At 51.3% G+C, this 96,911-nt stretch carries 69 protein-coding genes, 2 tRNA genes, 3 pseudogenes and 1 riboswitch (1 of these 75 only partly in view); of the genes and pseudogenes, 38 read left to right on the plus strand and 36 right to left on the minus strand.

Features of this window, described 5'->3' with window-relative positions; genetic code table 11:
- A protein-coding gene (gene fusA, locus NDI52_RS12360) for an elongation factor G (RefSeq protein ID WP_190773519.1) crosses the window boundary here: on the minus strand, positions 1–2,009 show its 5' portion. The gene continues 79 nt to the left of window position 1, outside the view; 2,009 of the gene's 2,088 nt are visible here — the first part of the coding sequence; it begins with the start codon at positions 2,007–2,009; its stop codon lies off the left edge, out of view.
- A 180-nt stretch (positions 2,010–2,189) separates the two neighbouring features.
- Between fusA and NDI52_RS12365 the strand changes: the two genes are divergently transcribed.
- The 3 genes from NDI52_RS12365 (at position 2,190) to msrA (ending at position 3,943) form a co-directional block, all read left to right on the plus strand.
- Positions 2,190–2,327 carry a hypothetical protein gene (locus NDI52_RS12365; protein WP_190773518.1) on the plus strand — a complete coding sequence of 46 codons (138 nt, stop codon included), beginning with the start codon at positions 2,190–2,192 and terminating at the stop codon, positions 2,325–2,327.
- A gap of 304 nt (positions 2,328–2,631) precedes the next feature.
- Positions 2,632–3,159 (plus strand): translation initiation factor IF-3, encoded by a 528-nt coding sequence (gene infC / locus NDI52_RS12370; RefSeq protein ID WP_190773517.1) that lies wholly within the window; start codon positions 2,632–2,634, stop codon positions 3,157–3,159.
- 130 nt (positions 3,160–3,289) lie between these two features.
- Entirely contained in the window at positions 3,290–3,943 is a 654-nt protein-coding gene (msrA, locus tag NDI52_RS12375) for a peptide-methionine (S)-S-oxide reductase MsrA (protein WP_190773516.1), read from the plus strand.
- Positions 3,944–4,291: 348 nt separating this feature from the next.
- On the opposite strand, the gene NDI52_RS12380 is transcribed toward msrA, so the two are convergent.
- The 3 genes from NDI52_RS12380 to NDI52_RS12390 form a co-directional block, all read right to left on the minus strand.
- Positions 4,292–4,364: transfer RNA gene (locus NDI52_RS12380), tRNA-Thr, on the minus strand.
- 119 nt (positions 4,365–4,483) lie between these two features.
- The gene (locus NDI52_RS12385; protein ID WP_190773515.1) at positions 4,484–5,125 is read right to left on the minus strand and encodes a response regulator transcription factor; all 642 of its coding nucleotides are present in this window, start codon (positions 5,123–5,125) and stop codon (positions 4,484–4,486) included.
- Between the two features lie 67 nt (positions 5,126–5,192).
- Positions 5,193–6,431 carry a sensor histidine kinase gene (locus tag NDI52_RS12390; RefSeq protein ID WP_190773514.1) on the minus strand — a complete coding sequence of 413 codons (1,239 nt, stop codon included), beginning with the start codon at positions 6,429–6,431 and terminating at the stop codon, positions 5,193–5,195.
- Between the two features lie 55 nt (positions 6,432–6,486).
- Here NDI52_RS12390 and NDI52_RS12395 point away from each other — a divergent pair, with 55 nt between their 5' ends.
- Both NDI52_RS12395 and NDI52_RS12400 read left to right on the plus strand, forming a co-directional pair.
- Entirely contained in the window at positions 6,487–6,669 is a 183-nt protein-coding gene (locus tag NDI52_RS12395; RefSeq protein ID WP_206758192.1) for a hypothetical protein, read from the plus strand.
- On the plus strand, positions 6,590–7,147 hold the full coding sequence (locus tag NDI52_RS12400; protein ID WP_190773513.1) for a hypothetical protein: 558 nt from the start codon (positions 6,590–6,592) through the stop codon (positions 7,145–7,147). The genes NDI52_RS12395 and NDI52_RS12400 overlap by 80 nt, the downstream gene beginning before the upstream one ends.
- A 287-nt stretch (positions 7,148–7,434) precedes the next feature.
- On the opposite strand, the gene NDI52_RS12405 is transcribed toward NDI52_RS12400, so the two are convergent.
- Together NDI52_RS12405 and NDI52_RS12410 are read right to left on the minus strand one after the other, a co-directional pair.
- A complete protein-coding gene (locus NDI52_RS12405) occupies positions 7,435–8,259 on the minus strand; it encodes a sugar phosphate nucleotidyltransferase (RefSeq protein WP_190773512.1) in 825 nt (274 codons plus the stop codon).
- 114 nt (positions 8,260–8,373) lie between these two features.
- Entirely contained in the window at positions 8,374–8,571 is a 198-nt protein-coding gene (locus tag NDI52_RS12410) for a hypothetical protein (protein ID WP_190773511.1), read from the minus strand.
- 449 nt (positions 8,572–9,020) lie between these two features.
- Between NDI52_RS12410 and crtO the strand changes: the two genes are divergently transcribed.
- Together crtO and NDI52_RS12420 are read left to right on the plus strand one after the other, a co-directional pair.
- Positions 9,021–10,727 (plus strand): beta-carotene ketolase CrtO, encoded by a 1,707-nt coding sequence (gene crtO / locus NDI52_RS12415; RefSeq protein WP_190773510.1) that lies wholly within the window; start codon positions 9,021–9,023, stop codon positions 10,725–10,727.
- A gap of 87 nt (positions 10,728–10,814) precedes the next feature.
- Entirely contained in the window at positions 10,815–11,381 is a 567-nt protein-coding gene (locus NDI52_RS12420; RefSeq protein ID WP_190773509.1) for a DUF2231 domain-containing protein, read from the plus strand.
- 493 nt (positions 11,382–11,874) lie between these two features.
- Here NDI52_RS12420 and NDI52_RS12425 read toward each other — a convergent pair whose 3' ends face one another.
- The 4 genes from NDI52_RS12425 to NDI52_RS12440 all read right to left on the minus strand — a co-directional run bounded on the left by NDI52_RS12425 (position 11,875) and on the right by NDI52_RS12440 (position 13,702).
- A complete protein-coding gene (locus NDI52_RS12425) occupies positions 11,875–12,288 on the minus strand; it encodes a MerR family DNA-binding protein (protein WP_190773508.1) in 414 nt (137 codons plus the stop codon).
- Positions 12,289–12,507: 219 nt separating this feature from the next.
- Positions 12,508–12,819, minus strand: a complete 312-nt coding sequence (locus NDI52_RS12430) for a hypothetical protein (protein WP_190773507.1) — start codon at positions 12,817–12,819, stop codon at positions 12,508–12,510.
- A gap of 82 nt (positions 12,820–12,901) precedes the next feature.
- The gene (locus NDI52_RS12435) at positions 12,902–13,210 is read right to left on the minus strand and encodes a hypothetical protein (RefSeq protein WP_190773506.1); all 309 of its coding nucleotides are present in this window, start codon (positions 13,208–13,210) and stop codon (positions 12,902–12,904) included.
- Positions 13,211–13,381: 171 nt separating this feature from the next.
- Positions 13,382–13,702, minus strand: coding sequence for a hypothetical protein (locus NDI52_RS12440; RefSeq protein WP_190773505.1), 321 nt, complete (start codon positions 13,700–13,702; stop codon positions 13,382–13,384).
- 404 nt (positions 13,703–14,106) lie between these two features.
- Here NDI52_RS12440 and NDI52_RS12445 point away from each other — a divergent pair, with 404 nt between their 5' ends.
- Entirely contained in the window at positions 14,107–14,613 is a 507-nt protein-coding gene (locus tag NDI52_RS12445; protein WP_190773504.1) for a MarR family transcriptional regulator, read from the plus strand.
- Between the two features lie 382 nt (positions 14,614–14,995).
- On the opposite strand, the gene NDI52_RS12450 is transcribed toward NDI52_RS12445, so the two are convergent.
- Positions 14,996–15,850 (minus strand): hypothetical protein, encoded by an 855-nt coding sequence (locus NDI52_RS12450; RefSeq protein ID WP_190773503.1) that lies wholly within the window; start codon positions 15,848–15,850, stop codon positions 14,996–14,998.
- A gap of 345 nt (positions 15,851–16,195) precedes the next feature.
- Positions 16,196–16,340, plus strand: a riboswitch (cobalamin riboswitch).
- A gap of 34 nt (positions 16,341–16,374) precedes the next feature.
- Here NDI52_RS12450 and NDI52_RS12455 point away from each other — a divergent pair.
- Both NDI52_RS12455 and NDI52_RS12460 read left to right on the plus strand, forming a co-directional pair.
- Entirely contained in the window at positions 16,375–16,560 is a 186-nt protein-coding gene (locus tag NDI52_RS12455) for a CbtB-domain containing protein (protein ID WP_190773502.1), read from the plus strand.
- Positions 16,561–16,800: 240 nt separating this feature from the next.
- Complete coding sequence (locus NDI52_RS12460) at positions 16,801–17,946, plus strand: hypothetical protein (RefSeq protein WP_190773501.1); 1,146 nt, start codon at positions 16,801–16,803, stop codon at positions 17,944–17,946.
- Between the two features lie 96 nt (positions 17,947–18,042).
- Here NDI52_RS12460 and NDI52_RS12465 read toward each other — a convergent pair whose 3' ends face one another.
- Positions 18,043–20,466 (minus strand): PAS domain S-box protein, encoded by a 2,424-nt coding sequence (locus tag NDI52_RS12465; protein ID WP_190773500.1) that lies wholly within the window; start codon positions 20,464–20,466, stop codon positions 18,043–18,045.
- 333 nt (positions 20,467–20,799) lie between these two features.
- On the opposite strand from NDI52_RS12465, the gene NDI52_RS12470 reads away from it, so the two are divergent.
- The 3 genes from NDI52_RS12470 to NDI52_RS12480 all read left to right on the plus strand — a co-directional run bounded on the left by NDI52_RS12470 (position 20,800) and on the right by NDI52_RS12480 (position 24,665).
- The gene (locus NDI52_RS12470; RefSeq protein WP_190773499.1) at positions 20,800–21,132 is read left to right on the plus strand and encodes an arsenosugar biosynthesis-associated peroxidase-like protein; all 333 of its coding nucleotides are present in this window, start codon (positions 20,800–20,802) and stop codon (positions 21,130–21,132) included.
- Positions 21,133–21,326: 194 nt separating this feature from the next.
- The gene (gene arsS, locus NDI52_RS12475; protein ID WP_190773498.1) at positions 21,327–22,469 is read left to right on the plus strand and encodes an arsenosugar biosynthesis radical SAM (seleno)protein ArsS; all 1,143 of its coding nucleotides are present in this window, start codon (positions 21,327–21,329) and stop codon (positions 22,467–22,469) included.
- Positions 22,470–22,787: 318 nt separating this feature from the next.
- Positions 22,788–24,665 carry an ATP-binding protein gene (locus tag NDI52_RS12480; RefSeq protein ID WP_190773497.1) on the plus strand — a complete coding sequence of 626 codons (1,878 nt, stop codon included), beginning with the start codon at positions 22,788–22,790 and terminating at the stop codon, positions 24,663–24,665.
- 185 nt (positions 24,666–24,850) lie between these two features.
- Here NDI52_RS12480 and NDI52_RS12485 read toward each other — a convergent pair whose 3' ends face one another.
- Entirely contained in the window at positions 24,851–28,057 is a 3,207-nt protein-coding gene (locus tag NDI52_RS12485) for a PAS domain S-box protein (protein ID WP_190773496.1), read from the minus strand.
- 306 nt (positions 28,058–28,363) lie between these two features.
- Positions 28,364–28,437, minus strand: a tRNA-Val gene (locus NDI52_RS12490).
- A 192-nt stretch (positions 28,438–28,629) separates the two neighbouring features.
- On the opposite strand from NDI52_RS12490, the gene holA reads away from it, so the two are divergent.
- A complete protein-coding gene (gene holA, locus NDI52_RS12495; protein WP_190773495.1) occupies positions 28,630–29,616 on the plus strand; it encodes a DNA polymerase III subunit delta in 987 nt (328 codons plus the stop codon).
- Between the two features lie 83 nt (positions 29,617–29,699).
- Positions 29,700–30,599: an acetylglutamate kinase gene (argB, locus tag NDI52_RS12500; protein ID WP_190773494.1), complete on the plus strand. Its 900-nt coding sequence runs from the start codon at positions 29,700–29,702 to the stop codon at positions 30,597–30,599.
- 49 nt (positions 30,600–30,648) lie between these two features.
- On the opposite strand, the gene NDI52_RS12505 is transcribed toward argB, so the two are convergent.
- The gene (locus NDI52_RS12505; protein WP_190773493.1) at positions 30,649–31,038 is read right to left on the minus strand and encodes a hypothetical protein; all 390 of its coding nucleotides are present in this window, start codon (positions 31,036–31,038) and stop codon (positions 30,649–30,651) included.
- A gap of 87 nt (positions 31,039–31,125) precedes the next feature.
- Between NDI52_RS12505 and NDI52_RS12510 the strand changes: the two genes are divergently transcribed.
- The 6 genes from NDI52_RS12510 to NDI52_RS12535 all read left to right on the plus strand — a co-directional run bounded on the left by NDI52_RS12510 (position 31,126) and on the right by NDI52_RS12535 (position 38,337).
- Positions 31,126–31,794, plus strand: a complete 669-nt coding sequence (locus tag NDI52_RS12510) for a response regulator transcription factor (protein WP_190773492.1) — start codon at positions 31,126–31,128, stop codon at positions 31,792–31,794.
- 63 nt (positions 31,795–31,857) lie between these two features.
- Positions 31,858–33,132: a HAMP domain-containing sensor histidine kinase gene (locus NDI52_RS12515; protein ID WP_190773491.1), complete on the plus strand. Its 1,275-nt coding sequence runs from the start codon at positions 31,858–31,860 to the stop codon at positions 33,130–33,132.
- 240 nt (positions 33,133–33,372) lie between these two features.
- Positions 33,373–33,702: a NirD/YgiW/YdeI family stress tolerance protein gene (locus NDI52_RS12520; protein WP_190773490.1), complete on the plus strand. Its 330-nt coding sequence runs from the start codon at positions 33,373–33,375 to the stop codon at positions 33,700–33,702.
- A gap of 713 nt (positions 33,703–34,415) precedes the next feature.
- Complete coding sequence (locus NDI52_RS12525) at positions 34,416–36,626, plus strand: GH3 auxin-responsive promoter family protein (RefSeq protein WP_190773489.1); 2,211 nt, start codon at positions 34,416–34,418, stop codon at positions 36,624–36,626.
- Between the two features lie 350 nt (positions 36,627–36,976).
- Positions 36,977–37,510: a tetratricopeptide repeat protein gene (locus NDI52_RS12530; protein ID WP_190773488.1), complete on the plus strand. Its 534-nt coding sequence runs from the start codon at positions 36,977–36,979 to the stop codon at positions 37,508–37,510.
- Positions 37,511–37,593: 83 nt separating this feature from the next.
- Positions 37,594–38,337, plus strand: a complete 744-nt coding sequence (locus NDI52_RS12535; RefSeq protein ID WP_190773487.1) for a DUF3153 domain-containing protein — start codon at positions 37,594–37,596, stop codon at positions 38,335–38,337.
- A gap of 217 nt (positions 38,338–38,554) precedes the next feature.
- On the opposite strand, the gene NDI52_RS12540 is transcribed toward NDI52_RS12535, so the two are convergent.
- Positions 38,555–46,246 carry a hypothetical protein gene (locus NDI52_RS12540; RefSeq protein WP_190773486.1) on the minus strand — a complete coding sequence of 2,564 codons (7,692 nt, stop codon included), beginning with the start codon at positions 46,244–46,246 and terminating at the stop codon, positions 38,555–38,557.
- A gap of 301 nt (positions 46,247–46,547) precedes the next feature.
- Between NDI52_RS12540 and NDI52_RS12545 the strand changes: the two genes are divergently transcribed.
- Positions 46,548–46,685 carry a hypothetical protein gene (locus tag NDI52_RS12545; RefSeq protein ID WP_190773485.1) on the plus strand — a complete coding sequence of 46 codons (138 nt, stop codon included), beginning with the start codon at positions 46,548–46,550 and terminating at the stop codon, positions 46,683–46,685.
- 262 nt (positions 46,686–46,947) lie between these two features.
- Positions 46,948–48,714: a SpoIID/LytB domain-containing protein gene (locus NDI52_RS12550; protein WP_190773484.1), complete on the plus strand. Its 1,767-nt coding sequence runs from the start codon at positions 46,948–46,950 to the stop codon at positions 48,712–48,714.
- Between the two features lie 63 nt (positions 48,715–48,777).
- On the opposite strand, the gene NDI52_RS12555 is transcribed toward NDI52_RS12550, so the two are convergent.
- A complete protein-coding gene (locus NDI52_RS12555) occupies positions 48,778–50,484 on the minus strand; it encodes an EAL domain-containing protein (RefSeq protein ID WP_190773483.1) in 1,707 nt (568 codons plus the stop codon).
- Between the two features lie 1,170 nt (positions 50,485–51,654).
- Between NDI52_RS12555 and NDI52_RS12560 the strand changes: the two genes are divergently transcribed.
- Positions 51,655–52,344 carry a COP23 domain-containing protein gene (locus NDI52_RS12560; protein ID WP_190773482.1) on the plus strand — a complete coding sequence of 230 codons (690 nt, stop codon included), beginning with the start codon at positions 51,655–51,657 and terminating at the stop codon, positions 52,342–52,344.
- Positions 52,345–53,248: 904 nt separating this feature from the next.
- Entirely contained in the window at positions 53,249–55,678 is a 2,430-nt protein-coding gene (locus tag NDI52_RS12565; protein ID WP_199307783.1) for a CHASE domain-containing protein, read from the plus strand.
- A 152-nt stretch (positions 55,679–55,830) separates the two neighbouring features.
- Here NDI52_RS12565 and NDI52_RS12570 read toward each other — a convergent pair.
- Positions 55,831–56,532: pseudogene (locus NDI52_RS12570) on the minus strand (amino acid ABC transporter permease); the annotation flags it as partial.
- A gap of 530 nt (positions 56,533–57,062) precedes the next feature.
- Positions 57,063–57,887 (minus strand): annotated as a pseudogene (locus tag NDI52_RS12575) (basic amino acid ABC transporter substrate-binding protein); the annotation flags it as partial.
- 287 nt (positions 57,888–58,174) lie between these two features.
- Here NDI52_RS12575 and NDI52_RS12580 point away from each other — a divergent pair.
- A complete protein-coding gene (locus tag NDI52_RS12580; protein WP_277874383.1) occupies positions 58,175–58,936 on the plus strand; it encodes an amino acid ABC transporter ATP-binding protein in 762 nt (253 codons plus the stop codon).
- 36 nt (positions 58,937–58,972) lie between these two features.
- Here NDI52_RS12580 and NDI52_RS12585 read toward each other — a convergent pair whose 3' ends face one another.
- Complete coding sequence (locus NDI52_RS12585) at positions 58,973–59,779, minus strand: hypothetical protein (RefSeq protein WP_190773480.1); 807 nt, start codon at positions 59,777–59,779, stop codon at positions 58,973–58,975.
- A gap of 28 nt (positions 59,780–59,807) precedes the next feature.
- Positions 59,808–61,352, minus strand: coding sequence for a DnaJ domain-containing protein (locus NDI52_RS12590; protein WP_190773479.1), 1,545 nt, complete (start codon positions 61,350–61,352; stop codon positions 59,808–59,810).
- Between the two features lie 333 nt (positions 61,353–61,685).
- Between NDI52_RS12590 and NDI52_RS12595 the strand changes: the two genes are divergently transcribed.
- Positions 61,686–62,477 carry an NYN domain-containing protein gene (locus NDI52_RS12595; RefSeq protein ID WP_190773478.1) on the plus strand — a complete coding sequence of 264 codons (792 nt, stop codon included), beginning with the start codon at positions 61,686–61,688 and terminating at the stop codon, positions 62,475–62,477.
- A gap of 169 nt (positions 62,478–62,646) precedes the next feature.
- On the opposite strand, the gene NDI52_RS12600 is transcribed toward NDI52_RS12595, so the two are convergent.
- A complete protein-coding gene (locus NDI52_RS12600; RefSeq protein ID WP_190773477.1) occupies positions 62,647–64,041 on the minus strand; it encodes a hypothetical protein in 1,395 nt (464 codons plus the stop codon).
- A gap of 313 nt (positions 64,042–64,354) precedes the next feature.
- On the opposite strand from NDI52_RS12600, the gene NDI52_RS12605 reads away from it, so the two are divergent.
- The 3 genes from NDI52_RS12605 (at position 64,355) to NDI52_RS12615 (ending at position 66,454) form a co-directional block, all read left to right on the plus strand.
- Positions 64,355–65,191, plus strand: coding sequence for a DUF1350 family protein (locus NDI52_RS12605; RefSeq protein WP_190773476.1), 837 nt, complete (start codon positions 64,355–64,357; stop codon positions 65,189–65,191).
- Between the two features lie 133 nt (positions 65,192–65,324).
- A complete protein-coding gene (locus NDI52_RS12610) occupies positions 65,325–66,014 on the plus strand; it encodes a hypothetical protein (protein WP_199307784.1) in 690 nt (229 codons plus the stop codon).
- Between the two features lie 77 nt (positions 66,015–66,091).
- Complete coding sequence (locus NDI52_RS12615; RefSeq protein WP_190773475.1) at positions 66,092–66,454, plus strand: VOC family protein; 363 nt, start codon at positions 66,092–66,094, stop codon at positions 66,452–66,454.
- Between the two features lie 87 nt (positions 66,455–66,541).
- Here the strand turns inward: NDI52_RS12615 and NDI52_RS12620 are convergent, their stop codons facing one another.
- Positions 66,542–68,725 carry a calcium-binding protein gene (locus tag NDI52_RS12620; RefSeq protein ID WP_190773474.1) on the minus strand — a complete coding sequence of 728 codons (2,184 nt, stop codon included), beginning with the start codon at positions 68,723–68,725 and terminating at the stop codon, positions 66,542–66,544.
- Positions 68,726–69,435: 710 nt separating this feature from the next.
- Here NDI52_RS12620 and NDI52_RS12625 point away from each other — a divergent pair.
- On the plus strand, positions 69,436–71,106 hold the full coding sequence (locus NDI52_RS12625) for a GH3 auxin-responsive promoter family protein (RefSeq protein ID WP_190773473.1): 1,671 nt from the start codon (positions 69,436–69,438) through the stop codon (positions 71,104–71,106).
- Between the two features lie 97 nt (positions 71,107–71,203).
- Here the strand turns inward: NDI52_RS12625 and NDI52_RS12630 are convergent, their stop codons facing one another.
- Both NDI52_RS12630 and NDI52_RS12635 read right to left on the minus strand, forming a co-directional pair.
- Positions 71,204–71,512, minus strand: a complete 309-nt coding sequence (locus tag NDI52_RS12630) for a hypothetical protein (RefSeq protein WP_190773472.1) — start codon at positions 71,510–71,512, stop codon at positions 71,204–71,206.
- Positions 71,494–72,519 carry a ParM/StbA family protein gene (locus NDI52_RS12635; RefSeq protein WP_190773471.1) on the minus strand — a complete coding sequence of 342 codons (1,026 nt, stop codon included), beginning with the start codon at positions 72,517–72,519 and terminating at the stop codon, positions 71,494–71,496. Before NDI52_RS12635 ends, NDI52_RS12630 begins: the two co-directional genes overlap by 19 nt.
- Positions 72,520–73,048: 529 nt before the next feature.
- Between NDI52_RS12635 and NDI52_RS12640 the strand changes: the two genes are divergently transcribed.
- Complete coding sequence (locus NDI52_RS12640; RefSeq protein WP_190773470.1) at positions 73,049–73,933, plus strand: ABC transporter ATP-binding protein; 885 nt, start codon at positions 73,049–73,051, stop codon at positions 73,931–73,933.
- Positions 73,934–74,065: 132 nt separating this feature from the next.
- Here the strand turns inward: NDI52_RS12640 and NDI52_RS12645 are convergent, their stop codons facing one another.
- The 3 genes from NDI52_RS12645 to NDI52_RS12655 form a co-directional block, all read right to left on the minus strand.
- A complete protein-coding gene (locus tag NDI52_RS12645; RefSeq protein ID WP_190773469.1) occupies positions 74,066–74,791 on the minus strand; it encodes a 2-phosphosulfolactate phosphatase in 726 nt (241 codons plus the stop codon).
- 432 nt (positions 74,792–75,223) lie between these two features.
- Positions 75,224–75,724 carry a hypothetical protein gene (locus tag NDI52_RS12650; RefSeq protein WP_190773468.1) on the minus strand — a complete coding sequence of 167 codons (501 nt, stop codon included), beginning with the start codon at positions 75,722–75,724 and terminating at the stop codon, positions 75,224–75,226.
- A 775-nt stretch (positions 75,725–76,499) separates the two neighbouring features.
- Positions 76,500–77,321, minus strand: a complete 822-nt coding sequence (locus NDI52_RS12655; protein WP_242035753.1) for an HAD family hydrolase — start codon at positions 77,319–77,321, stop codon at positions 76,500–76,502.
- A gap of 631 nt (positions 77,322–77,952) precedes the next feature.
- On the opposite strand from NDI52_RS12655, the gene NDI52_RS12660 reads away from it, so the two are divergent.
- Both NDI52_RS12660 and NDI52_RS12665 read left to right on the plus strand, forming a co-directional pair.
- Positions 77,953–79,599, plus strand: a complete 1,647-nt coding sequence (locus NDI52_RS12660; RefSeq protein WP_190773467.1) for a peptidase M15A — start codon at positions 77,953–77,955, stop codon at positions 79,597–79,599.
- A gap of 84 nt (positions 79,600–79,683) precedes the next feature.
- On the plus strand, positions 79,684–80,430 hold the full coding sequence (locus tag NDI52_RS12665) for a hypothetical protein (RefSeq protein WP_190773466.1): 747 nt from the start codon (positions 79,684–79,686) through the stop codon (positions 80,428–80,430).
- Positions 80,431–80,690: 260 nt separating this feature from the next.
- Here the strand turns inward: NDI52_RS12665 and NDI52_RS12670 are convergent, their stop codons facing one another.
- From NDI52_RS12670 to NDI52_RS12685, 4 genes are all read right to left on the minus strand, one after another.
- Positions 80,691–81,572, minus strand: coding sequence for a class I SAM-dependent methyltransferase (locus NDI52_RS12670; protein WP_242035754.1), 882 nt, complete (start codon positions 81,570–81,572; stop codon positions 80,691–80,693).
- Between the two features lie 95 nt (positions 81,573–81,667).
- Entirely contained in the window at positions 81,668–81,997 is a 330-nt protein-coding gene (locus NDI52_RS12675; protein ID WP_190773465.1) for an MGMT family protein, read from the minus strand.
- A 664-nt stretch (positions 81,998–82,661) separates the two neighbouring features.
- Positions 82,662–84,173, minus strand: a complete 1,512-nt coding sequence (locus NDI52_RS12680) for an ATP-binding protein (protein ID WP_199307785.1) — start codon at positions 84,171–84,173, stop codon at positions 82,662–82,664.
- A 148-nt stretch (positions 84,174–84,321) separates the two neighbouring features.
- Positions 84,322–84,666 (minus strand): DUF4870 domain-containing protein, encoded by a 345-nt coding sequence (locus NDI52_RS12685; RefSeq protein ID WP_190773463.1) that lies wholly within the window; start codon positions 84,664–84,666, stop codon positions 84,322–84,324.
- Between the two features lie 171 nt (positions 84,667–84,837).
- Between NDI52_RS12685 and NDI52_RS12690 the strand changes: the two genes are divergently transcribed.
- The gene (locus NDI52_RS12690; RefSeq protein WP_190773462.1) at positions 84,838–85,704 is read left to right on the plus strand and encodes a DNA/RNA non-specific endonuclease; all 867 of its coding nucleotides are present in this window, start codon (positions 84,838–84,840) and stop codon (positions 85,702–85,704) included.
- Here NDI52_RS12690 and NDI52_RS12695 read toward each other — a convergent pair.
- Positions 85,701–86,570: an anti-sigma factor gene (locus tag NDI52_RS12695; RefSeq protein WP_190773461.1), complete on the minus strand. Its 870-nt coding sequence runs from the start codon at positions 86,568–86,570 to the stop codon at positions 85,701–85,703. The two genes, NDI52_RS12690 and NDI52_RS12695, sit on opposite strands and share 4 nt — an antisense overlap.
- Before the next feature lie 37 nt (positions 86,571–86,607).
- Positions 86,608–86,946, minus strand: a complete 339-nt coding sequence (locus tag NDI52_RS12700; RefSeq protein ID WP_190773460.1) for a hypothetical protein — start codon at positions 86,944–86,946, stop codon at positions 86,608–86,610.
- 455 nt (positions 86,947–87,401) lie between these two features.
- On the opposite strand from NDI52_RS12700, the gene NDI52_RS12705 reads away from it, so the two are divergent.
- Positions 87,402–87,665 carry a hypothetical protein gene (locus NDI52_RS12705; protein WP_190773459.1) on the plus strand — a complete coding sequence of 88 codons (264 nt, stop codon included), beginning with the start codon at positions 87,402–87,404 and terminating at the stop codon, positions 87,663–87,665.
- Positions 87,666–88,047: 382 nt separating this feature from the next.
- Here the strand turns inward: NDI52_RS12705 and NDI52_RS12710 are convergent, their stop codons facing one another.
- Entirely contained in the window at positions 88,048–89,295 is a 1,248-nt protein-coding gene (locus NDI52_RS12710; RefSeq protein ID WP_190773458.1) for a hypothetical protein, read from the minus strand.
- Positions 89,296–89,999: 704 nt separating this feature from the next.
- Here NDI52_RS12710 and NDI52_RS12715 point away from each other — a divergent pair.
- Together NDI52_RS12715 and NDI52_RS12720 are read left to right on the plus strand one after the other, a co-directional pair.
- Positions 90,000–91,208 (plus strand): low temperature requirement protein A, encoded by a 1,209-nt coding sequence (locus NDI52_RS12715; protein WP_190770906.1) that lies wholly within the window; start codon positions 90,000–90,002, stop codon positions 91,206–91,208.
- A 253-nt stretch (positions 91,209–91,461) separates the two neighbouring features.
- Positions 91,462–96,438, plus strand: coding sequence for a CHAT domain-containing protein (locus NDI52_RS12720; protein WP_190770905.1), 4,977 nt, complete (start codon positions 91,462–91,464; stop codon positions 96,436–96,438).
- Between the two features lie 380 nt (positions 96,439–96,818).
- Here NDI52_RS12720 and NDI52_RS12725 read toward each other — a convergent pair.
- Positions 96,819–96,911: pseudogene (locus tag NDI52_RS12725) on the minus strand (IS5/IS1182 family transposase); the annotation flags it as partial.

Genomic DNA, 96,911 nt, shown 5'->3' on the forward strand with positions numbered 1-96,911 from the left:
GAGAACTCCATGGAGAACTGACCACGACCGGACGTCATCGTCCGCAGGTCACCGATGTAACCGAACATTTCGCTCAAAGGTGCTTCCGCTTTGACTCGAACACCCATGGGGGTCTTGTCCTGGGAGCGGATCATGCCCCGGCGACGGTTGAGGTCACCGATGACATCACCCATGTAATCTTCAGGCGTGAACACGTCGATCTTCATGATCGGTTCCAGCAACTGAGGACCCGCCTTCGGTAGGGTTTGACGATAGGCAGCACGGGCAGCGATTTCGAAGGCGATCGCCGAAGAGTCCACAGGGTGGAAGCCACCATCGGTCAGAGTGACCTTCAGGTCTACGCAAGGATAACCTGCCAGTACACCCTTGACGATGCTGGCCTGGAAGCCTTTCTGAACCGCAGGCCAGTATTCCCGAGGTACGTTACCCCCAGTAACCTTAGACTCAAACTGGAAGCCTGTTCCGGCTTCGCCCGGTTCGATGACGTAGTCAATCTTGGCGTATTGACCCGATCCACCTGACTGCTTCTTGTGAACATAGGTATCAGAGAGGGTCTTGGTGACGGATTCACGGTAGGCCACTTGAGGCTTACCCACTTCCACTTCGATGCCGTGGGTACGCTTGAGGATGTCCACCTTAATATCCAGGTGCAGTTCACCCATCCCTTTGATGATGCACTCGCCACTTTCCTGATCAGTTTCGACGTGGAAGGAAGGATCTTCCTGCACCATCTTGCTGAGAGCCATACCCATCTTCTCGTTCTCGCCCTTCTTCTTAGGAGCAACGGCAACGGAGATAACGGGCTCGGGGAACACCATCGGTTCCAGGGTCGCAGGTTGCTTGGGATCGCAGAGGGTATGACCCGTCTGAACGTTCTTCATACCTACGATGGCAACAATGTCACCCGCCTGGGCTTCATCGATTTCGATCCGGTCATCGGCGTGCATTTCCACCAGACGGCCAATCCGCTCGGTCTTACCAGTAGCGGTATTGAGCACGTTGTCACCCTTCTTCAGGGTACCGGAGTAGATCCGGGTGAAGGTCAACGCACCGAAGCGGTCATCCATAATCTTGAATGCCAGAGCTCGCATGGGTTTGGCTGGATCAACTTCGGCAAATTTGCCGGTTTCGTTTCCTTCCAAATCCACTTCAGGTTGAGGATGCACTTCCGTGGGGTTGGGCAGGTAATCAACCACACCGTCGAGAACGAGCTGCACACCCTTGTTCTTGAAGGAGGAACCGCAGTAGGTGGGGAAGAAGGACAGGTTGATGGTGCCCTTACGGATACAGCTCTTGATTTCGTCGATAGAGAGTTCTTCCCCTTCCAGGTACTTCTCCATCAATTCATCGTCCTGCTCCACAGCCGTTTCGATCATCATCTCGCGATACTTCGCGACTTGATCGACCATATCGGCGGGAACTGCTTCGATGGTGTACTTCTCTGGGTCGCCAGAGTCATCCCAAATCCAAGCTTTCTCAGTCAGTACATCAACTACACCGGTGAAAGTGCTTTCCACCCCGATGGGCAGGGTCATCACCAGGGGCTTCGCTCCCAGGATGTCTTCCACCTGCTTCACCACGCGGTAGAAGTCAGCGCCCATCCGGTCAAGCTTGTTGACATAAATGATGCGGGCGACTTTGGAATCGTTGGCATAGCGCCAGTTGGTTTCGGACTGAGGCTCTACACCGCCCGAACCACAGAACACACCAACCCCACCATCCAGTACCTTCAGAGAGCGGTACACCTCAATGGTGAAGTCAACGTGACCGGGGGTGTCAATAATATTGAACTGGTGATCTTTCCAGAAGCAGGAGGTCGCCGCCGATTGAATCGTGATCCCCCGCTCTTGTTCCTGCACCATGAAGTCAGTGGTGGCCGCACCTTCGTGAACTTCACCGATTTTGTGGATTTTCCCGGTGAGCTTCAGAATCCGTTCGGTAGTGGTGGTCTTACCGGCGTCTACGTGCGCGAAGATACCAATGTTTCGATAGCGCGTGATGTCTTTCATAGTTGCTCTCTAGTTAGGTGCTGCTAACCGCGTGGTGATCACCTTCAAGGTTTACTCAGAGGGAATCGGCGCTGTCCTTCATAGCCAGCGCGGGCTGGGGCTAAACCACTCGGAGCATGAGAAAACCTCTGGATGCCTGTGGCGACAGTACCAATCTTTGAATAATTGTAAATCTTTTTGATGCCAAACGTCGATCAGGCTGCCCTCTATCGACCGGCAAAATCCCCCAAAAAATTGGGTGGATTCCCGCCCATCCAGCCTGCGATCGCCCTCTTCCTTCCCCTTCAAGGAGGCTCGAAAAGCTCTGAAAGCAATTAACTTTCGTGTGCAAAGCCTACGAAAACTAACATTTCAGTGACCCCCTGGACCTGGCTGATAATAGCCCAACAAATTGAGACCACACAGAAGAGCCTAGGGGAATTTGAGGTTATTTCCCTCCAGTCTAACGCTGGAATTAGGGATTTAGGGAGGCGATCGCCCTTTAGAGTGCCCACGGTTTTCTGAAAAGAACAGGGTTCGAGATCATAAATCGTGAATAAATCCACGCTGTTGAGGCCGGTTATCCACGGTTAGATATGACGTTTAACAAAGCCTTAGCAAGTTTCCCTGCGCTATCCTGGTAGTGTGTACTAACAACTATCCCCTAAAGCGGGAGGGCACCATTATCGTTACAAAACAACTGATCAACCGTCAAATTAGAGCTCCTCAAGTTCTGTTGATTGACCATGAAAATACAAACCACGGTTTGACAGATACCCGCGAAGCCTTGCGGATGGCAGGGGAGGCGGGTCTGGATCTAGTCGTGGTGGGCGAAGGCAAAGAAGTGCCAGTCGCGAAAATTTTGGATTACGGCAAGCTGCAATATCAGCAAAAGAAACGGCAGAAGCAGAGTGCTCGGCCTACCGTCAAAGAAGTACGGCTACGGCCCAATGTGGGTGAGTCTGACTACCACCTGCGGATTGAGCGAGCAATTGAGTGGCTGAGCAAGGGCGATTCTGTAAAGTTCCAGATTCGACTTCGGGGTCGGGAAAACCAGAACCGCGATCGCGCGGTCGATCTCCTCGACAAGATTGTCGCGGATATCGGCCAAGCTGGTAAGCTGCAATCCCTGGATAAACGTGCGCTAATTGTACAGCTCACGCCAGGTTAATTTCGGTGCGTTTAACGCACAAGATTAACGTGTAGAGCTGTGGGGGGCATTGGTTCGGAAATGCCCCCCTTTGCTCTTTGTAAGAATGCTCTACCATAAAGGGGAATTAGCCAAACGTCCCCACAAACCTATGGTCTTATTTGGATTCGGTAAAAAATTAAATCTACCGTCCCCGTCTGAAGCTCTACCTGGACGGGCAGAAGTAATGCCTGTAACCAATCGTCATTTTGTGAATGGGAATCCCATTCAGCCTCCGTTTCCGGCGGGTATGGAGACAGCGGTGTTTGGATTGGGATGTTTTTGGGGAGCTGAACGCCGCTTCTGGCAGCAACCCGGTGTTTATTCTACTGCTGTCGGTTATGCAGCTGGCTCTACGCCCAACCCAACCTATCGGGAAGTGTGCTCTGGGATGACCGGGCATAACGAAGTGGTGCTGGTCGTCTTTGACCCCCAGAAACTCAGCTATGCGGATTTACTAAAGGTCTTTTGGGAAAGTCACGACCCAACCCAGGGAATGCGCCAGGGTAATGATGTAGGAACCCAGTACCGTTCTGGCATTTACGTTTATTCTCCTGAGCAACGCAAGCTAGCCGAGGACTCACTTCAGCGCTATCAAGAGGTGTTGAAAGAGTCTGGCTATCCTGCGGTTACAACAGAAATTCTGGATGCTCCGGAGTTCTATTATGCAGAAGACTATCACCAGCAGTACCTGGCTAAGAATCCAGGGGGTTACTGCGGTCTAGGTGGAACGAGTGTTTGTTACCCAGCAACAGCGAACGCCTAGCTAAGTTAGCCTCAATCTTCTGGAAACGGCTCGTGCTTTATAGACACGGGCCGTTTCACTATAAGGCAGGGATTCTTATTTCTGGAGGTGAGATACAACCATCTGGAAGAAGCGTTACAAAGGCTAGAGCAGCATATCGCGTTAAATGCATCACGGGATGAAGGCTGAAAATGGACGTAAAACGCGGCTTGCAATGCCATTCTTAGCATCGCCAACAAAATAACCTGTCGTTCAATACAAGACCCTTAGCAACATCGTTGTTGCAGAAAGGATGTTGAAAGGGCGATCGCCTAAAACAAAAGCGTCTTGAGCTCTCTCAAAACGCTTGTGGAAATTGGCTTTTCTTGAAGCTGGTGACAGGATTTGAACCTGCGACCGGCTGATTACAAATCAGCTGCTCTACCAGCTGAGCTACACCAGCAACTGGCGTAAAACAATATAACATTGCTTTTAGGCATTTGTCAGGGGAAAGCGTAAAAAAAATTCTACTTTTGTGTGAAACCTCAGCATTGCTGAAGTTTCACACAAAAGTAGGAAGGGTCAAAGAGCATCGCGGTGAGTTTGGGCGAAAAGGGCAGCCTGAGTGCGATCGCGCAAATTTAACCGCGCCAGCAGATTTGTCACGTGGTTCTTCACGGTTCCTTCCGAAAGGTAAAGTGCCTCTGCAATCTCGCGATTGCTAGCTCCGGTGGCAATGAGTTTCAGAACTTCCCGTTCGCGGGGGGTTAGGTGCTGAAGCTCGGGGGGCGGGGGTGGGGTAGAGGGAGTATTGAGGTAGACCGTGAGTTTTGTCAGGATGCCGGGACTGAGTTGGGTGTACCCCTGGTGAGCGGCGCGGATAGCGTCAGCGAGGGTTTCGGAGGGGGTGTCTTTCAGCAGGTAGCCAACAGCCCCTTGGCGGAGGGCGGCCGTAACATAGTCATCGTCGTCGAAGGTCGTGAGAACGAGCACTTTGGAAGCTGGAGTCTGACGGCAGATAATCTCGGTCGCGGCAACGCCGTCCATCTCTGGCATGCGGATGTCCATCAGAACGACATCTGGATGGAGGGCTACAGCCTGCTGTACTGCCTTCTCGCCCGTATCTGCCTCCCCTACTACCTCAATGTCGGCTTCCATCTCCAGCAGTGTGCGTAGGCCCTGGCGAATCAGGTGCTGGTCATCCACAATCAACAGTCGAATCATGGCATTGCTTCAGGGGATGTGTTTTAGGAACGTGAAACCGATCGCCTTCTCCATGCCTGTAGCTGGATCAGGATAGCTCAGGGGGAATTTCAATCTCGATAGTAGTGCCCTGATAGGGAGCACTATGTACTCGGAATTGGCCTCCCAGGGTCGAAGCACGTTCGCGCATTCCTTGCAGACCAAAGCCTGTGGAGTTTTGTTGAGGATCGAAGCCACGGCCATCGTCGATGATGCGGAGGGTCAGCCCTGTGGGTAGGTTGTGCAGTTGAATCGTAACTTCGCTGGCATGAGCGTGTTTGACGATGTTGGTAAGGGCTTCTTGAATAATGCGGTAAAGACTGGTGCGGAGATCAGAGGGCAGGTTTTGAGAAAGGTGGATGGAATAGGTGGGAGCAATCCCTGTGTTTTTTTCAAAGTCTCGGGCGAGGGTGGCGATCGCCTCTTCCAACGACTGCCGTTGCAACGGATCTGTACGCATGGCTGCAACCGATTGACGCACATCCTGTAATGCAGTTGAGCCGAGTTGCTTCGCTTCTTTAAGGAATTGCTGAGCCTTTTCGGGTTGGCGAGGCCATAGTTTGAGAGCCGTTTCCAGTTGTAGATTGAGGGCCGTGAGGGAGTGGCCCAGGGAGTCGTGAATCTCACGCGCAATGCGGTTCCGTTCCTGAGACATCGCAAGGTTTTCGACGCGGAGGGCATAGTCACGCAGCTGGCGATTGGCATCCGCTAATCGCTGGCGACTGGCCCGCTCGGCCATTAAAGCATTGACGAGAAATAACACGAAGACCAGTGCGAGCCCAAAAGTGAGCAGAGAGTTCACGGCAAAGGCGCTGACAACGGGACGCAGGCGATCGCCCAACTCTGGTGAGGGAGCCCAATCTCGCAGCCGCAGCCGTAAGGCCGTCAGAGTAGCAAACATCCAGAAGGCGAGAAATGTTACGGTGATGCGCCCAGGCAAGCGATACATCAGGCAACTGCGAATCACCAGCACGATGTAGAGCACTGGAAATACTTGTAACCGTTGGCCGCTGCTGATGGTAGCCAGAGCCAGCCAGCCAAACTGCAGCAATGTATAGAGAATGGCGACTGGAAGTCGTATGGGCAACCGTAGACCCATAGCACCAAACCCCAGGATGCTGATGTATTGCATAACGGGGAAGGAAGGTGGCGGCGGCCCAAAATGGTGCGGTGGTGGCGGAGGTACTGGCAGAAATGTGTCGTTGAGGAGGGCGATCGCCAATAACCCCCATTCCAGATGTAGCAGAAATGGGAAGGGATGATTACGGGGGGTAATGGGACGCTCCACAGGTTATGAACCACGCGATATCCCTACAGTACCGTAGTCTCTGAGGAGCGCGATCATGACTAAAGTCACGGGTATACTCGTGACGTTTGCTTCAGGTAAGCACCTGCCCTATCTTCCTACGATAAAACTATCAAACGAATTCCTCACAGGAGATTGGTATGAATCGCAAATGGATGATGACGGCAGTGATGGGTGGTGTGTCAGCTCTGGCTTTGGCGATCGCTCCCTTAATGGCTGATGCTCAAACCCGGACGGCTCAAAACCAGACTCCGCCTGCCCAGGGCCAGGCTCAACCCGGTTCTAGAGGTAACGGCCCCGGCAGGGGAGGGATGATGCAGCCACCGTTTGAACTAACGGATGCCCAGAAAGAGCAGATGCAACAGATTCGCCGGGAAACCCGTGAGCAAATTGCCAATGTCTTTACCGCAGAGCAACGGCAGAATTTCCAGGAAGGCGTGGAGTCAGGGGAACCCTTCCCTATGGTGATTCAATCCCTGGGGCTGAGCGATGAGCAACATGAACAACTGCGCACCATCATGCAAAACAGCATGGAGCAGCGACGCAATGTGTTGACGGATGAGCAACGAGCTCAACTTCAGGAGCACGGCCCTGGGCGGGGTGGCCCACAGAGTGGTGGTTCGCAAGGGGGAGGGATGATGCCTCCTGGAGGCGGTAATGGCATGATGCCTCCTGGAGGTGGTCCTGGGGGAATGTAGTCGCATAAGTTAAACGGCTACTTCGGCTTATGTAACGCTTCAGAATCTAAAAAATTAGAAGTTGCAGTTCCCTGAAGAACTGCAACTTTTTATATTTACAGAACTGCCGCATCTCTGTTAAAAATGCTGGACTTGTGTAAGCCCTAATTTCAATAAAAACATACTGTTAAATCATTAGTGCGGACAGTTTTTCTGAAACCTTTGATTTTGCGCGCGCGAAGCGCGCGCAAAATCAAAGGTTTCAGAAAAACTGTCCAGAGTATTTTTAAATGACGCGAGAAGCGTTGCTATGGAGATGCTGTTCCAAACATTTGAATAGCCTTTGCCAAGTTGGCAGGGGTACCAATGTCTAAAAACCAGCCTGATTCAAACACGACGGCTTCAACCTGTAGCCCTGCTTGGATGCTCGCTTGAATGACATCCCCAATGGGAATTTCGATGTAATTGGGGAGGGTGGTTAGAGTTTGGATGGGGGTGTTGCCGACAAGGTCATACAAGCGTGCCTCAACGAAGGTGTTCAGGAACTCAGTAAAGGAAGCTTGCCAGAGGGCGATCGCCCACATATACCGCAGATGCGTAAACGACGACTTCTCATAAATTCCAAGAACTCGACCTGTTTCATCAAACTCGACAACTCCCACATTTTGAGGTTGATCCGTTGGGAAAAGGCCCAGCACTACATCGGCTCCCGTTTCCTGTGCCCGGACCAGCAACTGTCCATAGGCGTCGTCAGGGGCAAATAAAACGTCGGGAAAGCCAACCAGTACCGTCGCATCCTGCACGAAGGGATAGGCCTGGTTCAGACTAAAGGGCACCCCAAAGGGCACATGCACTGTGAGGTAGGCCAACCGTATTCCCAACGCACTTCCATCCCCTAGAAATGCTGGAATATCCCACTTGTCGGGACGTAGAATCATTAAGGCCAGTTCGGCTCCAGCCCGCTGCATCTTTTCGAGAAGATAGTGTGCGACGACGCGGGGCGATCGCCTTCCCTCTGCATCAGCAGGCCAAAACCCCAGGGGAAATAGCTCTTTGCTCATAGGCAATGGCCCTATTCGCGTCCCCTGCCCTGCCGCAGGAATTAACCCAATGAGACGTCGCGATGGTGGCATAACAGCAACGATGGTTTTGAGCGGGAACCTGAGGCTTCCGCTCAAAACCATAGCCTATTTGAAGAGTTGGGAGAGCTGCGTTTAGTGTTTGCCTTCTGTTTGCTACGCTGTGCCTTAAAAATCTGGCGGCGTAGGTGGAGGCACGGGCAGGGGTTCTCCCGGTTGGGGTGTTGTGGGTTCTGGTACGGGATCTGGGCTGGGGATGGGACTGGGCTCCGGTACGCGAGTGGGATCGGGGAATGGGATGGGGCTGGGTTCCGGAGAGGGTACACCCGTGCCAGGAGATGGGGTAGGACTGGGAAAAATCAACATGGCGATCACAGTTTGTTTGATGTTACTTAACGAAAATTTTTAAGAGAATGAATGCAATTTGCTTTATTAGCAACATTGTCGACAATAAAGTCGAAAACAAAATCACAAGAGTTTTTTTTGATAGATCTATGACGGCTTAAAGAAGCCATAGAACTCATACTTATAGTTACTTAATTAAGGGAGTTTAGAACTCTTGTTGATCTGTATTTAGAATAGTTCGGCCCAGAAAAAATATCTTCCTCCTAGCGACCTAATTCGCAGGAATTTTGGCGGGTAGAGGTTGCTAAAAACAATGAATTTTTTAGTGAGAGTCCTTCTAAAGGGGTAGGCGATCGCCCGTAATTCTAACCCTTAGATTTCTCTTTTCTAAAGCAGAATCAGACCCCTGGTAGAGCAGAGTTTTGATGAATATCTCTACCATTCAGTACAGACTATAAACTATGTGATTCATGCAGGACTACGATGTCATTATCATCGGTGCAGGGCATAACGGTCTTGTCTGTGCCGGATACCTGCTTAAGGCAGGGTATCGTGTTCTTCTATTAGAAAAGCGATCAATTCCGGGTGGCGCGGCGACGACGGAAGAGTCCTTGCCAGATGAAGCTCCTGGTTTTTATTTCAATCTCTGTGCGATCGATCATGAATTTATCCATCTGGGCCCAGTCGTTAACGAGTTAGAACTCGAAAAATATGGGCTGGAATATCTATTCTGTGATCCGGTTTTATTTTGCCCTCAACCCGATGGTAAATATTTTCTGGGTCATCGATCCATTGAAAAAACCTGTGCTGAAATTGCCCGTTATAATCAGCGCGATGCTGAAAAATACGGTGAATACATGGCCTTTTGGGATCAGTTAGTCCAGGCCATTACTCCCGTTTTCAATGCCCCGCCCAAGTCTGTGATTGACATCCTGGGAAACTATGGATTGCACAATATGCAGGACCTGTTGGGATTAGTGGGAGGTGTTGATAAGGCACTGGATTTGATTCGCACGATGCTCACCAGCCCCAAAGACTCGCTCAACGAGTGGTTTGATACGGAACTGGTGAAAGCACCCCTGGCCCGTCTTGCCTCTGAGCTAGGGGCGCCCCCTTCCCAGAAGACCATTGCTATCGGTGGCATGATGATGGGGTTGCGCCATAACCCCGGCATGGCTCGACCACGAGGTGGCACCGGTGCTTTGACCCGAGCTCTGGTAAATATGGTGCAAGATCATGGCGGCACTATTTTGTGCGATCAGCATGTGGAGCGGTTGTTGATCAACAACCAGGGGCATGTAGATGGAGTTCGCGTTGCCGGAGGCCAGGAGTACCGCGCTTCCAAGGCGGTGATTTCGAATATTGATGCCCAACGTTTATTTTTGGAATTGCTTGATCCTGAGGATGCTCGGGCGATCGCTCCCAAACTTTATGAACGGTTGGAACGGCGCATCGTCAACAACAACGACGCTATCCTCAAAATTGACTGTGCCCTATCAGAAGCTCCTCGCTTTGAAGCTTACGGCCATCGAGATGAATTCTTGATTGGTTCCGTCGTTATTGCTGATTCTCTCATGCAGGTGGAGGACGCCCATAGCCTGCCTGAGATGGGACGCATCCCCGATGCCGACCCTTCCATGTACGTTGTAGTGCCCACCATGCGCGATCCCAGCATGGCCCCTGAAGGCAAGCACACCTTGTGGATTGAGTTCTTCGCCCCCTACCAAATCCGTGACGCGGAAGGTACGGGGCACCAGGGCACCGGCTGGACAGATGAGCTGAAGAACCAAGTAGCCGATCGCGTCATGGACAAGTTGGCCCAATATGCTCCCAACGTCAAAGATGCGGTGATTGCACGACGAGTCGAGAGCCCGCCCGAGTTGAGCGATCGCCTTGGGGTCTATAAGGGTAACCACTACCATATCGACATGACGCTGGATCAGATGGTGTTCTTCCGCCCGTTGCCAGAGATTGCCAACTACAAGACCCCTATCGAAGGTCTCTACCTCACAGGGGCGGGCACTCACCCTGGGGGCTCGATTTCAGGATTACCAGGCCGTAACTGTGCTCGTGTGTTCCTGAATACCCAGCAGCCTATTACCCAAAACCTGAAGGAGGCAGGTAATTGGCTCAAGACACGGTTTGAGGCGATCGCCAAAATCCCCCATTCCCACTAAGCACGGGTTGAACGTTCCCAAAACGTTGTCATGCCTGCTTAAATTTCTCGGTTTATCCTGCCATACCATTACCCGGAGTTAGACCCAATGGAAACTCGCGAAGCCCGTCAAACCAATTCTTCTAATAACGTGCCTTACCCCAGTGTGCCGCCGTTAATCGACAGCCGCGAGACGGAATATCGGGGCAGCGGCATTACCAGCACTCTCGCTATCCTCGGTCACCCCATTCACCCTGTGATTGTGATTTTCCCGATTGGATTTCTGAGCGCTGCTGCTGGGTTTGATGTTGGCTATTGGTTCACCCAGGATCCCTTCTGGGCCAGAGCTGCTATCTGGTTGCTTGGGGCCGGAGTCCTAGCGGCCATTGCAGCAGCTGTCACCGGAATGTTCGACTTTATCCGCATTCCCCGCGCTCGCAAACGCCGTGCTGGTTGGGTTCACGTGGCATTGAACGTCGCTGCTCTCGTGTTATCTATTATCAACTGGTTCCTGCGTTTGGGTGATCCAGCTGGTTTTGTACTACCTTTTGGCCTCATCATCTCTCTGGTGGTTAGTGGGCTGCTAGTGGCAAGTGGTTGGTATGGTGGTGAGCTGATGTGGCGGCACAAGGTGGGCATCGTTGGCTCTGATGAAACCCAGGCTGGATTGCCCTAGCAAGTTGTCCTCGTCACGATACTTTGGCTGAGCGTTTACAGAAATGAGACCCCCCTTTGGCGATCGCCAAAGGGGGGTCTTCGTTCAAGAGCTCGTACAAATCAAAACCCAAAATCCAGCCTGGAAACCCGCCTCTGCCATGCTTTTACAGTGGATGTTGAACTTTATTTAATTCGTAATCCTTAGTGTAAAAAGCATTCCTACATCTTTTCAATATGAGATGTGTTTAATGTTCCACATCTAGCTTACAGCGCTTTTCAAACGCTTAAAATCTGCTTGTTTTTGTGAGAGCCTTGCTTCGCACGGCTCTCACAAAAACAACCGTGACTGATTCAATCGCAAAGCGCTGTAAGTAAAACGTAGAACATTAGATATACTTTAGTTGAATGAGTACTAAGGAGATTTCCAGATAAGAACTTCCCCATTATTTGGAAAAGGCGCGGCGAAGCCGCGCCTTTTCCAAATAATGGGGATATTGTTTCTCAGAAATCTCCTAAACACGCTCAAGAATTGGGCAAATGGTTTCATCTATGTGATTAGGAACGCCTTCCCAGCCAGATAACAAACCCTTCAACTCCTGCTTTAGAATTTGGAGTTGTTGAAGTTGCTGCTCAATTTCATCTAATTTATCGGTCAACTTCACTTTGATATGATCACAGGGCAAATCACCCTGATCGTGTACCTCTAAAAATTCTTTGATTTCCAGAAGCGTTAACCCGAGGTTTTGAGCCCGTTTGATGAAACGCAGACGACCAAAGACATCAGAGTTGAATAGGCGATAATTACCTTCAGTTCTGCCGTAGGTTTTGAGCAGACCCAATTCGTCGTAATAACGAATGGTTTTGATGGGCAAGCCGCTCTCTTTTGCGACAGCGCCGATGCGCTTGAGTTCTTCCTGAACGAGCATGATGGTAACCTCGTCAATTTAGATCGCTATGTTCAGTTCCGCAATGGTGAAACTGAACGGAAACTCTAACAGATTCATTCTAAAGGTTCCAGTGAACTGGAAGGTCAAGGGCAATTTGCTTCTGCTTGTCAACGGAAATTGCAAGACAAAGATGTGGAATCGCTGAAGGGCGTATTCCACATCCCATGACCATCCAATTTTGTGGCCTGCGCCCCTAACCTATTGGGTGTCTACCAGGTTTTGCAGATGGCGTTCTACTGCGGTGACAAAAGCCTGATCTTTCAGGGTATTTTCAGATAAACGATCTGCATCAATTGCAGCTTGAACTACATCTTCTGCCGTGATGCGGCCAGAATTTACACCTGCTTCTAAAGAAGCGTATCCAGGGATACCTTGTTCCGTCAACTGGCCTTGATAAGCGAGGGTTGCCACATTAAACGAAGATAGTTTCGTTTCAGCTTTAACAGGGGTAAAAGCTGTCATAGAGAGAGCCAATACCATGAGAGAGGCAGATATAAGACGTTTCATCATCAAAAGTTCCTTGGTATTACAGGTGAATGAGGGTTTCCTTATTCGTGTATCACGTACACGAATAAGGAGTGTTCAGTGAGCGTTAGTTATGTTCCACTAGGTTTTGCAAGTGGCGTTCAACTGCCGTGACAAATTCAGTGTCTTGTAGAGTGGTTTCGGTCAAACGGCCCGAATCAATCGCTGCTTGTACGACGTCTTCAGCGGTAATTGTGCCAGAGTTCACACCCGCTTCCAGAGAACCATAGCCAGGGATACCATTGTCGGTCAACCGCCCCTGATAGGCCAGGGTTGCCACATTGAAAGAGGAAAGCTTACTTTCAGCTTGAGCCGCAGGAGCAAATGCTGCCACAGAAAGCGCCAAAACCATCAAAGAAGAAGCAATACGTTTCATGATCAGAATGTTCCTTAGAGATTACAGGTAAATGAAGTGCGAATGACAATTTCAAACTCTGGCGATCGCTCCAACGCGAAGCAGATAAACCAGGTGCCGTGTGGAATGGGTATTTTATCTGTTCTATTCGGTAACAGAGCCCACTCCACGGCTTGGCTTAATGGCGATCGCCTAGTTTTGTTCCACCAGGTTTTGTAACTGGCGTTCAACGGCCGTTACAAAAGCGTCGTTTTGCAGGGTGGTTTCAGATAAACGGCCTGAGTCAATTGCGGCTTGAATTACATCCTCAGCCGTAATAGTGCCAGAGCTAACACTGGCTTCTAGAGAAGCGTAGCTGGGAATTCCGTTCTCCGTTAACCGCCCTTGATAAGCCAAGTTCGCCACATTAAATGAAGTGAGTTCGCGATCGCCGGAGGTTTCAGCGTTGGCAACTGGAGCGAACACCGCAACCGAAAGGGCTAGAACAGACAGGGAAGAAGCAATGCGTTTCATGGGTCACATCCTTAGGAAATGAAGGTGAATGATAGTTGAAGCGAATAAGAAACAATTTGGAAGTTGCTTGCGTTTGTGATGATTGCATTTGCAACTAAATACAGACTAACACCACATAATTGAAATTGCAACTACTTCTTTTGCAACTATTTTGATCTGGTTACTCGGTCATATCTCAGACGTGTGGATGAAGTGTGGTGAAACGGGCACGACGCGCCCGTTTCACCACATGGCGCTACCGGTTATTGGGACGGATATGGCCTGATCGAGCCTTCTGATTGAATGTCTTGAAGGCTTCTAGGGCGAGGGTTAACGCAGTTGTCTTAAGCTTAATTATCTTGGTATTAAAATAATTGATGTGAAAGTAATGGTTAAGAATCTCGACGTGAAGATATAATGGTCCCATGGAAAAGGAACGCGATCGCATTGATGACATCCTGGAGCAGTGGCATCAGGAGTCTCCCCAGCTTGATGTCTCCTCTTTGGCCGTGATCGGGCGTGTTCTTCGCATTGCCCGATTACTTGAAAAGCGCCGAGAACAGGTTTTGGCAGACTATGGTTTAAACGTCTGGTCCTTTGATATGTTGGCAACTTTGCGACGGCAGGGGCCACCCTATCAGCTCAAACCCACAGAGCTGTATGGTTTACTCATGCTCTCCTCGGGAGCCATGACAAATCGCATTGATCGCCTGGAGCAGGATGGTGTGGTGGTGCGTCTTCGAGATCCGGGCGATCGCCGCAGTGTCAGCGTTCAACTCACACAGAAGGGTATTGATTTAACGGATCGGGTGATGCCTGTCCTATTTGCTAAAGAGAAGCAAATGATGGAGCAGTTTAGCACAATGGAAGAACAAACCTTGGTGCAATTGCTGCGACAATTTCTGAAATCATTTGATGATCAAGAAACGTAATTTCAGCATTGGCCTGGGCTATTCACCAAAACTTCGGATAGGATTCTGAAGTCTTTAATCTTGTATTGTTATACCAAATCAACATGAAGCTGCACAGAATGAGAGTGACGGCGCGTACGCGCCGCCACTCTCATTCTGTGCAGCTTCATATAAAAACGGTATTACAGCGCTTTGCGCTTGAATCAGCCATAGTTGTTTTTGTGGGAGCCGTGCTTCGCGCGGCTCCCACAAAAACAACCAGATTTACAGCGCTTTTCAAACGCTGTAAATGGGTGAAGTGAAACAGGAAACTACAGTTTCCCGTTTCACTTCACCCATTCAAAAAATGTCTTAATTGTGTGTGTCCATCATGCACACGCAATTAAAGACGGGATACATCGCTTTAGGAGACGTTCACCCAGAACTCTGCTGTGATAATCTCACCGTTTCGGTTGAACTGTCCCCATAATTTGTACCGTCCTGGTTCAGGAAATTGGGTGTGAAACTGCACCTGGCCAGTCGTTTCATCAACTGCATGGGCGTGGATGTAATTGGCTCTAGTTAAGGGAGTAGATTGCCGTATGATGACCAAATGCCCACCTTCACCCAGGTAGGGTTGCAAGTCTGTCACTGGCTGACGATCCAGATCGCTCAGGTGGAAGGTCAGTGTCATATCTTGGCCTGCTGCCACTGTGTCCTCTGAAAGCTCTAGATGAACGTGGGTATTGGCAATTGTCTGGGTGCGATCGAAATGGATATCAGGTGGTGGTTGAACGTCTCCTGTAATCTCAGTGGTTAACACCGAAACCTGCTCTGGGTGTCCGCTAGGTTTGTAATCACTGAATAGAGTGTAGCCTCCAGCTTTGGGAAACCGTGCCTGCACTTCAAAGAGCCCATTACCCTGATACTGAGGATGTAAATGATTGAAAAATTGCAGATCGTTGCTGACGACAATCAGGTGCATTATTTTTTCCTGAAACGTGTCGAATTGGGCGATCGCCTCCCCTTTTCCATCCTGAATATGAATGCCTAAATTGATAGCCTGATTGGGAACAGGCGTATCCGTCATAATCAATTTTGCTTGAGCAACATCTTCCTCCACTGCATGGCTACTGTGAGCATTGGAGCTTGTTCCATGAGCATCTGAGTGTTGTTCTGTGGATGGTGTAGTTGCTGTTTGCTGCGTGTTTAATGACGAGCAGCTTTGAATCAGGGTGAGAGTTGCGACTGTAGCGATCGCGGTCAAAAAACGATTCATACGTACCTCCTACCAGTAACGGCTTGGATTGTGGAAATCATGTCTTTGTCAGGCTCGACATCAAGCCTGCATGGGTTGTAGCAATTGGGAAATTGTTGTTTTAGAAGGTTTCAGGCGATCGCTCTGGCACCGATGACATGACTCTAAACGCTACAGTTCACTGGAGAGTCAAGCTTTAACCACCCAGATCCTTTATCATCGTGACGAAGCACGGGTACGGTCTTAGACTTACGCATGGTTGTGTGGTGTGCGAGGTTCACCACACAACCATGCGTAAGTCCTAATTGAGTGGGGCGGCTTATGAATCTTAACGACGGTGGGGAGTAGAGGTGGTAATCTAAAGATTGCTTAACGAGTGAATTCGGTTCTAGTGGGGCTCAGCCACTAGAAGCAATGGGGAAAATTCGGTGCGAATCCGATGCTGTCCCGCAACTGTGATGGGCTTTTGACGCTCTAAGCCAGGATGCCCGCCGAACCTTTTATGCCTGTCAGCGTCCTGTCAACCAATCTGCGAGGTACAGAGCATGGTCAATACAGCTTCAGTCTGGAAACGTACACAACAAATTACGCTGTCTCTTCCTGTGCAAGCAAGTCTGCTTACCGGGTTGTGTATGTTAACCCTGTGGACGTTCTACTTCTCGACCTATCCTCCTGCCCACAATGCCGTCCACCAGACCCGCCACGATACGTTGGGCGTAGCGTGCCACTAGGGTTTGGCTGAAAAGTTGTTTTCTCGTGTGCGAAGGGCACGAAAGAATAGCCTTTCTAGCTAACTTTACGTCTAGGCTCATGGGTTGAATTTAGGAAGTCGCAGTTCTCTAAGAACTGCGACTTTTAAGGTTCGATCGCCTTTGGGCAGGCGACGCTCGCAACATAAATTCTGGTGCAGCACATGGGTCGGCTGAACGATAGCCTAACGATTCAGTTATCAAGCTTTCTGGCGTAGTTCTATGAGATTTGCTAAATATTTTGGATTGTTCCTGGTAGCCAATGCTGCCAGTCTATTGTGTTGGCTATGGAGCTCGTCAATCGCTGTATCCCAATCTACCCTACAGTTACAGACAACGCCGCCCCTAAATCAGGTCATTCCGGCAACGGAGCCCGTGCAATTGACGTTGCAGGCTATGAACGCCCAGCAACAACCGCTGACGGATGCTAAGATACAGCTCCGCTTGTTAGCCCCGGCGAAAACGCCCTGGCTATCATCTGATTTCCCCATTGTGGAAGGGACGACATTGTTGGATATGGAGGCGATCGCCCCATCGGGCACCCTCCAGTTTGAACAAACTCTACCCATTCGGGGTACTTATTATCTGGAGGCAAAGGTCACACCCCAACGCGCTGGGGATTTTGAACCCGTCGAGCAGACCCTGTCATTCTCAGTACCTGAAAATCCTGTAAAGTACCGCAACGTCGCTATTTTGGCGGCTATTTTACTGGTAGCAGGTTTGGGAAGCGGTTGGGTGCTAGGCGGTGATCAGTCTCTGCAAGATGGCGAGATGGCCCCTAGGCCTGTGCGTATGTTGTTGAGTGGGGGATGCGTGGTGGCGATCGCCATTCTGCTGGTGATCAACATCAGTGCGGAGCTGACAGAGCACCATGACCATGCCAGCACGGCTTCAGCTTCCATCCCTGCCACCCAAACATCTGAAGGAATTCAAGTGGAATTGTCGGGCGATACCCTGGCTATGGTCGGGCAACTCGCTCCCCAGACCGTGCAAGTTACCGATGCAACAACAAAAATCCCGCTTACTGATGTTGCCGTAAAAATCCAAATTAATTCTCTGGAGCACAATGAGCGGGTTTTCACATTTGAAGGTTTTCCGGATGCAACGGGTCAGTTGACGTGGCAACCACAATTTTTTGATGGCGCGCCTCACCAGGTGATCGCAACTGTCTTACCAGGCAACTTCTCTCGCTCTTTCCAACCGATTCAAGTTGCCCATGAAGTAGACGTTCATGGGGTTGCGCCACCTCTCTATATCCGTTTTATTACGTTGATTTATTTCACGGCTATCTTTGTTGCGGCTTTAATCGGAGGGCTATTTCTGCGTCGTCGACACAGTTCACAACCCTTCCACTCATCCGTTGTTTGATCCATTTTTGGCAAACTCTCAAGAAATTCAAAGCTTCTTTTATATAGCTACAGCCAGAAGCAGGAGTGGTGGCTTTGCGAGCACTCCTGCTTCTGTTTACTCAGTTTCATGCAGGGTAGATTGCCGCATAACGGGCAATTTTACCGTCAGGATGGCACCTTGATTCTCTCCCAAACTCTCTGCTTTAACGGTTCCCCCATGTAATTCCACAATTTGCCGCACGATCGCCAACCCTAACCCTAATCCACCATATTGGCGAGTCATCGAGCCGTCTTCCTGCCGAAAATACTCAAATGCGTATGGCAGGAATTGAGCATGAATCCCCTTTCCGGTATCAATCACCCGAATTTGCGCACAATCTTTAATTTGCTTGAGTTCAATGGTGACTTTTCCGCCATTAGGGGTGAACTTGACCGCATTCATCAGCAGGTTCCATAGAACCTGTTGTAAACGGGCTGCATCGCCAAAAACGGGGGCGATCGCTGAATCAGCATCAAACCTGATTTGTATAGTCTTCGCTTCCGCAGCTAATCGTACGCTTTCGATTGCAGCCGAAATGATAAAGGGTAAGCTCACGGAAGCTGCCCTTAACGACAACCGACCCCGCATGATGCGGGAAGTGTCAAGCAGGTCTTCGACCAGTTGTGATTGTAGTTTGGCGCTGCGCTCGATCGTTTTTAATGCCTCAATTTGCCGCTCTGGGTCGAGTTTGCCGCTTTGTAGTAGCTTCGTCCAGCCTAGAATTGGGCTCAGAGGCGATCGCAGCTCATGGGAAAGAATGGCTAGAAACTCATCTTTAAGGCGGCTAGCCGCTTCAGCAGCCTCCCGTGCAACCTTTTCCCGATGGAGGAGTTGTTCACGCTCCTGTTCAGCTCGTTTGCGATCGCTAACATCCTGGAAGACCGCAGCAGCCCGGTGACTGTCGCCATCACCAACCTTGAAGACATAGACATCGAACCAAGCCTTCAGGGGTTCTGCATATAACTCTCGGCGTTCGCTAACCCCCGTCTGAACGACCCTACCCAGAGTCTCCCACCAATGGGCTTCGTAGCTTGGATCAAGATCACGCAATCGTTTCCCAACAAAATTGAATCCGACGAGCCGCCGTGCTACAGGATTTGCCTCTACATAAAGCACATCAACTGGGCGATCGCTCTCGTCAAACACGACATCTGCCAGGAAATAGCCCTCGTCGATGGAATTGAATAGCATCCGGTACTTTGCTTCCGATTCCCGGAGAGCAGCTTCAGCTCGAAGGCATTCAATCTGATTCCAAATTCGTGCAGCTAACTCGCGCATCAATTCAATTTCGTCACAGCGCCAGTTGTGCGGCTCCCGATGATAGACGCCAAGCGTAAATTTCCACTCATTTTCGTGGAAAATTGGAACGTTAATGAATGAACCAATGTTCAAATCTGCAAAGCGTTCTGCGGCTGCAATGCGCGAGTCTGTTGTGACATCATGCACGACAATCGTTTGTCTGGCTTTCGCAGTCTGGTGAAATTCGTCCGTAACCAACTCTGGTAGGGAATAAATACCCGCTAAACCAGGGACGTCATCTTGGTGCCATTCGTCATAAACCACTGCTTTGTTGGCTTCAGTATTCATGTCAACGAAGGCACAAAATGAAATAGTGAGATAGCGATGGAGCTGTTCCCCCACGGCTTGAATAACATCCTTAACCTGGGTGGTCTCAACCAGGCTCTGACTTACCTGGGCAAGAAATTCAGCATTCAGTTCGACGCGCTTGAACTCGGTAATGTCTTGAATCAGGGCGGCGGTGCGAAGGGGTTGCCCGGCCGCATTGCGAATAATCGTACCCGTTACCAGCACCCACACGATACGGCCATCTTTACGAACGTAGCGTTTCTCCGCCTGGTAATCACTAGCCTTGCCTTCCAGTAAGTTTTTGTAACGTTGGTGATCGCGATCGCGATCTTCAGGGTGGTTCAAGTCATCCACAGTAAGCGCTAGCAATTCAGCCTCGCTGTAACCTGTGATCGCGCATAGGGCGGCATCCACCCGCAGGAAGCGACGGGTTATGGCATCTGCTTGAGCCTTGCCGACACTATTAACATTGAAGATGGCCCGAAAGTCTTCCTCCCGTTCGCGCAAGAGTGCCTCTGCCTGCTGTTGTTCATGCTGTGCTTGCTTTGCCCGCAATACTCGCTGCACACACGGAACTAACCGTTCTAAACGATGCTTCAGGATAAACCCTGCAGCGCCGGCTTCCAGTGCGTCGATGGCTGTTGATTCGCTGACCCGATCTGTGACAAAGATCAGTGGAGTTTCAGGGCAACTATGACGGGCAATTTCTAATGTAGAACCACCCTCTAAATCGGGTAATTCATGATTTGCTAAAATTAAGTCGAACTCATCTGTTTTTAACGCATTAATAAACTCAGTATGAGTGTTTACCCACAACAGCTTATAGTTCAATTCGCTTGCTGTTAACGTGGCTTTTACCACTTCTGCATCAGCTAAATTAACTTCAAGTAGAAGAATGTGAAAGGCAGACATTTTACTATTCTGTCAATTTAAAGCGGTACAGTTTTCGTACCTTTAGAAATGCTTATCATGTTCCCCAGGTGATCAATAGAATCTTTGGATTGACATTGCAGTAGGAAACCCATCAAGCATAACGTTGCACTGACAAATGAGGAAACCTATCAATCTGAAGAAAAGCTTCAGATTAAAGAGTATTTCTAAATAGCGGTATGAAATAATATGGGGCCATTGGTCCTCACACCATTTCATCACGCTATTTAAAAACGGAATTAACTTAGCTCCTTCCCAGATCTAAGGTCGGGGTTGTAAATTGGCTGAACCGCCCTATTATTGGAGGCTTCAAACATGGATCAGTACTATAAGCCGGAGCATCTTGCTCAGTTCGCTCAGGTGGGCGAAGGAAATCCAGAGCTGGCTAAAAAGTTCTTTGATTACTATGGTGCTGTATTCGCTGAAGGAGCCTTATCAGTACGTGAAAAAGCATTGATTGCGCTGGCCGTTTCCCACACAGTGCAATGCCCCTATTGCATTGATGCTTACAGCAAAGAATGTCTTCAGCAGGGCGCTGATCTTGAACAGATGACAGAGGCATTACATGTAGCAACCGCCATTAGAGGGGGGGCTTCCCTCGTTCATGGAATGCAAATGCTAGACCATGTGAAACAGTTAGCTATGTAATTAGAGCGCGTTCTAAATCCTGCTGAAAGGGCTTTTTATGCGTGAAGCGCACGGAAAAACGCCTTTGAAGCAGGCTTAGGCATTTCTAGACGCAGTTGCGCAACCGTAGTATGAGGGTTGGTGCAGCGCAAATGCCGCACCGCTCATATTCCGGTTATTGAACTGAATTGATACTAAGGTGGAAAATTTTTGTAATGCCTGAGCTCACGCAACCCGCCTCGTTCTCGGCCCATGTAGAAGTAGACCTCACCACAGAAGCCGCAGGGCCAAAGCCGACGACATCGCTCCATCGCAGGCAAGCGCCATTGGCTGACCCCCATCATCAGCTTCAAACCCTGGCAGCCCTGGATTTGTCTCATACACCCCATGGAGGGAATTTTGGGCAGGCGATCGCCCAAGCCGGTTGGACAGCTCTATCCCCTGCCAAACTCGAGATTTTTCAAATTAATGTAGGCAAGCTCTGCAACATGACCTGCCGCCACTGCCATGTAGATGCTGGCCCTGACCGCACCCAGGAGAACATGGATCGCGAGACAATCGACGCCTGCTTACGGGCTCTCGATCAAACCGAAGCCCATACCGTAGACATTACAGGAGGAGCCCCAGAATTAAATCCGCACTTTCGCTATCTAGTTGAGGAGTGTGTTAATCGAGGCAAGCATGTGATCGATCGCTGTAACCTCACGGTGCTGTTGCTACCGCGCATGCAAGATTTACCGCAATGGCTGGCTGATCAGGGTGTTGAGGTTGTTTGTTCCTTGCCGCACTACCGAAGACTAAACACCGATAACCAACGAGGGTCAGGCACCTTCGAGAAATCTATCGGAGCCTTGCGTCGTTTAAATGAAGTGGGGTATGGCAAGGGAGATCCGAAGCGGAGGCTGACGCTCATGTCCAATCCGGTCGGTGCCTTTTTGGCGAGCAGTCAGGCCAAGATGGAGCAGGAATGGAAAACGGGATTAATGCAGCATCAAGGGGTCAGTTTCGATCGCCTGATTACACTCAACAATATGCCCATTTCACGCTATTTGGAATGGCTGGAGCAATCTGGCAATCTCCAACGGTATATGGAATTGCTGGTCAACTCATTCAACCCAACAACCATTTCTGGTTTGATGTGCCGCAATACGCTGTCTATCTCATGGGATGGGCGATTGTATGATTGTGACTTCAACCAGATGCTGGAGTTAGAGATCCATTCACCGCATCAACAGCGCCCTCACATTCGGGATTTCAATGCTCAATGGCTTACGCAACGAAACATTGTAATAAATCGTCATTGCTTCGGCTGTACCGCTGGGGCTGGTAGTTCTTGTGGTGGGGCAATTGATGCCTAGAAGGTCTTTGCGGAGTTGATTTTCTGTGCGTTATGCCTACTCGCATCTTGCACATTTCTAAAACCAAACTCTAGTGGCCCTATTTTTTGTGCATGGAGCGCACGAAAAATAGAGCTACTAGAGTATATGCAAGATCTGAACTCATCAAGAATTAGCTCTGCTTCATTAGGAATAAGGAGAAAAATTGCTCTAAACAAATGGGTTGATTAAAGCTACCTATTTAGTGAGTTACTACACGTTTCCAAAGGGCGATGAAATATATACTAGGTTCTTTATTCTAAGGAGTAGTGTTACTAGAATTTTTGTGCCGAGGTACGTGTGGACCGCGATCAGCTCAGTCAGCAGGTAGGAACCCTAAGCGAGCGGGTTAGACGGCTGTTGCATCAGGCTTATTCGAGTCTGTTGCAACAGCCTGAACCGCAGCAAGTATCGTTCTTTCCGGGCATCTTAGAAGAGCTGGGAAACTCGATGGAAGAGTTGCAAGTATCCCAGGAGTTTTTGCATCAACAAAATGAAGAATTGGCTGCAGCTTATGAAGCGTTGGCAGCGGAACAACGGCGTTATCAGGAATTGTTTGAGTTTGCCCCCGATGGTTATTTAATAACCGATACTGAAGGTAAAATTCAGGAAGCAAATCGGGCCGCTAGTACGTTACTCAATGTGCCGCAGAAATATCTGGTGGGGAAACCTCTGGCTATCTATGTCCCGGAAAAAGAGCGCCAGGATTTTCGTAGCCAGCTAGCCCAAATGCCCCAGGTTGAGCGGTTGCAGGAATGGACTGTGTGCTTACAGCCGCGTCACAAACACCCCTTTCATGCTGCTTTAACGGTCACAACAGTTTTTGATTCTCGGGGCAATGTTGTCTCTCTGCGCTGGCTGGTGCGCGACATTAGCGATCGCAAACAGTTGGAAGAGGCCGAGTTGCGTGCGGCCTTAGCAGAGATGACAAACCAGGCATTGGAAAATGAAATTGCCCAGCGCAAACTACTAGAAGGAGAGTTGCGACGACAGGCAGAAGCCCTGACCGAGGCGAACAACTTGAAGGATGAATTCCTGGCAATTGTTTCCCATGAATTGCGATCGCCTCTCAATGCCATTCTGGGCTTTTCCCAAATGCTTCGTACGCGTCGGTTTGACGAGGCGATGTCCTGTCGCGCCCTCGAAACCATTGAGCGCAATGCCCGAGCTCAGGCGCAACTGGTAGAAGACTTGTTGGACATTTCGCGTATTGTACGAGGCAAATTGACCCTTAGTGTTCAGCCTGTCAATTTGGTTGATGTAGTTGAGGCGGTCATTGACTCGGTAAAACTGGCAGCTACCGCTAAGGGAATTGATATTCAATCGGAATTGGATGAGTCTGCCATGGTGTCTGGGGATGGCGATCGCCTACAACAGGTGCTCTGGCATCTGCTGACGAACGCCATCAAATTCACCCCCAGAGCCGGGCGGATTGATGTTCGATTAAAGCGAGAGGCTTCCTCTGCCGTTATGGAGGTTAGCGATACTGGGCAAGGCATTCATCCCGACTTTTTACCCTATGTATTTGAGCGTTTTCGCCAGGAGGAACAGGCAAAAACGCGGCACCACGGAGGTTTGGGGATCGGCTTGTCTATTGTGCGGCAACTAGTGGAACTGCATGGGGGAACGGTTCAGGTCTACAGTCCTGGGGAAGGGCAAGGTACAACATTTACGATTCGGTTACCGTTGATGAGGGCTACCTCTGAGCATGAGGAGCCGCAATGGCCGATCCCTGAAGACTTTTCGGATGAGGATGCTCAGACAAGTTTGAAGAATGTGTCTGTACTTGTGGTAGATGATGAAACGGATGACCGTGAACTGCTAAAGATTGTATTGGAATGCGCGGGCGCTCACGTCAAAGCCGTTGGCTCCGTTGATGAAGCGCTGCAAGCAATCCATCAGTCACAACCCGATGTGCTTGTTAGTGATGTGCGAATGCCCGATCAGGATGGTTACAGCCTGATTCGCCAGCTTCGCTCTATTCCCATTGAGCAAATTCGCCAGATTCCCGCGATCGCCCTCACCGCTTATTCTCCTGACGAAAACTCCAGAAAGGCAATGACGGAAGGGTATCAGCTTTATCTGCCAAAACCCATTGAACCGGATGCTTTAGTGGCGGCGATCGCCAGCCAACTGAACGCGGGCGCTTTTATGCATCCTCTCGAGACTGAAGAATAGAGTCAGAGCTTGTACCTCTCTAAAAGTCAGGATCATTGTTTTCGTTACTTCGCAGTGAAAAACAATGATCCTGACTTTTAGAAAGCATTAGTTCGGACAGTTTTTCTGAAACCCTTGATTTTGCGTGCGCGAAGCGCACGCAAAATCAAGGGTTTCAGAAAAACTGTCCAGAGTATTGAGAAAGGTTATACGGTCAAAAATTGTTCAATGGTCGTGGCCAACTGTTTGAGCTTGACCGGCTTACTGAGATAGTCATTGGCTCCTGCTGCCAGACAGCGATCGCGATCGCCTGTCATCGCTAAAGCTGTTAGAGCAATGATGGGGATGTTGCCCAAACCTGGCAGATGGCGAATTTGCCGAATCGCTTCTATCCCATCCATACCCGGCATCTGAATATCCATCAGAATCAGATCGGGGTGCTCAGATTGGGTGAGGGCGATCGCCTCCTGTCCATTGTGGGCTACCAGCAGGCGATTGCCTTTCACTTCCAGATAACCCGCAACGGTCACAATGTTGTCCTCGTTGTTCTCCACTAACAGAATTAAGGGGGATTTTGCCCCGACCTGTGGCCTGGGATCGAGCGCAGCGACATCCCGGTCTTGTATTTCAGATAGGCATGGTTGAGTCATCACACCGGGAAGATCGATGGTAAAGCAACTTCCGACCCCGACTTCACTGGTGAGCCCTACTTTTCCACCATGAAGTTCGACCAGCCGTTTTACCAGAGCCAAACCTAAGCCTGTTCCCTCATATTCCCGATTTAACGCACTGTCAATTTGGACGAATGGCTGAAATAGGGTTGGGATGTCCTCAGCGGCAATTCCAATGCCGGTATCAGAGACTGCAAACCGCAGCCAGTTTTTCTCTACGTCTCCTACTTCCAGGGAGGTTAGTAACGTCACCTCTACAGAAACCTGCCCTCCCTTAGGCGTAAATTTGACAGCGTTGTTAAGCAGATTGACCAAAACCTGCCGAATTCGTCGTTCATCCACGAAGAGATCAGGGAGGGAAGACGGTAATTTTAGCTCAAGCTGGAGTTGTTTTTTGAGGGCTTGTTGCTTGACGAAGTCCAAACTAACCTGGCACAGCGTTGCAACATCGCAGGTTGCATAGTCCAGATCGATCTGTCCAGCTTCAACCCTTGCCAGATCTAGAATATCGTTGATGAGCGATAGCAAATGAAAGCCTGTGCGCTCGATAGTTTGTAAGGCTTTCATTTGTTGCTCATTGATGCTGCCGAAAATCTGCTCCTGTAACCCTTCCGACATGCCAAGGATGGCGTTGAGGGGGGTGCGCAGTTCATGACTCATGTTGGCAAGAAATTCATCCTTCAGGCGAGTGGCATGGGCCAACTCCTGGTTTGAAATGGCCAGTTGCTCATTGCGCTCAGTGAGTTGCTGTTGAATGTGTTTGAGGCGGGTAATGTCTTGAGCCGTGCCGATTATTTGTTGCACTCGACCCTCTGCATCCCGCTTAAAAACGGTATCGCGACCGTAGAGCCAGCACCACTCTCCGGTGGCCTGTCTCATTCGGTATTCGAATTCGATGATTTCATTGTTTTGAGAGTTGCGGATGTATGCCTGATGCTCAGGGAGACGAGCTAAATCGTCTGGGTGCATGAGCGTTTGCAGGAACGTTGAACCCATGGCCTGAATCTCATCGGGCGTGTAGCCCATAACAGCTGCAACCTCTCGGTTTGAATAAAGATTGCGCTGTTGCTCAAGATCGAACACATAGAGGATGTTCGGTGATGCATCGGCAATTTGCTGAATAAAGTGCTGACTCTCCTGGAGTGCTAGTTCAGCCTGTTTACGAGCGCTAATATCCCGAACAATTATCAACGCCTCATTCGCGTTAATCCCAACAATCCGCACTTCTTCATACACGGGACCTGTGCCACCCTGAACCTGATGCTCATAAATCTGAAGTGTTTTGGTGGCGATCGCCTGTTCAATTCGAATGAGTTGTTGTTGCAGGAGTTCCGGGGGAAGTAGCTCTGAGAGATGGTTGAGAGTGGAGAAATTCTCGTCGGTCTGATTGTGAGGTCGAATGCGATCCAGGCAAGTACCATCCCGTGTTACCCGCAAGAGTAAATCCGGAATCGCTTCGATAATGGCGCGAATCTGTGCCTCACTGGTGCGGAGTTCGGCCGTTCGTTCGGCAACCCTCCGTTCCAGTGATTGATTGAGTTCTTGTAGAGAACGTTCAGCTTGCTTCCGTTGGGTAATCTCTTCGGAAAAGACGATGATGCCACCGATTTCCCCAGTGTCTATGTACCAGGGCCGCACTTCCCACCGTGTCCACTGTGGGGTGCCATCGGCTCCCATAAAAAAATCTTCATCTCGTTTCTCGATCGCCCCGGCCAAACACCGTTGATGAGCCTGTCTCCAACGATCTGGAACGCTGGGAAGCACGTCATAATGCGATCGCCCAATAAACGATTCGATAGTCCCGGGATGATAATTATCAACCCAGCGTTGGCTCATCATGACATAACGCATCTCCCGATCAAACATGGCAATGCCGACAGGAGAATTCTTAATCAGCAGTCGCAGCCTTTCTTCACTGGCCTGTAGAGCTAGCGCCGCTTGTTTGCGTTCACTCTCTGCCTGTTTGCGATTGCTAATATCCTCAAACGTGCTAACGCTTGAAACGATGTTTCCCGCTTGATCCAGAATGGGAGCTGCACTCACAGAAAAGGTGGTAATCGTGCCATCTTCTCGGCGGTAATACATCTCCTCCGCTTTGACGGCGTTGCCTAGTAGAGCCCGGGCGATCGGGTACTCTTCCGGTTGGTATGGCTGCCCGTTGGGATGAACCCCGCCGTATTGAATGGATTCCTGGTCGGTATCTGAAGGGAGCAGGGGATGGTGCAACAAACGTATCGCTTCTTCGTTGTGAAACAGGAGCTTTCCAGAAGGTGCTTCTGCGATCGATACTCCCACAGGCATCTGTTGAAGCACCTGTTCTAATCGATGGCGCTCTGACTCTAATTGTTGTAGAAGGTTTTCCACTTCCTTATGGGCAGCTCGTTCTTGTTGTAAAAGCCGCGTGCGATCTGCCTCAGCTCGTTTACTCTCTTGTAAACTGGCACTCAGCAGATTAATAATCAACCCCACACCAATAACGAGAATTAACCGGAGAAAGTCGTCAACGTTTGAGATGGAGATCTGACCAATGGGCGGAATGAAGTAATAGTTGAGTGCCAATGCAGAGAGCACAATGGTGACAATTCCGGGCCACCTGCCGCCATACCAGGTACTAATGGCGATCGCAATGTAGAAAAAAGCCCCCATTGTGCGAGCGATAAGGGCTGCTTGCCAAAGGCTGAGGAGAAGGGCAATTGCTGTTAGGGCGATCGCCACACCATAAGATAAAAATCGCCGACCCATACTTATCGCTATTGCATAGTGAGTCTTAGTGTGCCCTTTTAGGCAAGTCACCTAACCGATTATTCGCTGAAGCAAAGCAAATTCTTAGCTCTGAAGCTCACAATTTAAGAAGGACTAACGAACCAATAATTTTGCTGACGATTACGCCTTTCAGTCTCTCGTTCTAATCAACATGATGACTGACAGATTGATGATTTTGGCACGAGTAGACGGGGCGAACTCCGTTGTACAGTGACACATTATTTTCCATCAACGACAGTAATCTGTCACCGATGACAAATAATGTGTCACTGTACAGTACATGAATGGACACAACAGGACTCGAACCTGTGACCCCTACCATGTCAAGGTAGTGCTCTAACCAACTGAGCTATGCGTCCGCGCAATTTGCTTTGCGATTTCATATCGTAGCATGGAGGTGTCAGGTTTGCTAGAAGATTTGAGAAATTTCTGAAGATTTTTTAGGCGAAGAGGGCGGAAGGCTTTGACTTATCATCGGTATGGCTTGTGTCTTTAGGGCGTGTGGTTGGTGAAATCCGACGCACGATATTGAGGGGAGTTCAGGACGGGGTATGCCGATCGCACTTTTTTGGGGGGAGGACGAGTATTCGATGCAGCGTGCGATCGCTGACCTGCGCGATCGCACGCTCGACCCCGATTGGGCCAGCTTCAACTTCGACAAAATTGGCCCTGAGCAGAGCGATGGTGTAATGAATGCCCTGAATCAGGCCATGACGCCGCCCTTTGGGATGGGCCAACGGCTGGTGTGGCTGGTCGATACCACCGTCTGCCAACGCTGCTCTGAAGATGTGCTGTCAGAGATGGAGCGTACCCTGCCGATGATCCCCGAAAGCACCGTGCTGCTGCTTACCATGACCAACAAGCCTGATGGCCGCATCCGCTCCACCAAGCTGATGCAAAAACACGCTGATATCCGCGAGTTTGCTGCTATTCCCCCCTGGAAGACGGATTTGCTGGAGAAAAAGGTGAAGCAGGTCGCCCAGGAGTTAGACGTGAAGCTAACAGCTAAAGCCATGGAACTGCTAGCAGAATCTGTCGGCAATGACACGCGGCAACTCTATACCGAGTTAGAAAAGCTGAGCCTGTTTGCCGACTCTAAAAGCAAGCCCATTGACGAGGATGCTGTAACAACTCTGGTGACGGCCACCACCCAGAACAGTCTGCAACTGGCAGCCGCTATTCGCCAGGGGGAGACGGGGAGGGCGATCGCTCTCGTATCGGACCTCTTCAGCCGCAATGAACCCGCTCTTCGCATTGTCGCCACCCTTGTTGGGCAATTCCGTACCTGGCTCTGGATCAAGCTGATGATAGAGTCGGGCGAGCGGGATGAAAAGGTGATTGCCAAAGCTGCTGACATCGCTAACCCTAAACGTATTTATTTCCTTCAACAGGATGTGCGTCCTCTCTCCTTACAAAGCCTGCGGCAAACGCTCCCCATTCTGCTGGATTTGGAGATGGGTTTGAAGCAGGGAGCTGATGAAGTGATGTGGATGCAGAGTAAGGTAATTGAATTGTGTCAGTTGTTTCAGCGTAAATAAGTGTGTATGGGAATGCGATCGCATTCCCATACACACCCGGATGCTAAACTCACTTCAAATCAGTAGTCTCTTCCCATTTGACCATGTTGACCAACGATCACGTTGATAGTGCAGACGCTGCCCGTGTTCGGGTATTAAGTGAAGCTCTTCCCTACATCCAGGAGTTTGCCGGGCGCACAGTGGTGGTGAAGTACGGCGGGGCTGCCATGAAAGACAGTAGCCTGAAGGAAAAAGTCATTCGTGACATTGTGTTTTTGTCTTGTGTTGGGTTGCGGCCTGTTGTGGTGCATGGGGGCGGCCCTGAAATCAACACCTGGCTTGAAAAGTTAGGGATTGAGCCGCAGTTTAGAAATGGATTGCGCGTGACCGATGCCGCCACGATGGATGTGGTGGAAATGGTGCTGGTCGGACGGGTCAATAAGGAATTGGTCGCGCTGGTAAATCAGGCAGGAGGGAAAGCTGTCGGCTTGTGTGGTAAGGATGCCAACCTGATCAAAGCGCGTCCGCAGGGTGCGGTGGATATTGGCTTTGTCGGGGAAGTGCAGAATACGGACATCAAGATTCTGGAATCCCTTGTCAATAATGGTTACATCCCTATTGTTTCCAGCGTCGCAGCGGATGACTCCGGGCAAGCCTATAACATCAATGCCGACACCGTAGCTGGGGAACTGGCTGCTGCCCTGGGGGCTGAAAAGCTCATTCTGATGACCGATACTTCTGGGGTTTTGCGGGATTACAAAGACATTTCTACCCTGATTCCTAAACTGGATATTCAAGAGGCTCGCCAGTTGATTGAGGAGGGCGTTGTGGGGGGCGGTATGATTCCCAAGGTGAATTGTTGTGTGCGATCGCTCGCCCAAGGTGTAAAAGCGGCTCACATTATCGATGGGCGCTTACCTCATTCCTTGCTACTGGAAATTTTCACCGATGCTGGGATCGGCACCATGCTGGTGGCGTCGGGATATACGGGGGGGCGGCGATAGAGAATCGTTGCCCTGTGATGGAAGCAACGCTTCCATCACAGGGCGATAGTTATTCGTCGATGCGGTACCGGATGAGCTTGCGGATGTCGCCAAGCGGGAGATTGAGTTCCTGGGCGATCGCTTGTTCAATATCAGCAAACTCAGCAACCGGAAACTTAAATTCCATCTCCTCTAGAGGCGAGCCAACAGTGCGAATGCTCACCTCGGTAATTTGAGTTTTCCGATTCACTTCTGCGTCTATCGACACAATGGTAAGGGAAAGCGCCAGGTTGACCTGATGCTGTCCTTCAGCCTCCAGGAGTGTGCCTGCAGGTGACGTTTGGCTGAGGACGCGGTCAATCATCCAACCGGTTACTAACCAAAATGCCAAGCCGACAGAAGGTAGTAGAAGCCCTATCCAGGTTAAGGTGAGTACGTTGGAAAGCTTGCGAGGCGGCATAGCCCATCAGCACAATTTAAGGATTATTGGGTATTGTAGTTGCTGCTGGCTTGCCCTGGAGTATGCGGCTGTAGCAGATAAACTGCCATGAAAATTTTGTTGGTTGAAGACGATCCGATTCAGCTCGAACCGCTGAAGACTGCGCTCATCAAATCGGGGCATGGGGTGGACGCTGTACAGGATGGCGAGACCGCTCAATGGCTAATTCAACAACGCCAGTACGACCTGCTGATTTTGGACTGGATGTTGCCTCAGGTGAGTGGTATTCAGCTCTGTCAGCACTATCGTCAGTTAGGCAAAAGTTCTCCTGTCCTGTTCTTGACGGCTAAAGATGCGCTGCAAGACAAAATCACTGGGCTGGATGTAGGAGCGGATGACTACCTGGTGAAGCCCATTAATGTGATGGAACTGCTAGCGCGGGTGCGGGCATTGGGACGGCGATCGCCCCTCTGGCAAGGCGACAGCCTTACCCTTGATGATCTGGAATTGCACCTCACCACGCTGACCATCACACGTCAAGGCCAAGAGGTTCAGCTCTCTGGACGTGAATTTCAACTGATGGAATACCTGATGCGTCATCCGCGCCAGGTCGTTTCCCGTGACCAGATTGAACAAGCGCTCTGGGAATGGGACATGGAACCTGAAAGCAAAGCCGTCACCATTTTGATTCACCGCCTACGGCAACGCCTCCAGGCGGTTGGGGCGGAGCATTGGCTACAGACGGTGTATGGGATGGGATATTCTTTGGGCCAATGAAGGGCGAAGTGGCTGGCTAGAGAATAGGTGAATCGAGGCAGGTTTGTTAACAACTCAGCTCCAATGTTCAATCGCAGTCGCAGTAATTTAGCCACCGGATTTACCCTTTCCATGGGGAGTATTTTGGTGGTTTTTGCGGCGATTTTGTATTTGCGGGAGGCGCGCGATCGCCTGCAAACGTTCGACCAACTGCTCTATAGCACCAGCCGCATTATGGTTGCAGGCGTTGAGGATTATATCTACAACGGTAAAGAGCGGACCGATCTGGAGAATGTGCCTGTCCTGGGTAGCGATACATTGCCCTTAAGCAGCAATCTGTTTTTTGCTCGTTGGTATACCCCTGAGAAGCAGTTGCTTCAGTTTATGGGAGAGATACCGCCTTCCAAGCTAAGCACGCCTTTGGGGATGCAAACATTGATCGTGAAAGACTCTTTGACGGCAACACCCCTTCGTCTGCGACAACTGACGCTGCCGGTTTACCAAGATGAACGCGTGATTGGATATTTGCAAATTGCGGCAGATCTGAAGCCTGTGGAAGAGCCATTGCGACAACTGCGGGGGTTTTTGGTAGTGGGAGTGCCTTTGGCGTTAGGGGCGATCGCTCTCACAGGTTGGGTGCTGGGTGGCAGAGCAATGCAGCCTATCCGGCAATCCTACGAGCAATTGCAGCAGTTTACAGCGGATGCTTCTCACGAACTACGGGCTCCTCTGGCGGGTATTTTGAGTCAGGCTCAAGTCGGCATGATGGAACCCGTCGATCCCCAGGAGCAACAGACTCGTCTCAAAACGATTGCTCATGTGGCTGAGTCTATGAGTTTACTGGTCAGCCAATTGCTTTTTCTGGCGCGACATGAGGGCAAACTGCCTTCTGATGCCCTGAAGTCTGTCGATTTGGTTTTTGTATTGAGATTGTTGCTGGATGAATACACCCTTCAAACTCAGCAGAAACAGCAAACCCTAAGCTGGGATTTGCCCTCCGTTACAGTGTCTGTACAAGGAGAACCTGACTTGCTGCGTCAGGCGATCGCCAATCTGCTCAGCAATGCCCACCGCTACACCCCTCACGGCGGTACTATCCACCTCACTCTGAGTACTTCCCCCCGCTGGGCAACCCTCCGCATTCAGGACACTGGAATTGGCATTGCTTCCGATGATCTCTCTCTCATCTTTGACCGCTTCTACCGCGCTGATCAAGCCCGTTCCCGACAGACCGGTGGGTTTGGATTGGGTTTGGCGATCGCCCGCCAGATTATCGAAGCCCATGGCGGCAGTATCACAGCCGAAAGCATTGTAGGACAAGGATCAACGTTTCAGGTGCGCTTGCCGTTTATAGGGTAGAAGGGATAATTTTTCACGTGCAACCCGTACGCAAACATTAACTCTTTACAGCACTTTTCAAGTCCGTGAGGTATAGAGTTTTTGTTGAAAGCCGCGCGAAGCGCGGCTTTCAACAAAAACTCTGGTTCTATTTCAGCGCAGAGCGCTGTAAATGGGCTTCTGGTCGGTTGAAACCTTCTTGTTACCTTTCTCCTTCAAGCTGGAAATAGAAATGATTTCGCACTCCATAGGAGATTCGTTATGAACTTGGGTTTCGCAACAACTCTTGCATTTTTAGCAACTCTGGTTGTACCGACGATCACCACGGCTCAAAGTACCATTGGCGAGTTGCAACAGACAAACAGCGTCACATTATCGGGAGAAGTGCTACGAGTGCAGGGTGACGATTTTATTCTCAGTGATGGGACTGGGCAAATTTGGGTCGAAGCAGAGCGGCGGCCTATCCGTGAAGCCGGCCTAAAAGCGGGCGATCGCGTTACGGTCGCTGGGGTTTATGACGATGAAAATAGCTTTGAAGCTCTGAGCATTACTCCATCGAATGGCACCGTAATTTACGTGTTTGATGATTGATTTTCGCCATAGGAACGAATGATTATTTACTCTGCATGGGGAGACATTCTTATCACCTTCTTAAACCTGTGCAACTCTTAAGAAATGCACTGTGGATAAATAGAAACTTGTCTCATCTGCAATAGACGATTACTCGTTGACGTAGGGCGATTGGTAATACTTAATGCCTAACCAAAAGTGAGTTAAGTACGTTGAGTTAGGGAAAGTTTCCACTCGCCTCTACGTTTCTAATGTAATGCCAGTATTCTTGCGTTCTGGACTATCAACTGCAAGCAAACTCCTATCCTAAGACAATGTTTTTGCGATCGCTCACCATCATCTCTATTGATGCTTGTGTTGATTGCAACAATGACATCACTGAAGCGGCCCTCAAAACGGCTCATTGTTGCAACAACTAGAGTTCACATTTCTGTTGATGAAGCCAAACTTTCTGGAAACATTACTCATTCTATAGCCCTATGCACGTTGATTAAGTAAGGTGGTGCGGGGCACGAAGTCCCCCCCACCACCGCTGCTGTACTTAACGCATTTGCACAGCGCTATAGAGCTGGATGCCACAGCAGCTTCCATTCGTTCTCTGATGTTCGATCGCTTTGATTCATGCCTACTTTAAAGGTATTTTTTGCGTAAAGCACGAAAAAATAACCCTTCAGGTAGTTTGAAAGTGCATTAGTTTTGGTCGCTAATTGAACTGTTTTTACGGTTGATGACGTATGTCTTTTACTCTCCCCGCACTAGCTGTTTACGCATCTTATGTGAAGAACCGCTTCGTTCAGAAGACGCGGCGCATGATGGAAACCCAGGAACATTTCCTACATGAGTTACTAGCAGCTCATCAGCATACGGAATTAGGGCAAAAATTCGGTCTGAAGGATATCAAAACGATCGATCAATTTCGAGCACAGGTTCCTCTCTGGTCTTACCTTCAATATGAGCCTTATACAGAGCGTATTGCCCAGGGAGAAAACAATATCCTCAATCCCGATCGCGTGACCTATATCAATCTCACCAGTGGCTCTACTGGAAAGAAAAAGCAAGTCCCCGTAACTCACCGATTCCAAAAGACTTTGCGACGGGCTGATCTGGCAGGTATGGGTTTTGCCTTGGAGGGTTTAAAGCGTCGTCATCGCAAATTTGGCAAGTTGTTTATCACCAACTCGGTGCAGGTACAGGGGAGAACCTCTGCCGGTATTGAGTATGGGCCTGTAAGTGTAGGTAGTATTCGCAAAGGCAAGCCCCTTTTTGAGCAAGCCTTTGCCCATCCCTTTCGGGCATTAGAAATTAGCGACACCTTGGCCCGACATTATGTATGTCTTCTATTCGCCTTGCGAGAGCCTCAACTGAGGGGCATGGTAGCGAACTTTCCCATGCTTATCCTACGAACCTGCGGCTATCTGGAAGAATACGCTGAGGCCCTGATTCACGATTTGGAGCATGGCACGATCGCCCCCTGGCTTCCCATCGAACCCGATATCCGGGCTGAGCTAGAGCGGCGTTGGAATGCTCATCCCCAGCGAGCAACCCAACTCAAAGCTGCTTTTCGGACTGAGGGGCGGTTAACCCCAAAACTGGCGTGGCCCCAGCTTAGTTTTGTCACCACGGCTCGGGGAGGAACCTCTGGTTTTTACCTGGAGCGCTTTCCAGATTATTTCGCAGATACGCCAGTCTTTGGTGGCGTTTATGGAACTGCCGAAGCCACCTTTGGGGTGTATCCCGACTTTGACACCGATGGCAGTATTTTGGCGATCGAAAGCGGCTTTTTTGAATTCATTCCTGCGGATCAGTGGGGGGCAGAACATCCCAAAACGCTATTGCCCGAGGAAGTGAAGGTGGGCGATCGCTACCGTATAGCCGTCACCACTTACAGTGGCTTTTACCGCTACGACATTGGCGACGTTGTGGAAGTCGTCGGATTTTACGAGCAAACACCGCTCATCGTCTTCCGCCATCGGCATGGAGGGCTGTTGTCTTCAACGACAGAGAAGACTACAGAATTTCACGTCACGCAGGTCATGCAACAGCTTCAGCATGAGTTTCACGTGCACCTGGATGATTTCTGTGTCACCTTGTCCGACCAGGAATTCCCAGCGCGTTATCTAGTCAACATTGAATTGGTGGAGGGCCAGCAGCTTGAGCAGCCCATGGCTTTCATCCAGCGCTTTGAATATTGGATGCGCGAATTTAACAACCCCTATGGCACGGTGCGAGAGGGGCAAGTGCCACCGCCCCGCCTCCGCATTTTGGCCCCCGGCAGTTTTACGAAAGTACGGCAGCGGCACATTGAAAGGGGAATGTTTGATTCTCAATTAAAAATTCCCCATATCAGCGAGGATCGGCACCTATTGGCTGGACTGCCTGTATTACAGGAGGTAGACCTTCAAGAGGAAGGCGTGGCCGAAAGCCGCTTGCCTTCATGGAATGCTCAAGTACCGGAACCCGCTCAACCGAGCAAGATTCCTGGTTTGGAGTTCTCTCAGGGGGCACATCTGCTTCATGCTGATCTGCGCCGGATGGATTTGCGAGGAGTAGACCTGCGCCGGGCTGACTTGAGTGGTGCCGACTTAAGTGGAGCTGATTTGCGAGGAGCTAATCTCAGCGGGGCTTTTCTACGGGAGGCTAATCTGAACGAAGCCAATTTAGTGGAGGCAAATCTTCAGGGAGCCGATTTAACAGATGCCACGTTAATTGGCACGTGTTTGCAAAAAGTCTGTTTCCACGAAGCCTATGTGAATCGAGCCCGGTTTGATCATGCCGATTTGACAGGCGCTCAATTTTGTGGGGCAGTGCTTTGGCAGGTGAGCTTTCAAGAGGCCAATCTCACCCATGTAGATTTTGAAGATGCTCAGATGAAAGATGTGACTCTAATGGATGCCACCCTAGACGGTACCCGCCTGGTGGCGCACTCGCAGCAACGTTTATCGTAAACAGGACCTACACGTCATGAGATCTTTACTGGTAAAACCGCTCCACGGTTCCACCTAGTACGCTGAGGCGTAAATATATAACCTATTTGTCTGTGGGGGTGCTTCGTACCCCCACAGACAAATAGGTTACGGACTTAGGCCGTAGCCTACTAGTGAAATATGAAGGAAATAGGCGTGTTTATTAGAAGCGAATGAGCGAGTGGAGAGCGATCGCCCTCCACTCGCTCATATCCCTGGAAGTTTCTTGAGAGGATAGCCGGCCTATTCCCGCCAACCCGAGAATTTTGAAGCATCCTTTAGAATAACGTCAGGGGGCTAAGGCTTCTGGTTCCTATTTCGATGAGCAGGGTATGACTTCTTCCGAGTTGTTGGCACAGGCACGCCAAAATTATCAGTCTGGGCGCGATGCCTTTGAGCGAGGCCGTTATCGCGAAGCCGTGGAGCGACTGACACAGGCTACGGCTCAGGCTGGCCCGAACACACCTTTGGGTGGGCAGGCTCAGATCTGGTTGGTTACAGCTTACGAAGCGCTGGAGCAGCGGGCCGAGGCGGTCGCCCTCTGCGAAGCCATTACCAAACATCCCCATTACGACACCCGCAAGGAAGCCAGCCGACTCCTCTACATTCTCAAGGCTCCCCGCCTGAAAACCCGTCCTGAGTGGCTGACCCAAATTCCAGAGTTAAGTAATCTGGATGAGGGCGATCGCACTGCCCAAAGCGCCTATGTGAATCGTGCTCCCAAAGCCCCACCCAAATCTCAGCCCACCTTTCCGAAAGAACCGGTTGATCTAAGCCAGGTAGACACCGGCGACAATGGCTTTGTCTGGTTTGTTCTGGGGGCGATTCTGCTAATTCTGGGTGGGTTGTTCTGGTACGGACGTTAAGAATCACCGATACAATGAAACCGATTTGTGTGAGTGATGGATGAGCCATTGCTTACACAAATTAGTTTTTACACCCTCTGCCCATGAAACGTTTCCTTCCGTTCCTGCTCGCTCTTGTTGCCATGTTGGGTCTCTCTGGCTGTGTTCGTTACGACCTGGGGATCAATTACTTCAGCCAGACGCGCGGGGAAATTGTGCAACGGATTCGGTTGGGAGAATCGGTCACGACCTTTAACGAGGCGATCGCCCGCGACTGGCTCCGTAGTCTGGAGCGACGGACGAAGGAACTGGGGGGTAAGGCTCGTCGCCGTTCCCTGGAAGAGTTAAGCATTCGAATTCCCTTTACAAATGGGGCTGAGTTAACCCATAAGTTCAACCGCTTTTTTGAGCCCCCCTCGATAGCCACGACCGAGGAAGACGAGGACACGGAAGCCATGGTGTGGCCCGAGATTGTCTCGCACCTTGCCCTGGAGGAGCAGAATGGGTTGTTGGTGCAGCGCAATCGATTGGTCTATGACCTGGATGTGCGATCGCTCGGGTTGCTCGCCCCCAATGGCAATGTCCTTGTCGGTCCTGGAGCGTTGCTAGAACTCGACTTTAGCCTGAATACTCCCTGGGGCGCGCGCGTGATGCCCGGTAGTGCCCTACCCCAACGCTCCTCCTGGAACCGCAATCTAACCTGGACGCTGAAAACCTCCGAGGCCAGCCATTTAGAGGTTGTTTTCTGGGTTCCCAGTCCGTTAGGTTTGGGAACAGTGGTCATTCTTGTGGTGGTGGTGCTTGGCTCAATTCTGAAAAGTTTCCTAAAAAGCCCAGGAACAGCCTGACGCTCCAGCTTGTTTGGAATGAATAATATAATGTCGTATTAAATGCACACAATAAAAGTGTTGTGGCGCATTGCGCCACAACACTTTTATTGTGTGCATTTAACCTTGCTTGTTACAACCATCAAAAGGGGCTACTACGTCACCATACCCATTCTGACGAGTGGGATATGGTGAGCAAAGCCTGTCACATCTCACCTGTCAAAAGCCTTGCAGTGGATTACTGAAGCCTCTGGGCTGTATCCAATGCGAAATTTAATGGCGTAGCAAGCTTCTGATAGCTGGTTGCCAAAATCGTGTCCAAATGACGACGGAAGACTTGCCATTGATGAGGATTAGGCCGATAGGTTTGATCCACTTCTCGCACAAACAGAGGAGCTGCCAAAAGCGCCTGATAATCAGCATTGTGTTGAGATGTGGGAGCCAACATTCCAGCCTCTCCATCGGTCGGTACGAGGCCCGAAGGGAGATGCCCTTCTAGAAGAGCCACGATCGCCGCCTGACAGGTATGGGTATCAATCCCACGTTGCTCCAGCATGCGCAATATCCCCTCTAAAGTCGTGGGGGTATCTGGGAAAATCCGCAGCAATTCCATCAGCAAGAAATAGTCGCTATAGCGATGGTGACCCTGATCAATCACCTGAGGGTGCAGGGGGACTGCGGCCAGCCCGTAGGCAACTCGGCTACAGATGGAGAGGTGATTGTGCTGTGGAGCTTCGGGTTGCGTGTAGGTATCTTGAACAATGGTGGCGTTGGGTAGCTTTTGACGTAGCCAGCGGGCGATCGCCGCGAATGATGCCGAGCCACCTGTACATAACACCTGGTTCACCTGCAACACAGGAATCCCCGTTTGAGTCAGCAGGCCATTCAATTCGCGGTTGAGCCGCTGGATGTAGGGTAACAATACCCGGCTCCCTAAATCCTGGCGGTTGATAGTCAGGGATACCCCACCCAGGGTGACGTATCCTCTTTCCTGTTGTTGCAGGGTCAGCTTCAAGTAACGGGCCGCTTCCAGCAGCCCCGAGCCTACCCCTGCCCCTAACAACCGCTGTTGCAAAATTTGCCGATTGGCTGCATCGGGATCGCCCACGACGGGCAGAGCCAGATGTTCCCAGCCCAGAGCTGCCCACGGATCTGCCCAGTCCAGATCCTCACCTGCCTGAAACGTCGAGCCGCCCTCTGGCAGAATAGCCGCCCGATCCTGGCTAGTCCGATTGGCCTGTCGTACCCAGGCCGGATAGATCAACTGACAGATAATGTCTTGATCCAGGGCATTCCCACCGTAGGGAAGAGTGCGCCGTGTAATGTCTGTAGGAGATAGCCGCTGCAAGTGTTCGGGCAGATTGACGAGCGCCAATTCGGTCACGCTAGCTCCGCCATTCATCACCAGCGTTCCTCCCTGCCAGTGGGCCTGGAAGAGATCCGGATTGGGAGTCAGGTTACTGGGTAAGGTCACCGCATCCTCAGGAGCCAGAGCCGAGAGCAATGTGGCTGTGCTTTCTTCTACCAGATAAATTTGGGCTGGGTCATCCACTAACCGCGCTGCCAAGATCGCCTCGCGCACATTAAAGCGATAGGTATCCGACCAGGCTGCTGGATAGCTGACCATGACCCCAGCTAGCTCTTTCAAGGCTTGTTGCAGAGTGTCATCGGAAAGTCCCACTGCTCCACAACTGAGTACAGAGGTATCTGAACCCGTTGTGGAGTCAGGGCTCGTATAGTTGAGACTGGTTAGTAAAGCCCTCAGCGCCTGGTGCAGGGTGCTAAGAGGGATGGTGCGCTGGTCTGACCATTGCAGAACCGGTTCCCAATGTGCGGCGTTGGCTGTGTAGTAGGGGATGCCCACCCGCAGGGCAGACTTGAAGTCGCGTAAGGGCTGCCGGGTGGGATGGCTGAATTCCTGCCGAGTAATGGTCAAAGAGGCGATCGCGACCTCTGACCCCTCCATGTCCCCGGTGCTGGTGGGAGTAACATACACCGCCATGGGCAGGCGGTAGGTTCTTTCAGGGATGGGTAAGCCGCCGTGGATAGGGCCAGGCAACTTCAGCTCCAACCAGAATATTGGGTACACCGTAGCGGTTGGACGGTGTAGCAGTACCGCAGAAATACCTGTGGTACCCAGATCAATGCCCAAATACCAGGTTGAACGAGGCGGCACTCGCTTGGAGGCACCCGTTAGTGATGGTGGGGCGAAGAGGGTTGCGTCGTCTTCCAGGGGATCGGTCACCGAAAAGATGAGGGAATCCAGGTCATCTTCCTGGTCGCGCAGTAACTCCAGGCGATCGCCCAGGGGGTCTTCGCTATCGAAAAGGTCGAGGGGCGATCGCTGTAGTCGTTGAAACAACGCTGCCAGTTCCGGGTCGACTTCGTCTTCTTCATCCTCGAGATCTGCGGTTAGGTCCAGCAATGCCAAATCTGGCTCGACGTCATCGGGTAAGGCTACGGAATTCGTTTCCGTCTCATCCGCCTGTAAGCCTATGGCCTGCAGAATCAGCTCAGAAGGGTAATCCAGACTGGGGTCGATCGGGGCGGCCGCATCAGGGACAACTTCAACTGGGCCCGGAGCCGTTTCGATCGGGGCGACCGAATCCTCGAGGGGGCGATCGTCTAGGTCTTTTTTTTTTGACTCTTCTGAGCCAGGCTCTAAGAGTTCTTCGTCGTACAGGTCAATGCCCGCTTGATCAAAATCCGTTCCCAAGGGGGGTGCTGGAGATGTATTCGGAGTGTCTTCAGGTTCAGAGGCAGACCCTATTGGTGCCTCTGCGATACTGTTCGGTACACTCTCAAACAGTTCTCCCAACCCATCCAGGGTAAAGGCATTATCATCCAGACTGGGTTCCGGCGGAACCTCGGCACCGAAGGTTTCCAGGAACAAGGATGCATCGTCTAAGGAGGTGTCCTGAGCTCCAGGAGGAGCTACCTCAATGGCTGGAGGAATTTCCTCAACCCCGTCAAACCAGGCAGCCAATTCCATTGGAGTTGGTGCTGTATCCAATGCATCCGCGAAGCTATCCAGGGTATCTTCCGTGACCGCATCGGAGGACAACTCCAGAGTCGTATCGGGAGTTGCCTCAAGAGTGTCAACGGGCACCAACGGGAGAACAGGATTTTCCAGGGGCAGGGTTTCGTTAACAGCAGGGCTTTCTTCTGGATCGATCCCTGCGTCATCGGGCCATTCCGCTAGCAAATCTTCAATGCTAGCAGGAGGCGTTGTCATCACATCCTGGAAATCCTCCAGGGTAAGGTCCTCCCGGTCGGGTGGCAGTAAAGGCTCGAGCGGTACAAACGCAATCGTTCCTTCAGGTGCAGCACTTGGGGAAAGTTGCTCCACGTCTTCTAAGAAGAGAGGCGGCGGGGGCGGTGCGCTATCTGTAAGTTCTGGGAGGTCTATGCCAAACCCAAATAAGTCCTCGTCGAGGGATGTTGCTGTGGGTTCTGGGCTTTCCCCAGAAATGTTCAGCTCCTCCTCGAAGGACAGCTCCACAGGTTGAGATGGTAGATCAAGGTCAACATCTAATAAGGCATCGGCTGAAGTAGTGGATGGATCCTCAGGAGGTTCACCCTGTTCGTCTGTCGCGGTCGATAAATCAAGCCATTCGTCGCTTGTGACGCCAGTAGGAGCTTCAGCCAAATTCTGTAAGACATCATCTTGCTCTGTAGAGTCAGATGTGGATAGATTTAACCAAGCCTGATCCAGGTCATCATCCAAATCCCCAGAGGACGTGTCAGGCAGTTCTGCCAGAATATCGCTCTGCTCATCAGCACCAGCCGTGGAGAGCTTCAGCCACTCCTCATCCAAATCCTCATCGGTGGCCTCAGGCAGCTCTGTCAGAGTATCGTCCTGCTCATCAGTATCAGCCGTGGAGAGATCCAGCCACGCTTCGTCTAATTCTTCTAAGGTGGGCTCAACGAGTTCTGCTGGGGCATCGCTCTGCTCATTAGCATCAGGAGTAGAAAGATTAAGCCACTCCTCATCTAAATCCTCGGCAGTGGGTTCAGGTAACTCTGTCAGAGTATTGCCCTGTTCATCCGTGTCAACTGTAGAGAGAGCGAGCCATGCTTCGTCCAATTCTTCGGAGGTGGGCTCAGCGAATTCTGACAAGGCATCACTCTGCTCATCAGCATCAGCCGTGGAGAGATTGAGCCACTCCTCATCCAAATTCTCGATGGTGGGCTCCGTGAGTTCTGCTAGGGCATCACTCTGCTCATCAGCATCAAGAGTAGAGAGATTGAGCCACTCCTCATCTAAATTCTCAGAGGACGTATCCGGCAGTTCTGTCAGGATGTCACTTTGCTCATCAGCATCAGGAGTAGAGAGATTGAGCCACTCCTCATCCAAATTCTCGCCGGTGGGTTCCGTGAGTTCTGCCAGGGCATTACTCTGCTCGTCAGCATCAGCTGTGGAGAGATTGAGCCACTCCTCCTCATCTAAATTCTCAGAGGACGTGTCAGGCAGTTCTGCCAGGATGTCGCTTTGTTCATCAGCATCAGCCGTCGAGAGATTGAGCCACTCCTCATCCAAATTCTCGCCGGTGGGTTCCGTGAGTTCTGCTGGGGCATCGCTCTGCTCCTCAACATCAGCCGTGGAAAGATTGAGCCACTCCTCATCCAAATCCTCGGCGGTGGCCTCAGATAACTCTGTCAGAGTATCGCTCTGCTCCTCAACATCAGCTGTGGAGAGATTGAGCCACGCTTCGTCTAATTCTTCTGAGGTTGGTTCCGTGAGTTCTGCCAGGGCATCACTCTGCTCATCAGCATCAGCCGTGGAGAGATTGAGCCACGCTTCGTCTAATTCTTCTGAGGTTGGTTCTGTGAGTTCTGCCAGGGCATCACTCTGCTCGTCAGCATCAGCCGTGGGGAGATCGAGCCACTCCTCATCTAAATCCTCGGAGGACGTGTCAGGCAGTTCTGCTAGGGCATCGCTTTGCTCATCAGAGCCGGCTGTGGAGAGATTGAGCCACTCCTCATCCAAATCCTCAGAGGTGGATTCAGGAAAACCGGCTAGGATATCGCTCTGCTCATCAGCATCAGCCGTGGAGAGATTAAGCCACTCCTCATCCAAATCCTCAGAGGTAGGTTCCGTGAGTTCTGCTAAGGTGCTGCCCTGCTCATCAGAGTCATCAACAGAGACAAGCCATTGCTCATCTAGATCCGCTGAGGGAGAGCTTGATGGTTCAGGGAACGATTCAACGTCCTCGGTGAGGAAGGTAGATAAATTTAATTCCTCTTCCTCCGTTTCCAGCGGTGTCGGTGGAGTTTCCTCGATAAGTCGATCGATCAGGGCATCATCTACAGGGGGAAGGTTTTCCTCCTCAAAGACCGTCAAAGGAAGATCTTCCATGAGGCTTTCGAGCAAGGCTTCAGGAGTCTCTGCTTCTGGGAAGAAGTCCGTGGTCTGCTCATTGTCCTCCTCTGAACCGAAGTCTTCCATCAGAGACTCTTGAGTGAGGAATATGTCTAGCTCCAGTGCTTCAACCTCTGGGGCAGGCTCCCCTAATAAATCCTCATCGGTAGTGACGTACGCACTCCAAGGCCCGCTGGGTAACTCAGTGGTTGATTGATCTTCCGGAGCTGCTTCCTCTGGCTCGGTTGCTGTGTCATGAAGCTCGTCTTCCAGTAGTTCCAGGGTTTCCTCTTCAATGTTGTCTGAGGCAAGATCTCCTAGCAGGAGATCTTCCAGCAGGGGCTCGTCCTCCACAGGAAATGAGTCTGAACTAGGGGTGCTGAGCTCCTCTTCTAGGAATGCATCGTCACCCTCCATCTCAGGTAGCCTTGTCTCCGGAGAAATAGGTTCCTCGTCCGGAAGCTCGCGGAATGCATCTTCTAAACTGGTAGAAATATCTTCCGGTTCGTCTGCTGATAAGTCAGACAGAAAGGAAAACTCTTCAGTCTCTTCACCGGAGGCACGGCCTTCCAATGTTGACAGTTCGGCGTCTAATTGCTGAAGTACGTCCTCATCCACCTGAAGCTCAACCCGAGGTGTCTCAACCACGGCCTCACTGACTAATAGATCTTCATCCGGAGATGCTGGAATGTAGGCATCTTCTGGCAGGCTTCCTTCAGAACGCAAAGCATCCAGAGAAGCAGCCGTATCTGACAACGCAATCAAATCTTCCAGGGAAGAAATGACATCCGCTGGCATGTGTTGGTTAGCAGCTGCGCGCTCTGCATTAAGTAGTTGAGTATCTTCTTGCTCACCACCGTCCGCTACAGGCACCTCGTCAAACAGTAACTGTTCGATGGTTTGATTGGATTCCTGTGAAAAATCCCCGGATGCTGGTAACTGGAATTCTTCTGGGGAAAACTCGGCAGGCTCTGCTGACAGGTCTGCTAGCCCCTCAAAAAACTGACTTTCAAAATCGCCAATAGCCCCAAGATCCTCGCCAGCTTCTAAACTTGTGGCTTCTATCTCGCTGTTGGTGGCTTGTTCCGCATCGGCAATATGGCGATCTACAGGCGGTTCTATGTCCTCACTCGGAGCTACATCCGCTCCAAAGAGGCTCTGGTAAAGGGCATCTAACTCATCATAAATTCCTTCGGGTGATGCTACGGGGGCAGTATCCGCGGCATCGTCTTCCGTTTCTAACTCTGTGCTGATCTGGTTCAGCAATTCCAGGGCAGAGTCAATGTCGCCAATGGAGTTGTCGAGGGAAACATCGTCGAGGGGAATTTCTTCCAGGGGAGCGATCGCCGCCTCATTGATTTGGAAGATGGTCATGTCATCATCCTGGAAGCGAGTCGCTGCTAAGCTCTCATCCACCTGGAACATGGTCATTTCGCCTGGGTCCAAATCCCCCAAGTCAGGAGTGGATGATACCAGCTCCAGGTCGTTCACCGCTTGATTCAAGTCGCTAAGCCCGGAGGATGCCCCCATGCCCGTTGGCGGTTGCAAGATAGTAGCTTCACTCCCGGCCAACTCACTGATTAAAGAATCGAGGGAGCTGGTATCGCTTCGCGAGCTTGCTGGCAGGCGTTGTCCGCTGGAACCCGGTAATGCTTGCCAGTCAGTTCCTTCCAGGGAGGATTGCAAATATTGCGACGCTTCCCGCCCTAACTGCTGAGCCAAGCGATTGACCAGGGCTGTGAAAATAGCTTCTCCCTGATGCCCCAGCGTGTGCATCTTATCCAGCCCCTGGCTGAGGGAGTCTTCGTAGGTCTGAATGTTGCGTTGTAAGGACTCAAAAATAACCCGCAGCGTTGTATCAAGCTTCAGCAGCAGTTGATCAGACTGGGTTTGAATTCGCTGCAGTTGATCCAGCCGTTCCTGGGGCGTAAGGGGTGGGATATAGCTGGCAAAGCGGGCAGCATCGGCTGGCGGAGCGGGCTCTGGGGGGGCTGAGTTAGCCGGGGGCAGTGTTCGTGACTCCAGGGTGGTGAGCATTTCTGCGACCTGCACCGTCAGATTTTCCTGCAACCGCCCCATTAAAGATTGCAGAAATTCGGACAGGGCTTGCTGTTGCTGTTGGGTATCGACCTGGGGCGGAAGAGCATATTGTTGACGCTGCGCTTCCAGTTCCCGAATTTCGCTGACCAGGGAATCCCTCCGCTGGCGCAGGTCTTCGACCTCACCCCGCATGGGCTGCATGATGTTGGTGCGCAGGTAAGTCACCTCTTGCAATACGGCCTGCAAAACCTGCTGAGCTGACTCCCCAGGCGACTGTGCCGAAGCCGTCGAGTTGACAGGGCCTAGAGCTGGGTCTCCAGACAAGGTTGCCATCGGCACGGGATTGGACAACTCAGGTTTCAAATTGGCTTGCTGGAGGCTGACCAGATACTGTCGTGTGCGCTCCAGAAGTTGCCGCTGTTGTTCAGATTCCCCCGCCATCACCCAGGGCAAACGGGGGCTGGCTTTACGCAGCGCTGCATCAATGGACTGGATCAGTTCCTGGATTTGAGCCTGTTGCGAATTCACGGACCGATTCCCAATAAAAATAAAAAGTTGCTATCGACGTTTTCTGCTGAACCGACTGAGACTTACCTTGCTGGTGTTAAACAATACCCAAAGGATTGTTCTTAAGAGATGATGAAATAGACGCTGTAATGCTGTTTTTGTAACCGATTGGGGTAACTTGTTCCTATTGCCTCAATATTAATTGAGATTCCTAAAAGGCGGTTATTTTTCCCATTAGCGTGGTAGATCCTTCCGGACAACGGTTTGGGTTTTAGTATTTTAAGGATCTTAGGGACCATTTCCCGCTTCTGGATGGGTAGGTGTGGAAGAATCTCATGATGATCCTTCCGCCCCTACCTCCATCCAGCATAGCCCGGTGGATCTAACATTGTTGACGGCTCTACTGACCCCCTATGGCACCACGTCCAGCCCACTCAGCACAACAGCTTCCGCCATCTAGTGATAAGTTGTGCGATTTTAGGAAAAATTGGCTAGCAATATCCTTGTCCACCCTGTAACATCGTGCGATTAAAATGATGACGGCATCGGGAGCAATCCTCAAACTCCTGACGTCATTCCCCTGGGTTTCATGACTGTGGAATCTTATTAACGTTCGAGTCAATTGAGGCCAAAAATCCATGCACTCCCCTGGAAACGGCGATAGAAAACAGACTCGTGTATCCCCAACGAATACACCTTTAGAAAATAAAAAAATAGCAAATTTGCCTTCCAACGTACTCACTCAGTCCCGATTCTTGCCGCCATGGCCCTGGTCGGGTCTGGGATTGATCGCGATCGCCCTGACGGGCCTTTTCCCTTCCAGTGCCCAGGCCCAAACGGCCTATAATCCGTCTATTCAGGTGGGCATTGTGCAGCGGTTTGGGAAAGAACGAAGCGATCGCATCACCCTGGAACCCGCCGGGGGCCAGCTCACCCTTCAATTTGAGGGCAACGGTGGTAACCAGACGGTTGCGACGACAGAACCCGTGCAGATCGAGGTGGTGCCCCAACCCCTGGCCCAACCCGAGCAGGTGGAACGAGTCGTACTGAGTACCCATCGCAGCTTTGAAAGCGCTGAAGACAGTGCCAACTATTGGAAAGCTCAGGGGCTAGACGTGGAAATCGCCCAACCCCGGCAGTGGCAGGTATGGGCTAAACGGGAAACTTATTCTACGCCGCTACTGCGACGGTTGCTGCTGCAAAATGTGCAGGCTCAGGGTGGACGCACTGTATTTCTCGACAGTCAGATCCGTCGTGAAGTTCCCCTGGCCGGGTTTGTGGTGAATGGAACGAGAGTCGTAGCGGATCAGGTGGCGATCGCCCCCAGCAACAACCGCGTCTACGTCAACGAAATCAACAGCTCGGAGGGTCGGCAACTGTTTGCTGGGAGCCTGCGGTTACAGCCCAATGCCTACGGCACCTACACTCTGGTCAACACGGTCGATATCGAAACCTACCTGCGCGGGGTTGTTCCCTTTGAGATTGGCTCTGGGGCTCCCAATTCTGCTATTGAGGCCCAGGCCATTCTGGCGCGTACCTATGCGCTACGAAACCTGCGCCGCTTTACGATTGATAACTACCAGCTTTGTGCCGATACCCAATGCCAGGTGTATCGTGGCTTGAGCGGGGCTGCGACCTCGACCGATCGGGCGATCGCCGCCACCCAAGGGCAAGTGCTGACCTATCAGAATGAACTGGTGGATGCCCTCTATTCTTCAACATCGGGTGGGGTTACGGCCGCTTTCTCCAACGTGTGGAACGGCCCCGATCGCCCTTATCTGCGTCCCCGCATTGATGCGGTGCAGAATGTTTGGGATTTGCAAACCCGACCTCTTTCTGATGAAGCTAACCTGCGCGCCTTCCTCAATCTTCAAGAGGGGTTCAACGAGACCGGGCGTGACCTGTTCCGTTGGCGAGAAGCCAGTGATGTCGCCCAGATCACAGCGGATATCAAAGAATACCTGTCCACCAAACAACACCCTCTGGCTAATCTGAGCCGCGTAGAGCAACTCCGGGTAGCGGAGCGCTCCTCGGGGGGACGGGTACAGCAAATAGAGGTGGTAACCGATCGAGGTTCTGTGATCCTGGAAAAAGATGAGGTTTTGCGAGCACTTTCGGCCCCTCGTAGCACTCTGTTTTACCTGGATCCCGTTTATGAAGTGCTGCCATCCTCCCCTAGCCCTGCTCCCAGCCCTGTTTCGGTGGCTCCCAGCCCCCCGGTAGCCAATGCGAGTTCCGAAGTTGCTCAGGGAGAAGTACCTGCGTTGCCAGCGCCGGCCGCATCGCCCAGTCCTACTCCGACCCGTATCCTTAAGGGGTACACCTTTGTTGGCGGCGGTTGGGGCCATGCAGTTGGGCTCAGCCAGTATGGTGCGATGAACTTGGGCCGACTCAACTGGCCGGCATCCCGCATTTTGGAGTTTTACTTCCCAGGTGCGACGGTGCAACCCTTAAGCGAGCGCACAGTTTTGTGGCGAGAGCCAGAATAGCTCTTATAAAAAAGATGGGGTACGACGTTCAACGTCGTACCCCATCTTTTTTGAACCAGGAGTTCACAACCGATCCTGAATTAACAACGCCTCAAACTCCTCTGCGTTCAGGGGCGGGCTGTGAAATTCGCCCTGGGCAGCATGGCAACCATTTTGTCGAAGGAAATCGGCCTGGGCTTTGGTTTCGACCCCTTCAGCGATCGCCTTTAAGGATAGGTTTTGGGCGATCGCAATGACCGCGTTGGTCAAGGTTTCGCTGCCGTCATCGCGAGTAATCATGGCTACCAGACTGCTATCAATCTTGAGAGCGGTCAGAGGCAATCTTTTCAGGAAGCCGAAGGAGGAAAATCCCGTCCCTACGTCATCCATATAAATATGAATACCAACATATCGAAGGCGTCGCAGCGTTTCCTGCATCATCTCGTTGGGCATCATGAGATGATTTTCGCTGACCTCCAGTACCAGCAGGTCGGGGTTGAGGTCGACTTCCCGAAGAATCTGGGCGGTTTGCTCGAAAAAGTTTTCTTGTTGGAGTTCTGCGAGGGAAAGATTGATCCCCACCCGTAAGGAAAGACGATATTTGTCCTGCCATTGCTTCGCCTGTCGACAGGCATGACGCATCGCCCATGCCCCCATAAAGGGAAGCAGATTGCTTTCCTCCGCAATGGACAGGAAACTGGTGGGGCGTAATAGGCCCAGAGTTGGGTGCTTCCACCGCAATAAAGCTTCGGCACCAACAATTTTTTGTGTGATGAGGTTGATTTGGGGCTGATAGTAGAGGGCAAATTCCTGGCTGGCGCAGGCGCGGGTGAGTTGGCTGGCGATCGCCGCCGGGTCAGTCCACACAATATCCTGGGCTGGGTCATAAGGGGCTACATGATGGCCAGACTTGCGCTGAATTCGCTTCAGGGCCATTTCTGCCTGAAGGAGCAAGTGCTCAGGCCCAGTCGTGTCTGCCTGGCCATAGGCCAAACCCACATGCACTTTTGGTTCAACAGACGGCCCTGATGTCTGATAGGAGGCACTCAGGATTCGTAGCAGTGCCCGAGCAGTCTGATCGGCCTCCTGTTCGTGAGAGAGCGATCGCAACAATACCCCAAAGCACTGGTGTCCCAAATAAGCTATGGGGTATTCATCTCCCAAACTCTGTTGCAGGCGGCTGGTAACCTGCTGCAACAGCCCGCCCAGAGGAACGGGGTCTTGATCAGGGGTGTTTCCCCAAAGAAGTTGGATGACCAGCACCGCCAGGGGAAGGGCTGACAGCTCTGACTGGAGGGTGTCACCAACCTGACGCACAAACCACGGACGATTCGGCAGTTGCGTTACCGTATCGTGGTACATCATGTGCTCCAGGGTGGTGACAGCCCGTTGCATTTCGGCCTGGTAAGGCTCTACGACTGCCTGCCGCTTTGTTAAACGTGCTGTAATGGCCCGCAGTAATTCCTCTCGACGAAAAGGCTTGCTGAGGTAATCATCCGCTCCCAGGTTCATCCCCTGGCGTCGTTCGGCCTGCTCAGCTTTGGCTGTCAGAAAAATGAATGGAATGCAAGCTGTTATGGGATTTTCATTCAGCCGCCGCAACACTTCGTAGCCATCGCAGATAGGCATCATGACGTCACACAAAATTAGATCCGGAAGAACCTGGTATGCGACCTCAAGCCCTTCTTCACCATTGATGGCGGCGATCGCCTCAAAACCTTCTGACTGAAGTAACTTGATGATCAGCGCCTGCACAACGGGATCATCTTCGATCAATAGAATTTTTGTCATGGACTGCCGGGTTGTTCTGCTTACCCTAGAACGGAAAAGCTCTGATCAGCATTACTATTTCAATATTCCCTAACCCTGACCAAATGCCGGGTAATTGGCATGAATTTTTAGGGTTATATTCCGACTCTGTAACTGCAGCTATTTCCGGTAAGACAAAATTTGGTCATGTTTCAAAGATGCGAATGCGATGTGGTGAAAGGGGGCACAAAGTGCCCCTTTCACTACATCGCATTCACACGCCTAGAACACTACCGGTTTTAGCAAACTGAATACAAAATTAGTCTGAATATCTTTTTCGAGGCCTTGATTTTGCATATATTTCGCGCACGCAAAGTTAAGGGATGTTATGGGATAAGAACACAGGCCCTTACGTAGGCGAATTTAGCTATACCGCGCTATCATGCAAAAAAGTTCTGCCGCAAGCATGTGCTAAATAATACCGAATAGTCCATGGCAGAGTAGGTACAAATAAAAAAACTGGCTAAAAATAGCCAGTTGCCAAACTCTAGAACCAACGTTGCTAAACTCTGCTTTCTCAAGAGTGCAGCATTCAAACGTGAGCTACACCTCCGAGGGCAGACGTTTCTTTGAAGGAGAAAACCCAAACTGCAGGTTCCCAATCCGGCAGTGAGTGTCAAACAACCTCCGACCATGACCCCAATGCCATGGGGAAATCGCGTTATCTCTCTCAACCATCCATTGTATCAAGCGTCACAGAAAAATCGTTATAAAACTTTACCTCAATTTCCCGTGCGCCCTATAACTCTACCTGATGGGTGAGGTGTTTTCCTGATGGCTATGCCAAACATGGACAAACCTCACAAACCAGGCCCATAAGTTCTACAAAGGGTCAAAACCTGTCGCCAGAACTATATGGCCAATCAAGGTTTGCTTCAAAGCTTGATTCTGCCTCGGCAGAACGTGAGCTTTAAAACTTGCCTTAGTTCTAAAGTACCCATCGGCGTATGCCAGGCGACACCCCCACGTTTAGCCGTTAGATTGTGCCGTCAACTTTGCAGTGAGAAGAATTGCGTCGTGTAAACCCTCTGGGTACGGGTTTTATCCTATATTTGGGAACTTTAAGGCTCTGATAGCGTCAAATCAATACAAAAGCACTCCCGATCTGGGCAGCGCTTAGATTCCGGCAATTTTGATGGGAGAAGGGCAGTCATGGGTTGGAAAGCATGGGTGGTTACAGCGGGAACGGTCGCAGCCTGGGTTGGTATGGGAGTTGCCGTTCTGGCGGCTTCTGTGGATGGGACTGCAACAAAACAGAGCAGTCAGCCAAGCCTTAACGACGTGCGGTTTAGCTGTCAGGTGGTAAATGGGCAATATGTCGTGGTCTACACTCCAGAGAACGAGTCAGACGCTCAATATCCCTGGGCGGAGCCGACCCAATTGGGCGGTGGCTGGACCCCTGAACTGCGCTGTGCTGAAATTAGTCGCCGTCTGGAATCCTACCGTCCTGATGGATTGCTGGAATTGCAAACGGGTACGGAAAACGGGTACAACACTATTTGTGTGACCACTGAGCGGGCTTCTGGTTGCCGCATTGTGTTGACGGTGCCGCCAGGGCAAGATCCGTTGGCGACGCGCGATCGCGTCTTTGAAAACCTGGTTGTTGCTGATAGTGGTCAACGGACGGATGCTGTCACCACCTTCAATGACGATGCCGATGACATTCTAGGCCAAATCGGCGAAGTGCTTGGCTTCCCGGGTACGCCTCGCCGGGGCTCTAGCAGCTCTGATGGAATTAACCTGCGTCCTTTTCTTTCACCAGCGGACGGTGGCACAGGTGAATATTTGAATGGGCCTGCCGGTTCAGGGGGCCAGCGCTTGAATCCCGATCGCTTCCGCTAGGTTTTAGAGAGAGGGGTGCGTTTGCCATACCTCTCTCTCTAGTACAAGCTGTTTGGCAACAACTAGAGAGGGTAGCTCTCATCGTGCTCATTCCTTGCTTTAAAACACAGAATTCTGATTTGACTGCCGTGAAGCGATAGCAAAATCAGAATTCTTTTTTATTGAATAACCTGAGTTGGGGCTAAAGGTGGTTTCGAGCCCTGCACGGTAAGATTTGTGTGTATCTATTTAACCTGAGTTCGGGTTAAGGGCGTTTTCGAGTGCCGCGCGTTGCGCGGCACTCGAAAACGCTCATTTTGGCGTGCGCTTTGCGCACGCCAAAATGAGCACTGCAGCTTATCCCGAACTGAGGTTATTTAACTGTTTTTGGTAGGAATTACGAATACGAGAAACCCTATTAAAAGTTCTATTGTTAAATTACAGTGCTTTTCAAGCGCTTAAAATCTGGTTATTTTTGTGAGAGCCGCACTCCGCGCGGCTCTCACAAAAATAACCGTGGCTGATTCAAGCGCAAAGCGCTGTACCAACGGGCTTGCTATTTTTCTCCAAGTTCTTGATTTTGCGTGTGTCGCGTACACAAAATCAAGAACTTGAGAAAATATAATTATTTTTTCTCCGCCAGAAAAAGCTGAGACTTGGGACTCAGAGACTGAGTTTACCTGTTAAGTGATATGAGGTGGGATGCACCTTATAACACTTAACAGGTTGACTCTCTCCGTGCAGCTTGTGCTGCACATTCTTCTTCCAATGCAAACGAAGATACCTGCGCCTATTGAGTTATGGAGCCAGAGTTCCATCTTTTTATACATCTACTATTCAGCCTGTTAAACCATAATAGGAGCTTGAGGCCCGAGGCATAAACCTCAGTTTTTTCCCTTGTTCTAAGGGTTATTGAAAACTCTTTATGAGAAAGAATTGGCTACTCCAAATTGTTCAGCCATATCGTCGGTGGATTCCCTATTTTGTTCTTTCTGGAACACTGGCACTAACAGCTTTGGCAACAATCTACGTGGAAGAGTCTGCAAAAGATAAAGACCAAATTCGATTTCAATATTTAATGCAGCGGGCAGAGAATAGTATTGAAAGTCGTTTGGAAACTTATGTCGTAATGCTTCGGGGAGGAGCAGGTTTATTCTCTGCAAATGACAGCGTTAATCGTCAGCAATTTCAAAACTATGTTGATCGGCTTCTATTAACTAAGCATTACTCAGGGGTTCAGGGAATTGGTTATACCCAACGCTATTCTTCAGCAGAGCGTGGCCAGATTACTGCATCCCTGCAAATTGAGGGGATGCAACCCTTTGCCCTTCGTCCCAATTTTGAACGCTCGGAGTACTTTCCGATTATCTACATTGAACCTCTTGATCGCCGTAATCAGGCAGCCCTTGGCTACGATATGTTTACCGAGCCAACACGGCGCATGGCTATGGAACAGGCACGCGATAGGGGGCTTGCAACAGCCTCCGGTAGGGTAACCCTGGTTCAGGAAATTGATGAACAGAAGCAGGCCGGTTTCCTAATTTATGTGCCGGTTTATCAGGGAGGAGCCATCCCTGACACTGTTGCTGAGCGGCGCTATGAGTTGAAAGGGTTCGTTTATAGCGCGTTTCGGGCCGATGACCTGATGAAAGGAATTTTTGGGTCAGAGCCTGATTCCTTAATTGATCTTCAGATTTACGATGGCACTGAGCCCAACCCCGAGGCGTTGTTGCATCAATCTCAATCCCATCATCCCCCTGATAAATCCAACTATCGGCCTCGATTTGTTGCCACTAGTACGATTGATATTGCCGGTCGCCCATGGACAATTACCTATAGCTCTCGTCCCACCTTTGATGCAACATCCAGCATTAGCTTGCTTCCCTACGTTGCTATCGGCGGTACCATCATTAGTCTAATTTTGTTTGGTGTGACGCAGGCTCAAATGGAAGCTCAAATGGAAGCTGAGCAGTCTGCTGCGGAGCTGCGAAAATCAGAGCAAAAGCTCAAAAATGCTCATGATGAGCTTGAAAATCGTGTTAACGAACGCACTGCTGAACTAGCTGAGTCCAATCGTGTTTTACAGGATGAAATCGTTGCTCGTCAGAAAGCTCAGGAAGCCTTACAGCAATCCCTTGCATTTGAAGCCCTACTAAAACGTATTACCGATCGCGTCCGTGACAGCCTGGATGAGCAGCATATCTTGGCAGGAGTCGTCAAAGAGCTGGCCGATGGACTAAAGGTCGCTACCTGTAATACAGGTTTATACGACCTGAATGAAAATACCTCTACTATTTGTGCTGAGCACACAACCTCATTACCCTCCATCTTGCATCAGACGGTGCGAATGGCAGATTTTCCGGAAGGATACCAGCAGTTGCTATCAGGTCAGCCCCTACAGGTTTGTTTGATTAACTCGGGTGCCCAACGGGGTTCTGCTACAGTGCTGGCCTATCCTATTTTTGATGATCGGGGTGTTTTGGGGGATCTGTGGCTATTTCGTTCCTCAGATGACGGTTTCAATACGTTGGAGATTCGTTTGGTGGAGCAGGTGGCGACGCAGTGTGCGATCGCTCTCCGCCAGGCTCGGCTTTACGATGCAGCCCAGGCCCAGGTCAAAGCTTTAGAAAAGGTGAACTGGCTCAAGGATGACTTCTTGAGCACTGTTTCCCATGAGCTCCGCACCCCCGTTTCGAACATGAAGTTGTCGATTCGTATGTTAGACATTGCGTTAACCCAGGGGGAGCCGCTGAATGGGAATCGGCAGAAGGTGGAGCGGTATCTCCAAATTTTGCAAGGGGAGTGTCAGCGAGAAATTGACTTAATCAACGACTTGCTCGACTTACAACGCCTGGTCTCAGGGGAAAGGGTACTCAATTTGCAGACTGTACACCCCGAAGTTTGGCTAAACCAACTGATTAAACCGTTTCAAGCTCGCGCTCAGGTTCGGCAGCAAACCCTGAACCTGCATTTGCCTACACAAGACTTACCCCCGTTGGTGGCTGATATTGCCAGTTTGGAGCGGGTCATCAGCGAGCTGCTCAATAATGCCTGTAAATACACGCCTCCTGGCGAGACAATGACGCTTCAGGTGCAATCCTATACAGGGCAAATGCAGTTTTCTCTGAGCAATTCGGGGGTTGAAATTCCGGCCCATGAGTTGCCACGTATCTTTGATAAGTTCTACCGAATTCCGAACGCGGATCCCTGGAAGCAGGGGGGGACAGGTTTAGGCTTAGCACTGGTTCAACGGCTTGTCGAGCATATGGGTGGTCGTATTGATGCGAAGTCTGATTGGGGCGAAACAACATTCACGGTCATTATTCCCAACCAGGTCGTTTTGGATAGGGTGTAAAAGTAGGGCCTTTTCCATAAGTTGTTTTTCCGTGCACGACGCGCAAAAAACAACCTTTCAGCGAGCTTTAAAGCGCACCCCAGACGTTTAAATGGAGTGTGGAGTAAGGTATGCCCTTTACTCCACACCCCATTCATCCATAGCACGCATGATTACTCGGCTTGCGCTCTGAGGGGAGGACTCACGGCTTTGCGGCGTGCCCGTTCTACGGGATCCATTCGCTTTTCTAAAAATGTGAAGAATTGGGAGGACAGAGATGTTAGCAATAGATAGATCAAGGCGACGGCTGTGTAAACTTCGAACGCCTGATAGGTTTGGGCCACAATCAACTGTCCCCGACGAAACGTTTCTTCTAGACCGATAACCGCAACCAGGCTGGTGTCTTTAAGTAGCGTAATGAACTCATTACCGATGGGTGGGATCATGCGCCGAAATGCCTGGGGAAAAATGACATAGCGCATCGTTTGGTTTGCTCCCAAACCCAGGGATTCTGAAGCTTCCCGTTGACCGATCTCAATGGATTGAATTCCGGCACGAATGATTTCTGCCAGGTAAGCGGCACTGTTCAGGGTTAATGCCAGAATTGCCGCAGTCCACTGATTCATCGTGAACTTAATCCCCAGGGAATTTGACAGGGCTGGGAAGCCAAAGTAAATCCAGAAAATCTGGACGAGGAGTGGGGTTCCTCGAAAGAAATCGACGTAGGCACGAGTAATCCAGCGTATGGCTGGAATGGGAGAGAGGCGGGCAATGCCGATGAACGTTCCCAGGGTCATGCCCAGAACGATCGCTACTGCGGTTAAAACCAGGGTGACTCCAGCCCCCAATAACAGGTTTGGCAGTGCCCTAACAATGGTCTGAAAAAAGTCTTGCACAGTTACCTCACAGGTTGGCTCAGCCAATGCAAAGGTGATAATGAGCAGAGGTGCGATCGCCAGGACACAAACTGTGGGCCTAGGACAGCATTTGGCTCAATGGACGAGGGCTGATTGCATTTTGATAAACATGAAGTGGTGGATGATACCTGACACGCCTATCAAAATTGCTCTCAATATAGCGCTGTGTGAATGCTGTTTCAAAGCTGTTGTTAGTTTGTTTCAAACAAGTTTCTAATACCAATTCAATAAGCAATACCTTCGCCATTTTTCTCAAGCCTCTGATTGTACAGGCGCGACACGCTCGCAAAATCAAGGTCTTCAGCAAAATGATGAGCATGTTGAACAAGATATAACAGGCAATGAAGCAAGACGGTGTGAGGCACTTTAGTCCCTCACACCGCTCTGTGCTCACTGTGGCTATAAACTAGGCAAAACTGGGTTAATGGCCGCTAACGTTGCACTTGAATGAACCAGCACACGTATTACCCTTGCAACGCCGGGGCGGTTTCTGGTAGTTCAGGCGGTTCAGTCCCAAACCATTTCTTGTAGATTTCGGCGTACTTGCCATTGGTCAGAACGGTATTCAAGCCCTGATTGATCCGTTCCAGGTTAGGGGAGTTTTTAGGCATAGGAATGCCGTAATACTCCTCTGTCAGCAGTTGGCCTACGACCTTCAATGAGTTCAGATTACCGCTCTTAATGGCATAGAGCGTTACAGGAGCATCGTTAATGACTGCATCCACATTCCCGTTAGCGAGTTCTTGCAACGCGAGAGGAGCCGAATCAAAGGTGCGCACCTGAGAACCCGGAATTTGGTTAGCTGTGTTAGCTCCCGTCGTGCCAATCTGAACGGCAATGCGCTTTCCTTCCAGGCTTTCAAGAGAGGTAACATCGTTATTGTTGGCTTGAACGGCGATCGCCAATCCAGCTTTAAAGTAAGGCCGTGAAAAATCGACCGTTTTTGCCCGTTCGGGTGTAATGGTCATGCTGCTAATGGCGGCATCCACTGTTCCCCCCTGCAGAGCAGGAATAATGCCATCAAAAGGCAGGCTTGAAAACTCGACGGTAAATCCGGCTGCTTCTCCAATGGCTCTCATCAAATCGATGTCAAAGCCTTCTAGAGTGCCATCTGATGCTTGCGCTTCAAACGGTGCGAAGGCAGGCTCGGTCGCCACTTTCAAGACAGCAGCGTCGCCACCGGAGGAGGATGCGCCGCCCTCGGCTGCCTCCTGGTTGTTATTGCATGCAGCCATCGTAACAACCAGGGCAAAGCTCAATAGCCCAGGAATGAGGCGGCGTAACAACGTCGATCGTTTTAAGAGATTTAGCATAAATACTGGGTTGCGAATTTGCTCTGAACGGATTATAAAAGGGGAAGATTTGGTACGGTGACGTGCTATCAAAACCATAGCTAAAAAGAGCTTGAGGCTACGTCTGACCAAAGGCCCATTATTTTAGCGAGTTTTCTATTCAAGATTCGTAACAACCCAGCCATTCTAAGGATCTTTTTAGAATCGATTGCCCCTGACTATAGGCCAGCGCAAAATAGCATTACAGGCTCATTGATTTATAGGGCAGAGGGTGTATATTGCGATCAACCTGTCTGTCCATAACCGTTATGATGGATGCCTCGCCTGCGATTAACTTTGACAACCTAGAAAAAAGCTTTGGTCATCTGCGGGTTCTGAAAGGGGTCAGTGGGCAGATTCAACAAGGCGAAGTAGTCGCTATTATTGGCTCCTCAGGCTGCGGCAAAAGTACGCTGCTACGCTGCTTTAACCGGCTGGAGCGCATTAATGGCGGTAGCCTGATAGTGAATGGCATTGACCTGTCTAATTCGCGGATGGGGCCCAGTGAGTTGCGGGAGCTACGGGCAAAGGTTGGGATGGTATTTCAACAGTTCAACTTGTTTCCTCATCTGTCTGTTTTAGAAAACCTCACCCTGGCCCCCCAAAAGGTTTTAGGCGAAAGCAAAGTAGAAAGTGTTCGCTTAGCGCGGTTCTATCTCGATAAGGTGGGCTTGGCGGAAAAAGCAGATTCATATCCCGATCAGCTTTCTGGTGGGCAAAAGCAACGGGTGGCGATCGCCCGTTCCCTCTGTATGAAACCCCGCATCATGCTATTCGATGAGCCGACCAGTGCCCTTGATCCTGAGTTGGTGGGTGAGGTGCTGATGGTGATGAAGCAGCTAGCCGATGAAGGCATGACGATGGTGGTCGTCACCCACGAAATGCAATTTGCCCAGGAGGTTGCTCGTCGGGTGTTCTTCCTTAATGAAGGCCAGGTCGAAGAAGAAGGCCCTCCCCGTGAAGTGTTGAAGAACCCGAAGAGCGATCGCCTTCGGGCCTTTCTCAGTCGCATGAGCTTTGCCCAGGTTTAAAGCTTTGGGGCGGCAGAAACGACTGCTCTAAAACGGTCATTGGCCGGACTCTAGTTGTTGAAAAATATCAGCACTGCGAGGAATGGCATCGGGATCAAAGCCGATGGATTCGACGTTGAGTTCTGCCATCTTCTGATCTGTGCTGACCATAATGGTTCGTAGATCGATGAGTTGTCCCTGGTCGTTCTTTTGAGTGGCGAGAGCGGTGAGGATTTGATTTTCTAAATCCAGGTAGCTCATATAAAGACGCGCATTATTTGTGACGTTATTTTCCTGTTGGAAAATGATGGGAAACGCGCCCACAAAAATTGTGATTGACGAGCTAATGACAAAAATATTAATGACGTAATTATTCGCTTTATCCCAACCAACCTTGCTGATGTAGAAGAGACTGACAGCCGTAACAATTCCGGTGGCAGAAGCGAGGGCGATCGCTGCAAACAATCGGGTATAGAAAAAGATGCTAATACGAGCATAAGCCCTGGCCCGACGTTCAATTTGTGCCAGTTGCACTTGAATGCGATCGCGCTCAGCCGGGGTGCTGTTCTTAAAAGAATTTAAGTAAAGGTTTAAGTTCGCTTTGTCGTTGGTCGTGGATGAGGGCTTGTCATTGTCTGTGCTTGATGCAGAATTGGGGGTGAAAGACGATGCATCTGCATACTTCAAGCCCTGAGTCCAACGCTGGGCCACCCGTTCCGCCTGTACGTTGAGCACATTACCTGCAATAAGTGCCGCGAGTAACATCCCAGCGGAGAGTAGTCCGTGTTTTACAGGGGCTTGTTGTAAAAGGGATGGAATATTCCACGTCCACTTCTTGGCTGAGGAGTTATCGGAATCAATCATTGCGATAAGGGGTTGAGTAACAGAGACGTCAGGAATTAATGGGTTGCCAGAATTTTAATGTGCTATCGAGGCTGCCACTGATTAGCGTGTAGCCATCAGATGCCCAGGCGATCGCCGTTACCACTTTCTCATGCTCTTTCAAGCGAGTACGCAGCCGCTTTCCAGGCACATCCCACAACAGAATTTCAGGATTGGGGCCGATGCTGGCAATAGTGCGACCACTAGGGCTGAACTGGAGATGATGGACGGGGCCATTGCTCTCAAAGGTTTGAGTCAGATGACCATCGGCAACCTTCCATAGGTGAACCAGCCCATCGGTATTGCCTGTAGCCAGGGTGCGCCCATCAGGGCTGAGGGCGATCGCCCGAATGGTCGCCTCCTGTTGGCCAAAGCTCCGTAGCAGTTCTCCCGTTTTGCCATGATGGACCATGACGGTGGCGTCTTCCCCAGCGGAATAAAGCAGGGCGCTATCCGAACTGAGTTGCATGGCCCAGATACAAGCCCGATGATCGCGTAGGGTCTGGCGACGTTCGCCCTGGCTCAAGTTCCAAAGCTGTAGAGTGCCGTCCTGGCTGGCGCTGATGAGGGTGTGGCGATCGCGGGTGAAGGCGACGGCTGTAACCCAGCCCCCGTGGCCGACCAGCGTACGAATGAGATTTCCCGTTTTCGGGTGCCAGAGCTTTACCATGCAGTCTTCGCCACCGCTGGCTAGCAGTTGCCCATCGGAGCTGTATGCCAGGGCCAAAGGAGTGCCGGAGTGTCCCGCAAAGGTACCAAATACATTCTTCTGCTTAAGATTCCAGAGCCAAATCAGTTGGTCTTGTCCACCGACCGCCAGCACTCGACCATCGGGGCTGGGGACGATACAGGTTAGACCTGCTGCAGTTTCCGTCAGGGTTTGAATGCAGTCCCACCGTTCGAGATTCTGAGGCGGTGCTGTGTTTGTCGCCGCAGGCTGTGGCGTTGTCGGTGTGACAAAGGGATCGGAAGACGGAGCAGGGCGTTTAGGCTGGGATGCCTGCATCATATCCAGTTCTTTGGCCCGTCGCAGATCCGACTCGGCTCCTAACTCCAGGCCCATCACGGAATAGACAAATCCCCGGTGGCGATAGGCTTCGGCATAATCTGGGTTGAGCCGAATTGCCATACTGAAGTACTCGATCGCCTCTGGATAATTGCCCACGTTGGCACACTCGGCCCCTCGCTGGTAGGCTGCTTCAGCCCCGCCGCCTCGACTGGCCACATGAGGTTTTGCCGGTGGCCGACTGGCAGCATACGACGACGAGGAAGAACGCGTGGAGGCGGCCTGAGAGGTATGTTCAGCGTTGCCATCTCCATGAGAATTACCCTTGCCATTGCCACTCGTATCGCCAGGATGGTGTTCTCTTAAATAGTCGTAGGCAACGTTGATAGCCTTAATCTTTTCCTCAGCCTGTTGCTTGCGTTGGGCATCACCCGCAAAGCGATCGGGGTGCCAGATTTTCGCCAGCTCTCGATAGGCGGTCTTAATCTCGGTCAGGGAGGCCCCAGGCTGCAAGCCCAGAGTTTCGTAATAACGGCGGAGGTCACTCATGGCCGCTGGGTCGTTCAACTCCTAGTGTGAGCGGTGCGATCGCAGGTACAAATAAGCTAGCGACCCGATAGGGGTCATGATCTCAGATTCACCCTCTGAGGGTAGTATTCCCCATGCTAACCAATAGATATGCAGGTGATATGTCAATTTGATGAATTGGGTTGAGCTACTTAAAAATTGCAAAAGAGGTTGCGTTTTGCGCGTACCCAACTTCTTTCGGAATCTTTGAGCATGCAATTGTATGAAGTATTAGATTGCCTATTCCTCCTGGGCATACTTATAGCCGCGTTCATCGGAACTTAGAAATTAACTACTCGCTACTCTTAATTAAGTATGTCGCAGTCAGAGCTAAAAACTGCACTGCTCATTGATGCAGATAATGCTCCTGCATCCAAAATTGGGACGATCCTATCTGAACTTGCTAAATATGGAGTTACTAATATTCGTAGAGCCTATGGCAACTGGACGAACCCTACCTTAAAACCTTGGGAAGAGTGTTTACAGAAATATGCTATTCGTCCGATTCAGCAATTTGACTACACAAAGGGCAAAAATGCGACTGATGCCGCAATGATCATCGATGCGATGGATCTTCTCTATACACAACAGTTAGATGCTTTTGCAATTGTATCGAGTGATTGTGATTTCACTCCTTTAGTCATGCGGATTTTGGATAACGGTTTAAAGGTCTATGGGTTTGGTGAAGAGAAAACTCCTATATCCTTTATCAAGGCATGTTCAACATTTCTACGTTTAAATGCTGTCAATCAAACAGTGAATTTCGAAGATTCCTCAAAGGTTTCTGAAAAGCATCAAACGAACCAGGAACCGAAACAGGATGTTAAGAAGGTTTCTGAGAGTAAGAAGAAAACAGGTCAGGAACTGAAGCAAGATACTAAATTAATGAATTCACTGAGAGATGCATTGTCTAATACGATAGATAATGATGGTTGGTCGCACCTAGGAGAAGTTGGTAGCTATATAGCAAAGAAAGGCATGTTGAAATGGAAGAACTACGGTTATGCAAAGCTAGTTAGCTTATTTAAAGCAATTGATTCATTTGAGATTCAGCAAAGAAATCAAGTTGTTTATGTGAGGAATAAACAAAAGAAAACGCCGCTATAAAAGAGTGGTCAGCATCTCAAAACGTTTCAACATAGAGCCTACCCGCTTAACCTGAGTTCGGCATGGCTTTTGCATTTGCGTTGTGTGGTGTGCAACGCACACCACACAACGCAAATGCACTGGGTATAGCAAACTTGTGTGAGTCCGTTTGGGTTAAGAGTGTTTCCGCTTATCCCGCACTCAGGTTATTAAGAAGAAATGGAAGCCAGGCTATACAGGAGCCAGAAACCGTAATCATGGCACGTCCACAATTCGAAAGGTTATCACTGCTTTGCTGACGCAGCCAGGGTTGGCAAAAGTAGAAGGCGATCGCCGTCAAGAAAATAGCTGGGAGCGCCACCAGAAAACCCATGACCGATACTTGAGAAAACCCAAAAAACAGCATCATCGGTAGGGTAATCAGCAACCAGGCCTTGATGCTATAGCCGATAATGGCCAGCCGATTTTGCACGCTCCAATAGTTCTGTGGAAAGATCCCGGCGACACCGACGACGGCCAGATTGGCGGCAAAGGAAAGGGTATAGGGATAAAGCAGGCTGGAGCGATCGCTCAGCCCAAATAGCAGCAACCATAGTAAACCTCCGGCACACACACTCAATACCATGCTCATCGTATGGGTCGTGCCAGGTTGCGGCCCCCACTCCGTCAAGAACCAGCGTCGAGCTTGATGGCTCTCAGGAGAAGCAATCCACGGGACAAAGAGGGGGTAGGTGAGAAATAGCATCAGGGGGGGCAGTAACCAGGGAAATCCACCCAGAGACCAGGCCAGGTAGCCGATGAAGGCAGCCCCCAGGATGGCACTGTCATTCAGGGTGGTTCGTCGCCGCCACAGGATCACCAGGATGACCAGCAACACGGTTGCAGCGAGCCGAGCCAACAACCCCGGCAAATCGAGGGTGAGATGCGATCGCAGCAAAACAAAGCTTCCCAGAGGGATAAATAGGTTATCGATGCCCCGCCAGGAAATCGCCTCCAATACCATCACCAGCAATCCCATAATGATGGCGATCACTAAGGTCTCCGCTCGCCCGGTAGGGGTGACTAGCAACAGGGGAATATGCACGCTAAAGAAGGTCGCCATAAAAAAGGCCAGCGAACCCTCTGCGCTCTTGAATCCCTCCGCTGTGGTGTAGCGCGTTTTGCCATAGCGAACCCCGATCAGGGCTGCGATCGCATCAGCCAGCGTCAGAATCAACATGGGAATGGTGAACAGCAACCGGCTGCCATCGGCCAACCAGAACAGCGTCACAATCGAAAAGGTGAAATAAACTTCTCCCCAAGAACGCCGCTTGACTCCTCCCAAAACGCTTCCCAGGTTTTTTGACAGCAGGGGGACAAAGCGCAGACTGAGGAGGAAGGCGATCGCCAACCCTCCCAGAACGGTGACAGGCCAGGGTGAATTAAAGAGCCAGGGGAAGGCTAGCGTCATCAACCCCATGGGAATGTGAACGAGCTTTCGCACCAATTCTGGGTTCGGGGACTGCGATCGCTGCCATGCTCGTAGGCTCAGCATTAAACCTAGAAGGATGCTGAGGACGAGAATGATGTTGAGCCAAGGAGACATGGAGGTGAATGGATAGCTAGGTGGATGGGCAGGAAAAAGGTGGATGAGTGAACTGGCGAGTTACTCGTTGTTGAGAAGTTAATTTTGCGTGCGCGTAGCGCACGCAAAATTAACTTCTCAACCGGTCTTTTAGGGAGGATCTAGATTTTGGCGGCTTCCTCGCTCCCCTGTCTTTTGCCTCTTGCGTGGGGTAGATGCTGGTGAAGCAATTGTTTGAAGGGAGTTTCCCCAACTTTAACCTTTCCCGATCTAGGATGAAGAGGTTCTAGGACAGTGTGTGAGGTTGAGCTCTTGCCTGGGCAAGACGGGGTTTATGGCAGTGACAGATTGGACTGAGATTGCAGGGAATTGGGTTTTGGTGCCGTCGCGGCCCCGGGCAGTGATTCATTTTCTAGGCGGGGCGTTTGTCGCAACAGCGCCCCAACTGTCGTATCGCTCATTGTTGGAGTACCTGGCGGGGCAGGGCTTCGTGATCATCGCGACCCCGTTTGTGAATACGCTAGATCATACGGCGATCGCCCGCCAAGTGCTCGCTTCCTTCCATCGGGGGCTGAATGAGGTGCGATCGCGCTACCTCCGTCAGCGTTATCTACCGGTGTATGGCCTGGGGCACAGCATGGGGAGCAAGCTGCATCTCCTGATTGGCAGCCAATTTGCCCAAGAGCGAGCCGGAAATATCTTGATCTCATTCAACAACTACTCATTTCGTAAAGCCGTGCCCATGGGGGAGCAGGTCTATCAGTTCACCTCCCAGCTCTCCCAATTTGCCTCGCAGTTCATGCAGTTAGCCCCCGACCTGATGCCGAACCTCGAAGTGGAGTTCACTCCCTCCCCCGACGAGACCAATCAAATGATTGCGGATTCCTATCAGGTGCAGCGTAATTTTTTGCTGAAGTTTACCAACGACACCATTGATCAGACTCGCCCCCTACACGATATTCTGCGGGTGCGCTACCCCGAAATGACTGCTGTAGAAATTTTGCCGGGAAACCACCTGACGCCTCTGGGGCAAGATGTGAAATGGCAACCAGGCACGGCATTTACCCCCTTTGATGCCCTTGGCCAGTTTGTGAACCAGTCTGTAAACCGCGATTTTTATGGGTTGCAAACATCCATTTTGCGTTGGCTTAATCCAACCGCTGGGTTCTAGCAAGCTGGCACATTTGTGTGGATTTCTCGTCTGAGTTCGGGAGACAGAATTACACTTGGAATTCGTGAGGGCTGATCTTGGCTCTACCTGTCTCCATTGGCACCGTACCAGACCACCTCTATCTGTGTTTCAAATGCTTCATCCTGTTTTTTCGCGTGGCTTGATCCTGGGTAGCTTACTGCTACTGGGAGGGTGCCCTACCTCGACGCCTCCTGTTGCTGAAGCACCTCCTGCTTCAACGACCACCCCTTCACCCACCGTGACCCCCTCATCCTCTCCTTCCACAACACCCAGCCCTACTTCCCGAGAAATTAGCGCTACAGCCATTGGTGCGGCCCGACTGGGGATGACCCTGGGGGATTTGAAGCGGGCATTACCGGGAGCTACGTTTGAGGTGAAGTCGCCCTTTATGGTTGACTTTGATGCGATCGCCGTTTCCCAAGACAATGCTACTCAGTTCTATATTCTCTACCTAGCTGGGGATACCTTTGAGGATACCGATACCGTTCAGGGGCTTCTGACGGATAACTCTAGCTTCCGCACCGATCAAGGAGTTGGCCCTGGCTCCTCCATTGCGGATGCGGAGGGAGCCTACGGCAACGCCACTCTCTCCTACAACACCGAAAACGAATCTCGTGAGTACGTGCGCTTTGAGAACCATCCCTCTCCGAACCTGGCCTTTTACACCGGCACGGGTAGCGAGGCAGGAGTTTACCCTGAGCAGGAGAGTAGCTTCCACGAAACCCAGGATTATCGCCCAGAGGCCACGATTAAGTCTGTGATGGTGATTTGTCTGCGAGAAGGCTGTGCAGCCCCACAGTAAGTCGTTATTTGTGATAGGACAAAAGAGGTTGTCTGCTGAGCAGCCGATCTTGTCCTCCTCATGACCCCAGGTCTACCATGCAGATCGCACGCTACCTCCATGCCGCAATTCTGATCTCAGATTTAGAAAAAGCCGAGCATTTTTATGGGACGGTGCTGGGTCTGCCCAAGGTCGATCGCGTTCTGAAGTTTCCTGGTGCCTGGTACGAGATTGGTGGTTGCCAGGTGCACCTGATTCAGCACGATGGATTGAGCCACGATCTTCAGAACCCTGAAAAATTGGGGCGGAATGCCCATCTTGCCTTTGCAGTTGCCGATCTGGATGCCGCTAAGAACCAGCTAATAGACTATGGCTACGAGTTTCAAATGAGTGCTTCTGGTCGTGCGGCTCTCTTTACCTGCGATCCTGACGGCAATGTGATCGAGTTGCAGCAGGCGTAATACACGCATCTTGGTTCGTCTTCTAAAACCCAGGGTTTGGGAGAAGCGAGCGGCTTTGCCGCCCGCTTCTCCCAAAATATTGAGCGCTTACCCAAGCACGATTAGGATGTCTTGATTGGTCATGGCTAACCCTGTTGCGAGCTGAGCAATCTGAAACTGCTGTGTTGCTCCTGTGCCATCTACATCGAAGAACAGTGCCCCTGTGCGGTTGTTGTAGATGAAACGATCGCTGCGATCGCCTGCCCTCGCTCCAATTCGAAACTGGTCTGGATTAATTGCAGCGTTATATAGTAGGCCTCCTTGTAAGGATGTTCCTACGACCTGAATCGCATCATCCGCTACCGAAAAATCTATCAGGCGATCAACCCCAGCCCGAGGGGCATCCAGGGTAAACCAATCCTGCCCAGAGCCACCTGTCAGGGTATCGGCTCCCTGTCCTCCATAGATCAGGTCTTTCCCTGCACCACCTACAAGCACATCGCCGCCTGCTCCTCCCAGGAAGGTGTCATTGCCTAGGCCACCATTCAGGCGATCTGAGCTAGTTCCACCCTCCAGGCGGTCACTGTCATTCCCACCCTCCAGGCTATCCGCACCATCGCCCCCCAGAAGAAAATCATTCCCATCCCGGCCGAAGAGGGTATCGTTGCCGGTATCTCCCTGGAGGCCATCGTTGCCCAGGCCACCATCTAAGCGATCAGAGCCGTCTCCCCCGAGGATTGCGTCATCCCCGACATCTCCGCTCGCCACATCGTTACCACCATCGCCGAAAATGGTGTCGAATCCGGCATCTCCATAGATTAGGTCATTGCCCAACCCCCCGTGCATTTGGTCGATTCCAATGCCGCCCCGAAGGGTATCGGCTCCGGCATCTCCATAGATCAGGTCATTACCATCGCCACCCAGTAACAGGTCGCTGCCCGTAACGCTTGTGCTGCCCCCTGGGCCCATTTCCCCAAATAGAAAATCATTACCAACACCGCCATTCAAAGCATCATTGCCGGTTCCGCCATAAAGGTAGTCGCTGCCATCGCCGCCATCTAATGCGTCGCTGCCCTGGCTAGCCAGCAATGTATCGTTGCCAATGCCACCCTGCAGGGTGTCGGCTCCAGCATCCCCCAAAAGCTGATCATTGCCATCCTCCCCTTGCAGCAGGTCATTGCCCGCTGCCTCCAGGATGTTTTGGGTATCAGAGCCGGCCTCTAGCACATCGTTGCCTACACCCCCCCGCAGTACGTCATTTCCGGCCTGCCCAAAGAGAAAGTCGATGCCTGCACCGCCTTCTAGGCGATCGCTGCCATCGCCACCTGCCAGGGTATCGTTGTCCAGGCCTCCCAGTAGCGTATCGTTTCCAACTCCACTCGACAGGCTGTCATTCCCCGCATCTCCATAGAGTTGGTCATTAGCACCGGCTGATGCCAACGTGTCGTTGCCGTCGCCGCCATGCAGGGTATCAAGCCCGGCATTGCCTAAGAGAACATCATTGCCGGCATCTCCCCAGAGCAAATCGTCCCCGCTAGCTTCTAGCGCGTCGTTGCCGTTAGAACCGCCTTCTAGAGTGTCATCGCCTGCACCACCGAACAGTGTGTCGTTCCCGTTCTGCCCAAAGAGACTGTCGTTACCCAATGCCCCTTCCAGGCGATCGTTGTCGTTACCGGCCTGGAGCGTGTCATTACCGGTACTTCCAAATAACTGATCGTCGCCATCCCCGCCTACAACGAAATTGGCGCTGTCAGTTCCTGTGGATTCCACCGTATCCGTAGGGTCAAAACCGCCAAACAAAGTATCATTGCCAGTTCCACCATTGAGGGTGTCAGTACCCCCACCACCCACCAGTAGATCGGCGTCTGCATCACCGCTCAACTGATCGCTGCCTAAACGACCTTTCAGGATGTCATTGCCATTGCCGCCATTGAGGGTATCATTCCCAATGTTGCCGAGTAGCAGATCATTCCCATCGTCTCCAGACATGAGGTCGTTACCTGCATCTTCGGAAGGGTTACTGACGTCAGAACCCCCTTCTAGCGTGTCGTCGCCTGCGCCGCCCCGGAGGGTATCATTACCGGCATCTCCAAATAGCATGTCGTTGTTGAGGCCACCGTCGAGGCTATCAGTCCCCGCACCACCTCGCAGGGTATCGTTGCCCTCTTCACCAAACAACTGGTCAACGCCCTCGTTGCCTAGCAACTCATCATCCCCTAAGCGTCCAAACAGGGTATCGTTTTCAAGACCACCCGTTAGAACGTTGTTTTGTTCATCACCAATTAACTGCATCTTGCTTCCCTTCTAAAAAATTCTGAAAGACACCCAAGGAAAAAGCATCAATAGCTACACGGGCTCCGCTGTTTTCTGGAGATAGACCTTGCTGGTCTAAAGGGAGTGGAGTTGTTGCTGCTTACAGAGTTTGAATAAAAGACGGAAAAATGGGAGAGTTCTGAATCAGCTAAACTTTAAAGAACAGCCAAAGATTCAGGAATAGCCGAAGACATAAAACCCATTCGAGTTAAATGTCCAGATCAAAGCGGCCCTGCCATCAATCGACCATATGCCGGTACTGTTCTGAATAGGTGGTTGGTTGTTGTGGAAGGGACATAAAACAACTCTTCCACAACAACCAACCACCTATTTGAAACACGACTTAGTGCGCCTAAGCCGAGTAAGCTTTATTAGTAAGCCCTTATGGCAGAGTTTTATTTCAAAAATTCTGCTTCTTAACAGTAGCTTTACTCACCACCCGACCTGACGTTAGAAAAATAATCTTGCCTGGTACCGGATCGTCTATGAAGTAGGCACCCTCTCGCTTCCACTATGGGAGGTGTCACAACCGGCACTGGCAAATGTTGAGATTTATAGGATAAGGAGAAGAGCATCCTCAGAATGTATACGGTTGAGGCTACTCAAGTGCACGGTAGCGCTGCACACCGTACTCGTCTCCGTAGAGTAGGGAGTTGCGTATTGTTTAAGAAAGCTTGTAGGAGGCATTCATGGCAAATCTTCTGCTGAGTCTGATTGCGGAGGCCGCTCTTCAGGCACGGCGAGATTTTATCGCCAAAACCTATCAAACTGAGGCCGTGCAGGTGAAATTCTTGCGATCGCTCCTCCACGCCAACCAAGAGACTGTACTGGGGCAACACCATAGCTTTGCGAAACTCCAGTCTGTGCAGGATTTTCGCGATGCGGTGCCCGTTTCCCGTTACAGCGACTATGAATCCTACATTCAGCGAGCCTTTCAGGGTGAAGCGAATGTCATGACCCCAGACCCGGCGATCTACTTCAACATGACGAGTGGGTCAACGGGTAAGCAGAAACTGATTCCGGTTACCCGACGATCGCGACGGGCTGTATCCTATGCCAATCAGGTGGCTGTTGGGTTTGGTACCCATGCGGCTCGTCGCGATCGCCGTCCCCTGGGCAAGATGCTGTTTACAAACTCGGCACGGTCGTTTGGGCGATCGCCCCAGGGTATTCCCTATGGCCCGATCAGCGTTAGCGACCTCAATCTGATGGGGCCAATCTATCAGCAGGTGTTCGCTCATCCTTTTGAGGTGATGAAGGCGGGCGACAGCGTGACGCGCAACTACCTCTGTCTTCTGTTTGCACTCACCGATCCAAATTTACGGATTGTTAGTGCAACCTTTCCGGTGTATGCCCTCACGTTCTGCGAACACCTGGAAATCCATGCAGAAAGCCTAATCGAAGATTTGGAAACCGGGACCTTTGCACCCTGGTTGAAACTGGAACCCGAACTGCGGGAAGTGCTGGAGCGACAGTGGAGGCCCCACCCTCGACGAGCAGCAGAATTGCGCCACATTCTTAACGCGGAAGGGCGGTTAGTGCCTCATCGAGCCTGGCCCAACCTGGCCTTTATCGTCACGGCTCGCGGGGGAACTTCCAACTTCTATATCAATCGCTTTAAGGATTACTTTGCGGATACCCCTGTATTTGGTGGCACCTATTCTTCGGCGGAAGCAACCTATGGGGTACACCGTGATTTTGGTACGGATGGCGTCATCCTGGCGGTTAACAGCGGCTTTTACGAATTTGTACCAGAGTCGGAGTGGGAAGCTGAACAACCGAAGACACTGTTACCCCATGAAGTGACGGTGGGCGATCGCTACCGTATTTTGATCAGCAATCTTAACGGGTTCTACCGTTACGACATTGGCGATGTGGTGGAGGTTGAGGGCTTCTACAACACGGCCCCCATCTTTGTGTTCCGCCACCGCCGGGGTGGGCTCTTGTCTTCCACCACAGAGAAGACGACTGAGTTTCACGCCATCCAAACCATGCAAACCCTCCAGCGAGAATTCGGCATTGCTCTGGAGAACTTTTGCATCACCCTCTCTGACCCTGAAATTCCTCCCCGATATCAGGTCAACATTGAACTGGCTCCAGGGTCAACCTTAGAAGACCCGACTAAATTCATCCACCGCTTTGATGAAGTCCTGGCGGAGCTTCATGCGTCCTATGCCCTGCGCCGCCCAGAGCCCATTCCCGATCCTCGGCTACGGATCTTAGCTCCCGGTAGCTTTAACCAGATTCGCCAACGGATGATTGATCGCGGTGTGCTGGAGTCCCAGATTAAATTTCCTCACCTGAGTGATGATCGTCATTACTTAGAAGGGCTGACGGTGATGGAAGAGGTGACGTTTTAGGGCGATCGCCAAGCGTTAAGAAGCGACGTGACATCTTGCATCACGTCGCTTCTTCGCGGCAAAATCGGCAACCTGTCAAAACCCCTGTCGTGAATGACTAAGCTCCCAGCAGTTCATCCAGGACATCCAGGGCCTCACAGTTGTTGGCGATCGCCGTTGGTTGTGGCTTAGGTGGCGCAACCCACTGGTTGGCTGAGGGTTGAGACGGTGAGAGCATATTCGCTCGTTGCGCTCCATGAGGCGTTCCTGCTGTGCCCCCCATGTACTCGTCTGCATAGCGCCGGAAGACGGCCTCGACCGCAGCGCGAGCATTTTTCAGCCCCCATTCATCAGCGATCATTTGCGCTTTATCCAGCACATCACGGCTCAGCCGCACTTTGTTGTCTTTTACTTGGTCGTTATACATAACTGCGTATTACTCGACATCGTGTACAAGCCACGGACATTGGCGAATTGAGGATCGCCCATCACCGTGAAGAGTTTGCGTCCAGTCAATCGTTCGGAAATGAGGTGAGTACTGCCGCCCGTCACCAGGAATCGTGTCACACGGGGCATGTAAGGCGTGTACTGGGCACGTACTGTTTGGAAAATACCTTTGAACCAGGGTTCCAGATGCTCATCCAGCCAGGGTGCCCAGGTGAGACCCGTATCCGCGTAGTTATGGCCGTTGCGGAAGCCATCCATCACAAGGCTTGGATCGGCGGTGGTGCCCAGAATGCTGGTCAAACGCTTATCGAAGCTGATGGAGACAGCCAGCTCGTAGGCACCACCACGATCCATTACATTTTCATCAATCACCTCACCTTCATCGTCTACCAGACGGGTTAGCCACGTGCCTCCACCGATGTCTACCACAATGGTGTAACCACTATCAGGGACCAAACCCAGTTGACGAGCATAGTAGTACGTACCCATCCCTTCCCGTTCGATCTCAACCTGAGTAACCGTCACCCGATAATCCAGGTCATTGCGGCGGAATTCGTGCATCCCCAGCAGTTGCTCGCGGATAGCAGCACTGTTGCGATCGGGATCGGGAGTAGAGGCAAAAACTTGTACGGCAAACTCGGTAGAGCCGTTCCAGGGTTCCAGGCAGGCGTAGAGATGGAGCCGAGATAGTTCGACTTTGTTTTCGACGACGGTTTGCTGCTGACGGCGATATTTATAAGCCTGGGCTCCGAAGTGATAGCGGCTGCCGTCGGGTAGCTCAATGAGGGGAGAGGCATTGGAAAAACTAACCGAATCGCGCCCCTGTGGCAACTGGAAGCGAACAGACCGAATCGCTCTGGGGTGGCCAATCCCATCGTAAAATTTCAGGTCGTAATTGCCAGCATCAAGGGCTAGAATGCGATCGCCCGTCCCATTGCCAACTGAGGGCTCTTTCCGAGGTCTGCGGGTTCTGGTACCAATTGTCATAGTTCTTCCTTCGTGACTATCTGGGGCGTTCGTCCCCATTAGTACACAGGTACTATACCACTTGTCTGCTTTCAGGGATAGTACGTATTTATTATTTCTTTTACAGCGCTTTGCGCTTGAATTAGCCATGGTTGTTTTTGGGAGCGCGGCCCTCCCAAAAACAACCAGATTTTAAGCGCTTGAAAAGTGCTGTACTCCAGCAATTCTCATTTTGAAATCAGGCCCGAAAACCGCGCGCCAAAGGCGCGCGGTTTTCGGGCCTCAAAGCCAAGAGTTCACGCCCGTAGGGCGTGAACTCTTGGCTTTGAGGCCTATAATACTGAGAATTGCTGGCTGTACTCTGTTTCGATGGGGCGTAAGCCCCAGGATGCTCGTACTGCACCGCATCCATTTCGGCTGGTGAGATGGGGCAGGTTTCGCGACGCAGCAAAAAAATCACCTTCTGGCTTTTGGGTTTAGAAAGGTGCGAGATGTGAGTAATGTTACTTTAAGTAAAGGAGTTGTCGTTTTCTGTTGTCCGGAGTGCTCTATGGCCGATGCTGCCGTTGCCATTCAAAACGTTTCTAAGTTTTATAGTGATGCGCCTGTTGTGAATGGTTTGTCGTTAAGCATCCAACCTGGCGAAATTTTTGGGCTATTGGGGCCAAACGGTGCCGGAAAATCTACCACCATTCGTATGATCACGACCCTGACCCGTCCCAGTGAGGGCAGCATTCAGGTCGCCGGTTATGATGTAGTGCGCCAACCCTTTCTGGTAAAGCGGCAGATTGGCGTGGTGCTCCAGCAGATGAGTGTAGATGTAGACCTGACCGTGTGGGAAAACATGGAATTCCACGGTCGAATGCATCATATCCCCAAATCTCGGCGGCAGCAGGATATTGATCGTTGGTTGGAGTATGTAGAACTGGCCGATCGGCGGGATGATTTGGTTAAAACCCTGTCAGGCGGGATGAAGCGTCGCTTGCAGATTGCCCGGGCCCTGTTGCATGAACCCCGCATTCTCTTTCTGGATGAACCTACGGTGGGGCTCGACCCTCAGACCCGTCGTCGCCTTTGGGAAATTATCAAGGGTCTGAATCAGCAGGGGATGACGATTCTGCTGACCACTCATTATATGGAAGAGATTGAGTACCTGTGTGGCTCTCCCCTCGATGGCGATCGCCCTGCCAATCGCATTGGTGTGATGGACAGCGGCAAGCTAATTGAGCTGGGGACGCTGGAGGAATTGCGGGAGAAATACGGCAAGGGCCTGCTGATGAAACAGATGGGCGATCGCTGGGAATACCAGTTTTTCCCGACCTTACAGGATGCTGATGCCTATCTTACCCATCAGCCCAACAAGGCGGGCATGATGGTACGTCCTTCCAACCTGGAAGACATCTTTGTAGAACTAACCGGGCGCAATCTGGATTAAACCCGTTGCTGAAGGCGTTGTGAAATGGGGTGGGAAACTGTGGTTCTCCACCCCATTTCACAACGCCTTCAGCAATACCGGATGAAGCATTGGTTGCCAAAGCCTTAAGGGGCATAGCACCAATTGGATGGTTTACCAGCTATGACGTGGGAGATTCTTGTAAGTTCCGTCAATCAGGGTGGGAACGCAATCACTTACATTCAATTGTGTCGCTAATACAACGTCTGGTTTAAAGCCACGCTCGATTAATTCTCGGCCAGAGCCACAGTGCTCAATCGACCAGGCTAGATTCTGGCGGGCACCCTGATAAGCCAGAGCCGCTGCTTGGGCTTCTGGCGAGAGACGACCTTGTAGATAACTAATAATGGCCCCCGCTGCGATGAAATCTTCAAAGGCAGGGCGAATGGTGCCATCAGGCCATTGTTCTCCGGCTGGGATGACAGCAATGCGGGGGCCGTAAGTCATCGCGGCCTGGGCGATCGCTCGGCTATTCCGCAAGCACCCTGTCAGGGTTGGAGTATTGCCTGTCGCTAAACTTAACGCCGAGCCATTGGGAGAGGGCAGCACGATTTGCGTACCCCGGCTCACGGACAGCATTGAACTGGGCGAGAGGGAGTAATCACTGCTACCTCGAGCACCTGCGAGCTCGGCCGGGATGGACTCGGCAAATTCATAAACTGCTTTATCTTGCCATCCATAGGGATAAATCACGGCCCCTTGGCTAGTCGCCACCTCAACACAGGTCGAAAATGACAGAACATCCACCAGGATGACAACATTACTAATGGGTGCTAATTGAGCAATACCGTTTTTGCCCCATTCACATCGCACGTCAAATTCTGCCTGATCCCAGTGCATAGTGAAAACTCTAGGTCGTTTTATAAATGTATTGACTTTAACGATGCACGCCTGCGTATATGCCCCATCAATATTTCCCAAAAATGTATCGATACTCACCCTCTTGCCCCAACCAAAATAAATAACCTCAATTTGGGATAAGCCTAAGTGCCTTTTTAGCATGCGCAGCGTGCCCCTCGAAAAGGCCTTAACCCGAACGCAGGTTGAATAGGGTAATTCAAGGCAGGAGCCCAAATATTCCGTCGTTCTCCAATAGCAATATCAGCGCTTCTGTCCTGGATAGTAGCCTTAGGCACTCTGGTTGGAACAGGTCCATCTCTCAAGAGCCTATGCATAAGCGCTGTACTTAACGCACTTGCATATTGCTATATAAAAAAGTGTCCACCCCGCCGGGGTGGACACGCTGTGCATCCAAGGAGTAGAGATCAGAAGTTAGACTGCAACGAAATTGCTGGAAGTTTCGCCCAGTACGCTACCAACAGTGCCCTGGGACACATAGCCGGCCCGTTCGCTGCCGAATTTACCAACAAAGAAGACCCGAATTAGCTTCCGACCGTTTTCGACGTAGCTGTCTTCCGGATTGGTCAGATAGACAATGCTGTTGGCGCCAGGGCCATCGTTCATTTTGGCACCGGGTTCGTAGTAAGCGGCCAAACCCTGGCTCAGTTCGGAGGTGTTCCGCAGGCGGTAAGCTTTGCCCTTGGTCATGCCGCCATCACTAATCTGCTTCAAATACAGAGATTGAACCCAACCTACGGTAGGCTCTTTAATTTGAGCCAGTCCATCGCCAACAATTCCGGTCAATTTCAGCCGTTGGTCGGCGGCCAAGCTCATAACTGTAACGCTCAGATCGGTGTCACGATAGACAGCGATAGTGCGGTTTGGTGCACGCAGGGCATCAATTAAATCTTTACGCTCGTTAATAGCAACCATTGGTGTAATTCTCCAGAACGCTTGAATATTTTTCAGGAACGGTCAGAATTGTGACTCTTCACAGCGTTGATAAAGGCACAAAACGTCTCCCGCGGTTGACATGTCCATTCTGTAGAGAACAGAATTGCCAGTTGCGGTGGGGAATGAGACATCAGAGGTTTGGGAAATCTGAGTCGATTAACTCAAACGCTCCATTGGAGTGATCAAAACCTGTAGAGGGAGAGATTTGCTGTAGGGGAGGGGGCAATCGCTAGAGCACAAGGGCTTAACGCCTCTCCTACAGACTTGTTTTTTACCGGGGCCAGCGGGGTAAGTTTCGGTCTAAAAGAGTAGGGTTAGACAGAACCGCCGGGTTTGAGCATGGCTTTGCAGGATGCAGGGGGTGCTTGTTGCGGACCATGGTCGGCTTTTGGTTTTACCGTGGGCGTCTTGGGTGACGTCCGTGTTTCTTACAGGTGACAAAGAAAACTTCACCGGTTTGTCCTGCCATTTCGGAAAAATTTGACCTCTTTGGCAGATACGTTTAGCCAAGGCTTCTGAATGTGTTGATTTTACGGGCACTTTAGCCTCGTAAACTTGTTGAATTGCTTAGGAACACACAGGACTTACGCATTTGTGTTGTGGGTGGGGTGCGAAGCACCCCACCCACAACACAAATACAATATGGATAGCCGCCTTGCGTAAGCCCTGACACAAATAAGACAACCTGTAATTCTTGAATTACAGGCTATTGAGCCCATGATCCTTAGTACCGCGAAAACTAAGAATCCTGGAGTTAGGGTTTGGCGACCGCCGCTGAACGATCGCCCACTTCCCCTTCCATAAAATTTTTACGGCTTTTCAGTAAATACTCGGCCAGTTCAGCAAAGCCCTCAACCTCTGCATGGGGAGTGATGAAGCGGGGGTAATGGGTGAGGCGATCGCCATAATGCCCCACATTTGCCACCCCCACTGAATAGGGGAAGAACTCACCATTAAACAAGCTCTCATCGTTAGGGCTGTCTCCAACCGTAACGACGTGTTCCGGCATGAGATGAGGGAAATGAGTGTCCAGAACACAGCGGAGGGCCGCCGCTTTTTCCTGTTGCGGTAGTTTGATGTGGCATTGCACTGTGCTGTAAGTGAAGCCCCAACCTTCAGATTGGCAGCGATCGCTCATCCAGCTCAAATCTTCGTCGCTCAATCCATGCACATCAAATGTCCAATCTGTCAGACGGAAGCGATTGTCGCTAGCCTCCTGCAAGTGGGGGAAGCGCTCCTGAAGCAGGCCAAACATTTCCGCTAGACGCAGCCGATGGTCGTTGAGGTGAGTGATGGGTACCAGAAGATCGGGGGGAGTATCGGGTTGGTGGAAGAACAAGCCCCCATTTTCAGCGATCGCCCCCACTACTGGCATGTAATGGGCTACGGCCTCCACCCAGCCACCGGAGCGGCCTGTCACAATCAGGACGGGGAGATTCGCTTTTGCGAGTTCTTCCAGGGTGTGCAGAAGCGTTGAGGTGTACTTGCTTCGATGGGTGAGGGTGCCATCCATATCAGTGGCAATCAGGGCGATCGCCCCCGCTTGTGTTTGATCCCAGGTCTGCAATGGTTTCAATGAAACACCCCTACTCCTCAAAATTTTTGGATGTTGCCTAATCCCAGTGCCTCTGGTTTTTGCTGCTGAAGCAGCGCCATGAACCAACAGTGATCAGCTGAAACTTCGAAGCCAAGAGAAATGATCTCTATGGCTTCGAAGTGTGGGATCGGCTGTCAACCACCCTCAATTAAACCGCCAGTTGGGCTGGAAGTTGCTGCAGGTCAGTGGAAAATATGAAACATTATTGAGTGACCTTATACGGCTTAGGAGATTTCCAGTAATGAAATTACCCCCAGAATGTTGGTGCTTTGCCCGCTTCGCGGGCAAAGCACCAACATTCTGGGTAAATTCTTATGCAGAAACCTCCTTAAGCCTATAGAACCGTATTACGGGAGTATGCCAGCATGGTCTTGTCCCAAAACTCAGAACCATTGTTTTTTCGTCGCTTTGTGACCAAAAAACAATAGTTCTGAGTTGTGCTTTTAGAAAGGTGCAGGACGTGAGTCTATCCAATTTCATGGTGGAACTTTGTGCAGGACTGGTAACGTTGAAGGCGAAACTGTAGATAAGGCTAGCCCGTTTTTAGAGGGCGATTCTACAATTCCACTGATTGACGTGGCTTGCGTTCAGGTTTGTTTTTGGGGCTGCTATGGGATTTTTGACAGCTGCACATCGGCATCACTACTACATCCAGGAGGCGACACGGGCTGGCATTCACCTCCCGCTTCTGGTGGCGCTCTACGCCGTTCATCAGTCTCCTTTGCTGGAGGATGGTGAGGTCGGCTTGGGCATCTCCCCAGCTCACCAACTGGGACGCGATCAGCTGAAAACATTTCCACAACAGGTCAAGGTCGCTGCTACCACCCTGCGTAGCATCACCAGTCGCCTGACGGCTCAGGGCTGGAGTGCGACGGATATGTGGGATGAGGACAACGGCTCCTATACCGATCGCTTTTTGCAGGCGATCGCCGATGGCTACTCTCCTCCGGTCACAGATACAGGGGCAGGCCTGTTGGAAACAACGGATTTAGAAGCGTTGAGGACGGTATACCGGGCCGAGGTCAATCTGTCCTATCAGATGGCTGAATTGCCCTACAACCTATCCTTCCTTGACGGAGCCCTATTGCGGTTTGCTCAAAACCTCGTCGATCACTACCAGAGTTTGGATTACCAGCGCCAAGCCTTGCTGGAGGCCGTGCGGCTTTGGCGAAAGTTAGATGACGTGCCCCTTGCGATCGCTGCCCTCCAGGCCGATAGTGATGAATCTCTCAGCCTGGAGAGCACATTGGATCGGGTGCTGCTGGATGTTATCTCCAAATTACCGGATAACTACGCTGGGTACCCGCATCAGCGGGAAGCCCTGTTGCGGTTGGTGCAGCTCTGGCGGCAGGTAGCGACACGGGAAGGGGCGATCGCTTCTCTGGAAACCAACGATAGCGCCGAGATCGCGCCCGGTAGCCTGGATGCTGCTCTGATCGCCTTCGTGCTAACCCTGCCACACCACTATCAGGGTAAAGGTGAGCAGCGCAATACTTTGACTGAAGCCTATCGACTCTGGCACGACCTGGATTCGCGAACCGTCGCGATCCGCCATTTGGGCATTGATCCCAAAGCTCTGATTGACGCCACCCCCGACGCCCTGGAAAGTGCTGCTCGCCAGCTCGATCGGGCACTATTGCAATTTATCCGAACAGTGCCGACGCAATTTAATGAATCGGATGCGCAACGGGTAGCCTTGTTAAAGCTGGTGCAGTTGTGGCGGCACTGCGATAACTCCTTCCAGGCGCGACAAACCCTGCTGGAGGATTGGCAACGGATGGAACGGGCAACCCACCTATCCGAGGATGCTCCCCCGGCTCCAGTGCCCTTACCTGCTCCATCGCGCCCAGTAACCTGGTCGCTCAATAACCTGCAGCTGGATGCCCCAATTTTGCCCCATAGCCGTTTTACCTGGGCCATGGCAACCCAGGGCGGCATTTGGGTGCCCGATACTCAGGAAACCGTGGATACTATTGTCGCCTTAACAGAATGTTTGCAGGAGGTGAGCGATCGCCTTGGGCGTTCTCTTCAGGTGGCTCTCTGGTATGTCCCACCGGGTATGCCTGTGGGAGTGCCCGATCCAGTCAGCGATCGCCACACCACCGGAAACGCCATCAAGCTCTACAGTCCTGGCCTCAGCGCCAACCAACTTTACTGGATGTTAGATCCGTGGTGGGCGGGTGGGTTGGGCCGCTGTAGCCAGTTTCCGCATTTGATTCACCTGGATAGGGGCGATCGCACCCGTTGGCTACAGTAGCGTCTTACTGTATGATGCATTACCCATCAATTCAGGGAATTCTATAACTAATAGGAATGTCAAATCCATTCAATCTACCCTGCTATGGCTGACCACCTCATTCTCGTTGAACCAACGCTGGCACAGGCCCCGCCTTCCCAACCTAAGGGAGGACAAGTCTGGATGTATTCCACGTTAATGATGGTGCTTCTACTGGTGGGTCTGGGAGCGTACAACTACTACATGGTCAAGAAGCTTAAAAAAGAAAAGCGATTTGAGGAGTATAAGAATCGCGAATTACAAAAGAAGCTCAAACTGGCCCTAAATACCATCAGCAAGATGGAAAAGAACCCAGACCTGGTTCACTCCCGCGAATTTAACCTTGACTATCTGCGGATGCGGATGGAAGAGGAGCAGTTTCACTTTGCGATCGTTAACCAAATCAAGATCAAGGTCAAAGAAAAAATCACGGTTGCCCTACGGCCTCATCAGGCTGAAGAGGGCAATTTGGGGATGGCCAGTGCCAGCCGCCAAGTGGATGAGATTTTTGACGTTGAATACAACCTGTCCGAGTCGCCCACTGGTAAGAAAGGCGTCCTGTTCCGAATTCAAATCAAGTTGGCAAAGATCCCAGCTCAGCCTACCTCCGTTACGGTTAAGCAGATCATTGAATGCATGACGACCTTTATGAGCCAGGAGGCTGATGAAAATTGGCAACCTACAATTCAAGGGCGAATTGCTTATATGCATTGGGATCAGAAAGCGAAGCCTACGCCATTACTTGTGCTGGAGCAATCGAATGAGGGCGTTAATGTAACGTTCCGCTCAACTCGCATTGCTGCTAAGTCGTAAAAGCTAGTAGGCTGCGGCCTAAGTTCACAACCTATGTTTTGTGTGGGGTGCGAAGCACCCCACACAAAACATAGGTGATGGATTTCCGCCTCAGCGTACTAGGCTTGTCCTTCTGTAAAAGAGGGTGTTGAGGTTTACCTCAACACCCTCTTTTGCGGGGCTTTCTGCTGATGTAGTTCACGTTTAGGTGAGATGTTTTCTGCGGGGACATCTCACTTAAACGTGAACCGTTTCTATACAGGCGGAGCTCATATCCGTTCCTATCCATCAGCCATGTCGCTGGGTTTTGAAAAAATCAACACATGCTGCTCGGGTAAAAAATCTAGCGTTTCATCCCAGTGCAATCCTACAGCAGCCATTTCTCGTTTGACTTGCTTTTGAGTCATCTTGTGCAGCGGCTTAATTGGCAATAGCCAGTTCTCCCCCCGGTACTCCACCATGACGACGCGGCCTCCGGGTTTGAGGGCTTTAGCGATCGCCTCCATCATTTCGTAGGGATATTCAAACTCGTGGTACGCATCCACCAGCAACGCCAGGTCTACTTCCCCAACGGGCAGGTTCGGGTTATCCGGTTGCCCAAGGATAGTCTCGACATTCTCAGCTCCACTAGCTGCCTTGAAAAAATTCAGCATATCCAGCATCTCAGGCTGAATATCGACGGCAATGACGCGGCCCTGTGGCACAAAAGGGCTAATTCGCAGGCTGAAGTACCCTGTTCCGGCCCCGATGTCGGCTACCACATCGGTTGGCCTGAGCCCCAGGGCGTTGATCAAAGCACTGGGTTGTTCTTCTAACTCACGGTTGGCTCGCTCTAACCAGGCCGCTCCGCTATGGTCCATATAACGGGCGATGTCGCGACCCATATAGCGTTTGCCGGTGCTATCGCGGGTATGCAGTGTCCGGTATTCGTAGCGATCGGGAACTGGAGTGGGTAGGGGGTCTGGAGGCAGAAGGTCGGGGGATATCAGGGAGGAAGGCTCGTCAACCAGGAAGGGTTGGGCAAACATAGGGGCAGCAATGGCTATGCTCGCTGAGTGGGGAGCGATCGCCCACCCACCTAACCCATTACTGCTCCACACCAACATTCCCAGAGCAAAGGCTGTAATCCCAGTTAGAATCCTGCGGCTGATAGCGATAACCATGTTCCTTAAGACAGAAGGAGTGGATAAGTGCTTCGCCTTCACCAACTCCTTGTGCTTTGAGGAGCATAGCTGGGCGTGTAGCTGCCGGACACCGTTCATGGATTGTTCTCCAGTACGTCAGGTCGCCAAAGATATTCTCGCAGGCTGAGGGTACCATCGGCACGGAATTGAATTCCTTCAGCCTCTAACAATACCCGTTGCAATGCATCACTTCCGTTACGGAACGGTGACTCTGACACTCGCCCTTGAGCATTCACCACCCGGTGCCAGGGAACATCTGAGTCAACGACCACTCGATACAGAGCGTACCCCACCAGCCGAGCTTTACCATACATCCCGGCCAGATCGGCTATCTGTCCGTAGGTTGCTACCTGCCCGTAGGGGATCCGACGCACCACGTTATAAATCACGTCATAGGTTCTCATCGTCCCATCTACACCAATGAACCACATGCATGAAACAGGATAGTAGCCCAATAAACTTCTTAAGTTTTACAAGTTAAAAAGCTTATGCAACGGGCTTGCTACCTCATAAAACCTTCATACATTTTTGTGTCATATTTCAAATCTGTGGATGGGATGTGGTGAAAGGGGTATTTCGTTTCCCTTTCACCACATCCCATCCACACGTGTGGAACATTCCTCATTTTTGTGAGGCGTGCTGTATGAGACACCTTATAAGAATGCTATACAGCTGTCTGTTTTTGGTTGAGATGCTTGCTACACAGACATCTCAACCAAAAACAGACAGCTGTATAGCCGGATTTTGTATAAGGTTTTGGGCGATTGAATTGTCTTAGGTATATATGCCAGTTTTAAAAAGTGTCACGTAGTTCTCGACAAAACCTTACAAAATCTGTATTTTTTATAATGAAAGTGTGAGGAGTGCGAAAGGCTTCTGGGGTCGAAACACGGAAAGACTCCCAGAAGCCTTTTTGTTTCTATCAACTTCCATCTACATCATTTTTCAATTGACATTAGTTCGGACAGTTTTTCTGAAACCCTTGATTTTGCGTGCGCTTCGCGCACGCAAAATCAAGGGTTTCAGAAAAACTGTACAGAGTATTGAATTGAGTGATGTACGAGGGTATTACATCAAGGGTAGCCATACCTTAAACTCAGTGCCTTCTTGGAGTGGAGCGCTCTCCAAGGGGGTAGAGGAGGGCGATCGCAACTCCAGACGTCCTCCATGCCGGGCTGTAACAATTTGGTAGCTCATTGCTAAATTCGTTTCCCGAGTCGCGCGCTGTTCCACTGAGAAGGAATCCTGAATCTGCTGGTGCTGCCAGGGGGAGAGCGGTGGGCCATTGTCGGCAATGCAGATGACTACCCAGCGGGAGGCTGTTGAACCTTGAAGATCAGAGTAAACTTCAGTCGTAATCGTAATTTCAGGTTTTGCAGGAAGCTGACAGGAAGAAGGAGTGCCCTCATTCCATTGGGCTTGTAGAGCTGGATTGAGCAGCACCTCAACGGCACGGCTGAGCAGACTGATGAACACCTGGCTGAGTTGGCCCAGATAACAGGGAACCGGTGGCAAATGACCGTACTGGCGAGTAAATCGAATTTCGCCGGTCAAGCGGCTTTCCAGCAGTAGAACAAGACTGTCCAGGCAATCGTGCAGGTCGGCGGGTTTAGGGTAAACCTCGTCAATGTGGCAAAACGTTTGCAGGCTGCTCGCTAATTTTTTGAGGCGACTGGCTCCCGTTTGAATGCTTGTCAGGGTGCGGGGCAAGTCAGCTTTCAGGTAATCCAGCTCAATAGACTCTTGCAGGGCGGCGATGTCAGCAGGCACCTCACCCCAAGCGGCATCATAGGCAGACAACAGCTCCATGAGCTGGTTCACATAGTCTGACAAATGAACTAAGTTACCCCAAATAAATCCGACAGGGTCGAGAATTTCATGGGCCACACCATCTACCAGGCGTCCCAGAGCCGCCATCTTTTCGTGCTGCACCATCTGCAAGTGGAAGCGCTCAAACCGAACCTGAGTTTCAATGCCGCGAATTTGCCAGTCAGCCCGATAGAGTTCGTGAATGTCTAGCAGACACAACAGACCGTCCTCACGCTGCACAACGATAGGGTCAGGGCGTTGTTCGGGCGATCGCCGCAGAGCCTGTTGCACCGCCTGTAGGATGGGAGTTTGTGCTGGCAATAGCAGATAGGGGCAACGGGCATAGCTATAAAGCACCCGCATCGGTTGCGCCAAAAACCACTCACTACCATAAGGTCGTAACAGGTATTCCAGAAATCGCTGCCGTGCCATCAGCCCCAGCAATTGTCCATCCTGTTGCAGGATGACGCCGGGTACCTCCGGATACTGCTCAAATTGATTGGCGACTTCGGTAGCTCGTGTGGCACCATCGACGGCCCACCAGTGCAATGGCAAATCCCCAACCGTGGAGTTGAGGCTCAAGGGGTTCGTGCTGGCTTCAAATTGAAAAGGGCGAGGCAACCCGGCATTGGGAAGGGGGATAGAAACCATGGGACGGTAGCGCAAGAACTTAAGTGACGGAATACCAGACAGACACATCCCGTGGAGAACGTGTGGTGAAAGGGATGCAATACTTTGTTTCAGCGACAAAGTTCCTGGTAGCTTCCACATGAAGTTATCCAGTGAACTGTGTGTTTAGAATGCCCAAGGCGTAATCATTATACTCATGCCCCTTTTGTGGGGAGGGACTCACGACATGTGCCGCTCTTAAAAAAATCAGCCCCTGGCATTAAATGCCAGGGGCTCACTCGTTATTGTTTTACACCACTCGGAAAATGAAGGGGTAGCGGTGGACGTAGTCTTGATTACCTAAGCACTGAACAATAGCCCAGATCGGTAAGGCCCAGTGATATACGAAGAAGAAGGGCACAATTAGATACCCCACCAACAGAAAGACCAAAATGCCGACGATGATACCCCACAGCCACACATTCAAGTGAAAGTTAATCGCTTCTTTTGCGTTTTCTTTCACAACTGGGTCATCTGAGACAAACAAAATGGCAATGGGAATTCCGATGGAAAAGATGAGCGTACTAATAAAGATTGACCCATGCGATAACGCGGTTAAGAGTCTGCGCTTATCTGGATCGTACGTGCTTTGCATCCCAGGTGCTCCTTATTGGCGGGTCATCCTCACTCATTTATCCTATCGTCTAGGGTATAGGACCCACAGGGATGTTAACCGTATCAAAAGTAGGGTTTCTTCCCGTAATTGCGTTACATTCAAGACCAAGGTGCCACCCGCTAACGGCACACATCAACAAGCACGTAAGCTATGGGTATCTGGCGATCGCACCAAAACTCCACAAGCCACAGTCGATGGGCCTGGCTCATTGCCTTACCTCTGCTGTTATCGGGCTGCACACTATTTGCTCCCTCAGCTCAGCGGGTAGAGAACGTAAATCTGTTGTTGGGTAATCCCAGTGGTGCGATCGCCGACCCCGACAGTGCCAACAACTATCTCATTGTGCGGCCCCAGTATGTCCTGTCCTATGGCCGCGATCGGGCGATCGCCAACTGGGCCAGCTGGCAGCTCACCCGTTCCTGGCTGGGGAATGGGGAACGGCCTCCTTTCCAGGCGGATCGCTCCCTGCCGGAGGGCTGGTATGTCGTCACCCCTAACGATTACTCCGGTAGCGGTTTCGACCGGGGCCACCTGGTGCCCGCCGCCGATCGCAACCGTAGCCCTGAAGACAGCGCTGCTGTTTTCCTGATGACCAACATCGTGCCCCAGGCGCGAGACAATAATCAGGGGCCATGGAACGCCCTGGAAACATACTGCCGACAACTGGTTAATCAGGGCAAAGAGCTTTACATTATCGCTGGAGCCTCAGGTATCGGAGGCGTGGGAGAGCGGGGGCCACGGACAACGATTGGGCGTGGCCGAGTGACGGTGCCGGAGGTTGTGTGGAAGATTATTGTGGTGCTGGATCAGCCCATCACCTCAGCAGAAGAGATTGGAGCGGGCGATCGCGTCATTGCTGTAATTTTGCCCAACGTGGAAGATATTCGCGAAAATGATTGGCGACAATATCGCCAATCTGTAGATCAGATTGAACGGTTGACAGGATACGATTTCCTATCAACGTTGCGAGATGACGTGGAGGAATCCCTGGAGGCTCAGACGGATGTACAGCGCTAGAGTTCGCTGGTCAGAACCCTCTCCGGCTTCATGGTGGCTGTGGATTGTAGAGGTTCAATGTTGATGACAACCGTGGTTGCCTCGGCCCAGTAGGGATTCATGGTCAGCTTTAGCAACACCTGACCCGAGGCATCGGGAGTAAAGGTGGCACAGTCAAATTTTTCGCCAGTAGTCGCAAACGCCCACATGCGGTAAACCATGCCGCTTGGAAGGGGCTTGAGATTTTGTAAGGTCAGCATTGCCACATTTCCATGCGGAGCCAGTACCAGGCTTCCTGTAGGAGATTGGGTCTGGCTAACGGGTTGCAGATTGAGCAGACGGTTTTGGGGCTGCTGGAGGATGGCGATCGCCCCTTCATATTCCTGTACCTTCTGGCGAGAGGCCATGAGTTCCTGCTGCAGCCGATAGTTACCCAGGCCCAATCCCAACAAAACGAAAGCCGCAATGCCGCCAATGCTCCAGAGCTGGCGATCGCCTAACCGCCGGGGCCGGGCACGTTGCGGCTCGGGAGTCGCCGCTTGAAGAATGCGATCGCGCAGAGCCGCAGGGGGGCGATCCGCCTCAGGCGTGGAGAGGGAAGCGGCGGATTCTAGGGGAAGGTGGGGTAGAGAACCGGGTTGAGCGTCCTGAAACATGCGATCGTCAGGAGCAATAGGAGCACTATCCGCCTCAGCCGTGGGGAGAGAAGCGGCTGAAGCTGCCATAGAAAGGAGGGCCAGCGTGGAGCGGAGCTGTTCTACCTGGGCGATCGCCTGAGAGTCTTGGGCTAGATACTGTTCGACAGTCGCCTGCTCATCGGGGGTGAGGTCACCCAGGACATACCCAGCCAGCAGCTCGTCGGTGGGGTCAAAAGCGGGTTGAATCATGGTCAGTTGCGCGGGTCTTGAAGCGATTGATGGAGCATCACTGCACAACGATCTGATCCGCGATGTCTGGATCTGGAGACTGGCAACCCATGGGAGCTACAGGGGTGAGAAATCCTCCGGCCTCAATCTTCCACCCGAGAATTTTATTCGCTGGGTTGCAGGGTTCCGTCAAGATCATTTTGATGTCCTGTCCACCATCATGTTCTAACGTGTCCAGGAGCTGTTGCTCGTCTGCAGAACCGGCCTGTACAGAAACCGGCACGATTTCTACCTCCTGACGGAGACGCCAGGGCCGACCTGTTGTGACTGCGTAGAGACCATCTAAGGCGATCGCCCCCACCAGCCCTAAAATTATCAACCCAACCCGTTGCTCCATGGCTTTATTTTTTGAAACCCACTCCTAGCATGGCATCTGTATCCACAGGATTCAAGCGAGTATCCGGCTTTTCTCCAGAAATCTACACCAGGGTTTACGTTGTGTGAACTTACGTCCATACAACGTAAACGAGTGAGATGACCCAATGGATTTAAATCTGAAAAATCGGATGGCGTTCTAAATGCAAAGCGCTGTCAGCAACGTAATTCTCTATGACCAATGGATATGGATGCCCTACTGCGGCTTTGCGGAATAAGAGTATCTCTCCATGATTCTAATAGTGAGACAATCCTCACTCATGTTGGTCGGCTGGAATGTGCCGTCATATTGATGCCAACGCCCAGGACTCGTTGCTCAGCTCAGCCCAGCGATCGCTTTTTATCAATTGCATCTGCTGTAAATCCAATCTCATTCAATAGCCCATCGTCACTTCCTGGCCCCCGGAGGTAACAGCTATGCCAGATCTTGCTGAGTGTCCCAGTTGTGGACGCAAAACGCTTGTTGTTCGTAATCCTGATTTGTATCAATGTATTTTGTGCGATTTCAAGCGTGATTTATCGAAAGTTGAAAAACGCTCTCCCAATACTGAACTTCCGTGGCCTCTGTTCATCATCTTCCTCGTCCTGGTGGTGTTTCTGATGGACTCTGGCTTGCAGCCCTCCCGTTCTGAGCGTCCCCAACGGGATTCGGTTGTGCCTCAAACTCTAAGGTCTCTGTAATCAGTAACAGATTGGGGCAGTGTTATAGGCTGCCCCAATCTATCCAGAACGACGGACGTTTTATTAGCTTTTCAGGTTCAGAGTGTTTCCAAGTGCCGCGCGTTGCACAGCACTTGGAAACACTCTGAACCCAAGTTGCCGTTTTATAGGTGAATTTTACTCACCTATAAAACGGCAACTTGGGGCCTGCTGACGTTACTAAAAATGTGTCAATTCTGACTTAGGATCGTGCATTTAATAACCTGTAATTCTTTTTGTGGGAGTGGCGGCTCTGCCGCCACTCCCACAAAAAGAATTACAGGTTGTTTTGTTTCTGATCCTTAGGTGATTTCTGGAAAAGAACTTCCCCCAAAAATGGGGATATTATTTCTCGGAAATCTCCTTAATTGACCGGGCCATCGATGGCAGGAACCCCGGGAGATGGAGACGGGTTGCGTTGCGTTGTGGGAGTTGAGGTTGTGGATTGTGCAGGGATTGGAGTAGCAGCTGGAATGGCGGATGGACGTATTATCCGTTCCATTTCGGCATTGCGTCGCTGGGCTTCCTGCTGATAAGCCTGGTCGCGCCAGGTATCAATGTACCCGCGAGCTTCTCCATATAAAGCTCGTCCCCAGCTCACGTTGCTGGCCTCGCTAATAGCGCCCTGGAGATCCCCCTGGTTCGCTAACTGCTGAGCTCGCTCAATGTAGGGGCGGTCTTCTAAAGTCTCCATTTGCTGACGCCATTGGGCGATCGCCTGCTGCGCCGTGTCGTAGCTGTCTGTGCCATAGAGGATGCCTTGGGCTTCGGCGATCGCTGCTTTTAATGCTTCCACATCACCACTTTGGGCCTGTTGTTGAGCCCGCTGTAGCCGAGAGCGGTCTTCCTCTTCCTGTTCTCGTTCCCACTGAGACAAAAAATCTTCAACGTTTGCAGGGGGAGCGCTGGGGGGGCTTTGGGCGATTTTGGGTTTATTCTTGTTGTTTTTCTGGTTATCGCGGGCTACTTGAAGCTGACGCATCAGTTCCCGGTAGCGCTCTGTTGTCCAGTAACGATTGTCTAATTGCAGCAGACGACGACCCACTGAAAGTGCTTCGTACCACTCCTCTTGTTCAATGGCGGTTTGGCCTTGCTGATACAGCTCCTCAGCTGTTTGCCAGAGGTCTTCCCAGGCTTGCACGGTTTGCTGTACCTGTTGGTAAGGACGGATGCGGGAGGGGACCTGTTGGGCGATGTCGATAGCCCCTTGCAAGTTGCCATTCTGAAACTCGGCTTCCGCACGTCGCAGGATTTCCTGAGCCCAAATGTTGATCAGGCGATCGCCCTCATCCCGCAGTGGGTGTTTTCGATCGATCGCATTGGCCAATAAGATAGCCCGTCGTAAGCTTTCAGTATCGTGCTTGCTGGCTAACTGCTCTGCGCAATAGATCTGGTGGGATGGGGGTGACTGACGAGCGTTAAAACACTGGGGTACCGCCGGGATCTGCATCAGTTCGGTTAGCGCAAAAAAGGCGACCCCAGCGGGCAGTATTAGCAAGCCGGAAACAACTACCCACGACTGCCAGCCCCATGGGCGGCGACGTGCTGAGGTGGTAAACTCCAGATTCCTGTCTGAGGAAGCGTCGGAGGGGTGATGGGGAACTAAGCTCATCGGCGAACCCACAATCCTAATCAGTGAACGCAGACGACCCTGCACGAAATCATAGCCTTGAGAAATAGCCTAGCATCCTCCCTTTAGGAGGAGACATTAGGGTCCGGTTTATCTGGTTTATAAGGTTGATTTTTTAGTGCAAAACGTATGAATAAGCAAATTCAAGTAGCTCAGTCTAATTGGATATAGCCTCAAAAGGCTGTGCTGCCCGTTTAGCAGATGGTATAGCCATTTAGACCTTACGTTTAATCAATACTCTGGACAGTTTTTCTGAAACCGTTGATTTTGCGTGCGCGAAGCGCACGCAAAATCAACGGTTTCAGAAAAACTGTCCGAACTAATGTTTAATGGCACACCTAACTGGTATGCGGTGGCTTAAGTTTTCCTATGTTTAGAGCTGAGGGTGCCTTACAACTACCATCTTTGAACATCAAGTTGATTTCTTTTGGTGAAGTAGTAATCTTTCACTAAAGGAACAAGGAGTTGATGGGGTGTGCTTTGCAGGCCCCATTAACTCCTCGAAACTCCTCAATGAACAAGGGTTGCTCGACGAAGTACTGGGGCACGACTGCTGCTTTATCAAACTTTGTAATCGTTTCTATAGAAAACTATTTGTTGCTAAGTGCAGGGTATAAAGTGCATAGGAAATGACTGGTTTTGGTGCACTTTATACCCTCAACTCAGCAACGGCAAAAACTATGATCATGCCGCACTGGTTTCACGCTCCGAAGCTCCGGGTGGGCAATGGGCTGGAAGACGAGTCCCGTCGGGCAACTTGGCTGGAATTGTTTCTAGATTTAGTGTTTGTGGTGGCGGTTGCTCAGGAAGCTCATTACTTGAGCAAACACCTTTCGATGATGGGTTTTTTGGGCTTTTTGTTACTCTTCCTGCCTCTGTGGTGGGCGTGGATTGGAATTACCTTCTACTCCAACCGCTTTGATGTCGACGATGTGGGGCATCGCCTCCTGACGGCTGTGCAAATGCTGTTCATTGCAGCCATGGCGGTCAACATCCACGACGCCTTAGGGGAAAGCTCCGTTGGTTTTGCACTCTCTTATGTGGCGGTGCGAGTGGTGCTGGTGTTGCAATACATTCGGGCAGCACGGCACCTGCCTTCGGCGCGGCAATTAGCGACTCACTATGCTACTGGGTTTGCGATCGCCTGTGCCATCTGGCTCTTCTCCCTCTTTTTTCCCATTCCTTACCGCTTTGTCTTCTGGGTGGTGGGTATGGCGATTGACATTGCCACCCCGTTAACAGGAACCCGCTATCAGGCCAACCTGCTGCCTCACCTGGAGCACTTGCCCGAACGTTTTGGCCTGTTTGTGATTATCGTTTTGGGGGAAGCCATCGTGGCCGTAACCAATGGTGTCTCAGAACAGCATTGGGAACTCCTCTCCGTACTGACCGCTATTTTCGGCTTTAGCATCGCTTTTAGCCTGTGGTGGATTTATTTTGAAAACGTTGGTGGGCAAGCTCTCCGAGATGCTAGTCGCTCGGGGCAACTCAAAATTTTTCAGTTCTGGCTTTATGGGCACCTGCCGTTGGTGATTGGTATCCCGGCGGCTGGGGTGGCCGTAGAGCATGCGATCGCCCACGACCCAGCAACTACAGCTCTCCCCTCTGAGGTGCGCTGGCTGTTATGTGGTGCGATTGCCTGTTGCATGCTGGCCCTGGGGCTTCTACACCGGACGGGGATAATTTTCCGTTGCCAGGTACGGGCTCGTTATCGGATGGCAGCATCAATGGCGCTGCTGGCTCTGGCAGTTTTTGGCTACAGTCTACCCCCGGTTCTGGTGGTGGCTCTTGTAAGCCTGATTTGTATTTTCCAAGTGTTTCAGGATTATTACCAGGGGCATCCGGTGGCGACCATATCTGTAGAAGAGCCCCAGGAGAAAGGCACGATTTCCTGAGTTGATACTCATCTATTGCGTTCTATAGCAATCGTTACAAAGGAGAGAGGTGGGGCTTTATCCTACTTCTCTTCTTTTCAGGGCTTACGCGAACTCAGATGATGTAGCTGTACAGGGTACAAACACCACTTATTCATCGCATAGGCACTTCGTCAAGGGGACTAATGCTGTAAGTTTTTTTAACACTTTGTTACCTTAATATCTTCTCCGTAGATAATTCCCTTAGGAGTTTTCCCTGGCTATCTATTGCGGGATGATGTCTCTCATGCATCGGCGATCGCTTTCAATTTCTGTTTCGCTCCTGTTCCTGCTTCTCGCTTCAGCACCCTTATTAGCCCAATCCATTACTTCTGCCGGTGATGACACAGGCACGCAAGTATTACAGGAGGGCGAACGCTACACCATTACCGGCGGTACCCGTGCCCGCGAAAACCTTTTCCATAGCTTTGAGCGATTGGGGCTGGATGCCGATGAAATCGCTACCTTCCTTGCCCAGCCCGATATTGAAAATATTTTGGGACGGGTGACGGGGGGAGATGCCTCTATTATTAATGGTCTGCTTCAGGTGCAGGGTGGTAGTGCGAACCTGTATTTGATGAATCCTGCCGGAATTGTCTTCGGCCCCAATGCACGGTTAGATGTATCGGGTTCCTTCTTCGCAACGACGGCAACGGGTATTGGATTTGGCGATCGCTGGTTTAATGCCTCAGGCGAGAACACCTACGGCGATCTGATAGATACGCCAGATAGCTTTGCATTTTCCCTGATCAATGGCGGAGCGATCGCCAATTTCGCTGACCTGGCTGTTCAACCTGGGGAAAGCCTGAGTCTATTGGGAAGTACGGTGACTAATACGGGTAATCTCTCCGCGCCCGGAGGCACCATTACTCTGGCGGCAGTGCCCGGTGGGAATCGTGTGCGCTTGAGCCAGGCAGGTAGTTTACTGAGCCTGGAGTTGGATGCCCCCGATGGCACTTGGGATATGACCCTGAACCCGGTCGCCCTGACGCCGCTCTCATTACCGCAGCTACTGACCGGTGGTAACGTGGGCACCGTCTCCCAGCTCACCGTGAACTCCGATGGTAGCGTTCGATTGCATGGAGCTGATGTACCCGTGCAGGATGGAACGACATTAGTGGCTGGAACCCTCAATGCAGCGGGAACGGCGGCGGCAGGAATTCATGTGTTGGGCGATCGCGTTGCTCTCCTCAATGCCACGCTGGATGCATCTGGAACCAATGGTGGTGGCACCATCCGCATTGGGGGTGACTACCAGGGGAGCGGTTCTGTTTTCAATGCATCTCGTACCTATGTCAGTCAGGGTTCGAGTCTTGCCGCGGATGCGTTGAACAGTGGCCCGGGTGGACGGGTAATTCTGTGGGCCGATGATACGACCTACTTCGCAGGCACCATTTCAGCGCAAGGAGGTTCCCTTTCGGGGAATGGCGGTTTTGTAGAGGTGTCGGGTGCACAAGATTTGGTGTTTCGGGGAACGACGGACTTGAGGGCTCCCCAAGGCTTGCTCGGTACTCTCCTGTTAGATCCCACCAACATTGTGATTGTCAGTGGAACGGGGGGAGCCGATGATGGCCAGTTGGATGCTGACGTTCCTGCCGGTGAGCTGGCAGGGCTAATTTTGGCAGGGCAGGATGCCGACGCCTACACCATTTCTGAGGCCGCGCTGGAAGCCCTGGACGGTAACGCTAACGTTGTCCTTGAAGCAACCAATGACATCACCATCAATCCGTTAGCGGATGGGTTTTTGACCTTTGCAGCCGGAACTGGAACCATTACCCTGACAGCGGATGCTGATGGTAGTGGGGTGGGCTCGTTCATCATGCAGAATGCCACCAACACATTGCAGGCATTGGGGCGATCGCTCACGATTACAGGGGCCGGAATTAGTGCGGGCAATATCGACTTAGGCGATTCAACCGTTGCACCAGCCGGAGCCATTACCCTTGTGGCCAATAATGGCAATATGACCGTCGGTTCAATAAACACTGCGGCCAATGATGATTTTCCTGGGGATTTCAATTATCTAAATGCAGGGGATGTTACCCTGCTAGCTCCCAATGGCAGTATTACCGCCGGGAATATTAATGCCAGTACCTACATCACAACTCGCTTCAGTGGTGATGGGGGTACGGTTCGAGTATCTGCCAGAGATACAGTTCAAACTGGGACGATCAATACGCTGAGTGGGGGTGGCTTTGGGGGAACCATCACGCTCGAAAGCAGCAACGGTTCTCTATCGACAGGTTTACTCTCGTCATTGTCATTTGCAGATGGAGGCGGTCGAGATATTACCCTGACGGCAAACAATGGTTCCATCACGACGGGAGCGATCACCGCTTACGGTAACACGACCCGCGTTGGAGGCGCGGTCAACCTGACGACGGCAATAGGGACTATCACGACTGGCACGATTGAAACCGACAACAATGACATCTTGCTCCGGGGAGACGTTGTGCTCAATCGTGATATTTCCTTAACGAATCGGAACTCAACAGGTGCTATCGAGCTATCAGGTTCATTCAATGGAAATTATGCTTTGACGGTGGATGCTGGTGCAGGAGCCGTGACGTTCAGAGAGGCGATCGGCAGCACCGTTCCTTTGGGCAACCTCGTCATCAACAGTACCGGAACGACCCAGTTTGGCAGCACGGTGAATGCGGCGAGTATCCAGACCAATGCCGGGGGTGCCACTCAACTAAATGGTGACGTGACGACGAGCGCGTCCACAGGTCAGAACTATGGCGACGCGCTAACGCTGGTGGGTGATATTCGCTTAACTGGCTCAGAAATTGACCTGGGTAGCACCGTGTCGGGAAGTGGCAACCTGACCTTGCAAACGTTTGAAGAGAATGGGGCGATCGCCTTAGGCGGAACCGATAACAACACTGTAGCTCTAGATTTAACCACAACAGAACTGGCACAGATCCAACCTGGTTTTCGTTCAATTACCATTGCCGGAGCCAATGGTACCGGCACCATCACGCTAAATGACACGAGCGCTTTAGGGAGAACACCGACGCTTTTACGTGGTTTTTCTACCCTTGTTGGCCCCGAACTGGAGACGACGTGGCGTATCACGGGCCGTAATCAAGGGCAAGTTAGCGGCCTTAACTTTGCGGCCATATCCACCCTGCAGGGAGGACGAGGTGACGATACTTTTCAATTTAATACAGGGGAAACTTTTGTTGGCAGTATCGCAGCTGGGCTGGGAAGATTGCGCCTTGCTGGAATGACGGTCAATCTCGATAATCCATCGGTGGATTATGACATTTCTGCATCTGGCCCCGTTGTGATTGAAGCTGCTCAGGGTATTCAGGTGGGCGGCATTGAAGCTTCAGGTAGTGCAGGTCCAGGGCAGCGAGTTACCCTAACAAGCCGTAATGGCTCTATTACAACAGGGGACATTACCACAGCCGGAACCACGGGCGGGGATGTTACGCTCAGGGCTGAAACCGCTATTACAACAGGGGCGATCGACGCATCGGGTCGTATCGGCAATGGCGGGAATGTAACCCTGGATCCTATCGGTGATGTTCAAGTCGGTTGGATCAATGCGGAGGGCGGCGACAATGGTATAGGTGGTACCGTTGACATCACCGCGGGTCGCTTTTTTCGTGCAACGGATTCCTTCTCCAATCGGAACGGTCAGCAGGCCAGTATTTCCACTGCGGGTGGGTTCGGCGGTGGGGCAATCACCATTCGTCACGGCGGCAATGGTAGTATTCCCTTCTTCATTGATGACGATTTTGGCGATAATGGCAGCCGCGCCGCCATTACCAATGGCACCGATACCTTTGACGTCGGAAGCTACTTCTTCAACAGCGCAACCCGAGGAACGGTCAGCATCTTAACGAATAATCTACCTGACTTGGAGGAGCCTGAACCGCCTGTATGCGAGGCCAACTGTGGGGCCACGGAAGAAGGTCTACCTCCTGTAAACGAAGAGACACCTGTAGACATCCCCACGGTTGTAGAAGCGCGCGCAATGCTTCTGAATCTGGCCGAACAAACGGGTATTCCTCCAGCTTTGATCTATATCAGCTTTGTCTCGCCTGAGATTCAACTGCCAAACGGCTTTGCCGACCGAGAGGCGATCGCCTCCCATCAATTTACCGACTACTTAGAGCAGGGCAACCCTACCAATACGCCTCTACTGACGGTGCAGCCCAGCGATACGGATGAGCTGGAACTTATGTTGGTGTTGCCCAATGGCGACATCGTGCGCCAACGGGTTGCCGGGGTAACACGAAGCATGGTGTCCCAGATCCGGCGGCAGTTGGTGAATGAGATTACGGCACCGAACCGATTCCGTTCCAATCGCTATCTTGCTTCAGCCCAGCAACTCTACCAATGGCTGATTGCTCCGTTAGAGGATGAATTGGCATCCCAGAATATTGGCAATCTGGCCTTCATTCTGGATAGCGGATTGCGCTCAATTCCCCTTTCTGTGCTCCACGATGGCCACCAGTTTTTGATTGAGCGGTACAGCATCGGCCTGATGCCCAGCCTCAGTCTGACCGATACGCACTATCAGGATCTCCGCAACGTACCTGTTTTGGCAATGGGGGCGTCAGAGTTTGATACGTTACTGCCACTTCCCGCTGTTCCAACCGAACTGACTGTTGTAACCTCTGCTGTCCCTAACAGCATTTTCTATCTGAATCAAAACTTTACCCAGGCGAATTTGCTGAAAACCCGATATGAGCGTCCCTACAGCATTGTGCACTTAGCGACCCACGCCGACTTTCAAACGGGAGGATTGCAAAATTCCTACATCCAGTTTGGCGATCGCCGCCTCCCCCTCAATGACCTGCGCCAACTGCGTTTGAACGAGCCACCTGTCGAGCTGTTGGTGCTGAGTGCCTGCAAAACTGCTTTAGGCGATGACCAGGCTGAACTGGGCTTTGGCGGCTTGGCGGTACAAGCAGGGGTGCGATCGGTATTAGCGAGTCTCTGGTATGTCAGCGATACAGGTACCTTGGGCTTTATGAGTGAGTTTTATCGCCAGCTTCAAGAATCTCCGACCCGCTCAGAAGCTCTCCGGGAAACCCAACTCTCTATGCTGCGTGGTGAAACACGCCTTGAGGACGGCCAGCTCATAACCCCTCATGGCGTCACTCCCTTATCTCCTGGCCTGGTAGGAACCAATGATATTGACTTATCCCACCCTTACTTCTGGGCATCCTTTACCATGATCGGCAGCCCCTGGTAAATCCCGCCTTCTAGGAAGAAAGTGTTGTGTTTTATCTCGTTAGTGCATTGTTGCGTGTTGCGTGTGAAGCACACTACACAACAAGGTGCCCACCCTGAATTCTTGTAGCGGTGTAAATGTTGATGATTGGCGATCGCCCCACAACTTTCTCACTACAATGCTTTTCCTTTGAAATGTATGTGCAGTTAACAGAAATCGTCACTGAAGTGACTGAGCATCATGAAATATAAAACCCAAAATGCTCTATCAAATGTGCTGTGGTGCATCACGCTTCTTTAACTGAGTTTGACATTCGTTAATCACTTCTTTGCTAACCAACATCTACCTCTCGTTAGTCACCTCAATTCACCCATCCACTCCTATAGAGCCCATTTGATATCTTAAGAAGGGGCTGAAAGCCTCTTCAGCATTAGCCGGATGAAGCAAAGATCGATTTGGGCTTTGGCGTGAGATAAAGTACGCTCAAAGTTCTT

Origin of the sequence: Leptolyngbya sp. PL-A3 (assembly GCF_039962325.1) — a bacterium.
In the GTDB taxonomy this organism is placed as follows: domain Bacteria; phylum Cyanobacteriota; class Cyanobacteriia; order Elainellales; family Elainellaceae; genus Vacuolonema.

Excerpts from the sequence above, each read along its gene's own strand:
- NDI52_RS12465 (WP_190773500.1), bottom strand. The coding sequence starts at position 20,466 with ATGTCTGCCTTTCACATTCTTCTACTTGAAGTTAATTTAGCTGATGCA.
- NDI52_RS12675 (WP_190773465.1), bottom strand. The coding sequence starts at position 81,997 with ATGAGAACCTATGACGTGATTTATAACGTGGTGCGTCGGATCCCCTAC.
- NDI52_RS12650 (WP_190773468.1), bottom strand. The coding sequence starts at position 75,724 with ATGGTTGCTATTAACGAGCGTAAAGATTTAATTGATGCCCTGCGTGCA.
- NDI52_RS12560 (WP_190773482.1), top strand. The coding sequence starts at position 51,655 with ATGGGTTGGAAAGCATGGGTGGTTACAGCGGGAACGGTCGCAGCCTGG.
- NDI52_RS12640 (WP_190773470.1), top strand. The coding sequence starts at position 73,049 with ATGGCCGATGCTGCCGTTGCCATTCAAAACGTTTCTAAGTTTTATAGT.
- NDI52_RS12510 (WP_190773492.1), top strand. The coding sequence starts at position 31,126 with ATGAAAATTTTGTTGGTTGAAGACGATCCGATTCAGCTCGAACCGCTG.
- NDI52_RS12410 (WP_190773511.1), bottom strand. The coding sequence starts at position 8,571 with ATGTTGATTTTTCCCAGTCCTACCCCATCTCCTGGCACGGGTGTACCC.
- NDI52_RS12525 (WP_190773489.1), top strand. The coding sequence starts at position 34,416 with ATGTCTTTTACTCTCCCCGCACTAGCTGTTTACGCATCTTATGTGAAG.
- holA (WP_190773495.1), top strand. The coding sequence starts at position 28,630 with ATGCCGATCGCACTTTTTTGGGGGGAGGACGAGTATTCGATGCAGCGT.
- NDI52_RS12430 (WP_190773507.1), bottom strand. The coding sequence starts at position 12,819 with ATGATGAAACGTCTTATATCTGCCTCTCTCATGGTATTGGCTCTCTCT.
- NDI52_RS12625 (WP_190773473.1), top strand. The coding sequence starts at position 69,436 with ATGGCAAATCTTCTGCTGAGTCTGATTGCGGAGGCCGCTCTTCAGGCA.
- NDI52_RS12585 (WP_190773480.1), bottom strand. The coding sequence starts at position 59,779 with ATGATTGATTCCGATAACTCCTCAGCCAAGAAGTGGACGTGGAATATT.
- NDI52_RS12665 (WP_190773466.1), top strand. The coding sequence starts at position 79,684 with ATGGCTGACCACCTCATTCTCGTTGAACCAACGCTGGCACAGGCCCCG.
- NDI52_RS12670 (WP_242035754.1), bottom strand. The coding sequence starts at position 81,572 with ATGGTTATCGCTATCAGCCGCAGGATTCTAACTGGGATTACAGCCTTT.
- NDI52_RS12530 (WP_190773488.1), top strand. The coding sequence starts at position 36,977 with ATGACTTCTTCCGAGTTGTTGGCACAGGCACGCCAAAATTATCAGTCT.
- NDI52_RS12645 (WP_190773469.1), bottom strand. The coding sequence starts at position 74,791 with ATGCACTGGGATCAGGCAGAATTTGACGTGCGATGTGAATGGGGCAAA.
- NDI52_RS12715 (WP_190770906.1), top strand. The coding sequence starts at position 90,000 with ATGCCGCACTGGTTTCACGCTCCGAAGCTCCGGGTGGGCAATGGGCTG.
- crtO (WP_190773510.1), top strand. The coding sequence starts at position 9,021 with ATGCAGGACTACGATGTCATTATCATCGGTGCAGGGCATAACGGTCTT.
- NDI52_RS12405 (WP_190773512.1), bottom strand. The coding sequence starts at position 8,259 with ATGCCACCATCGCGACGTCTCATTGGGTTAATTCCTGCGGCAGGGCAG.
- NDI52_RS12450 (WP_190773503.1), bottom strand. The coding sequence starts at position 15,850 with ATGAATCGTTTTTTGACCGCGATCGCTACAGTCGCAACTCTCACCCTG.
- NDI52_RS12620 (WP_190773474.1), bottom strand. The coding sequence starts at position 68,725 with ATGCAGTTAATTGGTGATGAACAAAACAACGTTCTAACGGGTGGTCTT.
- NDI52_RS12420 (WP_190773509.1), top strand. The coding sequence starts at position 10,815 with ATGGAAACTCGCGAAGCCCGTCAAACCAATTCTTCTAATAACGTGCCT.
- NDI52_RS12690 (WP_190773462.1), top strand. The coding sequence starts at position 84,838 with ATGGGTATCTGGCGATCGCACCAAAACTCCACAAGCCACAGTCGATGG.
- argB (WP_190773494.1), top strand. The coding sequence starts at position 29,700 with ATGTTGACCAACGATCACGTTGATAGTGCAGACGCTGCCCGTGTTCGG.
- NDI52_RS12610 (WP_199307784.1), top strand. The coding sequence starts at position 65,325 with ATGCTTCATCCTGTTTTTTCGCGTGGCTTGATCCTGGGTAGCTTACTG.
- NDI52_RS12700 (WP_190773460.1), bottom strand. The coding sequence starts at position 86,946 with ATGGAGCAACGGGTTGGGTTGATAATTTTAGGGCTGGTGGGGGCGATC.
- NDI52_RS12400 (WP_190773513.1), top strand. The coding sequence starts at position 6,590 with ATGAATCGCAAATGGATGATGACGGCAGTGATGGGTGGTGTGTCAGCT.
- NDI52_RS12505 (WP_190773493.1), bottom strand. The coding sequence starts at position 31,038 with ATGCCGCCTCGCAAGCTTTCCAACGTACTCACCTTAACCTGGATAGGG.
- NDI52_RS12515 (WP_190773491.1), top strand. The coding sequence starts at position 31,858 with ATGTTCAATCGCAGTCGCAGTAATTTAGCCACCGGATTTACCCTTTCC.
- NDI52_RS12455 (WP_190773502.1), top strand. The coding sequence starts at position 16,375 with ATGGTCAATACAGCTTCAGTCTGGAAACGTACACAACAAATTACGCTG.
- NDI52_RS12365 (WP_190773518.1), top strand. The coding sequence starts at position 2,190 with ATGCCAAACGTCGATCAGGCTGCCCTCTATCGACCGGCAAAATCCCCC.
- NDI52_RS12615 (WP_190773475.1), top strand. The coding sequence starts at position 66,092 with ATGCAGATCGCACGCTACCTCCATGCCGCAATTCTGATCTCAGATTTA.
- NDI52_RS12695 (WP_190773461.1), bottom strand. The coding sequence starts at position 86,570 with ATGATTCAACCCGCTTTTGACCCCACCGACGAGCTGCTGGCTGGGTAT.
- NDI52_RS12445 (WP_190773504.1), top strand. The coding sequence starts at position 14,107 with ATGGAAAAGGAACGCGATCGCATTGATGACATCCTGGAGCAGTGGCAT.
- NDI52_RS12705 (WP_190773459.1), top strand. The coding sequence starts at position 87,402 with ATGCCAGATCTTGCTGAGTGTCCCAGTTGTGGACGCAAAACGCTTGTT.
- NDI52_RS12520 (WP_190773490.1), top strand. The coding sequence starts at position 33,373 with ATGAACTTGGGTTTCGCAACAACTCTTGCATTTTTAGCAACTCTGGTT.
- arsS (WP_190773498.1), top strand. The coding sequence starts at position 21,327 with ATGCCTGAGCTCACGCAACCCGCCTCGTTCTCGGCCCATGTAGAAGTA.
- NDI52_RS12555 (WP_190773483.1), bottom strand. The coding sequence starts at position 50,484 with ATGACAAAAATTCTATTGATCGAAGATGATCCCGTTGTGCAGGCGCTG.
- NDI52_RS12425 (WP_190773508.1), bottom strand. The coding sequence starts at position 12,288 with ATGCTCGTTCAGGAAGAACTCAAGCGCATCGGCGCTGTCGCAAAAGAG.
- NDI52_RS12600 (WP_190773477.1), bottom strand. The coding sequence starts at position 64,041 with ATGTCTCCTTGGCTCAACATCATTCTCGTCCTCAGCATCCTTCTAGGT.
- NDI52_RS12395 (WP_206758192.1), top strand. The coding sequence starts at position 6,487 with ATGACTAAAGTCACGGGTATACTCGTGACGTTTGCTTCAGGTAAGCAC.
- NDI52_RS12710 (WP_190773458.1), bottom strand. The coding sequence starts at position 89,295 with ATGAGCTTAGTTCCCCATCACCCCTCCGACGCTTCCTCAGACAGGAAT.
- NDI52_RS12470 (WP_190773499.1), top strand. The coding sequence starts at position 20,800 with ATGGATCAGTACTATAAGCCGGAGCATCTTGCTCAGTTCGCTCAGGTG.
- NDI52_RS12680 (WP_199307785.1), bottom strand. The coding sequence starts at position 84,173 with ATGTGGAAGCTACCAGGAACTTTGTCGCTGAAACAAAGTATTGCATCC.
- NDI52_RS12605 (WP_190773476.1), top strand. The coding sequence starts at position 64,355 with ATGGCAGTGACAGATTGGACTGAGATTGCAGGGAATTGGGTTTTGGTG.
- NDI52_RS12385 (WP_190773515.1), bottom strand. The coding sequence starts at position 5,125 with ATGATTCGACTGTTGATTGTGGATGACCAGCACCTGATTCGCCAGGGC.
- NDI52_RS12485 (WP_190773496.1), bottom strand. The coding sequence starts at position 28,057 with ATGGGTCGGCGATTTTTATCTTATGGTGTGGCGATCGCCCTAACAGCA.
- NDI52_RS12460 (WP_190773501.1), top strand. The coding sequence starts at position 16,801 with ATGAGATTTGCTAAATATTTTGGATTGTTCCTGGTAGCCAATGCTGCC.
- NDI52_RS12590 (WP_190773479.1), bottom strand. The coding sequence starts at position 61,352 with ATGAGTGACCTCCGCCGTTATTACGAAACTCTGGGCTTGCAGCCTGGG.
- msrA (WP_190773516.1), top strand. The coding sequence starts at position 3,290 with ATGGTCTTATTTGGATTCGGTAAAAAATTAAATCTACCGTCCCCGTCT.
- NDI52_RS12635 (WP_190773471.1), bottom strand. The coding sequence starts at position 72,519 with ATGACAATTGGTACCAGAACCCGCAGACCTCGGAAAGAGCCCTCAGTT.
- NDI52_RS12440 (WP_190773505.1), bottom strand. The coding sequence starts at position 13,702 with ATGAAACGCATTGCTTCTTCCCTGTCTGTTCTAGCCCTTTCGGTTGCG.
- NDI52_RS12685 (WP_190773463.1), bottom strand. The coding sequence starts at position 84,666 with ATGCAAAGCACGTACGATCCAGATAAGCGCAGACTCTTAACCGCGTTA.
- NDI52_RS12435 (WP_190773506.1), bottom strand. The coding sequence starts at position 13,210 with ATGAAACGTATTGCTTCTTCTTTGATGGTTTTGGCGCTTTCTGTGGCA.
- NDI52_RS12535 (WP_190773487.1), top strand. The coding sequence starts at position 37,594 with ATGAAACGTTTCCTTCCGTTCCTGCTCGCTCTTGTTGCCATGTTGGGT.
- NDI52_RS12660 (WP_190773467.1), top strand. The coding sequence starts at position 77,953 with ATGGGATTTTTGACAGCTGCACATCGGCATCACTACTACATCCAGGAG.
- NDI52_RS12720 (WP_190770905.1), top strand. The coding sequence starts at position 91,462 with ATGATGTCTCTCATGCATCGGCGATCGCTTTCAATTTCTGTTTCGCTC.
- NDI52_RS12595 (WP_190773478.1), top strand. The coding sequence starts at position 61,686 with ATGTCGCAGTCAGAGCTAAAAACTGCACTGCTCATTGATGCAGATAAT.
- NDI52_RS12630 (WP_190773472.1), bottom strand. The coding sequence starts at position 71,512 with ATGTATAACGACCAAGTAAAAGACAACAAAGTGCGGCTGAGCCGTGAT.
- NDI52_RS12565 (WP_199307783.1), top strand. The coding sequence starts at position 53,249 with ATGAGAAAGAATTGGCTACTCCAAATTGTTCAGCCATATCGTCGGTGG.
- NDI52_RS12580 (WP_277874383.1), top strand. The coding sequence starts at position 58,175 with ATGATGGATGCCTCGCCTGCGATTAACTTTGACAACCTAGAAAAAAGC.